A 115343-nucleotide genomic window follows, 5' to 3' on the forward strand; every position below is an offset into this window, starting at 1 on the left:
GTTCCTTGGCGGGACCGTGGTGATCCCCGCCGTCGCCGCGGTCCTGTGGTTGAAGCTGCGTCCTGCCCCGTACGACAACTGGGGACCAACCGTGAAGCCGGGCGCCGCCGTCGGGGAAATACTCACAGCCAGCACGATGCAATCAGCCATACCGGCAGTAGTGGTCTCCATCCTGTCGGTCTACGGTCTCCTCACCACCTTCAAAGTGGGGAAGTGGCGCTGGATGGCTGCGTGCTACGCCGTACTCGGCGGGCTCTATGTCGTTGCGGCGTCGTTCCCTAAAGGCAGCATCCGGGACCTCCTGATCGGCACCTGGTACCAGGACACCTACCGCCTCGCTGCACTCCTGCCCCTGCTGGTGACCCCACTTGCCGTCATCGGAGGTCTGCGCCTGTGGGACTCAGCCCGCCGCTCCCGCCACGGTGCGCGGACGTGGCAGGTGTGGGAAGCTTCCATCGACCGGACAGGCGCGAACGGGAAAACTGTGCTGTCCACGGCCGTTGTGGTGGTCTTCGCCCTCCTCGCTTCGTTCGCAGGCCCGCTGAGCCACTACATCAATGGCGCCTCCTCCGTATACCGCTTCGACGCACAATCGGAGCTCCTCACACCCGATGAGCTGGCGTTGATACAGCGGCTCCCTAGTCACGTCCCTTCCGATGCAGTCATAGCTGACAATCCGTGGAACGGGAGTTCACTCGCTTATGCCTACACCGGCCGCCGCGTCCTGACCACTCACCTGTTTTCAACAGACGACCCTGATACGGAACTGATTAATCAAAAGCTCGGAGACGCCGCGGGCAACCCCGCCGTCTGCGCCGCCCTGCGCAATAAAAACGTGCAGTACGTCCTGGACTTCGGGCCCCGTTACCTGATCGACCTGCCAGGGTCCGAAAAGTACCCGGCGTTGACCAACCTTGCGCCGGGAAACGGAGTGACCCTGGTGGATTCGCAAGGCCCGGACGCACGGCTATACCGGATTTCCAGTTGTGGATGAGCGTGGCCTGCACCGGTCCGGCGCCGCCCGTGTCCCATACTTGCAGTGCTGGACCACTAGGCTGGATAGGTGATTCCCGTTTCTCGACGAACTAAAATCGGCGCCGCTGTTGTGCTGTCCGCACTCCTGCCCCTGTCCGCATGCGCAACCATGCCGCCGGGGACAATCGAGGGTGCCCTGACCGGAATTGGAAGCAATGCCGGCCAGGGAGCTGTCAGCGCGTGGGGCCTCGCATGGGGCAGCTCCGTGAAGGGAACCTACGTCAGCTACTCCCCCGACGGGTCTGCGGCAGGGCTGAAAGCGTTCCAGGACGGGCAGTCACAGTTCGCTGTTGGTTCCGCCCCGCTCCCGGAAACCGAGGCTTCCGCGGTCCGGGGAATGTGCACATCCAAGGGTGCCATGTCCCTGGCTGCCGGTGTCCTGCCCGTGGGCGTAGCCGTCAAGCTCAAGGGCGTCAACGACCTCATCCTGGACGCCAAAACCCTGGCACAGATCCTGCAGGGGGGCATCACTCGCTGGAACGACCCCAAAATAGCGGCACTGAATCCGGAGACCACCCTTCCGGACGTAGCCATCACGGTTCTGGTACAGGAGGGGCCCTCGGATACTGTCCGCCCGGTCAATTCCTACCTCAAGGACGCGGGAATCGACTGGAACGCGCCCGCCGAAGACAGGTGGCCGGGCAGCGTCAAAGGTCAAGTCCAGTCTCCCCCATTGGATCTCGCGAACAAGCTGGACGACACCAACGGAGGCCTGTCAATCCTTGATGGAAGCATCATCGGAAACAGGTTTGTCGCTGCCCAGCTCGTCTTCGACGGCAAGCCACGGCGGCTCCAGGCATCCTCAGTGGTCGACGCCGTGTCCACCGGTAACGTAGCCGCGTCATCAAGTGCAGTCACCCAAGCACTCGATGGGCGCTCGGGTTATGGCCTGGGCACCGTTATCTACATGTACATGTGCAGGGAGTACACCGACGACCATATGGGCCGGCTGGCCCGCTCATTCGCTGAAAGCGCACTCAGCGAAGAAGCACAAAAGAACGCGAACGCATTCGCCTTCGTCATGTCGCCAAGCAAGAAGGCGGTGAACGAAGGGCGCGCCCTCGTCAATGCAATTGGAGACGGACAGTGAGTTTATTCCTAAGAAGTGTTCGCGCGCGTTCCCTTCCCCGGCCCCTTCCCACCTTCGCGCTCCTGACTGGGATCTTCTTCCTGCTGTTTGGCCTGTGGTCCCTGGCAACACCCCTGATGGGCGTCCCCGACGAACCGGCCCACACCATCAAAGCGGCAGCCGTGGTCCGGGGCCAGGTCCTGGTTGAGGACGGCACATCATTTGGCCATGGCGTCCACGTCCGCGTTCCCAACTACATCGCCAGTCTCCATGCCCAGAGCTGCTACAAGTTCAACAGGGCGCAGGCAGCCGACTGCGCAGCGCCCATCTACGTGGACGATACGTTCACGAACATCGGTGTCACATCCGCAGGCTCCTACAACCCGATGTACTACTGGATAGTAGGGCTTCCCACCCTGTTCATGTCCGGCGCCCCCGCAATCTATGGCATGCGCCTGGTCAGCGCGCTCCTGTGCGCCGTGTTCTTCGCCGCTGGGTTCACAGCCTTGACTGAGCTGAGGCGGCCAAAGTACGCCGTCCTTGTCGCAGCCCTTGCAATGACGCCCATGGTTCTGTTCCTCGGCGGAGGCATCAACCCCAACTCGTTGGAGATTGCCGCCACAATGGCTGCCTTCTCAGGTTTCGTCGTCGCCCTTGACAACCGACGGGGCACCAAGCGTGTCTTGCCCGCCCTGGCCACCGTCGCGGCCGCGACGGTGGTGCTGGCCAATGCCCGGCAAATATCGCTGGTGTGGCTGCTGTGCGCCCTCGTCGTAGGGGTTTGCTCCTTCCGGCTCCGCAGGGTCCTAACCGTCTTCAGCGACCGGCGGGTCCTTACGGCTGTAGCACTGGCAGTTCCGGGGGCCCTGCTGGGCCTGCTGTGGATGTACATCGCGGCGAACGGCCCCGCCAACGTCGGAGTTGCTCCTGAGGGTATTGCCAGCCCGCACCCCGACGCTCCCCTCTACAGGGGCTTCATGATCATGCTTGACCAGACCTACGACTTCTTCCCGCAATACATCGGAACCATGGGCTGGCTGGACACGCCGGTCCCCGAACTGGTTGCCCTTGTGTGGGGCGGCCTCATGATTGCAGGGCTCGTGGTCCCCTTCTGCGTCCGCCCGCTGCGGAACTGGACGGGTTACTGGGTGGCGCTGGCCATGCTGTACCTGGTCCCGGCGCTCCTGCAAACCGCGCTGTGGCGCGGGATGGGATTCATCTGGCAGGGCCGCTACACGCTTCCCCTGGTGGTAGTTCTGTTCATCAGCGTGGGCCTTGGCCTGCGGAAGCTGCGGTTTCCCGGCGGCCCCCTGGCATTGCGCATTTCCAGGGTCTTCTTTTGGCTCATCGTTGCGTGCCACACGCTCGCCTTTGTCTATGTTCTGCGCCGCTACGTCGTCGGCATCAGCGAAATAGCCAACTGGCAAACACTGTTTTCGTCACCGCACTGGCAGCCGCCCCTGGGCTGGCTGCCTCTGACCGTCCTGTACCTGCTCGTGACAGCGGTCGGAGCCCTGCTCCTCTTCCGGTACCTCCACCCAGGAAGTCCCCTGGTGAAGGGAACTTTGTCCCGGAAGGGCAGAGCCCAACACAACTCAGGCCGGGCGGCAGATACAACGCAAGAAGTCGTTGGTCGGGAGCCTGCACCTGCTGCGGCTGAAGCGCCGATGAGCGCCGGCGAGAGACTGCGGCAGGGAAAATAGACTGACCCGGGGCCACCCCGCGGGTCCCAGGGACTTTACCTTCGGGGCACCCCCGGGCCGCCCGTTGTCAACGGAGTACCCTGCAGACAGCCTGCCCGGCATCGAACGGCGGGCAGGCAGTCTTGCGGGCGGCCGGACTGAGGCGGGGACAGCCGTCCGGCCAGCCGGTCCTCTACAGAGTGGTTAAGCCCGGCGGAATAGTCGGGCCGGCGGGCGTGGGTGGAAGCCTGAAGCGCACCACCCGCGTTGCCTTATGAGCGGATCTCTTCCGGTGAACGCCGGAAAATCCAGTGCCGGTACAGGAAGTAATTCCACGCCGTCGTAAGGATGGTGGCAGCTGTCTTGCCGATGACGTAGGTCCAGCCGACGGCGTCAAACCCAGTGACGATGAGATCGCTGATCACGATGTTGACGATGACCAGCAGGATGTACTTCAGCGCGCTGATGCTGCCACTGTTGTTGGCGCGGAACGTGAACAGGCGCTGCAGGAGGAAGTTGAAGACCAGGCTCACGATAAACGCGATGGGAGTCGCTATCCACAGCGGGACATCGAAAATTTCGTGGAGGATGGCCAACAGCCCGAGGTCCAGGGCAAACGAAACGCCGCCAACAAGCAGGAACCTGACCACCGGGTGCCGGTAAAGCCCCATCACCATTCCCGGAACAGCTGGAGCAGCTTCGACGGGGGTTTCCGGTGATGACGACGTGCCTGACGGCGGTGTTGGCATGGGTGGGTGATCCTCTCATGGTTGCGGAGTGTTCAGCCTCTGCACAGCCCGCCTCCAAGTATCCTTAAAGCTATCATGCCGTATTCCACTCGCTCCTTGCCCATGCCCAAAATCAGGACTGCCGGCCCGCGCCGCCTCCCGCCGTCGCCCCTCCGGGTCCTCATCGTTGCTTGGCTGATTTTCGGCTCCATTGGCAGCGTCTGGAGCTTCGCGTCCCCCCTGATGTCCGTCCCTGACGAACCCGCGCACGCCATCAAGGCCGCTGCGGTGGCCAGGGGGCAACTTATGGGTACGGGATCGGGAGTGCAGGGCGATCCGTTGGTTGTCCAGGTCCCGGGATACATTGCGAACCTGAATGTCCGCAGTTGCTTTGCCCAGCACTCGAACATCACCGCGGACTGCGCCAAGCCGGTTGACGCAACGGACCGCGGCTGGACCGCAGGAAAGACGTCCGCCGGAAACTACAATCCTGTCTATTACGCGATCGTCGGCATGGGAAGCCGGGGCCTCAGTGGTGAGCCGGCAATCTACGCCATGAGAATCATCAGCAGCTGGCTCGTCGGATTCTTCCTGGCAGCAATCTTCACGGCCGCCTTCTCGCTTCGCCACTTCAGGCGGCCCGTCATCGCCGCCGCTGTTGCCCTGACGCCGGCGGTGTTCTTCCTCTCCGGTTCCATTAACCCCAATGCTCTGGAAATAGCAACCACCGGCGCCGTCTTCCTCAGCCTGTGCGCCGTCTTTGAACAGGTGGCCGGCAGGACATCACTGCAACGGCTCCCGCTGGTTCTCCTTACCCTGTCCGCATCGCTCCTGGCGCACACCCGTCCGCTTTCTCTGCTGTGGCTGGCGCTTGCTGCGATCGCAGCCGTGCTGTGCTACGGCTTCGGGACGCTTATGAAGACCCTGGCCCAGCGCGGCTTCCAGATCGCCATGGGCATCATTGCGTTGTCGTGCGTGTTCGCTCTGTGGTGGGTCTTCGCCGCCAGGAGCTTTGACAGCCTTCTTGCGGGCGCACCGATGCGGGCAGAAGATGCGGCCGTCGCCATGCTGGATAAGACGGTGTTCTTCATGGTCGAGTACGTCGGTGTCCTCGGCTGGATCGACACCATGCCCCCGCCGGGCACCCTTTACACCTGGGTACTCGGATTCGGCGCCCTGCTGTTTCTCGCCTACACAGCCCGCCCCGTGCGCGGCCGCTGGGTCATGGCCCTGCTCACGGTCACAGTCATCGCCGTGCCCACCGCGCTCCAGGCAAGTTCGAGTGAGAAGCTCGGCTGGATCTGGCAGGGCCGCTACGCACTCGCCATGGTGGTGACCTTGATCCTGGCAGCCGGGGTAACCACGCGGTTCCGCCAGTTCCGCATCACACCGTGGACCAAGTCCATGATCCGCTGGGGCCTGGTCCTGGGCGTCCTCGCCCACACGTACATCTTCCTGGAGGGACTGCGGCGGTACACCATCGGCATTCAGGACCACGTCAACTGGACTGAAATGTTTGATCCCCGCTGGCAGCCGCCGCTGACCTGGCAGGGCCTCGCCGTCATTTACATCGCACTTCTGGCAGCCGGTGCCGTGTGCCTGTACCGCCTGCTCACGGTGAAACCTGCAGGGTCCAGCCTGCCGCGTGCACATGCAGTATCCGCCGGGGAGCGGGCCTAAGCCCCACCTGGAACGCGAAACGGCTGCCGGATGTGAATCCGGCAGCCGTTTCGTTGTTTAAGTGCAGCTACCCGTCCCCGTGGAAGGTTTTCCGCCACGCCTCCATGGATACCAGGTCCGCAAGCGCTGCGCGGTAGTCCGCCGCCAAGGCGTCCCAGTTTTTATAGAGCGCCGCGTGCTGAAGAGCGGACTGGCCCAGCATGGCTTTCAGCTTTTTTGGGTCGCGTTTATACCAGGAGGCGGCTGTTCCCTCGGCGTTGGATACTACGACGGAATCAAACTGCGCCGTACGGAACCACCTGTTGTCGACGTGGGCAAGGTAACCCTGCGGGCGTTCGAGCGAAGCCGGGGATGGCTGCTTAAGCAACTGCCGGGCCACTGTCGTCAGGCCCCACTTGACCATGTCCTTCTTCGCGGGCATCTGGCTGTCGGCCTGCCCCGAAAGTCCTGTCCCGAGGGAAGGTGCAGGAAAATCGTCAATATCTTCACGCAGCTGTGCATCGGGGAAAGAGTCCCGCATCTTGTTGATGCTGGCCAGCTTGGTGGCGAGGGACGGATGCAGGTGGGAGGGACCGGTCATCAGGTCCGACCTCGCCGTCAGCCGGTTCTGCACCGTGAAGTACTGCAGCGAGACGAGGTGCTTTACGTCTTCCTGGAAAGATTCCCGCAATACGGAGCCGCCCTTCGGTTGGGGGCTGTGGAGGAGGGCGGTTATCAGGCGGTTCCGGTTATGAAAATATGCCTGCCAGCCAACCAGGTCGTCTTTGTCAATCCATGAGATATGCCAGAGCGCTGCGCCGGGCAACGATACGGTCCGGTAGCCGGCGGCCCGGGCGCGCAGCCCGTACTCCGAGTCGTCCCATTTGATGAACAAAGGCAGCGGAAGGCCGATGTCGCGTATGACGGAAGTGGGTATCAGGCACATCCACCAACCGTTGTAGTCGACGTCGACGCGCCTGTGCAGCCACGGCGTCTGCCGGAGGTTCGACACACTGAAGTCGTGCCGCATCTGCATGTCCTGGTGTGGCTGGCTGGGTGAAAACCGCCGGGAATCAATCGTTTCGCCCATTGAATACAGCGTGCTGCGGCTGTACAGGTCGAACATGTGGCCGCCGACGATGGTGGGCTTACGGCAGCGGCCGGAGAACGCCATCATGCGCAGGATGCTTTCCGGCTCCATCACAACGTCGTCGTCAAGGAGCAGAACGTAATCGCTGCCGTTTTCAACAGCTTCATACATTCCGCGGGCGAACCCTCCGGAACCACCCAGGTTCGCCTGGTCGATCACTCGAAGCTTGGGGCCGATGCTGGCTGCGACTTCAGCGAAGCCGGGTTGGTCAGCCACCTTTACGGTGCCCTGGTCAACGATCAGTACTTCCCGGGCCACCTCGAGCGCTTCCGGGTGTTCTGCCAGTGCACGGACGTTGGCAAGGCAGAAGTCCGGCTTGTTCATTGTGGTGATCTGAATGGTCGCTGTTTCAAGGGGGCGCTCTGCGGGAGCCCCTTCCCAGCGGGCCTCACCGAGGATAAGGTCACCCCGGCTTGAGGCCAGGTCGAACCAATACCACCCGCCGTCGCCAAAGGGTTTGATGGAAAGATTGAACTCTGTTCGTGAGTCGCCCTCGACCCTCGTGCCATCCACGCGTTGAATGGTGCCGCGCGCGTTTGATTTGTAGACGGTGATGGATCCGTGGCCGGACGTCTCGACCACCAGGCGAACCTCGCGCAGGTGTGTCCACCTCCGCCAGTAGCTGGCGGGAAACGCGTTGAAATACGTTCCCAGCGAGATTTGCTCCCCTGAACGCACGCGGAGGGAGAACCGGGACAGCAGGTCGTCGAAGTGCACCTCCCGCTGGCTGGATCCCACAAGTTGCAGCTTGTCCTCTGCCCGTTTGGGATTCCGGGCCGACTCATCGCTTTCCCGGAAACGTATCCCTGTCGCCGGGCCGGGGTCCGCATAGAGCGACATCGTGTCGACTCCGGATTCCGGCGGGAATATCACCCGCTGGAGTGTCGCCCAGCCCGGCGAACCGCTCATGCGTCCACGCCTCCGCTTTCCAGCTTCACGCCGCTTTCGAAGTGCGGCCTGATCTTGTTGTCGAACATGCTCAGCGCGGACCCGATGGCCATGTGCATGTCCAGGTACTTGTAGGTGCCGAGGCGGCCGCCAAACAGGACATCCTTCTCCGCGTTGGCGAGGTCGCGGTACTTGAGCAGCCGGTCCCTGTCCGCCGAGGTGTTGACCGGGTAGTAGGGCTCATCGCCCTTCTCCGCAAAGCGTGAGAACTCGCGCATGACGACAGTCTTCTCACTCTGGTAGTCGCGCTCAGGGTGGAAGTGGCGGGGTTCGATGATGCGGGTGTAGGGGACGTCGTCGTCGTTGTAGTTCACAACGGACGTGCCCTGGAAGTCGCCCACCTCAAGGACTTCTTCTTCGAAGTCGATGGTGCGCCAGGACAAGTCGCCCTCGGCGTAGTCGAAGTAGCGGTCAACCGGGCCGGTGTAAACAACGGGGATGTTGCCCACCACTTTGTTCTTGCTGTACTCGTGGGACTCATCGAAGAAGTCGGTGTTGAGCCGCACCTCGATGTTGGGGTGCTCCGCCATCTTCTCGATCCAGGCGGTGTAGCCGTTGGTGGGCAGCCCCTCGTACTTGTCGTTGAAGTACCGGTTGTCGTAGTTGTAGCGCACGGGCAGCCGGGAGATGATGCCGGCCGGCAGGTCCTTGGGATCCGTCTGCCACTGCTTGCCGGTGTAGTGCTTGATGAAAGCCTCGTACAGTGGGCGGCCGATCAGCTGGATGCCCTTGTCGTTCAGGTTCTGGGGGTCGGTTCCCGCCAGCTCGCCGGCCTGCTCCTGGATGAGGTCCCGTGCCTGGCCGGGTGTGAGGTTGGCCCGGAAGAACTGGTTGATCGTGGCCAGGTTGATCGGCAGCGAATAAACCTCGCCTTTATGGACGCCGTAGACCTTGTGCACGTAGTCGGTGAAGGTGGTGAACCTGTTGACGTATTCCCACACGCGTTCGTTGGAGGTGTGGAAAAGGTGGGCACCATACCGGTGGATCTCGATCCCGGTCTGCTCTTCCTTTTCGCTGTACGCGTTGCCTCCGATGTGGTGACGGCGGTCGATGACGACGACCTTCAGGCCGAGCTCGGTGGCGGCCTGTTCTGCGATTGTCAGGCCAAAAAAGCCGGACCCTACGATAACGAGGTCAGCGGTCACAAAATCTCCTGGTTCGAATGCGGGCAGCGCAAAGGCGTGCATTGTCTGCTGCTCCAGCCTACCCGAGGGACCGCAGGGGTCGTCGAATCAGGCTGACCGCTGTGAGCTGGCACACGGCGGCTACAACGCTGGGCGCAGCACTCCCCCGTCCTCGAAGTAGACCTCCCCCGTTTCCGGGCAGATCCACTGCCCGCCCTCTTGATTGAGCGGCTTGCCCGCCTTCCCGACCCACCCGATTCGTCGCGCGGGGACGCCCGCCATGAGGGCAAAGTCCGGCACGTCCTTGGTAACGACGGCGCCTGCCGCCACCATGGCCCACGCACCGATCGTCACGGGTGCTATGCAGACGGCCCGGGCGCCGATGGCGGCTCCCTGCCGGATGATGACGCCCACTTTGTCCCAGTCATCCTCCGTCTTCAGGCTGCCCTCCGGTGTCACCGCACGGGGAAAGACGTCGTTGGTCAGGACCACCGCCGGGCCGATGAACACTCCCGCCTCCAAAACTGCCGGCTCGTACACCAGTGCGTAGTTCTGGACCTTGCAGTTCTCCCCCAGGACCACGCCAGGGCCAATGTAGGCGCCGCGGCCGACAACGCAGTTCTCCCCCAGGCGCGCTGCCTCCCTTATCTGGGCAAGGTGCCACACCTTGCTGCCTGCGCCTATGCGGGCTCCGGCGTCGACGTCAGCACTGTCAGCGATCGTGTTCAAAGGAGACTCCTTCGCTGCTATCGGACCGCCTGGCCCGGTCCAGGGTGTAGTGATCCTAACCGGGCTGCCGCCTTCCGGGGAGGCCGGAAACCACACGTTTATCCACATAGGCCGTGAAACGCCTGCCGGGCGCGGCGTGCCGTGGCTAGCGTGGCTACATGCACGAAGGATCCCAAGCGATGACACTCAACTGCACACTGGTTGGCGGCCCGGGATCATCACAGGACCAGCCGCCCGTGGAACTGTCCATTAGCGCCCCGGCCGGCACGCCAGGCGAGATGATCCACGAGCAGCTGGTCCGGAAGCTCCGTACGGGCACCGTCACCGTAGATGGCGAGGACCTGCGATGTGTGGCCTTCGGAGTACCCCCGCTTATAGAGGCCGCGATCCTTGTCGACGGCGGCCCCGTCCCGTCAACCCGGCGGCCGCGGCGCCGGCCGTCCCCTGAAGCCGCGCCTCCCCTGGCTCTTGCCGTCGACAGCGGCGCCGCCGCGGGGACGGTCGTTCCGTTGCGGCGCGGCAGTTACAGCATTGGCCGAAGCGGAACGCGGATAGTCATCCCGGACCCGGAGTTGTCGCGTGAACACGCGCGGGTTGTGGTCACGGACACCGACATCCTGTTGATTGACCTGGACAGTGCCAACGGCACCTATGTTGACGGTGAAAGGATCCGGACCAAGGTCATCTCCACCAATTCCAGCATCAGATGTGGGCAATCGACCCTGTCGCTGATCTTTGCAGACCCGCCAGGACGGTCACTTGCTGACGCCGGCCAGTCCGTGACGGAGCCCATTGTCGTACCCGCCCGCGTTGACGCCGGAAACCGGGCAGCACTCGTTCTCACCGCGGTTCTCCCACTGGCAGCCGGGGTGCTGCTGGCCGTACTCACGGGGATGTGGATGTTCCTTGCCTTCTCCGCCGCTTCCGCATGTGCCGTCCTCGTTCCTGCTGCCAGCGGACGGCGGCAGAGACGGAACCTGTCCGCTGCCCTGCAGTCCGCGGTGAAGGAAGACAGGGAACGACGACGGCGGAGTGCACCGCCCCTGTCCCTCGTCGCCTTGACAGCACCACGGGGCAAGAAGACGTCCGGTCCCGGCTCCGGCGAAGGCGTCTGGTTGCGGCTGGGCCAGGCAGAGCAGGCGGCCAACGTCCGGATTGAACCGGCAGGCGCCGGTCCCGCGGTTCCACCGGCAGGGGCGGTCCCCCTGGTCCTGGACCCGGACCGCGGACTCACCACCATTGGCGGTCCGCGGTCCGCCACTGACGGCGCCATCCGGTCCATACTCATGCAACTGGGCGGGTATCCGCGCGCAGGCACAACTCACGTGCTGGTTCATGGAAAGCCGGGAAGCCTGCCACTCGCCGCCCGGTATCTGCCCAGGGTGACTCTCACTGCCACACCACACGCAGCCCTCAGTGTGGTGACCAGCGGTCATCCGCACGGCTGCGAGCGCGCCGTCCTGCTGATTCGAGGGGAAAGCGCTGAAGGGGCAGCTGATAACTCAATACGGGACACAGCGATTCGACACGGATGGCAGGTGCTCCACTTCCGGCCGGAAGAGGGGGAATGGCCCACACCGGACGTCTTTCTTTCCGAGCGCAGGTCTGTCCTCCTCGAGGATTCTTGCGAGACCTTCTTTGTTCCCGATCTGGTGCCGGAGGATGTCTTCAGCGGTTTCTGCCGGAGCATGGCAGGCGCTCCGCGGCAAGGCACGATGGAAGCGGGATCCGTTCCCGCCACCTGCAGCCTCGGCGAGGTCCTGCCGTTGACGCCTGCAGCCACAGCCGACCGTTGGGGCTCCAGCGGGCAAAAGGACGGGCTGGCCGTACCGTTGGGCCTCGGTGCGGCAGGAACCAAGACCGTGGATCTGCACCACGACGGGCCCCACCTGCTGGTGGCGGGCACCACAGGCTCCGGGAAATCGGAACTGCTCCGCAGCCTTACGCTCGCACTCGCCCTCAGCTATCCGCCCGAGCGGGTCAACTTCTTCCTGATCGATTTCAAGGGCGGTTCGGGGCTTGGTCCGCTGAGTGACCTCGTCCACTGTGTGGGACTGCAGACCGACCTTTCCAGCTCCGAAATGGAACGGACACTGACCTCGCTCCGGGCCGAACTGCAACTCCGGGAGCAATGCCTTGCTGCGGCCCGGGTCCCGGACCTTTCCGCGTACCGCTCCACCAGGGCGGCGGAGGACTTTGTGCTCCCCCATTTGGTCATTGTCATCGACGAGTTCAGGATGCTGGTGGAGGATGCGCCGGAGGTGCTTCGTGAGCTGCTGCGCATAGCGTCCATCGGGCGTTCCTTGGGGATCCACCTGATCATGGCAACGCAGAGGCCGCAGGGAGCGCTGACAGCGGACATCCGCGCGAACGTTACGTCCAGCATCGCCCTTCGTGTGCAATCCGACATGGAGTCGGTTGATGTGGTCAATTGCAGGAGCGCTGCGCCATCAGTGTGGACGCACCTGGCCGGGCGTTCCTGGCCCGTGGGACGGAGGCCGCCGAAGAGTTCCAGGGTGCGTCACTGGCCGTGGCGGCGGGAGGTGACTCATGTCCCGTGGTTGTCCACCGGACGATCGACTTTCTGGCGGGCCAGGTTGCCGGGCCCGGTAAGGCGCCAGCCTCTGTGCCAACTCCGGCGGAGGCTGTGGAACCCTTGGCGGCCATGGTGCGGAACCTCTGCACCCAGCAGGAGAAGCAGGTGCCGAGGAGGCCCGTCGCCCCTCCGCTGCCGGCGGATCTGGAAGTACCCGCCTCCGGTGGTCAGTCCCCCTGCTCTGCCGTTCCCGGTTCGCGGCCGCTGGAACCCGTCAACTTGTCGGGTGAAGTCCGCCTCGGCCTCATGGACGTGCCCGAACAGCAACGGGTGGAAGCCCTGGCGTGGAGTCCTGCCCGCCACAGCCACGCAGCATTTATCGGCAACCCTGCGTCCGGTGCCGGGGCGGCCTTGGAGCTGGCTGTCCACACATTGATGACCCGTGGCAGTGAATCCCACTTTTACATACTGGACGCCACGGGAGCTCTCCTCCCACTGGCCAGTGCCGGCCGGGTGGGAGCACTGGCCGGACTGGATGATCTGCGGCGTGGAGTTCGGATTCTGGAGCGGCTTGTCCGGGAGCTGGGTCAGCGGCGGAGCCATCCAGCCTCCGGGAAGGTGCCTCTTGTTGTCGTCGTCTCCGGCTGGGGGTCCTGGGTGTCGGCTTTGCGTGCGGGACCGCTCGCATGGGCTGAGGACCTGGTCCACGACCTGGTCCGTGACGGCGCCCAGGCAGGGATAACGCTGCTGCTCTCCGGGGAGCGGGAGCTTGTCACTGCCAGGTTCTTCGGCGCCGTTCCCAACCGATTCTATTTTCCGGCCGGTTCCACCGAGGAGGGCCGTGCCATGTGGCCGCGAATGCCCTCGGTACCCGCCATTGAGGGGAGGGCTGTTGCCTTCGGCCCGGTTTCCAACGGCGGTCCGGCTGTCTGCCAGTTCTACCGGAGCCCGGCGCCGAGTGTCCTGGGCAAAAGCGGTGCGGGATATCCGGGTGCCTCGCTGCGGCCATTCCGGCTGGAACCCCTCCCCGGGCACGTCACCGTGATTGAGGTGGCAGCAGTGGCGGCACCGGCACCCCGGCTGGGTCCATCAGCCGACGCCCACCCAGGCCGGGAACCAGCCACCGTCGGTCATCAGCCGGGGCGGCCCACAACCCCCGTGAGGCAACGGGATGTCCTCCTCGGAGTGGCCGGGGATGAGCTCGCCGCGGCGTCCTTCCGCATTCCGGCCAGCGGGGTAGTTGCGGTGCTTGGCAACCCCGGAAGCGGCAAGAGCAATACCCTGCGCGCGTTGGAGGAACTCAACCCCGGCCAACTGTGGTGCGCACATGAAGGGCCGCCCCAGGACGCGGAGCGTTTTTGGGCAGATATGCTCCTGCAGGCGGGGAGTGGTTCTTTGCCGCGGGAGGCACTGCTGCTGGTTGACGACATCGACCAGCTCGCCCCTTCGGCACTGAGGGACGTGGGCCAACTACATGCCCTGGGCCATTCCCTGGTGGTAACCGCTGGTTACAGTCCTGCGCTTCTCCATCGTGTCCCGCTCCTCATGAATGCAAGGTCATCCGGCGTCGGGATACTGCTAGGCCCGCGTTCGATCGCTGACGGCGACCTTTTCGGGATACGGTTCGACGTCGAGTCCAATCCCCCGCCGGGACGTGCTGCCCTCATCACCGGCGGCCGCGCCGTCCCCCTCCAGGTGGCGTGGGCTGGAGCAGGTGGGTGACCGGCCCGCGGCCCAGGAAGCGCACAGGGTCAGCCACGAATCGGGGACGGTCCAGCCTCAGAGGGCCGGCGGTGCACTCCCTGTGCGGGAGGCATGGCTGACAACCTTGTTGGTAAACAGGAGAACAATGGCGGTGACGGCGGGGATCAGCATCGCCAGGCCGGCCAGGACCAGTCCGCTGGTCATCGTGGGCACCCCGATGGTGAGGACGAATAGCTGGGCGACCAGCGCGGCCGCCCTGGTCCACCGGTAGCCCCGGTAGAGGAAGACTGCCACTGCGTACAGCCACGCCGAAAAAGCCAGCAGGAGTCCCAAAGTGAAGACCGCACCCCAGAAGGACAGGACCGGGCTGCCGCTGAACAACTCGTAGGCATACCAGCCTGCCGCCGCCAGGAGGGCAGTGGCCTCGGCAGCCGCAACCGCGGCAACGACTTTGGCGGCTGCGGGTACCAGGTCCGGCCGCCCGTGGGGCCCGCGGTCGGGGACCCCGCCGGGTTGGTCGGAAGAGGATGGGGTACCTGCTGGGTCTACCGGGGGTCTTGACACACTGGCACCCTACCGGACATAGTCGGACACTGGTGAGGGCCGGAGCCGCCACTGTGATGCATCGCTCAGGTTTCATGGGATATCAGGCGTTATTACCCCTTGTTTACACAGCGTTAACATGACAGGCTTGATGCAGATGACCAAGGGGGCCCAGAGGGCCCTTTTCCTTTGTAGCCACTAGTGAATAATTTCACAAAGGCACTTCCCAGAAATGGAGCAACTGATCAGCATGGATTGGCGTAACCGCGCAGCGTGCCTCGACAAGGACCCGGAACTGTTCTTCCCCGTCGGGAATACAGGACCGGCCCTCCTGCAGATCGAGGAAGCAAAGAGCGTCTGCCGCCGGTGCCCCGTGGTCGACACCTGCCTGCAGTGGGCGCTTGAGTCCGGCCAGGACGCCGGAGTCTGGGGTGGCATGAGCGAAGACGAGCGCCGCGCCCTGAAGCGGCGCGCCGCCCGCGCACGCCGCGCCTCCTAGGAGCCCGGCGCCGGCAAACCGGCACAGGACGACGCAACCGGCATACAGAGGCCCCGTGACACATCCACTCCGGATTGTCACGGGGCCTCTGTCAGTTCAAGCCCGCGGCCAGGTAAACCACTGGCCGGAGCACACCTCCTACTTCCCGGCCAGGCTGAGCCGGATCTTGACCTCGGTCCCGCCGCCCTCGCGGCGCTCCCACGTGATGGTGCCGCCGAGCTCGCTCGTGACGAGCGTCCGCACAATCTGCAGGCCAAGGCCCTCCACATGCGGGGTCTGCGGAAGACCCACGCCGTCATCGGCAATGGTTACGGTCAGCTCTTCGCCGTCCTCCGCTTCGGACCGGTCAGCAACCAGCCAGACGGTGCCGGCCCTCCCCTCAAGGCCGTGCTCCACAGCATTGGTCACCAGTTCGTTGATCACCAGGGCAAGCGGGGTGGCGAGATCGCTGGGGAGCTCCCCGAAGCTGCCGGAGCGTTCGGTCCTGACCTGCTGTGAAGGGGAAGCCACTTCCGCGGACAGCCGGAACTGGCGCCCGATCAGTTCGTCGAAATCGACGCTCTGCGTCAGCCCCTGCGACAACGTCTCATGGACCAGTGCGATGGTGGCCACGCGGCGCATGGCCTGCTCCAGGCCCTGCTTTGCTTCATCGCTCACCATGCGCCGGGACTGCATCCGCAGCAGGGCAGCCACCGTCTGCAAATTGTTCTTGACCCGGTGGTGGATTTCGCGGATGGTGGCGTCCTTGGTCACCAGCTCCATTTCACGGCGGCGCAGCTCTGAGACGTCGCGGCAGAGGACCAGCGCGCCGAACCGCTGCTGCTCATCCCGGAGCGGGATGGCACGCAGGGACAGGCTTACTCCCCTGGACTCAATCTCGCTGCGCCAGGGCATGCGGCCGGTGACTACAAGCGGCAGGGTCTCATCGACCAGCCGTCGGTCCTTGAGCAGGCCGGCGGTGACTTCAGCGAGCGAACGCCCCTCCAGGGACTCCCCGTCGCCCAGCCGGCGGAAGGCTGAAACTCCGTTCGGGCTCGCGTACTGCACCACCCCGTCGGCATCCAGCCTGATCAGCCCGTCGCCCACACGGGGAGCGCCCCGCCGAGAGCCCGTGGGCGAGGCAAAGTCCGGCCACAAGCCCAGGGTGCCCATCCTCAGGAGATCGTAGGCGCACTGCCGGTACGTCAACTCAAGCCGGGACGGCATCCGTGAACTGGAGAGGTCCATGTGGGTGGTAACAACCGCAAGTGTCCGCCCGTTGCGCACCATGGGGACAGCCTCGACCCGCAGGGCCATCTCACTGTTCCAGTTCGTCTCGCTGGAGCGCTCGATGGACCTGCTGTTCCATGCCTTGTCCACGAGCGGCTGCAGGTCGGAGCGGATGCCCTCACCCACGAAGTCACTGTGGAATGCCGTGTGCGTGGTGGAAGGACGCACGTGGGCCAGGGCAATGTAGCCAAGCTCCGGGTGGGGGAACCACAGCGCCAGGTCGGCGAACGCAAGGTCCGCAACCATCTGCCAGTCCCCCACCAGGAGGTGCAGCCATTCGGCATCGCCCGGCCCGAAATCAGCGTGCTCCCTGATGGGGTCCGTAAAGATTGCCACTGCACCTCCAGTTACGGCGCCTGCTTCCTAGCGCCGGACGATTGACCTCAAGAGCCTCAATGCTACCGACAGTGAGGCCATGTCGTCGGCCTCCAGTGCGTTCACCTCATCGAACATGCTCTTTGCCCGGCCCAGCTGCTCGGCATTCTGAGCCTCCCAGTCCTTGAGCCGCGCGTCCGGCGACCCGGTGGCGGACGTTGCGTCCAGCACCGCCGTCGTCATGTCCGACACCGTTGAGTACAGGTCATCGCGCAACGCTGCCCGTGCCAGCGCCTGCCACCGGTCCTGCCGGGGAAGGCTGCTGATCCGTTCAAGCAGCGAGTCCGCGTGGAACCGGTTGAACACGGTGTAGTAAACGGCCGCAATCTCCTCTACACGGTCCTTCCGGGAGCGGGCGATCTTGGCGATGTCCAGCAGCACGAAGCTCTCGAACAGCTCGGCCCAGCGCAGCGCAAGGCCTTCCGGGAGTTCCCACTCGCGGCCCTTCGCCAGCCACGCCGCCACGCGATCGCGGTCGTCGCCGCGGAGGTAGTCCAGCAGCCGGGCCCGCATGGGATCCATCAGCGGCTTGAACTCTGCCACCACCTCGGCAATGGGGCGTGAAACACTTTCCTGGCTGAGCAGCCAGCGGACCGCCCGGTCCAGGAGCCGACGGATGTCCAGGTGCACTGTGCTCCAGTGCTCCGTGGGGAACGAGGCAGGCAGGCTGTTCAGCTCCCCCACCATCGCGTCCAGTTCGTACACCTCGCGCAGCGCCACAAACGCCTTGGCCACGGCAACTTCGCTGGCGGACGTTTCCTCCATCACCCGGAAGGCAAACGTGATGCCGCCAAGGTTGATCATGTCGTTGGCCACCACCGTGGCGATGATTTCGCGGCGCAGCGGATGCGTGTCCAGTTCGGCGTCGAAACGTTCACGCAGCTGGTGCGGGAAGTAGGACCGCAGGGTGTCACGGAACCAGAGGTCATCAGCGAGGTCGCTGTCCCGCAGGGCCGAGGCCAGCTCGATCTTCGCATAGGCGGCCAGTACTGAGAGCTCCGGAGACGTCAGTCCCTGACCCTGCTGCAGCCGTTCCCGCAGCGTTTCCGTCGTGGGCAGCGCCTCAAGGTCGCGCTTAAGGTCGGCGCTCTTCTCCAGCCAGTCCATGAGCCGCTCGTAACTTGGGCTCCACTCCGCCACGCGCGTCCGGTCGTTCAGGAGCAGGATGTTCTGGTCGATGTTGTCTTCGAGAACCAGGCGGCCCACTTCATCGGTCATGGAGGCCAGGAAGTCTGCGCGCTCCCCCGCCGGCAGCTTGCCGGCGGCAACCATCCGGTCAACGAAGATCTTGATGTTGACCTCATGGTCGGAGCAGTCCACACCGGCGGAGTTGTCGATGGCGTCCGTGTTGAGGATGACCCCCTGCAGCGCTGCTTCAATACGGCCGCGCTGGGTCATTCCCAGGTTGCCGCCTTCACCCACTACCTTGACCCGCAGGTCCCGGCCGTTGACCCGGATGGCATCGTTTGCTTTATCGCCAACGGAGGCGTTCGACTCGGAAGACGCCTTGACGTAGGTTCCGATTCCGCCGTTGTAGAGCAGGTCAGCCGGCGCCAGCAGGATGGCGCGCAGGAGCTCCGGCGGGCTGAGCTCAGCGGTTTCCGCCGGAAGCCCCAGCGCGGCCCGGACCTGCGGCGACACGGGAATGGACTTGGCCTGGCGGGCAAAGACACCGCCGCCTTCGCTGATCAGCGACTTGTCGTAGTCGTCCCAGGACGACCGGGGCAGGTCGAACAGCCTCTGGCGCTCCGCGAACGAGGCTGCCTCATCCGGGTTGGGGTCCAGGAAGATGTGCCGGTGGTCAAATGCCGCCAGCAGGCGGATGTGCCGGGACAGCAGCATCCCGTTGCCGAATACGTCGCCGGACATGTCCCCCACGCCAACCACGGTGAAAGGTTCGGTCTGGGTATCCAGGTCCAGCTCGCTGAAGTGGCGCTTCACCGATTCCCAGGCGCCCCGCGCCGTGATGCCCATGGCCTTGTGGTCGTAGCCCACGGAACCGCCGGAGGCGAATGCGTCCCCCAGCCAGAAGCCGTACTCCGCGGACAGTCCGTTGGCTATGTCGGAGAAAGTAGCCGTACCCTTGTCCGCCGCGACCACAAGGTAGGAGTCGTCGTCGTCATGCCGGACAACGTTCGACGGCGGCACGAGCCGTTCGCCGTCGCCTTCGGTAAGGAGGTTGTCAGTAAGGTCCAGCAACCCGCGGATGAACGTCTTGTAGCTTTCGACGCCTTCGGCCATCCAGGCCGCGCGGTCGGTTGCAGGATCCGGAAGCTGCTTCGCGAAGAAGCCTCCCTTGGCTCCCGTGGGCACGATGACGGCGTTCTTGACCGTCTGCGCCTTGACCAGGCCCAGGACTTCCGTGCGGAAATCCTCCCGCCTGTCGGACCAGCGGAGGCCGCCGCGGGCAACCTTGCCGAACCGCAGGTGCACACCCTCGACGCGCGGGGAGTAAACCCAGATTTCGAACATGGGCCGCGGGAACGGCAGCCCCTCAATGTGGGCGGGATCCAGCTTGAAGCTCAGGTGCGGCTTGTTCTGGTAAAAGTTGGTGCGGAGGGTGGCCTCGATCAGGTTGACGAAGGTGCGCAGCACGCGGTCAGCATCGAGAGTGGCGACTTTTTCGATGGACGCTGCCAGTTCCTGCCGCACCGAAGCCTGGGCCTCAGCGCGTTCACCATCGCTGATGGAGGGATCGAAGCGGGCCGCGAAGAGGGCGCTCAGCCCCCGGGTCACATCCGCGTTGGCCAGAAGCGTGTCCGCCATAAAGCCGAAGGAACTGCTGTTGCCCATCTGGCGCATGTACCGGGCGTAGGCGCGCAGCACGGTGATTTGCCGCCATTGCAGGCCTTCCCGCAACACCAGGCGGTCAAAGTTGTCCGATTCCGCAGCACCGGTGACGGCCGCGCCAAATGAGTCGGCAAGGAGCCCGCCCGTGGACAGGGGGTCCACTCCCGCCGGGTACTTCAGCCCCAGGTCGTACAGGAAGAAGTCCCGGTGGTCTGCTGTTTCGATTTCAAAGGGCCGCTCGTCCAGGACCTCGAGGCCGAGATTGTGAAAGTATGGCAGGATCTGGCTCAGGCTCTTGGGCTCCAGCATGTAGAGCTTTACCCGCGCGTCTTCCTCCAGTGTTGCACCGGCGCCTTCGGGAAGATACACGTGGACTCCGGGACGGTCCTGCCGTGCCCCGGCACTCCGCTCGGCGGCGGCCCCGTACTTTTCGAACCGCGCGATGTCTTCGAGGGCGTCCTCTACTTCGTAGTCCACCCGGTAGCTGGCAGGGAACGCCTCGGCCCAGGTGGCAGCCAGTTCCTTGGCTTCGGCTGGGTCCCGGCCCTCGCGCAGGACCTCCGCGATGCCTTCGCTCCAGGACCTTGCCGCCCGGACCAGCCGCTTTTCCAGCTCGTCGCTGTTGACATGGCTGACGTCGGCGTCCTTGGGCAGCCGGATGCGGAAGAACAGGCGCGCGAGTGCCGATTCGGTCATGCGGGCTTCGTAGTCGATCGAGACTGCCTGGAAGGTCTCCCGAAGTTCCTGTTCGATGCGAAGCCGGACGTTGGTGGTGTACCGGTCCCGGGGCAGGTACACCACGGCGGACATGAAACGCCCGTAGATGTCGGGCCTCAGGAACAGCCGGGTACGGCGCCGTTCCTGCAGTTTCTGGATTCCAAGCGCGGTTGCGGCCAAATCGGGGATTTCGATCTGGAACAGCTCATCGCGTGGGTAGGTTTCCAGGATTCCCAGCAGGTCCTTGCCCGAGTGCGAGTCCGGCGGGAAGCCGGCGTTCTGAAGGACAGCATCCACCTTTTCCCGGACGATGGGGATGTCGCGGACGGAGCCGGCGTAGGCGCTCGTGGCAAAAAGGCCAATGAAGCGGCGCTCGCCGTTGACGTTGCCCGCAGCGTCGAAGCTTTTGATGCCGATGTAGTCCAGGTAGGCCGAGCGGTGCACGGTGGACCGCGAGTTGGCCTTGGTGATGACGAGGGCGCGCTTTTCCCGCGCCTTTTTACGGCCGGTATCGGTGAGGTGCTGGATGTGCGGGGAGTCCGCGGCTGCCCGCAGCAGTCCGAGGCCGCTGTCCTCGCGCAGTTCCAGGACGTCTTCGCCGTCGACGTTGAGCAGATCGTATTCGCGGTAGCCCAGGAACGTGAAGTTTCCGTCGTCCAGCCAGCGCAGCAGGTCCTTGGCCTGCCGCAATTCGGCAATCTGCGCAGAGTTGGCCACCTTGTCCAGGCTTTCGGCGATCTCCAGCGCCTTTTGGCGCATCCTTGGCCAGTCCTCGACGGCAGCCCTGACATCGTTCAGGACGCGGGTCAGGCCCGCGAGCAGGGAAGTCTTCGCTTCGTCGGAAACCCGGTGGACTTCGACGGCGATCCAGGACTCCATGTGCGAGGCATTTTCACCTTGCGCAATGAGGTGGGAAAGGTTGGGCATTGCCGCCGTGTCCCCGCTGGAAATGCCCAGATGTGCCGGAACCCTGTTGACCTTGACCAGTTCTCCCGTTTCCCGGTTCCTGGTGGCTACAAAAAGCGGGTGGACCACGAGCCGGATGGCCGCGTGCTGCCGGACAAGTTCGGCGTTGACGGAGTCGACCAGGAACGGCATGTCGTCGGTGACCACAAAGACGACGCTGCTGTCCTCTTCATCAATGATCGATATCTTCGCCTGCCCGGGCTGCCGCACGGACGCTGCCCGGCGGTGTTCCTCGGCACGGGCTTCCAGAACGTCCCGTGGGTAGCTTCGGGCATCCTCCTCAGCCAGGTGCTGGTAGTAGTCCCCCATGAAGCCTTCAAGGCCTTCAATGGAGAGGGGCTGGTCCTCCACACTGGATCCAGACGACATCGACAACGCCTCCATCAGAGATATTCGCCGCACCTTTGCAGCTCTTATGGCGAGCCTAGTCCTTTGCCCTTCGCCGTGGTGTGGAAGAAAATACAGAGGATTTCGCATTTCGCTGGGCTGGTGCACAAACAAGTTCACGGATGGCGCGCCGAAGCGCGGAGTCGGGGCAAGCTTCAAGCAGCAGTGACCCAGCAAGGAGTGCTGCGTCGGCGGCGCCGGGGTCGTAGGGCAGGAACACTTTGAGTTCCGACGCGGGACCGTACCGTTCCCAGGCATCCCGCAACTGGCGCTCCGGGGTTCTGCCCACGGAGGAGGAACGCACCTTGTTCATGACGACAGTGGGTGAGGCCTGCGGTACAGCGCCTTCGAGTTCGGAAAGCGCACGGACCATCCGTGGTAAGCCCACGGGATCAGCCGCACCAACGGCGTAGACCTCGTCCGCCAGTTCCAGGGGACGCAGCGTCGCGGCGTTCCGCCGCGGCGCCATGGTGTCGAAGCTCAGCTCTTCATCGGCTTCGAGGCAAAAGCCGGTATCCACCACCACAACGTCCGCGATCTGCCGCGCCCGTTCAAGAACAAGTGCCAGGGCAGTGGCGCGCAGCTCGGTCCAGCGGTCCGCGCGGGTTATTCCCGTAAGCACCCGGAACGTCCCGGATGCAGTTGCGACGGTGGCGGCCACCTTCCTGAGGGCGTCCGGGTCCAGCAAACCCTGGTCGGCAAGCCTGCACGCCTGGGCAAGCCCGGCCGACTCATCCAGGAGACCCAGCACCGCCGCGACGCTTGCACCGTAGGTGTCCGCGTCGACCAGCAGGACATCCCGGCCATCGGCAGCCATCTCGCCGGCGATGTTCACCGCCACAGTGGTCCTGCCAGGCGCCCCGGCCGGACCCCAGACAACGATGAGCCTGCCCGCCGGTTCGCCCTCCGGATCAGGTCCAGGCTGCACGGGGTCCATGGCCAGCGCAGCTCCGGTGTCAGCTCCCGCGCTCAGGATGGCGGGACGGGCCGCACCTGTCAGCTGGGCAACGGCATCGGCGATCCTGTCCGAAAGCTCCGCTGACTCCACTCCCGTCAGCGCCGAGGCGACACCAATTTTGCGGAGCCTGGCCGCCTCCTCGGCATTGTCCGTCAGCGCGATGACCGCCACCCCAACAGCTCCAAGCCGGTCAACAAGGGAAGCAGTTAATCCGTCGGACCCCTCAGCCACTACGGCCGCCCTTGCCAGACCGCTTTGACAGGCAGCGAGAAGCTCGGGAAGTTCGGTGCATCGTCGAACCACTGTCACCGGACCGTGCAGCCTTTCGAGGCCGCCCACCAGGTCCTCCCGGCTTTGGCCAACGGTGACAACCGGGATACTCATCGGGCCCCGCCCGGATTCCACACAACGGATATCTTCGCGTCGTTGGCTTGGGCACCCAGCAACGCAGGCATCTGTTTGTCCTCCACCAGGACCATCAGCACGGTGGTCTTTGACGATCCGAGGGCAGTGGACCCGGTGGTGACCTCAGCGATTTCAGCTCCGGGAAGGATGAGTTTCGGCTCGCTGAACCCGTTCTTTGCATCCGGCTGCGCCACCCAGACGTCCACCCTCGCACCAGCAACCGCTTGGGACGGCAAAGTCTGCGCGATGTTGAGCGCCACCGGCTTACGGTCCAACCGGTCCACCTCCCCAAGACTTGACCTGGGAACCAGCTGGTCCTTGGCGATCCGCTGCACGGCGACGACGTCCTGGGGCAGGCCGTCCTCCACGGTGATGTAGTGCTGCTCCGTGTCGCCCAGGCGGACCTTCGCGCGAACCACGTTCTCCGCTGTCAGGCGCTCACCCACGGCAATGCCGTCCCGCGCCGCGAAGACCTCGGTGGTGCGGTCTGCGCTGCCGACCAGGAAAGTAACCCCGGCGACGGAGACCAGGACCAGGAGAATGCCCACCAGCAACCGCGGGTCCTTCCAGGACGGGCGCTTCAGCCGTGGCGCCGTGGCGCTTGAATCAGGAACCATGCCGTTCTCCCCCTAGGTACACCGGACCTGCCCACTCTGGCCGGACTCCTCATTGTTACCGCCAGGGACCGGGAACAAAAGTCATTTGCCTAAATACCGGCTAACTGTGGAAAACGGGCACAAACAACGTCATGTGATGGCAAAATGGGCATATGCCAAGGTTCCTCACGCTCGCAGACGTCGCCGAGCAACTCCAGATCAACTCCCCCGCCGCGTACGCCTTGGTCCGCAGCGGGGAGCTGAAGGCCATCCAGGTTGGCGGCCGCGGGCAGTGGCGCGTCGAGGAGAAGATGCTGGAGCAGTACATCGAGGAACGCTATGCCGAGGCCAGCCGCATGATCCAGGAGTCCCGCTCCAAGTCAGTGTGACGCCCTTAGGCTCCGCCGGCCTTATGGGACCTGATCATCGCCAGCGCCGTAAAAGGTATCGCTGACACCTGGCCAACGCTTTGGGTCCTCCTTGCCTCGCCCGGAATCACCGCGGCAAGGTCGATGTAGTCCCGGCCAACCCGGTCAATGACGCCCTCCACCCGCGCGGCTCCGACTCCCCCGCCAATCGTCACGGTCACCTCCGTCCTATCCCGGGCAAGGGCACGCAGGGAATGGGCAAGTCCGATTGAACGGCGGACCGGGGAGTCCTCCGTCCGCACATGCCTGCCCAGGCCCACGTACCGGGCAGCGGCCGCATAGGGAATGAGCACCTGGCGCCGTTCTTCATCCAGGACCAGCGCATCAGCTCCAACATGGGTCAGCTCCCCTTGCGCCGATTCGCCGCACAGGAGGTGGACCGTGATCCTGTAACCAACGGCCGCCCGCAGCCTGTCATCGAGCCGCAGGCCAACCATCTCGGCCCGCGTCCGCTCACTGATCTCGCTCTCGAGCGCCAGCCGGTCAGCCTCCGCCAGCTGGCTTTCCATGTCGTTGAAGAGTGCATCCCAGCGCATCCCGCCAGCGTAGGTTCCCCTGCCCCGCCCGTCAACGCGCCCCTCATTTCACTCCAACGTCTGGACAAAACGCGCTTAGGCGGTTCAGACTGTCTCAATCGACATCAAACAGCATCAAACGACGTCAAGGCGGTTGAAATGGGTCACTCCGGTAGGACGGGAAGGTCGGATGCCGCAACAGCGCTGGCCCTGCTCGTGCTTGGAATCGTGCTCTGCATCCTGGGAGCGGGCCAGCTGGCGCAGTGGCAGGACGCCGCTACCCATCAGCAGGGGTGGACCGTGGAGGTCCTCCTGGCAGCGGCCGCAACAGCGGCCGGCCTCGGACTTTTGCTGTGGTGGGCATTTTCGATGCTGGCTGCTGGAGCCTCCGTCCTGCTGGAGCGGCTGGGCCGGAACCGGGCTGCCGCGACCGCCCGCCGGCTCTCACCTGCATTCATGCAGCGGGCTGTGATTGCCGCTCTTTCGATGCAGCTGATGGCCGGTGCCGCGGCACATGCGGCCATCACCGCGCCGGGGCCGGAGTGGACACCCACGCACGAACAGTCCTCGGCGGCTTCCGCCAGCCCTGCAGCCGCGCACGTTGCTCCGACACCCCGCCAGGGCACTGGCCCGGCCATGCATTTCTCTGTCCAACCAGGCCCAGCTGAGGTGCCACCACCCGGCCGGGAAGCCGCGTCGCCGGCATGGCAATCCACGGCGGACAAGCCCACCCCCGCCACGCCCAACCCGGGATGGCAACCGGCCTCCCCGGTGGTGGAGCCGGGCCTGCTCGCAGCACCGGAAGCCAGGACCGCCGCCGGCGCGATGCCGGATCCGGGGGCAACGGGCGGCGGGGCGGGCCCGGTAACCGTGCTTGCCGGCGACACACTATGGGACATCGTGGCGGCCCAGCTGGGGCCGGAGGCATCGGATGTGGACATAGCCCTTGAATGGCCGCGGTGGTACGCAGCGAACCGCGGACTGATCGGCGGGAGCCCGGATGTCCTGCTTCCGGGACAGATCCTCCAGGCGCCGCAGGCGCCATAGCCACTGACGCTTTCGGTGCTGCGCCGGCGCCAGGCCAGCCAATAGACCATCAGCTACTCCGCTATTCGAACCAAGGGGAACACCATGACCGCAGTGACACCTGTCCAGACCGCCCAGCGGCTGGCTGCCAACACCGTAAACGGCGGGAGGGTACTCGGGAAAACCGCATCAGCGTCAACAACGGCGGTGACCGCAGGCCGTTCCCGCGCCGCGGACCCATCGTCCCTGAGGCCCGTCAGTGAAGCTGCGGAAGTAAGGTCCATTACCCGCGGAACGGTTCAGGCCGCCATGGAGGTCCTGGCAGGGATCCGTCCCATACACCAGCTGGCGCGCCGTCTGGATCCGCGGTGCCTGGCATCGCTGCAGCACCGGGCCGCGCTGATCAGGCGCGAGCTAACCAGGACGGGCAACCCCGCCCTGGCCCGGCTCCACCGAAACTCCACAGTCCGCTCGGTGCGGGTGTGCGAGGTGGCCGAGGGAATTTATGAGGCAAGTGCCGTCGTGGTGGATGACGTACGGGCTCGTGCCGTTGCCGTCCGGCTTGAGCGCAGCAAGCAGGTCTGGCGCATCGTTGAACTCGTCATCGGCTAAGCCGTTGGGTAATTTGGTGCGCACCCGAGAGCACATGGTGCACCATGCAGACAGGGCAGGGGCCCATCGGCCCCTGCCCTGTCCATCAACGCCTGTGTGTGTTTACGGCTGTGTTTTAGCGCTTTTTCTTCTTCGCCGGGCGCTTGGCGGCGTCCTGGGCAGCTGCCTTGGCAGGGTTGCCGGAGCGTCCACTTCCTGCCCGGGTTTCCACCCGGGTTTGTGTTCCGCCGGTCTCGCTGGGAGCCGTGTACTGCAACTGCGCGGGCTTTTCGGGGGCCTCAAGTCCGGCAGCATGCACCTGCGGGTCCACGTGCTCAGTGTGTCCGCCGGCGGCGTCCTGGACTACGACATCCTGGGCCGGCGTCACCTCGACCTCAAGGTTGTACAGGAAGCCGACGCTTTCCTCCCGGATGGCTTCCATCATGCTTTGGAACATCGCGAAACCTTCGCGCTGGTACTCCACCAGCGGATCACGCTGCGCCATGGCGCGCAGGCCGATGCCCTCCTTGAGGTAATCCATCTCGTAGAGGTGTTCCTGCCACTTGCGGCCAATGACGGAGAGGACCACGCGGCGCTCGAGCTCGCGCATGCTTTCGGAGCCGATGACCTCCTCGCGGGCCTGGTACACCAGGCGGGCGTCGGAAAGGATCTCCTCCTTCAACAGCTCCACGGTGACCCTGGACTTGCCACCGGCCTCCTCGATGATGTCTTCGGGAGTAACGCTGACAGGGTAGAGCGTCTTCAGGTTCGTCCACAGCTGGTGGAAGTCCCAGTCGTCGCCGTTCCCTTCCGCGGTGGCGGCGTCGATCAGGGCAGTGATGGTGTCCTCAATGAAGTACTGCACCTTCTCGTGCAGGTCATCACCTTCCAGGATCCGACGGCGGTCGCTGTAGATGGCTTCGCGCTGGCGATTGAGGACGTCGTCGTACTTCAGCACGTTCTTGCGCTGCTCGGCGTTGCGGCCTTCCACCTGTCCCTGGGCAGAGGCGATGGCCCTGGATACCAGCTTTGATTCCAGCGCAACGTCGTCCGGCACGGAGCTGTTCATCAGCCGTTCCGCCGCCCCGGAGTTGAAGAGGCGCATGAGGTCGTCGGTCAGCGACAGGTAGAACCGGGATTCACCCGGGTCGCCCTGGCGGCCGGAACGGCCGCGGAGCTGGTTGTCGATGCGTCGCGACTCGTGGCGTTCGGTGCCCAGGACGTACAGGCCGCCGAGGTCCAGGACTTCCTCGTGTTCGTCCTTGACCGACTGCTTGGCGGCTTCAAGCGCTGCGGGCCATGCGGCTTCGTACTGTTCGGAGTTCTCCTCAGGATCCAGCCCGCGCTTGGCGAGTTCGGCGACGGCCGTGAATTCGGCGTTTCCGCCCAGCATGATGTCAGTACCGCGGCCTGCCATGTTCGTGGCCACAGTGACGGCACCCTTCCGGCCTGCCTGGGCGACGATGGCAGCTTCGCGGGCGTGGTTCTTGGCGTTCAGGACCTCGTGGCGGATGCCCTCCTTGGCGAGCAGCTTGGACAGGTACTCGCTCTTCTCCACGCTGGTGGTGCCCACCAGGACGGGCTGGCCCTTTTCGTGACGCTCGGCGATATCGCGGACCACGGCGTCGAACTTTACAACCTCATTCTTGAACACGAGGTCCGGCTGGTCGATCCGCTGCATGTCCCTGTTGGTGGGGATGGCCACGACGCCCAGCTTATAAGTGCTCATGAACTCGGCCGCCTCAGTCTCAGCGGTACCGGTCATGCCGGAAAGCTTGCCGTACATACGGAAGTAGTTCTGCAGCGTCACGGTGGCCAGGGTCTGGTTTTCGGCTTTGATCTCGACGCCTTCCTTGGCCTCGATCGCCTGGTGCATGCCTTCGTTGTAACGGCGGCCGGCCAGGATGCGGCCGGTGTGCTCGTCCACGATCAGCACTTCGCCGTCCAGGATGACGTAGTCCTTGTCACGCTTGAAGAGTTCCTTGGCCTTGATGGCATTGTTCAGGAACCCGATCAGCGGGGTGTTGGCGGACTCGTACAGGTTGGAGATGCCGAGGTAGTCCTCCACCTTTTCGATCCCGCTCTCCAGGACGCCCACCGTGCGCTTCTTTTCGTCGACCTCGTAGTCCTTTTCGGGCTGCAGCCGGAGCACCACTTTGGCGAATTCGCTGTACCAGCGGTTGGTGTCCCCCTGGGCAGGTCCGGAGATGATCAACGGGGTGCGTGCCTCATCGATGAGGATTGAGTCCACTTCATCGACGATGGCGAAGTTGTGGCCGCGCTGGACAAGTTCGGTCCGGTCCCATGCCATGTTGTCGCGCAGGTAGTCGAAACCAAACTCGTTGTTGGTCCCGTACGTGATATCGGCGGCGTACTGCTGGCGGCGGACGGCGGGATCCTGGTTGGCAAGGATGACACCGCTGGTCAGGCCCAGGAAGCGGTAGACACGGCCCATGAGCTCGGACTGGTATTCGGCGAGGTAGTCGTTGACCGTGACCACGTGGACGCCCTTGCCGGTAAGGGCATTCAGGTAGGCGGGAGCGGTCGCCACCAGGGTCTTGCCTTCACCGGTCTTCATTTCAGCGATGTTGCCCAGGTGCAGGGCGGCGCCGCCCATCAGCTGGACGTCGAAGTGGCGCATGCCCAAGGTGCGGGAGGACGCTTCACGCACTGCTGCGAAGGCCTCCGGAAGCAGGTCGTCGAGCTTCTCGCCGTCCTGGTGGCGGGCGCGGAGGCGGTCCGTCTCCTCGCGCAGTTCGGCGTCGGTAAAGGTCTTGAATGAGTCTTCGAGGGCGTTGATGGAATCGGCATAGTTCCGCAGCTGCCGGAGTGTTTTCTTGTCACCCGTGCGGAGAATTTTTTCGATAAGTGATGCCACGTGAAGATGCTCCCAGTCTGATGCCGCCGAATTCTGGCGTGTTCAGTCTACGGGAGAGACACGCCGCTGGTGCCCCTTTTCCCTGAGAGCGGATACTCCCTACGGACGTGCCAGCTCCTGCGCCAGCCGGGCGGCGAGGTCCCCTGCCGGCCCCACTTCCACATCCGGCAGGCCAAGCCACTGGCCCATAAGCTTCAGCTCGGCGGCAAGTTCGACGGCGGTATCCGCCGGTGCGTCGGGCTCGGCGAACGCGGCCCTCGCCAGCAACCGGCCGGCGGCCCGGTCCGCTTTCAAATCCACCCGTGCCACGATCCTGTCACGCAGCAGGAACGGCAGCACGTAATAGCCGAAGCGCCGGTTGGGTTCCGGGGTGTAGATCTCGATCCGGTAATGGAAGCCGAACAGCTCGGAAAGGCGCCGCCGCTCAAAGACCAGGGAGTCGAACGGGCTCAAGAGCGCGCGGCCGGTGGCACGCCGCGGCAGCAGCGAATCGACATGCCGGAAAATCTTCCGGTTCCAGCCCGCCACAGTGACGGGTTCCAGCCTGCCTTGCTCCACCAGGTGCTCCACAGCCAGGGCTGTGGCCTTTACCGGAGTCCGGAAGTAGTCGGCGAAGCAGCGGATGGTGCCGATTCCGTGGGCCTGGGCGGCCGCGTCGGTCAGGCGCCGGAGTGCAGCCTCGGGATCCTTCTCCCCTGCCGCGGCGGCCGCATCCGGGAGGACCTTGGAGGTCAGCGTGTACCTGCGTTCGAACTGCCCGGTCCGGGAGGCCGCCGACACCAGACCCGCTTCGAAGAGGTGTTCAAGGACCCGTTTCACCGCGTTCCAGTTCCATCCCCAGTTGTCCGCCTGTTTCTCTTCGACATGCCCAATCCGTGCCGTCAGTTCAGATGCCGTCATGGGCCGGGAGCGGGCGAGGACCGCCAGGATCCTGGCAGCAACATCGTCCCGGAGCACGGGGTCCATCCGGGACGCGCCCACCCAGGCCCGCTTTTGCCAGAGAAGGAGGTCCTGGTAATGCTCCGGCCGGATGTAGCTGGCTTCGTGAGCCCAGTATTCGAACATCCGTCGCGGGTGGCTGGCGGACATGCGCTGCAGGATGTCCCGGTCATAGTTGCCAAGGCGGGAATAGAAGGGCAGGAAGTGGCTGCGGACCAGGACGTTTACGGAGTCGATCTGGACCAGCTGGAGACGGGCAAAGGTACGGCCCACCGTCCGTGCTGTCACGGGGCCGGTGGGCCGTCCTTTGTGGAGTCCCTGCGCTGCCAGCGCGATCCGCCGGGCCTGGTCAAGGCTCAGCGTTGCCGACAATTCAGACCTCTCTGGTGGTTGGTACCACCTTGGACGTTGGCAGGTACGTCAGACAGTGGCGGCTGCGTCGTCGGAGCGGTAGGCAAGGACCTTTTCCTCCACGACAGTGTCGCCTGGCTCGCATTCGTGGTCCAGGGTGATGACGCCGTAGGTCCAGCCGCGGCGGCGGTAGACCACGGACGGCGTGTTGGTGGCCTTGTCCACGAAAAGATAGAAGTCGTGGCCGACGAGCTCCATGTTGTCCACGGCGTCGTCGAGGGTCATGGACGCAGCGGGGAAGACCTTGCGCCGGATCAGTACCGGCGAGCTCCCGGCCGGGATGTCATTCTCGACATCGTAGGGGGACTTTTCCTCCGGCGCCTGCGCTGTTTCGCTCCTGCGGTTGGCCTCGAGGTAGAGCGGTTCGTGCGCGCTGGCTGGTTCCAGGGAGGCGGTAGCTTCACGGACGGCCTTGGGCGTGTGGCGGCCATGGTGGACCTTTTTGCGGTCCTTCGCGCGCCGGAGGCGCTCAAGCAGTTTGTTGTAGGCGAGGTCAAAGGCGGCAAATTTGTCTGCGGCGCTCGCTTCGGCACGGATAACGGGGCCCCTGCCCAGGACTGTCACTTCAACGGTCAACTGGTCGCCGGTTTGCCGGGCGTTGGTCTCCTTGGAGACTTTCGTATCCACCCGCTGGATCTTGTCGCCAAGCGATTCGATCTTTGCGATCTTTTCCCCGGCGTATTCGCGGAACCGGTCTGAAACAGTCAGATTTCGTCCGCTGATCATAAACTCCATGGTGCCCTCCAAATGACTTCGGTGACACGACGGCGGCACTTCCCTGGGCCGGGCTGTTTGACAGTCGAGCCCCTCTCCGAGCCGCCATCGAAAGGTACATTCTGTTCTTGGTACCCACCACCGACGTTAGTTCATAGCCACCTGTTATTCATCCTTTCCCGGTTTATTTTTTTCTAAGTCATGGCTCCTTCCGTGCGGGCCGGCGGCGGGCGTGCCGGGGTCCCCCGCAGCGGGCGGGCGTGTCGCGGCAAGCACGACGGCGCCCCTCACCTGGGCTCCGGCCAGGTGCAGGGCACGGGCTGCTTCTCCGATGGTGGCGCCGGTTGTCAGGACGTCGTCGACAATGATGCAGGGACGGCCCACGACCTTGGTTCGGGCGCGGGATGTGACCTGCATGGAACCCCTGACGCGCTGCGAGCGGGCGCCCCTGCCCAAACCTTTTTGGCCGCCCAGACCTTTCTGGCCGCCCAGAGCCTTTGGCCCTTCCAGACGGACCCGGGGCTTCTTGCCCAGGACATCCGCGACGTCGAGACCTGGCAGTTGCCGTGCGGCCTCCTTCAGGAGCAGATGGACGGGGCTGAACCCCCGGTTGACGTACGCCGCGGTGCCGGTGGGCACCGGAACCAGCAGGAACCCGCTGCTGCCCCGGGCGGCTGCCCTGACTGCTACGGCCAGCGCCCGGCCAAGGTTTCTCCCAAGCTGGTGCTGGCCGTGCCTTTTGAATGACAGCAGGCCTTGGGCCAACTCGTCCCGGTACACCCCCGCGGCCACCACCGGCAGCATGATGGTCCCGTCGACATCCATCAGCGCGGGGGCTCCGCTTTCCGCACGGAAAGGCTCCCTGGTCAGCTGGCGGATGCGGCTGCCGCACGGGGCGCAAAGGGTGCGGTCTTCGGCCCCGCAGCAGACGCAGTCCACCGGCACCGCCAGGGCGAGGAGATCTGCCGCCGCGCCGGACACCCAGTCGGCAAGGCGCAGGAGCGCTGCGGCGTGCTCAGCCCTGTGCAGTGCCGGCCAGGGCGGCGGCGGTTCAAGGTCGGGGTCCATCCGTCGGGTCCCCTGCCGGCCAGGTCCAGCTGTTCCGCTTCCGCCGGATATTCCGTTCACTGCCCCAGCATGCATCAGATGCCCGGGCATCAGGAGGGCCTGGGGCGCCTATGTGGACAAGTCGGAGGACAGGGGTCAGCCCGGAAACGCGGGGTCGATGGGACCCTTGATCTGCGGCGACCAGCCGTTGCCGAGGCGCTGGAAGATACCCTCTCCGGACTGGACATAGATGTCGTCTGCACCGTTTCCGGCGCTGATGGCAACCAGGCCGGGCCAGGGAGCCAGCTGCTGCGGCTGTCCGGAGGTGAGGGACAGCAGCTCCGGCGTGACGTTCGCACCGGCTGCCTCCTTCATGACGGCAACGGTGGTTCCGTTCACCCACACGCCTTGGTCAGGATCGCCGGCGCTGACCAGAGTGATGGGCGCGGTCAGTTCGCGCGGTGTGCCGTCGCCGGCGCGGATCACGCCGGTCACCTGCACCTTGGACTTCCCGTTCTGCTCGGAGATGACCAGGGCGCGCACGCCGTCGCGTGAGATGCGGAACTCCTTCACCGTCCGGCCGGCAAGCCATGATGGCGCCAGCGTCACGGACGGGACAGGTGCCCCTTCCGCAACTCCCGCTGGATGGAACGCCACGACTTCGGTGGTACCCGTTGCACCCGGTCCGGCGGTCCATACCCAGTCGTTGATACTGAAGGACGGCCGGCTGAGGGTGCTCCGGGTGGTCAGGGAACGCGCCGGCTGGCCCGGACTGATGCTGTACAGGGTGGTGCGTCCGTCATTGAGGAAGGCGGCGGTCTGCGACACCGGCGATTCCGCAGGGTAGCGCGGGTTGAGCGCAGAGACGGGCTGCATGTCGGGCAATGGGGAAACGCGGTTGTTTTCGTAGCGCACCAGATCGTTGCCACTGATGGCGATCTGGCGCGAAGGCACTGTTTTATCCAGCACCGGGGGAAGGACGGACCCGTTGTCCTCCACCCGGACCAGGTCCTGGTTGGCGCGCAGCTCAACGTTGACCACATCCGGCTGGCTGCGGAACGTCAAAGTCAGCTGCATCTGCATGCGCAGCCGGTCCTCCGCCGAGGTTTCCGTCAGCTCCTTTGCCGTCAGGTCCACCTGGGCGGCCCCGGAGACTACCGGGACTGACTCACGGGCCAGTTTGATTCCCGAGGGGAATGCGCTGGCGACGGCGCCGCGGAGGTAGGGGGCGGGGCCGGCCAGCAGCGCGCTGGTCATGGCCTTGACGGTCTTGTTCTTCAGGAACCAGCGGACATCCGGGATGGCGTAGGTGAACGTGGGGTCGTAAAAGTAGATGGGGTAGGCGCCGTAGATCACCTTGAATGTTTCCTCGGCAATGGCGGTCCCGTCCGGAATCGCGGAGATCCGCCACTCGCCGTCCACCTGGGTCACCGTCACCGGAATGCGTTCCACTGTTCCCGGCGGCGACTGGGTGGCGATGCCGTCGGCGTCCACTGTGTAGGAGACGTCCAGCTCGTAGTTGAAGACGTTTTCCGTTGCTGTGGGGACGACGCGCGCCTCCCGGTAAACCAGGGCGCGTTTGTCCGGCTTCCAGGACACCGCCGACGCCTGCGTGAGGTACTGGCGGGCAACGGCGTAGTCGTCCTCGTAGCCGCTGCCGGCCCGGTAGAAGTAGTCGATGATTGTCTCCGGGGACGCACCGGCCTGGGGTGCTGCGGGAAGGAAGACGGGCGCGTTGACGTTGCCGGCGCTGCTTTCGCTGCTCTTCCCCACCGGGCCCGAGGTGGGGATCCGCGCGCAGCCCGACAGGAGGACGATGAGCAGCGCGAGCAGTGCCGCGGGGTACCTGGCGTGGCGCATCGAGGCCCTCATGGTGTCTCCTCGGGAGGCCGGACTGGAGCGGGACCGGCCGCACCAGTCTGCAGCAGCAGCATGTTCTTGTAGTCCTGTTCCGCGGGGATGGTTCCCGGCGCTCCGGGTATGGTGGCGTCCCTGGGTTCCAGCTGAACGGGTGACTCGGTGATTTCGCCGTCCTGGCGCAACGGAAGGGTCAGCCGGAAGTTGGCGCCATCGCCCTTCCTGCCCCACGCCTGGAGCCAGCCATGGTGCAGTTTGGTGTCCTCCATGGCGATGGACAGTCCCAGGCCGCTGCCTCCCGTGGTGCGGGCGCGGGCGGGATCGGCACGCCAGAACCTGTCGAAGACCCTGGCCGCCTGCGATGGGTCCATTCCGATCCCGTGGTCCCGGACGGAAACGCCCACTGCCGTCTCGTTTGCCGCGACCGTGACGGTCACCGGCTTGCCCTCACCGTGCTCCACGGCGTTCAGGATCAGGTTCCGCAGGATCCTGTCGATCCGCCGGGCGTCCATTTCCACGATCACGGCATCGTCCGGGGCCGCGTAGAGGATGTCCGAGCCATACTCGGCCGCGACCGGGGCCGCGCCCTCAATGACGTGGGCGATCACCTGGAGCAGGTCCTCGGGTTCAGCATCGAGGACCGCTACGCCTGCATCGAAGCGGCTGATTTCCAGCAGGTCGGAGAGCAGCGACTGGAACCGCTCCACCTGGTTGTACAGCAGTTCGGCGGACCGTTTGTTGATGGGGTCGAAGTCGTCCCGGGCGTCGTAGAGAACTTCCGCGGCCATCCGGACGGTGGTCAGCGGAGTTCTGAGCTCGTGCGAAACGTCGGACACAAAGCGCTGCTGCATCTGCGACAACGTGGCCAGCTGTGTGATCTGCTCCTGCAGGCTGGCTGCCATGTGGTTGAAGGAGGCACCAAGGCGGGCCACTTCGTCCTCGCCCTTTACCACCATGCGCTCCTGCAGCTGGCCGGCCGCGAGCTTCTCGGAAACCATGGCGGCGTGACTCACCGGGCTGACCACGTTGCGCGTGACATACCAGGCGACGGCGCCAATCAGCAGGACCAGGACCGCACCGCCGGCCCAGAGGACGCTTTGGATCTCGTTCAGAGTTTGCTGCGCGGTGTTGAGGTCGTAGATCAGGTACAGCTCGTAGACGGTGCCGTTGAAGGTCACCTTGTTGCCCACGGCGATTCCCGGCCGGTCCTCGGTCCCCACGGGAATGACAGTGGATGCCCAGTACTGGTCCTTCCCGGACTCCTGCACTGCTTTGCGCAGCTCAGGGGGGATGACGCTGACCGTCAGCTGGTCCGACGCGCGCGATTCAACCCAGCGGTTGCGGGGCTTGGTCTGGTTGGGCATCGCCTCGAAGACGTAACGCCGTTGGATGACCGAACCGCGCCCTTCCACGGCGCTGAGCGTGTCCGAGACCAGGGTAATGACGCTCGACTGGTCGGTGACCTGGGCGCCGTCGAACGTCTCCTGAACCTGCTTCACGTTGTAGCGTGTCTCGGATTCGGCCTGCGTCAGCCGCTCCTGGAACAGGTTGTTGGCGATCTGGTTGGACAGGTAGGCACCCACCACGGCGAACGACGTCACGGCCAGCATCAGGGTGGTGAGAACGGTCCGGAACTGCAGGGACCGGCGCCAGCGCTGCTGCAGCGCCCGCCCAAGGTACCTCAGCCCCGGGAGGAAACGGCGGACTCCGGTCCGCACCAGCCGTGCAACGCGCAGCGCCACGATCACGGCGCGGCGCTGCCAGATCCGTGCGCGGAAGGCAACATGCCGAAGACCGGGAGTCACGGAAGGTCCGGGCACGTCGGCCTCGTCGCCGCCCTGGGATGGGCTGTCCTGCCCGGCGCCGCTGCTCAAACCTTCATCACCGGCGTGCGGCGTTGCGCGCCGGCCGGGTTGCCCGTCCTGCGCAGCGGGGTCAGACCCCTGCTTTGTAGCCGACACCACGCACCGTCAATACAACTTCCGGAGCTTCCGGGTCCTGCTCGATCTTGGACCGCAGGCGCTGGACATGGACGTTGACCAGGCGGGTATCAGCGGCGTGGCGGTAGCCCCAGACCTGCTCCAGGAGCAGTTCGCGGGTGAAGACCTGCCAGGGCTTGCGGGCCAGTGCCACCAGCAGATCGAATTCCAGCGGCGTCAGGGAGATCCGCTCGCTGCCCCTGCTGACGGTGTGCCCGGCGACGTCGATAGTGATGTCCGCGATCTTAAGCGTTTCGGGCGCCTTCTGGTCGCCGGGGCGCAGGCGGGCGCGCACGCGTGCCACCAGTTCGGCCGGTTTGAACGGCTTGGGCACGTAGTCGTCAGCACCGGATTCCAGTCCGCGGACCACGTCTGAGGTATCGGACTTGGCGGTCAGCATGACGATGGGAACATCGGATTCGCCGCGGACCTGGCGGCAGACCTCGATGCCATCCATGCCGGGAAGCATCAGGTCGAGCAGGACAAGGTCCGGCCGCGATGACCGGAAAACGTCGAGGGCCTGGGCGCCGTCGGCGCAGAAGACCGGCTCGAAGCCGTCATTACGGAGGACAATTCCAATCATCTCGGCCAGCGCTTCGTCATCATCTACCACCAGAATGCGTGCCTTCATAGCTATATATTCCCTTATCGGGATGGGTTTGTCCTGTTGAGCGGCTTCCCGGCATGGCGGGACACTAGGCCGGCCGACGGCGGAACTATAGTCTTGGGGTCATGCCCTGCATTGCCGGTGCGCGCCTTCCGGCGGGCGGCCCGCGGGGCGGGCGGACTGATATGGGGGAGGAAATCAGTGTCAGCACAGGAGCCGGAGCGCGGGGAGCCAACGCCGGGGTGGCCCCGCGGCGGGCATGACGACGGCGGACATGACGACGGCGGGTCCGCCGGCACCGGGGGACACAGCCCGGCAGCACCTGCCTGGGAGCAGCCGTGGGCGCCACCGGCAGGGCAGCAACCCGACGCAGGCCGGCAACCCGGCCCAGGACAACAATCCGCTGCCGGACAGCAGGGGGCGCCAAGGCATCCGGCGCAGCAGGCACCCGGGTGGGAGGAGCGGCGGCCCTGGCAACAGCAGCCGCCGCAACCGCCCCAGTGGCAACAGCGTGGACAGTACCCCTACCCTGAAGCGCCGCACTCCGGCCCGCAGTACCCCGGTCCGCCATACCCCGGTGCGCCATACCCCGGCGCGCCTTACGGAGCCTCCCCCTACGGACAACCCCGCTATGTCGCCCCTCCAAAGCCCGGCATCATCCCGCTGCGTCCACTGATGTTCGGGGAAATCCTGGATGGCTCGTTCCAGGGCATCCGGCGCAACGCCAAAGCGATGCTGGGAGCCGGCATCCTGGCCCAGTCCCTGTCGGCCATCCTCGCCGCAGTCCTTACTGGGGTCGTTGCAACGTCGTCCGGGTCGATTGAATCCTGGGCGCGGACGGCCAGCAGAGCCGACGTCGCGTCCCTCGGGATTGGGCTGATGGTTACCTTTGCCTTTCTGTCCATCCTGTCCGTCTTCATGTCCGTGGTTCTCCAGGGCGCCATGGTGGTCCCCGTGGCAAGGTCCGTCCTGAACCGGCCCACCGGCTTCCGGCGCATGCTGTCACTGGTGCGTCCACGGATCGGGGCGCTGATCAGGCTGGCCGCGGTGCTGGTGGCTGCCGCGGTGGCCACGATGGCGCTTTTCTTCGCTGTCATCGTGCTCCTGTTCTCCAATGTCCGCGGCGCGGGAGCGCTGCTGGTCATCCCGCTGATGATGGGCTTCGCCGTCCTGTTCCTCTGGGTGGCGATCAAGCTCATGGTGGCGCCTGCCGCCGTCGTCATCGAAGAATTGGGCGCCCTGGCCGGACTGCGCCGCTCGTGGACCCTCACGCGGGCAAACTGGTGGCGCATCCTTGGCATCACCCTGGTGGTGGGAATCCTGGTCGCCGTGATCACCCAAGTGGTCCTGATCCCCGCAAGCATGCTGCCGACGGTCCTGTCGGGAGTCGTCTCGCCGCACGGCGGCAGCGGGCAGGACGCGGCGCTTACCGTGACCATCAGCATCATCACCGCGGTGGTCGGCGCCTTGGTGGGTGCGGTGGGCTACGCCTTCCAAACGTCTGTCATGGCCTTGCTCTATATGGACCTGCGGATGCGCAAAGACGGCCTGGACATCGTGCTGCTGCGCGATCTGGAGACCGGAGCGGATCCCGACGGGATCCCGGGCCGGAACGCCGGGACCGGGAGCACCCCGTACCCCGGGTACGGCACAGCGCCGGGGGCATGGCCGTATGGCCGCTGAGCCGCCGGTGCTCCCTGGAGCCGACGAGGCCCGGCAATGGGCGGCAGAAGAGTTGGCCAAACCTGAATACCGGGACGCCGCCCCCTCCTGGCTGGACGCTCTGTGGCGGAACTTCCTCGACTGGCTCCAGTCCCTGGACGGCTCCCCCGGGGACGCCGCACCAGTGCCCAGCCCCGTCATCGCCCTCGTCATTGCCGTCATCATCGCCGCCGCCATCCTCCTTGCCCGCCCCCGGCTGAACGCGCGGGCACGGAAGGCCAGCGACGTGTTCGAAAGGGAAACCGCGCTGACCGCCGGGGACTACCGGAACCGCGCGGAAGCCGCAGCCGCGGCCGCACAATGGGGGGACGCCGTCGTCGACCGTTTCCGTGCGGTGGTCCGCAGCGCCGAGGACCGGACCATCCTTGATCCGCAGCCAGGCAGGACGGCGGACGAGGCCGCGCAGGCGCTGTCCGTGCCGTTCGCCGGTGAATCCCGGCGCCTGGCCCGGGCGGCGGCCACATTTGACGGCATCCGCTACGGAAACAGGGCAGCGGGCAGCGGCGATTACCAGGAAATGGTGGCCCTGGACGCGGCATTGGGTGCCATGAAACCCGCCGCCGCCGGCAGCACGGTGACGCCGATATGAGCGGACCCGCCATTGCCGGCACGGACCCGGCCCAAGGAACCCGGCAGTCCCAAGAACCTGGGCCGACAGGCCGGAACGTCCCCGTCCGCACGTTGAAGAAGTGGCTGCGGCAGCACCGTGCCGCCACCGCAGCAGCAGCGGTGGCGGCAGCTGCAGTGGCCCTGCTCATCGGTACGCAGCTGGCGCCCAAGGGTGACAGGGTGCCCCTTTCAGTCCACAATGCCGGACCGGAAGGGGCCAGGGCGCTGGGCGAAATCCTGGGGCGGCACGGAGTTTCGGTCCATACGCCCGGCCGGTTCGACGCTGCGCTGGACGACCTGCACTCAAGCTCCTCCCCCACCCTCCTGCTCTATGACAGGAACGGTGTGCTGGACAGGCAGCAGGTGGCCGGCCTGATGGCTGCTGCTGGCCGCGTGGTGGTGGTCACCCCCAGGCTGGACACACTCGCCGCCCTTGACAGCGGCATCCACCAGGCCGGCGTCGTCCCCGACGCCTTTCCGGTCCTTGACCCCGGCTGCACCCAACCTGACGCGGAAGCGGCAGGACAGGTCACGGGCCACAAGGGATTCGTGTACGACGGCGGCACCACCTGCTACCGTGCGGCAGGAACCGCCGGGATGCTTGCCGTCAGCGGTGACGGCCGGCTGGCCGTCCTGGGCAGCACGGCGGTCCTGGGCAACGACAAACTGGACGAGCTGGGAAACGCCGCGCTGGCGGTCCGGCTGCTCGGCGCGGCACCGGACCTCGTCTGGTACCTGCCCTCGATCGAAGATGCAGCGGACAACGGGTCCGGGAAAACCCTCGACGACCTTGCACCGGGCTGGGCCCGCTTCCTGGGCCCCTGGCTGCTGCTGGTGGCGGTGGTCGCCATCATATGGCGTGGCCGCCGGCACGGGCCGCTGGTGTTCGAACCGTTGCCCGTGGTGGTCAAGGCCGTTGAAACGGCGGAAGGCCGCGCCCGGCTCTACCAGGATTCACGTGCCGTCGACCAGGCCCGGGACAACCTGCGCGCCGGCTTGCTGGTGCGGCTCTCCGGAAAACTGCGTCTGGGCCCCGGCGCCACCGCGGAGGACACGATTGCCGCGGCAGCCCGGCTCCTCGGCAGGGACGCCGCCGGCGTCCGCGCCCTGGTCAATGAACGCCCCACAACCGAAGCCCGGCTGGTGGCCTGGTCCCAGGCCCTGGAGAAACTGGAGAAAGAGGTCATGACCCGATGAGTGAACAGAGCAGTGGCCCGGGGGTCCTGAACCCCACAGACCCCAACAGCCCAATGAACGACGACGGCCCACGGCAGGCGCTGCTTGCCGTCCGCCGGGAGGTGGCCAAGGCAGTGGTGGGACAGGACGCCACGGTCACGGGCATGCTGATTGCCCTTCTTTCGCAGGGGCATGTGCTGCTGGAAGGCGTACCGGGGGTCGCCAAGACCCTGCTGGTCCGGGCGTTGTCCTCCGCCCTGAGCCTGGACACCAAGCGGGTGCAGTTCACCCCCGACCTCATGCCGGGCGATGTCACGGGATCGCTGGTTTACGACTCCCATACGTCCGAGTTCAGCTTCCGGGAAGGACCGGTCTTCACCAACCTCCTGTTGGCCGATGAGATCAACCGGACCCCGCCAAAAACCCAGGCTTCCCTCCTCGAAGCCATGGAAGAGCGGCAGGTGTCCGTGGACGGAGCCGCCAGGCGGCTCCCGGCCCCGTTCCTGGTGGCGGCAACCCAGAACCCGGTGGAATACGAGGGGACCTATCCGCTGCCCGAGGCGCAACTGGACCGGTTCCTGCTCAAGCTCACCATGCCCTTGCCCGGACGCGGTGAGGAGATTGAGGTCATCCGCCGGCATGCCGCCGGATTCGATCCCCGGGACCTGGCAGCAGCCGGAGTCCGGGCCGTGGCGGGCGCCGAGGACCTGGAACGTGCGCGGGAAGCTGTCAACCGGGTAGCGGTGGAACCGGAAATCATCGGCTACATCGTTGACCTGGTGCGCGCCACCAGGGCCGCGCCCTCCTTCCAGCTTGGTGTCTCACCGCGCGGTGCCACTGCCCTGCTCAATACATCCAGGTCCTGGGCCTGGCTCTCGGGGCGTCCTTTCGTCACCCCGGACGACGTCAAGGCCCTGGCCCTGCCCTGCCTGCGGCACCGGGTGGCGTTGCAGCCCGAAGCCCAAATGGACGGGGTCCGGGTGGACGACGTCCTGGGCAGCATCCTGGCCTCCGTCCCCGTTCCCCGCTGATGGCCGTCTCGGGGCGCTTCGTGGCGGTGGTGCTGCTGGGCCTGGTGCCGGTGCTGCTGTTCCCGGGATGGTTGACCGTGTTCACCACGGCCGCCGTGCTCGTTGCCCTGTTGGGCGTCGACCTGTTGTTGGCAGGATCCCCCAGGCGGGTGGGTGCGGTACGCACGGAGCCGGAGAACGTCACGCTCAACAACGCGGTGGAGGCGGTCCTCACGCTCCGCAACGGGGGTACCCGCAGGCTCCGGGGATCGTTCAGGGACGGGTGGCAACCTTCCGCGGGCGCCCAAAATCCCATTCAGGCCATCGACGTCCCGGCGGGCGAAAGCAGGCGCTTCGCGGTCAGGCTCCGGCCGGTCCGGCGGGGGGACCTCGCTGCGCCGCACGTGACCATCCGTTCCTATGGTCCGCTCCGCCTGGCAGCCCGGCAGCGGACCATTGATTGTCCCGGCTCGGTGCGCGTACTGCCGCCGTTCCATTCCCGCAGGCACCTGCCCTCGAAGCTGCGGAAGCTGCGCGAACTCGATGGCAAGGCCGCCGTCCAGATCCGCGGTGCCGGCACGGAGTTCGATTCCCTGCGTGACTACGTCCGTGGCGATGATGTGCGGTCCATTGACTGGCGGGCTACGGCCAGGCGCTCCTCGGTGGTGGTCAGGACCTGGCGACCGGAACGGGACCGGCGGGTGGTCATGGTCCTGGATACCTCCCGCACCTCGGCGGCGAGGATTGCCGACGAAACCCGGCTGGACACCGGGATCGAGGCTGCGCTCCTCCTGGGCGTGCTGGCCGAACGGGGCGGTGACCGGGTGGACTTCGTGGCCTTCGACCGCAGGACCCGGGCGCGCGCCGGTTCCGCGGGCCAGGGCAACATCCTGGGCCGGCTGGTCCAGGCGATGGCTCCCCTGGAGGCAGAGCTGATCGAGATGGACTGGCCGGCTGTCCCGGCGCAGGTCCGCGCCGTCTCCGCGCACCGGTCCCTCGTGGTGCTGCTGACATCGCTGGACAGCGGAGCGCCCGAGGAAGGCCTGCTGCCCGTGGCGGAGCGGCTGGCCAGCCAGCACGTGGTGGTGGTGGCGGCGGTCCGCGACCCCCAGCTGGGCACCATGCTCCGGGAACGCAGCGACGCCACCGGAGTGTTTCGTGCGGCTGCCGCCGAGCGCGCCCTCCTGCAGCGCGCGGCGGTCACCGCTGAACTGCGCCGCTACGGCGCAGAGGTAGTGGACGCGGAGCCCCACGACCTGCCACCCCGGCTTGCGGACATGTACATCCGGCTCAAGGCTGCCGGTAGATTGTGAAGCCGGAGGCAGACAGCGCCGCCGCAGGCAACAGGAGGTCCACGTCATGAACGTCCCCATCTACCGGCAGGCCCTGGGCACCGGGTTCGCCCGGCTGCAGCCCGAGCTCCAGGAGTACTTCTCGCTGGCACCGGGTTCCGGACAGTACGGGGTAGGGGAAGGAACGTTCGACGTCGTGGGGTGCCGCCAGCGGTGGCTGCGCCCTTTGCTGCGGCTGGCGGGCGGCGAAGAGGCCTTTTTCCCGGAATACGGTGAGAACATCCCGTTCCGGATCGAGAACCACGCACACCAGGATCCGTTCGGCCGCTCCAGCCTTACCGCCCGCCGTGAAATCCGCTTCCCGGACCGCACCCGGCTCTTCCAGGACACCACCAGTGCCACCCATACGGGTGGCAACACCCAACTGGTGGACTACGTGGGACGCTATCGGCGGCTGGTGACGGACCTGAACCTGAGTGTCACGGCTGAAGGCAGGCTGCGCGGCGTTTCGGAGGCGTCGAGGCTCTTCATGGGTCCTCTGCGGGTGCCGCTTCCGGCCGCCCTCGACGCCAAGGCCTACGCCGAGCAGTGGTGGGACCCGGCCGAAGGCAGCAACGGACGGCACCGCATCCAGGTGAAGGTCATCCAGCCGCAGATCGGCCTGGTCCTGGTATACGCCGGGGCCTTCGACTACCGCTTGCGCCCGTACACCGGCGGCAGTTCCGCCCAAAGCTACCTGCCCCGCTACGCCCAGCCGGACCGCTGGGAAAACAGGGTGTAGCTAACCCAGCGCCTGCTGGTTCAGGCCGTCGGCTACCTGGGTGAGCCGGTGCAGGACGGCCGTGGCCTGGGCAGGTGTGTGGCCGGCCAGGCCTTCCGAGGGCGTCACCCGGATGGCGCCCAGCAGCGACGAAGGCAGGCCCAGCTGGCGCCAGGGGCGCCAGACGGATTCCACGCACTGGGCCACTTTGGGCAGCGGACCACCGGCACTCACGTCCAGGGCACCAGCCCAGAACTGTTTCCCAGCCTCCACCGCTCCGGCCACCTGCTCCCACTGGCGGTTGGTCAATGCCTTCAGCGGCAACGCGACGCCGTCAGCCCCTGCCGAGAGGGCCAGGTCGATGGGGGCTTCGATTTCGGGGAAGGACACGACAACCTCGGCTGCACCGGCTGCACGCAGGGAGTCCAGGACCAGGCGCCATGACTCGCGTGCTTCCGATCCCGCAATCGCGCGGAGGGTGCGGTACCCGCTGGCGGTGGGTATGGTTCCGGCCAGGACGGCGGCAATGGCGGGCTCGTCCACCTGCACCACGAGCCGGGCGCCGGGCACGGCCGCGGCCACCCTGCTGAGGTAACCGGCCACGCCCGCCGCGAGGGAGGCGGCCAGGTCCCTTCGGGCGCCGTAGTCCAGCAGGGCGCGTTCACCGTTGTGCAGGTACAAGCCGGCGGCAAGGCTCAGCGGTCCCACCAACTGCACTTTGAGTTCACCCGCCGATACGTCTTCCGCGCCGACAACATCGGCCAGGACGTTCAGGTCGGTGGACAGCGCCGACGCTGCCCGCCGCATGTCCTTGCCCGGGCGGTCCACGAGCCGCCAACCGTGCGGCTGTACATCCACCGCGAGTTCCTCCAGGAGGGAGGCAGTACGGCCCAGGGGGTCGGAGCCTACCCCACGGTCCGGCAGTTCAGCCAGGAAGGGAAGGTGCGGGCTGCCAAGCTCACCGCGGATGATCCGGGCAGCTTCCAGCGGATCTTCGCCCGGCCACGGGCCCAGGCCGGTGGCCGTGACTTCCGTGGCCCTGGCCTGGGTAGCCGAGGCCGCGTTTGATGAGGCAGCGTTTGATGGATCACCGGTGAAAGAGGCACCCGCCGGACGCGGGCCGGAGCCCGCATGGCGCTGTTCCCGGTTCACGCCAGCGCGGAGGTCTGCGGTTGCTGGCCCGAGGAGGCCTGGTGGTCCTCGGCAATGGCCTCATGGTGGCGGATCACTTCACCGATGATGAAGTTGAGGAACTTCTCCGCGAAGGCCGGGTCGAGGTGGGCATCCTCGGCAAGGCGGCGCAGCCGGGCGATCTGCGCGGCTTCACGCCCCGGGTCACCGGCGGGGAGGCGGTGGTTTGCCTTCAGGAAGCCCACTTTTTGCGTCGCCTTGAAGCGCTCGGCCAGGAGGTACACCAAGGTGGCGTCGATGTTGTCAATGCTGGAGCGGATGGACAGCAGTTCAGCCATCACGGAATCGTCCACGTGGCCTGCAAGGGAGCTGGCGGATGGATCAAATTCGTCGGCGCCAGGAGAGCTGGGGTTGTGCTGCGTCATGGCTCCAGTCTAGGGGAGCCGGAAGAACCACCGCGGGTGTGAAGCGCCGGTGCCGCCCATCTGGCGGCACCGGCGCTGTCCGCGGCTGGACTGCCCGCAGGACTTCCTGCGGGTCAGATTCCCAGGAGCGCGCGGTGCTCCTCCCGGCGTTTGGCCTGTTCGGCCGGGTCCGGCACCGGCAGGGAGGCGATCAGCCGGCGGGTGTAGTCGTGCTGGGGGTTGCCCATGACCTGGCTGCCGATCCCCTGCTCCACCAGTTTGCCCTTGTACAGCACGCCCACCCAGGAGGACAGGATGTCCACAACGGCAAGATCGTGGCTGATGAACAGGCAGCCGAACCCGAACTCCTCCTGGATGTCCCGGAACAGCTCCAGGACTTTTGCCTGCACCGAAACGTCCAGGGCCGACGTCGGCTCATCAGCGATCAGCAGGCGCGGGTTCAGGCTCAGGGCACGCGCCAGTGATGCCCGCTGCCGCTGGCCGCCGGACAGTTCGTGCGGGTACCGTCCCGCGTACGACGCCGGCAGCTGGACCGATTCAAGCAACTCGCCAACGCGCTTGCGGGCCTGGGCGTCGCTCGGCCGGGTGTGGATGAGCATGGGCTCGGCGATGCATTCGCCAATGGTCAGCTGAGGGTTGAAGGAAGCGGCAGGGTCCTGGAACACGAAGCCGATGTCCTTGCGCAGGGGCTTGAACGTGCGTTCCCGAAGGTTCAGCATCTCGTAGCCCAGCACTTTGAGGCTTCCGCCGGTGGTCCGGTTGAGCCCGGCGATGGCGCGGCCGATGGTTGTCTTGCCGGACCCCGACTCCCCCACCAGGCCGAAGACCTCACCCCTGGACAGGGTGAAGCTGACACCGTCAACGGCTTTGAAGGCCGGTGTCCCCAAGCGCCCCGGGTACTCGATCACCAGGTTGTCGGCGGCCACCAGCACTTCCTCATCCTGGTGGCGCCGCTCGGTGAGGCCTTCCGACGCCGAATTGCGGCCCAGGTGCGGCACCGCGGCAAGGAGGTTGCGGGTGTAGTCCTGCTTTGGTTCAGCGAAGAGCTTCTTCGCTGAAGCTTCCTCCACGACGTCGCCCTGGTACATCACCACCACCCGGTCCGCCAGGTCGGCCACGACCCCCATGTTGTGGGTGATCAGCACGATCGAGGTGCCATATTTGTCCCGAAGGTCCCGGAGGAGTTCCAGGATTTCCGCCTGGACGGTGACATCCAGGGCGGTTGTGGGCTCGTCGGCAACAATCAGGCCGGGGTTCAGCGCCAGGGCGGCCGCGATCACCACGCGCTGCTTCTGGCCGCCGGAAAACTGGTGCGGATAGTAGTTGACCCGGTGCTCGGGATCGGGGATGCCCACCTTGCCCAGCGCCTCGATGGCCCGGGCTTTGGCCTCCTTGGCAGAGACCCGCCTACCGCCGTTGGCACCGGCGTGGGCACGGATGCCTTCGGCAATCTGCCAACCGACGGTGAACACGGGGTTCAGGGCGGTTGAGGGCTCCTGGAAGACCATGGCCACGTCCCGGCCGCGGATCTGGCGCAACCGGCCGGGGCTGAGGCTGATGACGTTGGCACCATTGATCAGCACCGCGCCGGAACTCACAGCCGTTTCCGGGAGCAGGCCAAGGATGGTCTTGGCGGTGACCGTCTTGCCGGAGCCGGATTCCCCCACAATGGCCAGGACCTCACCCGCCTTGACGTCCAGGCTGACATCCTTGACGGCGTACACGTCGCCACCGTCCGTGGCGAAGGTGACCTTCAGGTGGTCGATATCCAGTACTGTCTTCCGGTCCTGGTCCTGACGGCCGGACACTGAACCGGGATTTTCGTAACCGGGGTTCTCACTCACGGGTTGCTCAATTCTGTTTCGGTGCCGGATCCATGGGGAACGGCAGGAGTGGCCGGTACGGCAGCGGCTGCCGCCTTGCGGCTGCTGCGCTTGCGGCCGCGGAGCCGCGGATCGTTGAGGTCGTTGATGCTTTCGCCCACGAGCGTCAGCCCGAGGACTGTCCACACGATGGCGAGGCCCGGGAACAGCCCGGTCCACCAGATGCCCGAGGTCGTGTCGGCCAGCGCCTTGTTGAGGTCAAATCCCCACTCGGCCGCCGAGCTCGGCTCAATGCCGAAGCCCAGGAAGCCCAGCCCTGCCAGGGTAAGGATGGATTCAGACGCGTTGAGCGTGAAAATCAGCGGCAGGGTGCGGGTGGCGTTGCGGTAGATGTGCCGGGTCATGATGCGGATGTTTGACGCGCCCACCACCTTGGCGGACTCGACGAAGGGCTCCGCCTTGAGCCGGATGGTTTCGGCACGGATCACCCTGAAGTACTGCGGGATGAACACCACCGTGATGGAAATGGCCGCGGCCAGGATTCCGCCGAACAGGCTGGACTGTCCACCACTGATGACGATTGCCATGACGATGGCAACCAGCAGTGACGGGAAGGCATAGATGGCGTCAGCCACGACGACCAGGACGCGGTCCAGCCACCCGCCGATGTAGCCGCTCACCAGGCCGAGGATGACCCCGGCGAAGATGGAGAGGACCACGGCCACGATGATGACCAAAAGTGCCGTCTGGGTACCCCAGATGACGCGGGACAGGACGTCGTAACCGCCCACCGTGGTGCCCAGGAGGTGTTTCCCGCCGGGGGCCTGCTGGGTGGGGAAGCTGCCGTCGGCATCGGAAAGCTGCGCGAAGCCGTAGGGCGCCAGCAGCGGTGCTGCCAGCGCGGTGAGCAGGAAGATGCCGGTGAGGACGAGCCCCACCACCAGCATGAACCGTTGCAGGCCGACGCTTTTGTTGAAGTGCGAAACAACCGGCAGCCGCCGGAACAGGGAAGCCCGCGGGTTGGCGACGGGTTCGAGAGTTGTATTGGCAGACATTTCAGTACCTCACGCGGGGATCGATCAGCGCGGCGATGATGTCCACGATGAAGTTGGTGACGGCGACGATGACGGCCAGCAGCACCACGATGCCCTGCACGGCGACGAAGTCGCGCGCCGTGAGGTAGTTGGCCAGCTGGAAACCGAGGCCTTTCCATTCAAACGTCGTCTCAGTCAGCACGGCGCCCCCGAGAAGGACGGCGATCTGCAGGCCCATGACCGTGATGATCGGAATCAACGCCGGTTTGTAGGCGTGCTTGGTCACCAGGCGGAACTCGCTGACACCGCGTGAGCGCCCGGCCTCCACGTAGTCCTTGCCGAGGGTACCGATGACGTTGGTCCGGACCAGGCGCAGGAAAACGCCGGCCGTGAGCAGACCCAGTGCCAGCGCCGGGAGGACCGCGTGCGACATGACGTCGCTGAAGGCGGCCATGTTTCCGCTGCGCAGGGCGTCCAGCCAGTAGATGCCCGTGGGCGCCTCCAGCGCGGTGAGGGACAGTTCGGTCCTGGTCCCTGCGCGGCCGGCGACCGGAAGCCAGCCCAGCCATACGGAGAACACCAGCTTGAGCAGCATGCCGGCGAAGAACACCGGGGTGGCGTAGAACAGGATGGCCAGGATCCGGAGCACTGCATCCGGCAGGTGGTCACGCCGGTGGGCGGCGACCATGCCCAGCGGGATGCCGACCAGCAGCGCCACGATGATGGCGTTGATGGAAAGCTCCAGCGTGGCGGACCCGTAGGTGGTGAGCATCTCGGTGACCTTGCGGTTGTCCGAAAGCGTCGTGCCGAAGTTCCCTGTGACCAGTTGGCCCAGGTATTCGAAGTACTGCACGAGCAGTGGCCGGTCGTAGCCGGCGGCATGGATCCTTTCCTGCAGCTGTTCCGGGGGCAGCCGGCCGCCCATGGCGGCGGTGATGGGGTCACCGGTGATCCGCATCAGGAAGAACACCATGGTGACGAGGATGAGGATGGTGGGGAAGATCAGCAGGAAGCGGACCAGGATGTACTGGCCCAGCCCGCCTCCTGTTTGCTTTTTCTTGGGCGGAAGGAGTGCGTCGGCGTCACTGGGTGGCGCGTCAATCAAAGTTGTCATCGGTACCTGGATTCGTGGTGACCGGGAGCCAGCAGTCCCCTCGTTGCTGGCTGATGACCGGCAAAAGGCGGGACACCGTTGCGGCGTCCCGCCTCTGGCCCGTCAGAGCCCGATGGGGGTGGAGTGCTTACTTGGACAGGACGCCAAGGCGGGTCTTGAAGGAGGGATCCAGGGTCTTCTCGACACCCTTGACGTCCTTCCCGGCCACCAGCAGCTGCGAGCCCTGCAGGAGCGGCAGCGTGGACAGGTCCTTGGCAACGGCCGTCTGGACGTCCCCGATCAGCTTCTGGCGCCCGGTCTTGTCCGGCGTGGTGAGCTGCTTCTGCACGAGGTCCGTGACGGTGGGGTTCTCGTAGTGGTTCTTCAGGAAGTTGCCGGGGATGAAGAACGGCGTGAGGTAGTTGTCCGCGTCCGAGTAGTCCGGGAACCAGCCCAGCTGGTAGACGGGGTAGGCGTCGGCGGTACGTGCCTTGGAGTAGGTCACCCATTCGGTGGACTGCAGGTCCACGGTGAACAGGCCCGACTTCTCCAGCTGCTCCTTGACCATGGCGTACTCGTCACCGGAGGACTTGCCGTAGTGGTCGGGGTTGTACTGCAGCTTCACGTTGACCGGGCCGGTGACTCCGGCGTCCGCCAGGGTCTTCTTGGCCTTGTCCAGGCTGGGCTTGCCGCTGCCGTCGCCATACAGGTCCTTCATCGGCTGGGTTGCACCAGGCAGACCATCGGGGACAACGGAGTACGCCGGGACATAGGTGCCCTTGTAGACCTGGTCGGAGATGGCCTGGCGGTCCACAATGTCAGCCATGGCCTGGCGGACGGCGAGTGCCTTCGCCGGGTTGGCTTCGGGAGTCTTGGCTCCGAAAGGCATGGTGTCGAAGTTGAAAACGATGTAGCGCAATTCGCCGCCCGGGCCCTTGTAGACCTTGACCTTGGAATCCTTATCCAGGTCCGCGGCGTCGGTTGCGGTCAGGCTGCGGCCGGCAACGTCAATGTTGCCGCCCTGGACATCCAGCTTGAGGTTGTTGGAGTCGGCATAGTACTTGATGACGGCACTGTCGTTGGCCGGCTTGCCCAGCAGTCCGTTGTAGTCAGCGTTGGCCTTGAGGCTGACAAGTTCGTTCTTTTTGTAGGAATCGATGGTGTAGGGGCCGGCAAAGGGCTTTCCGGCGACGATGTCCTCATCGCTCATCACCTTGTCCGCCGGGAAGACTTCCTCGTCGATGATGGGTCCGGTGTTGGTGCCCAGGACGCTGGGGAACACCTGGTCATTCCCTGCTTTGAGGTTGAACACCACGGTGGTGTCGTCCTTGACGTCAACGGACTTGAGGTTCGAGAGCAGGGACGCCGGCCCGTTGGGGTCGTCGATCTTCACCACGCGGTCGTAGGAGAACTTCACGTCCGAAGCGGTAAGCGCGTGACCGTTGGCGAACTTCAGGTTGGGCTTGAGCTTCACCGTGAACTCTGTGGGCGAGGTAAAAGACGCGGACTCAGCGATGTCCGGGCTGACTTCAGCCGAGCCGGGCTTGGAGTTCATCAGGAAGGGGTAGACCTGGTTCATCACCAGGAAGGATCCTGCGTCGTAGGAGCCGGCGGGGTCGAGGGTAACGACTTTGTCCGTCGTTCCGAAAGTGATGGCACCGCCACCGGCATTGCCGGTAGACGTTCCCCCGCCGCCGCCCGAGGGCCCTGTGCAGGCTGTCAGGGCCAGGGCGGAGATGCCTGCCAGCGCGATGGCGCGGTGCAGGGCCGTTGTGCTCTTGATCATCTGTGAACTTCTTTCCGATGAGTACGCGCACGCCCGCGGTCATAGGTTGATAGCCCCAGACGCCGGCGTGCAGTGCTGATCCCTAGATTGAATCAGAGAGTCAGCCCTCAGGACGGCCGTTTTTGTGAGTTCAAACACAAAATTTTCCTAAAAGTTACCCGGCGGAGCCCGGCAGCACCGTCAAGGGACGCCGCCCGGACACAGCAAAGCACCGCCACGGCAGAACCGTGGCGGTGCTGAAGGCGGATTGGTTACAGCGCGGCGCGCTGGAGCGAGCGGGCAGCGTCGATGGTGGCCTGCCCCAGCACGCGGCTGCCCTGGTAGAGCACTACCGTCTGGCCCGGCGCGACACCGCGCAGCGGCGCCACCAGACGGACCACCAACTGGGTTGCCGGGGCGCCGTCAGTGGAGGGCTCCATCCGCGCGGTGGCCGGAACCGGGTCCCCGTGCGCCCGGACCTGTGCGTAGCATTCGAACTCGGCGCCTGTCTCCACCTCGGCGATGGGCAGGCCCGCCCAGGAGACCTTGATGCCGCGGATCTCATCGATGGCCAGCAGCGCCTCGGGACCGACCACCACTTTGTTTTCCTTGGGCCGGATTTCCAGCACGAAGCGGGGCTTGCCGTCGGCGGCGGGGGTTCCGAGCTTGAGGCCGCGCCGCTGGCCGACGGTGAAGGCGTTGGCGCCGGGGTGCTCCCCTACCTTCGCGCCGGTTTCATCCACGATGTCACCCTGGGCCATGTCGATCTTCTCTGCCAGCCAGCCGGCGGTGTCGCCGTCGGGAATGAAGCAGATGTCGTGGCTGTCGGGCTTGTTGGCCACGGAGAGGCCCCGCCGTTCCGCTTCGGCGCGTACCTCGGCCTTGGACGGGGTGTCCGCCAGCGGGAACATGGAATGCTTGAGCTGCTCGTGGGTGAGGACGCCCAGGACGTAGCTCTGGTCCTTGGCCCAGTCCGCCGCGCGGTGCAGTTCCCGGTTGCCGTCAGCGTCCTCGATGACCTTGGCGTAGTGGCCCGTGCAGACGGCGTCGAAGCCCAGCGCGATGGCCTTTTCCAGCAGGGCTGCAAATTTGATGCGCTCGTTGCAGCGCATGCAGGGGTTCGGCGTCCGGCCGGCGGCGTATTCGTCAATGAAGTCCTGGACGACGTCTTCCTTGAAGCGCTCGGAGAAATCCCACACGTAATAGGGAATGCCCAGCACGTCGCAGGCCCGCCACGCATCCCGGGAGTCCTCGATGGTGCAGCAGCCGCGGCTGCCCGTGCGCAGGGTGCCCGGCATGCGCGAAAGGGCCAGGTGGACGCCGACGACGTCGTGCCCGGCTTCCACCGCGCGGGCGGCGGCAACGGCAGAATCAACTCCACCGCTCATGGCTGCTAGTACTCGCATGCTGGCTTTCTGTTGGGGGATGCCCGCTGCCCGGGGCCGTGCTGGACGTACCGGGGGCGGAAACGATCTTCGCCTATCCATTCTACGGCGGCAGGCAAATCAACCCGCTCCACACCCGGCGGAGCGGGCGCCGGGACGCGCCCGCCGGCGCTCAAGCGCCCGGGAAACCCTGCCGCGCCGCGGTGCCCGCGGTCTGGATGGAGGACTCGTGTCCGGCCATGCCGGCCTGGCGCGCCCGCGAATAAGCTTCGGGCAGCGCTGCAAGGAGGGCGTCGACGTCGGCCTCCGTGGAGGCGTGCCCCAGGCTGAACCGCTGGGCTCCGCGCGCCGTTTCCTCGTCCAGGCCCATGGCCAGCAGCACGTGGGAGGGGCGGGGCACCCCTGCCGTGCAGGCAGAACCCGTGGATGATTCGATGCCGGCAAGGTCGAGGAGGAACAGCAATGAGTCCCCTTCACAGCCCGGGAACGTGAAGTGCGCATTGCCCGGGAGCCGGCGGCCGCCGGGCGCTCCGCGGAGGACCGCCTCCGGAACACGTTCGCGGACGCCGTCGACCAGCCGGTCGCGCAGGGCTGCGATCCGGGCAGCCTCGGCGGCCAGCCCGGCTGCGACAGACTCCGCGGCGGCGGCGAAGGCAGCGATGGAGGCGGTGTCCAGCGTCCCGGAACGGACGTCGCGCTCCTGGCCGCCGCCATGCTGTACCGGGGTGAGTTTGACGGCCCGCCCCAGCAGGAGTGCGCCTACACCCACCGGTCCACCGATCTTGTGCCCGGAGATGGACATGGCATCCAGGCCGGAATCCTTGAAGTGCACCGGCACCGAGCCGAATGCCTGGACGGCGTCGGAGTGCACCGGAACGCCGGCGGCGTGCGCAAGTTCCACGATCTGCCGGATGGGCTGGATGGTGCCCACCTCGTTGTTTGCCCACATGACAGTCACCAGCGCCACGGTGCCGGGATCGCGGGACAACTCGGCTTCGAGAACCTCGAGGTCAACAACGCCGTCACCGTCAACCGGCAGCCACGCCACGTCGGCGCCTTCGTGGCGTTCCAGCCATTCCACGGTGTCCAGGACTGCGTGATGTTCGACGGCGGAGCAGAGGATGCGCCGCCGCCTTGGGTCTTCTGCCACCCGGGACCAGTACATGCCCTTCACGGCGAGGTTGTCCGCCTCGGTGCCTCCGGAAGTGAAGATGACCTCCGAGGGATGGGCGCCGGCCGCGGCCGCGATGGCCTCCCTGGCGTCCTCGACGGCACGGCGCGCCCTGCGGCCGGAGCCGTGCAGCGATGAGGGGTTGCCGGTCCGTGCCAGTTCACGCGTCAAGGCAGCGAGCGCGGCACCGGAAAGCGGCGTGGTGGCGGCGTGGTCGAGGTAGGCGGGCATCCTCCAATTCTATCGCGGCCGGTCCCGGTGGCCGCCGCGTGGAGCGGTCAGCTCCCGCCGGTAATCCGTGCGCAGCAGTGGCCTGCAACGGGGACAACCCGGTCCTCGGCGCCGCCGCAGCCAACCGCAGCCCCCCGCAGGAAGGCGCCGTTCATGTCGCACACCACTGCCGCATGGGACCGCGACAGCCGGTGGAACGGGCAGTTGGGCAGCAGGTATCCCCCATCCCCGTCGGGCTCCGGCTGATAGCCCGTTTCTGCCAGGAACTCTTCCATGCCCGCGGAACCTTCTGCCAGTTCCCGGCCTTTCCGGAAGGCGACGGCGCGCAATGACTCCCCCACCGCCAATCCTTCGGCCTCGGTGGCCTCGATCGCCTCGGCCATCAGCTCCCCGGCGAGGTCGTAGTTCCGGTCCGGTACGGACGCTCCCACTTCACTTCCAACCGGCCGGTACATCTTGGCGGGACGACCTGACCCCGGACCGGTCCTGCCGGCGGGTTTGTGGAATTCCACGGCCAGCAGGCCGTCCTGGACCAGCCTGTCCAGATGGAAGGAGACGGTGCTGCGCGCCATGCCGGCAGTTTCGGCCACCTCGTCGCGTCCCAGCGGGCGGGGTGAGGCTGCGACCAGTTCAAAAAGCTGCAGCCTCTTGGCGTCGGTCAGCGACGCAACGGCAGCAATCCTGTCTGCCCAGGGAAGTCGGTACATGACACCTCCAATTCCAAAGTCAAGATGTCTTGATTATAGACCGTCAACTTTCTAAAATTGGCATACCTACTTTTAGAAGGAGAGCACCATGAAATCAGCATCGGCAATGCGGGCCCAGCATGCGCCAGCCACCGTGCCGCCGGGGCGGCAGGCGTTCCTGCTGCTGCGTACCGTGTTCACCGTCGCACCGATCCTCTTCGGCCTGGACAAATTCACCAACATCCTCACGCACTGGACCGTGTACCTGGCACCCCAGGCCACGGCCATCGTGCCGCTGCCGGCCCAAACCTTCATGTACATCGTGGGGGTCGTGGAAATCATCGCCGGCGTGGCCGTGGCGGTGCGTCCTAAATACGGCTCGTTGATCGTGGCCGCGTGGCTGGCCGGAATCATCATCAACCTGCTCCTGCTGGGCAGCTTCTACGACGTCGCGCTGCGTGACTTCGGGCTGTTGGTTGGCGCCTTGGCCCTCAACCGGCTGTCAGTGGGGACCAGCCGGACCACTGCGTAACTCCGCAGGCGTTTGCCGGGCGCAGGACATTGCAGCCACACAGACCCGCCGGCGGCTGAGCCCTCCAGCCGCCGGCGGTTTTGCGCCTGTCAACGCAGGGACTTACGCGGCCGGCGGCACCAGCGGCAGGTACCGGGCCACGTCCTGGCGGGCCGCGCCAAGTGTTGCCGCATCCGGACAGGACACCGACACGTAGGCCGATGACCCGGCAGTACCGAAAACCCTTGCCAGTAACGCAATGGCACGCCCGCCGGGAGCTGCCTGCTCCAGCGCCAGCACCTCCACGTTCCGGCCGGGAGCCTCCGGGGTACCACCCCACTGCAGGGTTGCCGTCTTCAAGTACGAGGGCTGGATGGTTGCGTCCAGGTACTGGAACAGGGCAACAGTGGACTCCCGGTCGTCACCGCGGACCAGCGCCGCCTGGCCGGTGGTGGCCCGTGCGGAAACGATGCAGCCATCGGCCTTGGCATATTGGCTGGCACCGGCCACGTCTTCCTTCGCCAGCTTCCAGCCCGGCGCACCTTTGAGATCATCGGAGATTCCCACGGGCACTCCGGGAGCCAGGTCGCCGCCGGCAGCGAAGGGCATATCACGCGCTGCCACCGCCGCGGCATCATGGCCGGGGGTGATGGTGGGTGTGGCCAGCACCGGAGTGCCGGCGGGGGCTGCGGTGACGGAGGGATCCCGGACGTCAACGCTGCATCCGCTCAAAAGCACGGCCCCCAGGCAGCCGATCACCAGGGCCGCTCCCCCGTGCCATGCCCTGCCGGCCCGCTCCGCCGTCGTCGGCATCTCCATCTCCACTGCGTCACATCCCCTTCAACCGGTGTTCGCACCGCGCACGCACGAGTCTAGACTCCGGCCTTCCGGGAACCCACCAGCCCGGGATGTTCGTTGTCACCGCAGGCGCACCATCCACGATGGCTAGACTGGGCGGGCGCTCCGCTTTCCCGCCGGGACTGAGGAAGCCGCGCACCAAGAGAAGGAAGATTGCTTGACCGAGAGCAGCAGCTCCCATTACCAGGTCCTTCGGGTGGCCGTCACCGCCACCGAGAAAGAAATCAAGGTGGCCTACCGCCGCGCGGCCAGGATGGCCCATCCGGACCACGGGGGCGACGCCGCAACGTTCCGCCGCGTAACCGCTGCCTATGAGACGCTGATCGATCCGCAGCGCAGGAAGGCGTACGACCGCTCCTACGGCGCGGGCACCGTCCGGGACGCTTCGTCCGACGACGGCGCCCACTTTGATGCCCCCGCCGCTGGAAGCCGGGCGTCCGCCACAGTCCGCCGGCCGGGCAACGTCAGGAATACAGCGGGGGACCCGCCCGTCTACGTTCCCCCCTACGAGGGAAACGACGCTCCGCTCATCCCGCTGGCACAGGCGCGGCAGCAGGTTCACGGAATGCCTCGAAAACGGGGAATTTTCGGCGCCGAGGCCCGCATCCAGCGGGAGATGCGCACCGTGCAGCTGCTGACCCGGCAGGTGCTGCCGGCCATCCCCGCCGCCCGGCTGATCAACGGCCTGCAGTCGCCGGCTGACAACAGCCACATCGACCACGCTGTCCTTTCCGGCTACCGGTTGGCCCTGGTCAACTCGATGCTCCTGCCCAAGGGCGCCTATGCCTGGGACGGACGGACCCTCAACTACGGGGGCCGCGCGGTGGCACCCCCGCAGCTCGCCCGGGTGGTGTGGGCCATGCAGGACATCTTTCCTGAGCTCAACGTCACGGGATGGACCGTGGCGCACAGCCCCGACGGCAACCTCCACGAGCCGGTGATCGATCACCACCGCCGCCCCGCAGGAGACCTGGAAACCGTCCAGATCGTCAACGCAGCGGGCATGGTGCGGGGCCTGAAGGAATTCCTGGCGTCCGGCCCGGCTCCCAACACGGTGAACATCCCGGTCCTGGCCAGGCTCCTGCGCGGCATGCACTGACCGCGGGTAGCTAGGATGGGGAGGTGTTCCGCATCCTTTTCCATGAACCTGAAATCCCCGGCAATACCGGCAACGCCATCCGCCTTGCCGCGATCACCGGTGCCGAACTGCACCTTGTGGAACCCCTGGGCTTCGACTTCTCCGACGCGAAACTGCGCCGGGCAGGGCTCGACTACCATGACCTCGCCGTCGTCACCGTGCACAAGACCATCGAAGACGCCTGGGAGCACCTGCAGCCCGAACGCGTCTACGCGTTCACTTCGGACGGCACCACCAGCTATACGGACATCGCCTACCGCCCGGGAGATGTGCTGCTCTTCGGCCGTGAATCAGTGGGCCTGCCGCCGGAGATGAAATCCGATCCCCACGTGACCGCCACGGTGCGCCTGCCCATGTTGCCGGCCCTCCGTTCCCTGAACCTGGCCAACGCCGCCTCCATCGCGGTGTACGAGGCCTGGCGCCAGCAGGGCTTCGCCGGCGCCAGGATCTAGCCCCGCCGGGCACCGGTCCACGCCGGCACGGAAAAACTTGCCGGCCGCCCCATCCACCCTCCACGCGGCACCGAATGACTTTTGAAGACATTCGAGCGGACCAAGGAGCGGCAGGTGACCCTACTGGAGGCACGTTCCAGGCCGGACAACCGCAGTCGGCACGGCACTGCTGAGGATCCGTCGCCCGGAGACTTATGCTTGGACGTAATGGAAACTCCCAACGCGCCGAACTCCGAAGGCTCCGCCGCGGTGACCGACCCACCTGCAGACCTCAGCCAACGCCTCTCGGCCCTTTTGGCGGGGATTGCCCGCGGGGACCAGGCGGCTTTCGCCGAGTTCTACCAGCTCACGTCCCGCAGGGTCTTCGGCATGGCGCGCCGCGTCCTGATCGACCCTGAGCTCAGTGAAGACACCACCCAGGAAGTCTTCCTGCAGGTCTGGCAGAACGCTGCGAAGTTCGATCCGCAGGCAGGCAGCCCGTTGTCCTGGCTGATGACCATCTCGCACCGCCGCGCGGTGGACAAGGTCCGCTCGTCGCAGTCCTCCACGGACAGGGAAGCCAAGTACGGTGCCAGCACGCAGGAGATCGATCACGACAGCGTGTCCGATGAGGTGGGCAGCAGGCTGGAGGCCGAGGCGGTGGTCCGCTGCCTGGGGACGCTGACCGAAACCCAGCAGGAGTCCGTGCGCCTGGCTTACTACGGCGGCCTCACTTACCGGGAAGTCGCCGAACGGCTGAACGCAGCAGTGCCCACTATCAAGTCCCGCATCCGCGATGGACTGATCCGATTGAAGACCTGTTTGGGGGTGAGTTGAGATGAGTGGAATGGATGAAAGCCGCGACGGCCGGTCACGTGCCTTCGGGGACACTGTGGCCATGGACATTGCTGCCGGCCGCGCCGTCGACCTTGCTGAGCTCTACGCCCTGGATGCTGTCACGGAGCAGGAACGCGAAGCCATCGACCGTTACATCTCGACTGCCCCGGAAACGGAACGCCGGGCCTTCCTTGAGCGTGTCCGCCAGTCCCGGGAGGCCTTGGTCCGCACGTTCCGTGCAGAGGAGGAACCGCCGTCGGACCTGTTCCAGCGGATTGTCGCCCAGCTTCCCGCCCAGTTCCCCGGGCAGGACGGCCTGACCGGCGGGGGCGCACCGACACCGGCCGGCAGTACGGCACTGCCTCCCCGGCAGGGGCCACAGGACGAACTGGCAGAGGCCCGGAAGCGCCGGGAGCAACGCCGGGGCGGATCCGGCACGCGCCGGTGGCTGGTGGGGGTGGCAGCGGCAGCAGCCATCGCCCTGGGCGGCGTAGGCGTGGGCGCGTACATGGCTGACCAGAACGATCCCGTCAACCAGGTGGCCAGGGCCAACGACCTTCGTGAGGCCTCTGTGAACGTCGTGGGCGGCGGCAAGGCAACCCTCCTGATCTCCGCGTCAGAGGACGCAGCCGTGGTGAAGATGAGCGGTGTGCCCGCTCCCCCGGCCGGCAAGGTCTACCAGATGTGGCTGATACCCAAGGACGGCTCCGCCCCGGTGTCGCAGGGCCTGATGGACGAGCAGGCGCTGTCCAAGCCTGCCGTGGTCCAGGGCATCCACTCGGCGGCATCACTGGGCATCACTGTCGAGCCTGCAGGCGGATCCAAGGCACCAACGCTGCCGACGGTGGCGGCGGCCCCGCTGGGCGCGTAGCACCCGCAGTAACCGGAAACGCCTCAACCCAAAACGCCCCGTTCCTCCCACCGGAAGGAACGGGGCGTTTGGTTTAACTCAGAATCCCGCGATGGTGCCGGGCCCATTGATTGCCACCACATGGAACGCCTCCGCGCTGCGCCCCTCAGGGAAGCCGGCCCTGCCGGCGTTCAGGTGCATGCCCTGGCGGACGGTGGCCTCCATGGCCTCCACGTCCGGGTGCTGGCTCACATGGACGTGGATGGCGGCGAGCTTGGCTTCCACCTGGCCGGTGACGTCGACGAAGTGGTTTTCCCGTTCCCCGGGGCCGGCGTAGAGCCACAGCCACGGCAGCTTGTACGCTTCCAGGCCTGCTTCCGCCAGTTCCGGGTAGGCAAACGGGTTTTCGAGGGCCGGGTACACCGCCCGGGTCACCGCCTCCCCCACGGCCAGGTGGTCAGGATGGCTCTTTTGGATCCTTTCCCAGTTCCGTTCCGGGTGCATGGCAAGGACGACGTCGGGACGGATCTCGCGGATCAGCCGCACCACCCCTTTCATCACCTCGTGCGAGGCCTCGAGGTACCCGTCACGCTGGTGGAGGTAGTGGATGTCGGTGACGCCCACCAGTTCCGCCGCCCGGCGCTGCTCGGCGTCGCGCATCGCGATGATGTCGGCGCGGTGGGCGGGGTCGAAGCCGCCCGCGTCACCGTCGGTCATGATGCAGTAACTCACCTGCACGCCCGCTGCCGTCCACGCGGCGATGGTACCGGCAGCGCCGAAGTCGATGTCGTCAGGATGTGCCGCAAAACAGAGCACCCGCCCAACCCGGTGGATATCCGGGTTGAACGGGCTCTGTGCCTGCTCGTGGGAGGCAGTCAAAGAATCAGCCTTTTCGTTTCTTGATCTCGGCGGTGGCCTGCGGCAACACGTCGAACACGTCGCCGATGATCCCGAAGTCGGCGATCTCGAACACCGGCGACTCCGCGTCCTTGTTGACCGCAACAATGACCTTTGACGTCTGCATGCCGGCTTTCTGCTGGATGGCGCCGGAAATGCCTGCCGAAATGTAAAGCTGCGGGGAGACGGTCTTACCGGTCTGCCCAACCTGCGCGTCATGGCTGATCCATCCGGCATCCGTGGCGGCACGCGATGCACCTACGGCGGCGCCGAGGGCATCGGCCAGTTCCTCGACGGGGCCGAAGTTTCCGTCCATGCCGCGTCCACCGGCCACCACGATGCGGGCATCGGTGAGGTCGGGACGGCCGCTGGCCACCTTCTGCTCCCGCGCGGTGACCCTGGCCGCGGCGGCTACTGCCGGTACCTCCACGGTGGCGGTCTCCGGGCTGGTGGCGGCGGGAGCCGGTTCCGGAGTGACGTTGTTGGCTTTGAGGGTCAGCACGGACACAGGGGTGGTGGCCTTGCAGGCGGTGTTGTAGGAGCCGGCAAGGACGGACTTGTGCGCGGTACCGTCCGGATCCACGGCGACGACGTCGGTGATGACGCCGGCATTCAGGCGGATACCCAGCCGTGCCGCTATTTCCTTGCCTTCCGGCGAGTTGTCCAGGAGCACGATGCCGGCGCCGGTGCTTTCAGCCGCGGCGGCCAGGTAGGCCGCTTTGGGCGCCACCAGGAAGTCGTCCAGGTCATCCGTTGCCGGACGCAGGATGGTTCCCACGCCGTACTCGGCAAAGGTGGCGGCGGCGGCGTCGGACAGGTCTCCGTTGAGCGCCACGGTGCTCTCGCCGAGGGAACGCGCCAGGGTCAGCAGCTCGAGGCTGCTCTTCTTGAGCGAGGCGCCGGGGTTATCGATGAATACAAGTACTTTTGCCATGTCGGTGTCCCTCTTAGAGCAGCTTCTGGGCGGCCAGGAAGTCAACCAGCTTGATGCCGGCGTCGCCTTCGTCGGTGATGATGGTGCCTGCAGTCCTGGGCGGCCGCTCTTCCGCACTGGTCACGGTGGTCCAGGAACCGGCGAAGCCGACCTGGGCGGGGTCCACCCCGATATCGGCCAGGGACAGCGTGCTGATGCTCTTGCGCTTGGCGGCGATGATGCCCTTGAAATTGGGGTACCGCGGCTCGTTGATCTGGTCCGTCACGGACACAACGGCGGGCAGGGGCGCCTCCACCGTTTCGGAGGAGGTGTCGGCATCGCGGCGGGCCGTCAGCCGGCCGCCGTCGACCTCCAGCGTGGAAGCGAACGTCACCTGCGGCAGCCCAAGCCGCTCGGCCAGCTGCGCCGGAACAAGCGAGGTCTCGCCGTCGGTGGATGCCATGCCGGTGATGACCAGGTCCACGTCACCCAGGTGGCGGACCGCGGCTGCAAGCGCAAGCGAGGTGGCCGCGGCGTCGGAACCGGCCAGGGCGTCGTCCGTGAGGTGGACCCCCTCGGTGGCGCCCATCTGCAGCGATTTCTTGACCGCGTTGACGGCTCCTGCGGGCCCCATGCTCAGGGCGATGACCTGGTTGCCCGCCTTGCTTCCGCCGCGTGCCTCCACCAGTTGCAGTGCTGCCTCGAGCGCGTATTCGTCAAGCTCGGACAGGATGCTTTCGTCGCGGTCCGCGGTATTGCCCTCCCCGTTGAGGTGACGGTCGAACTGGGCGTCCGGTACATGTTTGACCAGGACTACGATCTTCAATGTCTCTTCCACTGTTTCTACAGCAGCCTTCCATGCTTGTGGACAGCCAGCCGGGTGGGACATGGCCGCGAAATGCCCGGCAGGCGGGTAAACCCTAGCTAACCATATCGGCGCGTCCCGGCGCCCTCTTCCGTTAACCCCTGTGTCAGGCTTTTTCCGGTACATGGCGACGGCGGCGCCCCCTCAGGTGGGGACGCCGCCGTCGTCATGTGCCTGGCGTTGATGCTGCCCTGCGTCAGCTGGCTGCAGCACCCAGCGTGACGTCGAACGTCTGCTCGCTGCCGCCGCGCTGGACGGTGATCTTCACCTTGGAGCCCGCAGGCTGTTCACGCACGGCCGCGGTCAGCTGGTTCGGTTCGCCGATGGTGAGGTCGTTGAACTTGGTGATGACGTCGCCAACCTTGATGCCGGCCTTGCCTGCCGCTGAATTGGGGTCAACGGTGGCCACGTCGGCTCCCACCGAGAATTCGGAGGATCCGCCCGCAGAGGCCTTGGCCTTGACGCTGACGCCGAGCTGCCCGTGGGATGCCTTGCCGCTGTCGATGATTTCCTGCGCCACCCGCTTGGCGTTGTTGATGGGGATGCTGAACCCAACGCCGATGTTGCCGCTTTGGGACGTTGAGGTGCCGGACCCGGCGGATGCGATGGCCACGTTCACGCCGATGATCTCGCCCTTGCTGTTCACCAGGGCGCCGCCGGAGTTACCGGGGTTGATGGCGGCATCGGTCTGGATCACGTTAATGGCGATGGAGCCCTCGCTGGAGCTTTGCTGGCTCTGGCCGCCGCCAGGAGGGGCGAACTGGAATCCCTGGTCACCGCCCTGGCTGTTGTCACCGCCCTTGGGCGCTGCGGACGATGCCACGCTGATGGTGCGGTTGAGGGTGGACACGATGCCGTCCGTGACCGTTCCGGTCAGGCCGAGCGGGGAACCGATGGCAATGGCGGTGTCGCCAACGTTGAGCTTGGAGGAATCACCGAGTGTGGCAGGGGTGAGTCCTGACGTGTCGTCAACCTTGATGACGGCGAGGTCGGACAGCGGGTCGGTGCCCACCAGCTTTGCCGGCAGGACCTTTCCGTCGCTGGTGCGGATTTCCAGGGTGGCATTGGCGGTCTGGCCATCGAGGGTCACCACGTGCGTGTTGGTCAGGATATGCCCCTGGTCGTCCAGGACGATGCCGGAACCGGTGCCCCCGGAGCTGCCGCTGGTGGCGCTGATGGTGACGACGCTCGGCGAGGCCTTCACGGCGGCAGCGGTGATGGCGTTGACATCGTCCTTGTTGTTGACGATGACAGTGCCGGGCTGGTTGCTGCTGCCGACGGTCGAGGTGCTGGACCCGGTGTTGCCAAACAATTCACCGGCACCAACCGTTGCCACTCCGCCGCCCACGAGCCCTGCTGCGAGGATGCTTGCCACGAGGGTGCCAACGCCGAAGCTTGCCTTCCGGCGCGGGGCATCCTTGGGGTTTGGCGCGAGACCGACACCTCCGTTGGGCGCTCCCTGGCCTCCGCCAGGCATAGCGTGGCCGTGCTGGTCCTGCTGCTGGCCATAATGTCCGGACTGGCCGTAGAAAGGCTGCCGCTGGGGGTAGACGGGGCGGGGTGCGCCCGGCAATTCCTGGGTTTCATGCGGCCCTGCGGGGCTGTGCTGCCGGTCCCTTGCGTTGTAGCCACGCTCCTCTCCGCCGGTGGCTCCGCCATTCCCATACTGAGCAGGTGCCGGGCGGTCTCCGGGCTGCTGCGGGCCCTGCTGCTGCCACGGGCTCCGGCTGTCCCCCTGGTTGTCCTCCGGGACCGGCCCTGGGGTTTGATTCTCAGTCATGGGACTTCCTTTCATGCTCGTCTGCCATTAACTATGACCCGTCCCGCTGGAACAAGCTCGGATGTTTGCTGAAAGCTTCCTGAATGCCGGGCCGATGGCTGTTGCGCCGCCGGAGCGTTTCGCTGGCGGCATATTCGGCCGCATGGACTGGCTGTGGGGTGCACCATAGAATCAAGATGAATTGCCACAGCGACCTGCGGCTTCACACCAAGCGTGGGGGCGCTGCTGGATTCGACGACTGATTCGTCCCGAATCGGTGTCAGGCGTGCTGAAGGGTTGCACATGCGGTCAAAGTTCAAACGTATCCTCGCCGTGATCGGCCTTGCCGGGCTGCTGGCGGTACCCGCCGGCGCCGCCTGGGCCGAAGACCCGGTAACCATTCCCTCCGGGACCAACATTGTTGATAACGCCAACGTGCTGGGCAGCCGGAAGGGTGAGGTCCAGGATGCGATCCAGAAGCTGCTGAAGGACCACAAGTACAACCTCTACGTGGTCACGGTAAAGTCCTTCGACAACCCATCCGACCCCACGGCCTGGAGCCAGGCTGTGGCCAAGACCAAGGGTATGGGCAAGGCGGACGTCATCCTTGCCATCGCCACCGACCAGGGCAAGTACTACTTCTCCCCCAATTCGGCCAGCGCCATCTACTCCAAGCGCTCCAACATCACCCAGAATGCGGTGGTGGCCAACCTCGCAGGTGGCAAGAAGGACTACGCGCAGGCAGCCATTGACACCGCCTCCGCCGTGGGCGACGCCGCCGGCGGCGGCAGCGGCAACGTCTCTTCCGGTAATGGCGCCGGAGCCGGCCTCCTGGTGGGTGCAGGCGTGGTGGTCGCCGGAGGCGGCGCCTACCTGTACTTCCGCAACCGCCGGAAGAAGGCCGCCGGCCAGGTGGCCTCCAGCGGAAGCTACGGCCCCCAGGGCGCCGAACTCGATCCGCTGGCATCCCTCAGCGTGGAGGAACTTCGGCGGAAGAGCGGTTCCCTGCTGATCGAAGCGGATGATGCCATCAAGTCCAGCGAGCAGGAGCTCGGCTTCGCCCAGGCGCAGTACGGTGATTCCGCGGTCGGAAACTTCACCAAAGCCTTGGCGGAAGCGAAGGCCCACATGACGGAGTCCTTCAAGCTGCAGCAGCAGCTCGATGACCACATCCCGGATACCGAAGAGCAGCAGCGGACCTGGCTGGGTGAGATCATCCGCCGCTCCGAGGCCGCGCTCGAGTCCCTCCAGGAGCAGAAGGCGGACTTCGACTCCCTGCGCGAGCTGGAGAAGAACGCCCCGCAGGCCCTGGCAGCCGTCAACGCCGGAGCCCGCGAGGCCGACGGCAAGATCTCCAGCGCCGAACAGTCCCTGCAGGAAATGCGGTCCAAATACGCGGACAGCGCGCTGGCACAGGTTTCGGACAACATCGTGCAGGCCAAGGAACGGCTCGCCTTTGTGCAGAATGCGTCCGAAACCGCCCAGCAGAAGCTCGGTTCGGGCGAAGGCAGCCTGGCTGCCGTGGCCGTCCGTGCGGCCGAGGAAAGCCTGCACCAGACCAACGTCCTCCTGGATGCCATTTCCAAGGTCGCCACCAACCTCGACGAGGCCCGCAACGGCCTGGAAGCCGCCGTCGTGGACACGTCCCAGGACCTTGCCCAGGCGAAGGCAATGATCCAGTCCGGCACCCACGCGGAGCTGGCCGGCCCCGTGGCCGCGGTGGAGGCTGCACTGGCACAGGTGAAGACCGAAATCCAGGGCGGCAGGATCGACCCCATCGCCACCCTGCAGCGGGTGGAAACCGCACACCAGTCCCTGGACCAGGCCCTGACCGGCATCCGCGACCAGCAGGAGCAGGCCCGCCGCGCGCAGGCATCCCTGCAGCAAACCATCATGTCGGCCCAGGCCCAGATCAGCGCCACCTCCGACTACATCACCGCCCGCCGCGGCGGCGTGGGCACCGAAGCACGCACCCGGCTGGCCGAGTCCCAGCGGAACCTCGACTACGCCCTGTCCATCGCCCGCACCGATCCCGTCACCGCCCTCACCTATGCGCAGCAGGCCCACGCTCTGGCCGCCCAGGCCGCGCAGCTGGCCCAGGCCGACGTGGACCACTTTGACGGCTACGCAAACCAAGGCTTCGGCCGCGGCGGCATGTTCGGCGGCGGAGGCGGCGGCGGCCTCGGCGGTGCCATCCTGGGCGGCATCCTGATCAACTCCATCCTCAACGGGGGCCACGGAGGCTGGGGCGGCGGTGGCGGCTGGGGTGACGGCGGCGGCGGTGGCGGCTGGGGTGGTGACTCCGGCGGCTTCGGCGGCGGCGGGGACTTTGGCGGCGGCGACTTCGGTGGCGGCGACTCCGGCAGTTTCTAGAGACTTCCGCCGGATACGCCGGAAGATCCCGGCGGGCGGACAGACGCAGTACACCACTGTGCACCGGTTCCAGTGGTCAACACAGAGCAGGACGAAAGGCAAACACCATGGTTAAGCAGTCCATTTTCGGCCGGATCGCGCAGCTGGCGAAGGCGAACATCAACTCCTTGCTGGACAACGCCGAAGATCCGCAGAAGATGCTGGACCAGATGGTCCGCGACTACACCAACAACATCGCCGAAGCCGAGTCCGCCGTGGCGCAGACCATCGGCAACCTCCGGATGCTGGAAGACGACTACAACGAGGACATCAACAACGCCCGCGACTGGGGCAACAAGGCACTTGCCGCCTCCCGCAAGGCTGACGAGTTCCGCGCGTCCGGCGACGTAGCCGACGCCGAGAAGTTCGACAACCTGGCAAAGGTGGCCCTGCAGCGCCAGATGGCGGCCGAAAGCGAAGCCAAGGGCGCAGAGCCGAGCATCGCCTCCCAGCGCGAGGTAGTGGACAAGCTGAAGACCGGCCTGGACCAGATGAAGAACAAGCTCAACCAGCTGACCAGCAAGCGCAACGAGCTTGTTGCCCGGTCCAAGACGGCAGCGGCACAGTCACAGGTCCACGACGCCATCAAGAGCATCGACATCATGGACCCCACCAGCGAGGTGGGCCGCTTCGAGGAAAAGATCCGGCGCGAAGAGGCCAAGGTCCGCGGGCAGCAGGAGCTTGCAGCCTCCAGCCTGGACGCCCAGTTCAACCAGCTGGAGGACCTGGGCGAGCAGACGGAGATCGAAGCCCGGCTGGCGGCCCTCAAGGCCGGAAACTCCAAGCCTGCCCTGGGCGCCGCAAGCCCCGCATCGTCCGAATCGACCGTCGACGAGGCCGACTTCGACAAGCTCTAAAGTTCGGGGCACCGCCTCCAGCTGACGACGCAATGGCCGGGACCGTGGTCCCGGCCATTGCTCCGTCCGCTGTGTGTAGCGTGGTGCCATGACTTCTTCTGATGGAACGTCCCTGGTTTGGCTGCGCGATGACCTGAGGTTGGACGACAACCCTGCCCTCGCAGAGGCCGCCGGCCGGGATGCGCCGCTGACAGTGGTTTACATCCTGGACGAGGAGTCCGACGGCGTGCGTCCCCTCGGTGGGGCAGCGCGCTGGTGGCTGCACCACTCCCTGGCCGCACTGTCCGCCGACCTCGAAAGCAAGGGATCCCGCCTGGTACTCCGGCGTGGTCCCGCCGGCGACATCATCAGGGACCTTGCCATCCGGACGAAGGCAAGCCACCTTTTCTGGAACCGCCGTTACGGGCAACCCGAACGGACAATCGACGCCGGGCTCAAGGACTGGGCGGCCGGGAACGGGATCGAGGCCGCCAGCTACCAGGCGAACCTCCTCTTCGAGCCCTGGACAGTGAAGACCGGGGCGGGCGGACCCTACAAGGTGTATTCGCCCTTCTGGCGGGCGTGCCTGGCATCCCAGGACATCCGTGACCCCTACGAGGCGCCGGATGCGCTGCCCGGTCCCGCGCCTGCCGGGAAGGGCCTGCCCGGCAGTGACACGCTCAGCAGCTGGCAGCTCCTGCCCTCCAAACCCGACTGGAGCGCCGGGCTGGCCGCCACGTGGGTGCCCGGCGAAAAAGGGGCCCAGGAGCGGCTTGAGGACTTCCTTGACGGTCCCATCGAGGAATACGGCACAGGCCGGAACCTGCCTGGAACCGAGGGCACCAGCCGGCTCTCACCACATTTGCGCTTCGGTGAGGTGAGCCCGTTCCGCGTGTGGCGCGAGATTCGCCGCCGGCATCCCCGCAAGGTTCCTTCCGACGTCGGCACCTACCGGGCCGAACTGGGCTGGCGGGAATTCAACTGGCACCTGCTGTACCACAACCCCGACCTGGCGACCCGGAACTTCCGGCCCGCCTTCGACAACTTCCAGTGGGCCTCCCCCAGCCGGCAGGAGCTCGCCGCGTGGCAGCAGGGAAACACCGGCTACCCGCTGGTGGACGCCGGAATGCGGCAGCTGTGGCAGACAGGCTGGATGCACAACCGGGTGCGCATGGCCGCCGCGTCATTCCTGGTCAAGAACCTCCTGACCGACTGGAGGGTCGGGGAGGAATGGTTCTGGGACACCCTGGTGGATGCCGATGCCGCGAACAACCCCGCCAACTGGCAGTGGGTGGCCGGCTCGGGGGCGGATGCCTCGCCCTACTACCGGATCTTCAACCCGGTGACCCAAAGTAAGAAGTTCGACGCCGACGGCCGCTACCTGAGGGCGTTCATCCCCGAACTCGGGGAGCTCAAAGGCAAGCAGATCCACGAACCGTGGGCGGCGGACACCGATGGATACCCCCAGCCGCTCGTGGACCTGCCCGAGTCGCGGGAACGGGCCCTGGACGCCTACCAGAAGCTCAAGGACGCCTGACGCCGCCCTGGTGGCGCCGCTCCGTCAGCGGCTGACCTTGCCCATCAGGGACGCGATGGGCCTCAGGAAGACCGGCCGGGCCAGGAACCAGGCCGCCACCATGACCGCCACGGAGGCGAGGAATACCCAGAAGCCAAACCAGCCGTCGTCGTCGCGGACCCCGTACATGTGGTTCAGGTTCCGCAGTGCGCCCGTGGCGAGCACCAGGAAGACGTGGACCACGATGAAGGCAACAAAATAGATCATTACCGGGAAGTGGACGGCACGGGCCCATTCAATGGGGAACGCCTTGTTGAGGCCGGCTGCCTTCTTCGGCCAGGCTCCGGACATCCGCAGGCCCGTGATGAACGACAGCGGCGCTGCGATGAAGACGGTCACGAAGTATGCCAGCAGCTGCAGGGCGTTGTAGTTGATCCAGCCGTCCTCGGTGGGCCAGTCCAGCGACGCGTACTGCAGCGCGGCTGACAGCGCGTTGGGGAAGACGTCCCAGCTGGTGGGGACGATGCGCATCCACTGCCCGGTGGCCAATAACAGGACCGCGAAGATGAGCCCGTTGAGGATCCAGAGGGCATCCAGGGTCAGGTGGAACCACAGTTCGAGGCTGATCTTGGTGGGCGCGTTCCTGGTGCGGATCAAGCCCTTGTTGTTCCTGGTCCAGTACCCGCTGGGGCGGGTGGTGGTCCGGACCTGCCACCCCGTGCGGATGATCAGGAGCAGGAAGAACGCATTGAGGAAGTGCTGCCAGGCCAGCCAGGCGGGGAATCCCACGGGCGCGTTGTCCGGAAGTTCGGACCGGCCCGGGTAGTCGGCGACAAAGGACGCCACGGCCGGCAGCCCGGTGAGCAGCCTGGCCACCAGCACAACCAGGACCAGTGCCACGAGGACGGCGGGAACCATCCAGTAAAGCCGGGACCGCTTACCCGTCGCGGAGCCGGGCTTCTTCGTGGGTGTGGCCATCGAACAACATACCTCTCAGGAATGACGGGGGCTGCCCGCAGATCGCGGGACCCTTCGAAAGAGAATACTAGGAACTGGGCGCATCCAAGGAAAAGAAAGGCCCCGACCGGCGTAACTGAACTGCTCCCCGAAAGTTGGACTGAAAATTCAGTTTCGACTTCCGGGGAGCAGTTTTGCGTTCAAGTAGTTCTTTGTCGGCCGATCAGCGCGCGACGGCTGTAGCGTGGTTTGAGAAAGGCCTTGCATATACGGCGACAGCCACCATGCTGGGTGTGTCTCGTGAGTCTAGTGGGCCTGTTAAGAGGCTGTATCGGCGGTGGAGGATCCATGGTCAAGGTGCACTGGTGACCAAGCCGGCTCAGTCATACACGTTCGAATTCAAGCTCGCCCTGGTGCAACGGTTCCTCGCGGGCGAGACCGCGCCGGACCTGGCGGAAGAGGCCGGCTTATCCTCGGCCGTGCTTCTCAAGTCGTGGGTGCGTGCATACCGTCGTGAAGGCGTGGACGCCTTACGCCCAAAGCCCAAGGGCAGACCTCGCAAGCCCGACTCCCCGCCGCCTGCCGAAGCATCCGAGCTAGAACGGCTACGGCGGGAGAACGAACGCCTGCGGGCCCAAGTCGCATATCTGGGAAAATTGCGAGCCTTGAGGGCTCAAAAACAAAGGTGAAGGTCCAAGCCCTCATCGCCCTCAAGGCCGACTTCCCGCTGCCGCTTCTTCTTCAGGTCTCAGGCCTTGCACGGTCCACATTTTTCTATCACCAGGCGCGCCTTCAAGCCCCTGACCCACAAGAGGAGCTCAAGACCTCCATCAGGGACATCTTCAAGAAGAACCATGGCCGATACGGGCACCGGCGTGTGCACAGTGAACTGCTCAATCTCGGCTGGGCAGTTGCAAAAAAGACCGTGCTGAAGTTGATGCGGACACTCGGCCTGCTATGCAAAGTCCGACGCAGAAAGCGCTACAACTCCTACCAAGGCGAGGCAGGCATCATCGCACCGAATCTCCTGAACAGGAAGTTTGCCGCCGCTGCCCCAAACCAGAAATGGGTAACGGACGTGACCGAATTCAGTGTCGGTGACCGCAAGCTCTACCTCTCACCGGTCATGGACCTCTTCGACCGGCAAATCATCTCCCACAGCATCAGCACATCCCCGAACTTGGATCTGACTAACAACTCTTTGCGTGCCGCGTTGAAATGCTTGGAGCCTGGGCAGCAGCCACTCGTGCATTCCGACCAGGGATTCCAGTACCAGCACATCTCGTGGCGCACCCTTTTGGCGAACGCCGGCGCTGTCCAATCAATGTCCCGCAAAGCCAACTGCTACGACAACGCCGTGATGGAAAACTTCTTCGGACACCTCAAGGAAGAACTCTTCCACCGTGTCCGCTTCCTCAACACTGAAGCCCTAACGGCAGCACTGCACGAATACATCCACTGGTACAACACCGAACGAATATCCACCAAGCTCAAAGGCTTGAGCCCGGTACAGTACCGCGCCCAGATGCTTGCGGCTTAGCTCCCTTTTCCCAACGGTTAGTCGGACGGCTCCTTGTTCCAGGATCCGGGCTACTGAGGGTCCTCCGGCCGCTCGGGTGGCGTTCGGCGCGTTTCTTTTCGCCTCGAAAGCCATTCCTGACGGTATTGATCCGTCTTTGCTGCCTGACGTCCGCCCCACCCAGCTCCAAAGTACCCGCCGAGAAAAATGCAGATCATCAGAAGTGCCGCGCCTGCAGACTCAGGACCGAAAAGCCATGTAGAGCCGAACGTCACCACAGCAATGATCAGCAAATAGATGAGTATCTTCAGAAGCACTCTCATCGACGCTGCCCTCAATTCCCTTGCGATACCCGGGAGTCTACGACCGCGAGCCCGCCTCGAGTAGCCCCCTTGCGACGCTGCGAAGCTGCTGCTCACTAGCCGGAGATAGAACCTTCTGCAACCACGGAAGTCCCCGTCCAAACGGGACGGGGACTTCCGTGAAGAGTCGGCGCTAACCACTAGAGTGGAGCTCGCACATTTACGAGTCCAACTTTCGGGGACCACTTCAAACTGCCGGTCGGGGCCTTCATAAGTTGCGGGGACAGGATTTGAACCTGTGACCTCTGGGTTATGAGCCCAGCGAGCTACCGAACTGCTCCACCCCGCGTCGCTTGATCAACACTACCCTACTTTCGCGGCCGCCCTGACCACTTCTCCGCGAACCGGCCGTCACCGGGTGAACCCACCGTGAAACCACAGCACCCGGGAAAGCCAAACGTCCCGGACAAAGCAAAAGACCCGGACATTGTTTCCAATGTCCGGGTCTTTCCTCAGTTGCGGGGACAGGATTTGAACCTGTGACCTCTGGGTTATGAGCCCAGCGAGCTACCGAACTGCTCCACCCCGCGTCGCAAGAACTACTTTACCGGGAGGTGAACCGCAGGCCAAATCGTGGCGGCGTGACGTCCGTTACGCCGGCCCGGCACCCGGCCCCGCGGGGACCGGGCGCCGGGTGCCGCCGTCGTCCTACTGCCCTGCGGACGGGGACGGGGACGGTGACGGCGAGGACGACGGCGACCCGGAGGCAGCGGGGGCCGGGCTGGCCTCCGGAGCCGTGACCGGAATCTTGGCCTCGGCGTCCATCGCCTTCTTCAGCGCGGCCGCAACCTTCTTCTGTGCGTCGCCATAGGCAGCGAAGTCGCCGGCTGCGAGCGCCGTCTGGCCTGCCTGGATGGCGGAGTTCGCCTCGTCCAGGGCCGCCTTGAGCTGGGCCTTGGCGTCCGCCTCTGCGGGAGTGGCAGGCGCCGAAGGTCCGGCCGGCGTCTGGCCATTGTTGGCCGAATCCCCCGCGGCTGCGCCGGAATCCCCACCGAAGAGCTGCTTGAGGGCTGCATCGAGTGTGGGCGCGAAGCCCACCTTGTCGCCGAAGGCCACCAGCACGCGCTGCAGTGTGGGGTATGACGTCTCACCTGTCGACTTGAGGTAGACCGGCTGGACATAGAGGATGCCACCGCCAACGGGGAGGGTGAGCAGGTTGCCGTTCAGCACGTCGGACGCGCCCTGCCGCAGCAGGTTGAGTGCCTGCGACACGGTGGGGTCCGAGTTGAACTTGTTTTGCGCCTGCCCCGGACCGGGCACCTGGGTTTCCGGCGGGATCTGCAGCAGCCGCAGTTTTCCATACCCGTCAGCCTTCACGCCGGCCTGGTTGCCTGCATCCGAATCAGCGGCGAGGAAGCCGTACAGGACGTTGCGCGCATTACCGTTGACGATCTGCGGGATGAAGGACGACGTCAGCTGGAACGCCGGCTTCTGCTGGTCCGGCATCTGCAGCGACATGTAGAACGGCGGCTGCTTTACGTCGGTGTCCACGGTGGGGTCAGCCGGCGTGCTCCAGGCGTCGTTGTTCTTGTAGAAGCTGGTGGGATCGGTGACGTGGTACTGCCCCAGCAACTCGCGCTGGACCTTGAACAGGTCCTCGGGGTAGCGCACGTGGCTCATCAGTGCACCGGACATCTCCGAATACGGCTTCAGCGTTGAAGGGAAGACCTTCTGCCAGGCCTTGAGGACGGGGTCGGTGTCGTCCCAGGCATACAGGGTGACCGAGCCGTCATACGCATCCACCGTCGCCTTGACGGAGTTGCGGATGTAATTCACTGTGCTGTTCGGCAGGGCCACGGCGCGGCCGGAACTGGTCTGCGAATCAGCGGTGGCATCGGACAGCTGCTTCTGCTGCGAGTAGGGGAAGTATTGGCTGGTGGTGTAACCGTCAACGATCCACTTGACGCGGCCGTCCACCACAGCCGGATAGGCGCCGCCGTCAACAGTCAGGTACGGGGCCACCTTCTGGACACGCTCGCGGGGGTTGCGGTCGTAGAGGATCTGGGACTCGGGGTTCACGCCATCGGAGAGCAGCAGGTCCGAGGACTGGAACTTGATGGCGTAGAGGATCTTGTTGAAGAACGAGCCGACGTTCGGCCCGCCGTTGCCCTTGAAGGTGTACTGGGTTTCCCCTTCCCCTTCCTTGCCGGAGGGGCGGTCCTGCTCGCGCGGCGTGGCGCCGTCCGGCGCACCCACGATCGAGTATTCAGGCGAGGATTCACCGAAGTAGATCCGCGGTTCGTAGGTGGTGTCATTACCCAGGACGCCGGTGGACGGAATGCCGGACTGCAGGAACTCAGGCTTGCCGTCGACGGTGAACTTGTTGCCCTTGGCCGCCACAACCCCGTAGCCGTGCGTGTATACGACGTGCTGGTTCAGCCAGCCCTGCTGGTTGGTGGCCACGTTCGTGGGGTTCAGCTCCCGCACCGCGATCACGGTGTCCTGGATCTTGCCGTTCACCTCATAACGGTCCACGTTGAGGGCCTTGGGGAACTGGTAGTACGGGCGGTACTGTTCCAGCTGCGCAAAGGCGTCGGAGATCAGGTTCGGGTCCAGGAGGCGGATGTTCGCCGTGGTCTGCGCGTCGGGTGCAAGCGCCCCGGTGTTGGCAGTGTTGGTGGCGTCGTAGCGGGTTTCCTGGATGCCGTCCAGGCCGTAGGCCTTGCGCGTGTTTTCGATGTTGCGCTGGATGTACTTGCTTTCCAGGGTCTGCTCCGACGGGCGGACCTGGAACTGCTGGATGACCCACGGGTAGACGCCGCCGGCCAGGATGGAGGTGATGATCAGCATGGCTGTGCCGATCACGGGCAGGCGCCAGCGGCCGATGACGGCAGCAACGATGAAGAGGATGGCCACCAGGACGGCAGCAACGGCGAGGATGGCCTTGGTGGGGATGACGGCGTTGACATCGGTGTAGAGCGCACCGGCCCAGCGGCCGCCGTTGCTCTGCACGGACGAATAGCGGTCCAGCCAGAAGTTGACGCCCAGGAGCACCAGGAACGCGGCGCCGGTGACGGCGATGTGGATCTGCGCTGCCCGGCTGGTGAACACGCCGCGCTCCATGAGCCGGATGCTGCCGTACAGGTAGTGGGTGAGGATGCCGGCGATGCCTGCGATCACCACCACGCTGATCAGGAACCCGGTGACGAACCCGAGGAACGGCAGGGTCATCAGGTAGAAGCTGATGTCCATGTTGAACTGCGGATCGGGTTGGCCGAAGCCCACCTGGTTGAAGAACAGCAGGACTTTCTGCCACTGGCTAGCGGCTGCGCTGCCCGCGAAGAGTCCGAAGAGGACCGGCAGGCCGATCATGACAATCCGGCGGACCGGCTCAAGCTGGGCCTGGTACCGGTTGAGGTTGTCCCGGACCTCAGAGTCCGGGGCGTAGACGGGCCGGGCGTTGTAGGCAATGCGGATGGAGAAGAAAACCGCCGCGAACATGATGGCGAAGCCGGCCGCGAAGGTGGCGATCTTGGCAAGGTTTTCGGTGATGAAGACCTCGAGGAAGCCCAGCTGCCGGTACCAAAGGACGTCGGTCCAGACGTTGGCGAAGAAAATGAAGCCCACTACCACCAGGGCGACGACGATGAGGGTGGGCGTCAGGGCTCCCCGTCGCGATGGGGGCCTTCCTGTGGACGTGGTGCTGGCGGGACGGGACAAACTGGGTACCTCATAGCTGGTCGTCGAAACATTCGAAGCGTGCGAGCGACGTACGGTACCGGTCAAACGGCTGGTTTCGTCCGTCATCAGTGCCACGAGTGGCGGTAAAGCTTAGTTCCTGTCGAAACTGTTTGGGCCCAGTCTATGCATGGCGCAGGCGGCCTATTTGCCCGTGCACGCCGGAAGTGCGGATGTGTCCTGCCCGCTCCCGGCCAGTTCCACCGCGTGCCGTGCTTCCGCGAGGTTCTCCACGCGGACCACCTGGAGGCCGTCGGGGATGTGTCCGGCAACCTCGTCGCAGTTGGCGGCGGGCGCCAGGAACAGGGACGCTCCGGACGAGCGCGCACCCCGCATCTTCTGGCCGATGCCGCCGATGGGTCCCACCGCACCGTCCGGCGAAATGGTGCCGGTTCCCGCGATGTGCTTGCCGCCGGTGAGGTCGCCCGGCGTCACCGTGTCGATGATGCCCAGCGAAAACATGAGTCCGGCGCTGGGGCCACCCACCTTGTCCAGGGAGATCTGCACCTGGAAGGGGAAAGTAAACAGGTACTTCAGCATGACGCCGAGAATGAAGCGGCCCTGCCCGTTGTCCTTGGGCGTCACCTCGAGGGCAACAGGCTGGCCGGCCCGTTCCACCGTCACCGCGGCCGGGGCCCCCTTGCCCGCAGCCAGTTCATCCTGGATGACGGAAAGTGAGGTGATTTCCTTGCCGTTGATGGACTTGAGGATGTCCCCCTGCTGGATCTTGCCCGCAGATGCCGAGTCCTTGGACAGCCCCGCGGCCTGGAGCTGCTGGCCGAAAGGAATCTTGAGTTCGTTCAGGGCGGACGCCACCGCGTTCTCCTGGGACGTGGCCATGGCCACCGCGCTCTGTTCCTGGGCCTCCTCCTTGGTGGTTCCCGTGGGATAGATCAGTTCCACCGGGTAGACGGCCTTGGAGTTGTCCAGCCACGCGGAGAAGGCGTTCAGGATGCTGACGGAGCCGGTGGGGCCGCCGTCGACGTACACCGTGGTCAGGTCCAGGCTCCCGGCAGCGGGATAGGTCTCGTGCCCGCTGACGTTGATCACCGGATGCCCCTGGCTCTCCCCCAGCGTGTTGTAGGTGGGCCCGGGCGACTCGATCACGTAAGGCACCGGAAGGGTGCCCACGGCAATCCCCAGCCCCAACGCCGCCAGCCCGGCAACCATCATGGTGGAAAGCCGCCTGCCCGGGCGTCCGCCGTCGGCCGCCCTGGCGCTGCTGCCCGCGCCTGCCGCGCCGCTTCCGCCCGGGCCTTCCGGCGGACTGCCGGCCCCAAAGGGTCCGGGGCTGGAGAAGGGGGAAACATCGGGAACGTGGTCCTCGGAGGGGTGTCCGCCACGGGTTGTAGTCACCCCACCAACAGTACGCGGTGGCGGCGCGCCGGGGCGCTTTGCCTAGAGCGAACGACGGCGGCGGGCGGCAGACAGCCGACCCCCACCGGGGTACCGTGAAGGTTGATCAACAGTCACACCATCGATCGGCGGGACCATGACCTCCAACCCACTCAATCCGTCCAACGGCGACGACACCCCCAAGGATCCGTTGACCGAAATGCTGCAGAACCTGATGGGCGGCAAGGGGATGGAAAACTTCGACCCCTCCGAACTCGCCAAGGCTGCCGGCCTCCCGGACGACCCCAACCTGCTGGCCCAGATGTTCTCCCAGGTGCAGGCCATGATGAGTGCACCGTCCGAGGGCCCGGTCAACTGGACGCTGGCCCATGACAACGCCCGGCGCGTTGCCGCCGGCAGCTCCGACCCGTCGGTTTCGGCCCAGCAGTCGCGCGAGGTGGACGAGGCCCTCCGCCTCGCCGAGCTGTGGCTGGACCCGGTCACTGACCTGCCCGCCACCGGCCTCATCGGCAAAGCCTGGTCGCGCGCCGAATGGGTGGAGGCCACCCTGGGCACCTGGAAGCGGCTGACCGAACCCGTGGCCAACAGCATCGCCAATGCGCTGTCCTCCGCCATGACGGAGCAGATGCCGGAGGAGATGAAGTCCATGATGGGCGGCGCCTCCTCCATGCTGCAGAACATGGGCGGCGCGATCTTCGGCATGCAGCTGGGCCAGGCCATCGGCGCCCTGTCCAAGGACGTGGTGAGCTCAACCGATATCGGCGTCCCGCTGGCCGACCTTGAAATGGCACTGCTGCCGGCAAACGTTGCCGCCTTCGGCGAGGGCCTGTCCCTGCCGGAGAACGATATCCGGCTGTTCCTTGCCGTGCGGGAAGCCGCCCACGCCCGGCTCTTCGTGCAGGTGCCCTGGTTGCGCGGACACCTCCTGGGTGCGATCGAGGCCTATGCCCGCGGCATCCACATCGACACCTCGCGCATCGAGGAACTGGCCCGCGACCTGGACCCGAGCAACCCGGAGGGCATCCAGGAGGCGTTGTCCCAGGGGGTGTTCATGCCGCAGCGGACCCCCGCCCAGGAACAGGCCCTGGAGAAGCTCGAGACGGCGCTCGCCCTGGTGGAGGGCTGGGTTGACGAACTGACTGCGGCGGCCACCGAGAAGGTGCTGCCGTCGGCCGGGGCGCTCCGGGAAACCGTGCGGCGGCGCCGGGCAACGGGCGGTCCCGCTGAGCATGCCTTCGCCTCCTTGGTGGGGCTGGAGCTGCGGCCGCGCAGGCTTCGAGATGCCGCAACCCTCTGGGCCACGCTGAAGGACGAACGCGGGATCGAGGGCCGGGACGCCATCTGGCACCACCCCGACCTGCTGCCCACGGCCGAAGACCTGGACGATCCGAAGGGTTTCAGCTCACGCCGCAAGCTCGCCGAGGCCAGCGACAGCGAAGTTGATGACGCCCTGCAGAAACTGCTGAGTGGCGGGTTTGACGATGCCTCCGCTGAAGACGGCGGAGCCGCGGACACCAAAGATGCCGGGGACAAGGACGACGATGACGGAACCGGCCAGCCCAAAGGCTGACATATAGAGACCCAAAGAAAGACCCCGGTGGGCCAGGATTTCCTGGCCAACCGGGGTTTTTAGCATCCGATCGGTGTTCCGGACATGGGCTGGCCGGCGACGCCGCTGCCGGCCGCGCCGTCCTTCTCCAGCCCCTCCAGCCCCCGGGACGTCGCGAACGAAACGCCCTCCAGGAATGCTTTGGCCCGCTGGGTTTCCGGATACGCCTCCAGCAGCTTCCAGAACGCGGCGTTGTGTGAGGCCACCAGGAGGTGGGCCAGTTCGTGCAACAGGACGTAGTCGATGACCCATTGGGGCATCGGCCGCAGTTTGTCCGACAGCCGGATGGTTCCGTCGGCCGGCGTGGCGGAGCCCCACCGGGAGTTCTGGTTGCTGACCCATCGGACGGACGTGGGCGCCGGCCTGCCGCCGAGGTACTGTGCCGACAGCTGTGCGGCGTGGGCTGCAAGGGCATCATCGGTGGCGGGGCGCCGCCGCCCGGCTGCAGCCCGCCGCTCCCCCTGCTTGTGCAGCTTCGCCAGCATGCGCTGCACCCACTCCCGTTCCTGGGCAGCAGTGAAACGCGCCGGAATGGCGACCACCGCCGTTCCGTCCTCCCAGAATGCGGCTACCGTCCGCGTCCGCCTGGCAGAACGCCGCACCTCAACCGGAGAACCGTGGGATGTGGTCAGTGATGCTGCCTGCGGCGTGCCGCTGCTTGCCGGGCTGCCCCGCCTCACAGGACGGAACTTTCGACCAGGACCCGGAGGACGTCTTCACCGTACTTTTCGAGCTTTGACGGGCCGACGCCCGCGAGGCCGGCGAGCTCCTCCAGGGACGCCGGCCTGGCTTCGGCAATGGCGGTGAGGGTGGCATCGGTGAAGACGACGAACGCAGGGACGTCCGCCGACTGGGCCACCTCGCGGCGCCAGTTTCGCAGGGCGTCAAAGGTCTGTTCCTCGTACGTGGGGGGACAGGCGTTGCAGCGGCCCACCTTGCGTTCGGCCCCGGTGGCGAGCATGGTCCCGCAGACCCGGCACACAGCGGGCGCGGCAGCCTTCCGCCGGGGCGGGGTTCCCTTTCCGCGGGCACTTGAACTTGCCACCGAGTCAGGCCGCAGCCCGTCCAGGAACCGGGACGGCTTCCGGTTGGCGCGGCCGCCGGGAGTCCGGGCGGTGCTCCACGAGAGGGACAGGTGCTCACGGGCCCGGGTGATGCCGACATACAGCAGCCGGCGTTCCTCATCCACCGATTCGGGAGAATCCGCGAAGGAAATGGGCATCAGGCCCTCACTGAGCCCCACCAGGAAGACCGCGTCCCATTCCAGGCCCTTGGCTGCGTGGAGGGAAGCGAGGGTCACGCCTTGGACGGTGGGCGCGTGCTGGGCCAGGGAGCGTTCCTGGAGTTCGTTGACGAAATCGGCCAGGCCAAACCCGGCACCACGGTTTTGGACGAGTTCATCGGCGAGCGCCACCAGCGCCGCGAGCGACTCCCACCGCTCACGCAGGGCTCCCCCGCTGTGCGGGGCAGAATCCGTGTACCCGAGGGACGAGACGATGTCCCGGACCAGCTGGCCCAGGGGTTCCGGTGTATCGGTTTCGGAAACGGCGCGGGTGGCTGCGCGCAGCTGGAGGATGGCGTCCCGGACCTCCTTGCGGGCGAAGAAGCGTTCGCCGCCCCGGAGCTGGTAGCCGATTCCTGCCGCCGCGAGCGCCTGTTCGTAGGCTTCGGACTGGCCGTTGGTGCGGAAAAGGACGGCTACCTCGCTGGCGGGAGTCCCGGCGTCGAGCAGTGCCTTGATCTTCTGCGCCACGGTGGCGGCTTCGGCCTCGTCATCCGAGCATTCGGTGAACTGGGGCGCCGGGCCGGCGGGGCGCTGCGCCACAAGCTGAAGGGGAGCTGCCCAGGCGGCGTCAGCGGCAGGGCCACCACTCCGTCGGCCGGCCAGCAGGTCATTGGCCAGTTTCACCACCTGCGGGGTGGAACGGTAGTCCCGGACGAGCTTGACCACATTGGCCTGCGGATAGCGGGTCTTGAAGTCCAGCAGGTGCCTGGGCGATGCGCCGGTGAAGGAGTAGATGGTCTGGCTGGCGTCGCCCACCACGCACAGTTCGTCACGGCCGCCGAGCCACAGCTCCAGGAGCCGCTGCTGCAGCGGGGAAACGTCCTGGTACTCGTCCACGACGAAGTGCCGGTACTGTTCCCGGACCGTGGCAGCAACCTTCTCGTCCTCCTGCAGGATGCCCACCGTGATCAGCAGGACGTCCTCGAAGTCGATCACGTTGCGGTCCGTCTTGACGTCCTCATAGGACTGGAAAACACGGGCCACCGCAGTAAGGTCGAACCCGCCGGGAGCGCCCCTCCCCTGCGCGTTTTCCAGGTAATTGGCGGGGGTAAGCATGGACACTTTGGCCCACTCGATCTCAGAGGCAAGGTCGCGGATGGAGGCCCGGTCCGTGCTGAGCCGGAGCCGGCGGGCGGCCTCGGCAAGCATCTGGGCCTTGTGGTCCAGCAGGTTGGGCAGCGTGCCGCCCACGGCCTGCGGCCAAAAGAACTGCAGCTGGCGCAAGGCCGCGGCGTGGAACGTCCGGGCCTGCACATTTCCGGCACCGAGGTCGCGCAGCCGGCTCCGCATTTCTGCCGCCGCCCGGGCAGTGAAGGTCACGGCGAGCAGGCGCTGAGGGCTGTAAACGCCCGAGTGGACGCCATAGGCAATGCGGTGGGTGATGGCACGGGTCTTGCCGGTTCCCGCGCCGGCCAGCACGCACAACGGGCCGTTCAGCGTACTGGCCACCTCACGCTGTTCTGCGTCCAGCCCCCCAAGGATCCGGTCCTCAAGGGAGGCTGCTCCGTCAAAATTTTCTGTAGTCACTTCTGCTGCTTTGTTTCTCGACTACCGCGTGCTGGAGTCTGGTGGATGGAATAACTTAGTCGCCGGTCCGGTCCTGTATCCGGCCGCCGTACCAGTGCTCAATGAGGGAGCGGGCAATGGAGAGCCTGCTGGAAATGGTGATCTCACCACTGAGCACCGCTTCCTGGAGTTCCTCGCGACTGAACCAGCGGGCCCTGGTGACCTCCACGCCGTCGGGCGTTGCCTGGGCGTCCTCGGTGACGGCGGTAAATCCAAGCATAAGGGAGGCCGGGAACGGCCATGACTGCGAGCCGAGATACTGGCAGGCAGTGACCCGGACGCCGACCTCTTCCTGGATCTCCCGGACCACAGCTTCCTCCAAAGACTCCCCCGGCTCAACAAACCCGGCCAGGGTGGAGTAATTCCGGGCGTCCACGGGGCCACCCCCGCCAAGGAGCAGACGGCCGTCCGGGCCGACGACCGTGACGATGATGGCGGGATCGGTCCGTGGATAGTGCTCAGAATTGTCGGCCGGGCACCGGCGTACCCAGCCGCCGGCTTCAACGTCCGTCGGTGTGCCGCAGCGGGGGCAGTGTGTGTGGGCCGCATGCCAGTTGGCGATGGCGCTGGCTTCCACGAACAGGGCTGTGGAGGTGGCGGTCAAGCCTGCTGCGACGTCCCGGAAGCCGGCCCAGGACGCATCCGCGGGAATACCGGCGGTGCCGGGTTCCGGAGGTGCAGGCAGGACGAACAGCAGCAGCTCGGTCCCCGCCGGAACGTCCGAAGCAGGCAGGGCGGATCCGAGGTACACCACGAGCTCCGGCGCTGATCCCGCCGCTTTGAGGTGTGCCAGGAGTTCCCTGGCCCCGGTCAGGACCAGGTTGCTGCCGCGCACCAGGCCTTGCCGGCCTGACAGTACTGCGGCCACCGCGTCCGGCCCGGCCAGCAGGTCATCAATCATTCCGGCCCTGATGCGGGCGGCTGATCCGCGGTCCACCAGTGCCGGCCTGACCGGCAGCAGGGTGTCCACCAGATGGTTCGCCGGCAACGGCGCCGGTACAGCCTGGTGGACGGTTACAGCGGACTCCGTGTGGCTCATGCTTCCACCGTACTGACTGCTACAGACATTTCACATTTCGGCCGGGCCCCATCGGCAGCGGGGTGCCCCCTAATTCCAGCTATCTGGAGACTCGCCGCGGCCAGACCGCCGTCTGGGACGGCGCGCAATCTACCGTGGAACGGTGAGAAGAAAACCGATTGAACTGGCGGCGATTGCAACCGCGGCAGTCCCCGGACTGACCCCGACAGCTGTTAGCTCTGCGCCGGACGACCCCGCGGACTTCGACTCGGCCCTGCTCCTCGATTCCGAAGGCAAGCGTTGGCGGGTCCGGTCGCCGCGGCACGCCGAAGCCAGCGCACGGCTGGAAACGGAGTTCCTGGTGCTGCGCGCCTTCGCTCCCGCTGTCCGGGCGGAACTGCCGTTCCTGATGCCAACGGTCGCCGGCAGTGTCCGGCTTGGAAGCCTGACCACCTTCGTCTACTCACACCTGTCCGGGAGCACGCGCAGCGTTGAAGAGCTGACCTCGGGACCGTCAGGGCTTGCCCGCGAAATCGGTTCCGCGCTGGCCGCGGTCCATGACCTCCCCCGGTCGCTGGTCAGCAATGCCGACCTCCCCAGCTACACGCCCAATGAGTTCCGCCAACGGAGGCTGAACGAACTGGACCAGGCGGCAACGACGGGCAAGATCCCCGCCGCACTGCTGCGCCGCTGGGAACATGCCATGGAGGACGTATCCCTGTGGAGGTTCAACCCCTGCGTTGTCCACGGCGACCTGCACGAGGACAACCTGCTGGTGGAGTCCGGCCGGGTGACTGCGGTAACCGGCTGGACGGACCTGCGCATCGGCGACCCCGCAGACGATTTCGCCTGGCTGGTGGCCTCCAACGAACAGGACTTCATTGATGCCGTACTGAAGTCCTACACGTCCAGCCGCCGCGACGTGCCGGACCAGCACCTGCTGCGCAGGGCCGCCCTGTCAGCCGAGTTTGCCTTGGCGCAGTACCTGGTCAAGGGCCTCGCGGCCGGCGACCAGGACATGGTCAGCGAGGCCGAGGGAATGCTCGAGAGCCTTGCCAGCGACATCGCCGAATTCGGCGGCCAGCCGATCAGTGTGGAGCCGCTGCCGGCGAAGGGCACTCCCGCCGGACCGGCAGCAGCCGTACCGGCGGCGGCCGGAACGTCCGCTGCCGTCCCGGCCCCCTTGCATGGCAGTTCCGCGGTCAGTCCCGCTGTGACGGTCATCCCGGTCCCCGCCGAACCGGCAGCAGACACCACGCCGGATGTCCCGGCGCTGGCGGCAGTTCACGCACAGCCCGCCGTCCACGTGGCCCCCATCCCGGCGGAGCCTGCCCCCACGGGTGCTGAGGCCGCGGAGGTGCGGGCCGGTGACACCAAGGCGGCGGACGACACGTCCACGGCAGCTATCTCGGTCCTCAACGCGAACCGGAGCTGATCCGGACAGGCCGGGCCCTGAGGAACCACCGTGGCGTCCCTCAGGTGCGGGCCCGGCCTCAAGGCCGGGTAATCGCAGCGGCAACGATTCCTTCCAGGTCGGCTGCCGTCCCAAGGTCGTGCGGCCGCACTACCGCGTTGTCAGCAACGTAGAAGAATGCCGCCCGCACTTCCTCCAGCGGAACATCCTTGAGCCGCGCCCATGCCAGCCGGTAGACCGCCAGCTGCACCGCCCGGGTCTTCAGCTGCTCTGCGGACGGCCGCCGGCCGGTCTTCCAGTCCACCAGGTCCCAGCGGCCGTCGGCGTCCTGGAATACTGCGTCCACCCGGCCGCGGACCACCACTTCGCCCACCCTGGTTTCCACGGGAACCTCGACGAAGGCCGGTGACCTGTCAGCCCATGGGGAAGCCTTGAAGGTGGCCACCATCTCATCAAGGTCGTAGGCAGCATCGATGTGGTCGTCCGAACCCGGTGCTTCGCCGAGGTCCAGCATGCCGGCCTTTCCGAAATACTCCTCCACCCAGGCATGGAACGCCGTACCCTTCCGCGCCGACATGCCCGGTTCGCGCGGCACAGGGCGGCGCAGGCGGCCCAGCACTGCCGTGGGGTCGTCTCCAAGGTCAACAAGGGTGGAAGCCGATATATGGGTGGGCAGGTGCACGTCCTGGCCACCTGACCTCCTTGCCCTGCGATCCAGCAGCAACGCAGCTTCGCGTGCCCAGCCTGCAGCGGCCCCCGTGAGGCCTGGCAGTGGACGGCCTTCCTCTCCGGGCTTGCCCGCCTGCCCTGTCCCCCCAGTCCGAGGCGGCCGGGCGGAACCGGCGGCCAGTAGTCCGAGCACCTGCTGCGCCGCCATTTCCATGGCCGTCCTGCGCCCGCCGGCCAGGCGCAGGCGTTCACCCGTGCGTAGGTCGACGGGTCCTTCAAGGGGATCGTAGGGCCAGCGGGCTTCTTCCGTTTCCTGCGTCAGCGGGCTCTGTTGGGGCAACGCTGCCTCTTCCAGCGAGAACGGATGGACCACAGCCGGCACCCGGGATCCGCCATCAGCCGGTTGCGTGAGGGCTTCCAGTTCCGCGAGGAACGGGGACATTTCCGCGCGGCCGGCCCGCGATCCCACCCAAGCGGCACTGGACACCCACAGGACATGCTTGGCCCTGGTGTAGGCGACGTAAGCCAACCGCCGTTCCTCCGACTCCCCGTGGGCCTGCACGCCGGCTTTGTACTCTTTCTCGGCATCCAGCCAGCCTTTCTGGTCCGGCTGGTCGAGGTCCCACTGCGGCAGGTCTGCCCGGTCCCCACGCAACGGCCAAGGCAGCGCAGCAGAGCCGCTGCTCCAGCGTGAATCCCGGTCGCTGGGAAAGGCGCCCGCGTTCATCCCCGGGACAAACACGACATCCCACTCCAGGCCCTTGGAAGCGTGCACCGTCAGCAGCTGCACGGCTTCCCGGTTGACGTCGCTGGCCGGCGCCTCCAATCCGTTTTCCTCCGCCGACGCAGCCTCAAGCCAGGACAGGAAAGCGAGGATGTCCACCCGTTGGGAGGTGCGGAGGAACCCTGCCGCCGCATCCTGGAAGGCGTCGAGGTTGCGGCGGGCCTGGTGGATGCTGATTCCGGGGCGGGCGGCCACCTCGATGTCCAGCAGCATGGCCCTTTCGACCTCCCCCAGGAGCGTGGTGAGGTCGTCCCCGAGGTAGCCACGAAGTTGCCGCAGCTCGGCTGACAACCTGGCCAGCCTGCTGCGCGCCTCCGTGCTGAGGGTGCGGCCATTGGACGAGGTCCATTCGTCCCGGGGCAGGAAGTCCAGGGCCTCCACCAGGCTGGCTCCGTCGGTCAGGTCACCCTCGAGGATGGGGGCATCTGCTTCGTCGTTGTCCTGGACGTCGTCATCGAACCCCTGCGCGGCCTTTCCCCGGCTGCGTGCCAGCTGGCCGGACCAGTCGCGCAGGGCCATGAGGTCGGCAGGTCCTATCCGCCACCGGGCACCTGCGATAAGCCGCATGAGGGCATCAGACCGGCCTGGGTCTGCAAGGACGCGCAGCGTGGCCACCAGGTCCACGATTTCCGGGGTGTCCAGGAGGCCGCCGAGGCCCACGATTTCATAGGGGATGCCCCGGGCCTCGAACTGGCGCCGGACGGGCTCCATCTGCGCGCGTCGGCGGCACAGCACGGCGAGGGCAGGGGGCTCGGGTGTACCGTCCGGCTTCAGCTCGAAGTCCGTCACCCGGTACCGCAGGACATCGTCAGCCAGGGCAGCAGCTTCTTCCACGTCGCTGGCGAAACGCCCCAGCACCACGGTTCCGTCCACGGCGTGCGGGCTCGGTTGCAGCGGCGGTACTTCAGCAGCGGCCGGCCTGCTTCCGGCAGGTCCATGCTGTGCAGCTGTCCGGCCAAGGGATTGGGACATGACGTTGGCAGCTGCGAGGATCGACCGGCCGTTCCGCCATGCAGTGGTCAGGAAGGAGGTGGGCGCGGGCGCCCAGCCGGTTCCGTCCTCTGCTTCCCCGGTGCGCACGGGAAACTCGCGAACGAAGTGGAACAGCTGCCCCGCCGAAGCGCCGCGAAAACCATAGATCGACTGGTTGGGGTCGCCGACCGCCGTCACGGCATGGCCGCCGCCAAAAAGGCGGGAAAAGAGCACCAGCTGGGCATACGACGTGTCCTGGAATTCGTCGAGCAGAACCACTTTGTATCTTTGGCGTTCCATCTGGGCCGCCAAAGGAACATCCTGCGCCACCTTGGCAGCGAGGGCCACAAGGTCGCCGAAGTCGAGCGCCCCGCGGGCCCGTTTGGCGGCGGCGTAGCGGCCCACCATGTCGGCGACGCTTGCCCGGGTCCGCAGCATACCGCCGAGGTCCAACGCCGCCTTTGGTGTGTTCCTCTTCTTGTCGGCCAGGTACGGCAGGCATTCAAACTCCGAAAGACGCGCCATCAGCCACGCTTCCACGTCTTCGGGTTCCTGAAGGTGTTCGGCGCATTCACCAGCCAGCTGGATGACGGCCTTGACCAGGGTGGACTTGGCGGCACGGAAGTGCTCGTATTCGCCGTCGTAGGCTTCAACCACCTCGCTGGCCAGCTGCCAGGCCTGCGCACCCCCCAGCAGAACCACGTCCCGCTCCACCCCGAGCCGCAGGCCGTAGTCGGAAACGATGCCGCTGGCGAATGAGTGGTAGGTGGACACCTTGGGCTCCAGGGCATCACTGCTGAGCAGCCCGGCCGGGAAAAGCTCCCGGTGGTCGTCCTTCGCGGCAAGACGCTGCAGCGCAAGGAGTTTCGACCGGATCCGGCTGGCGAGTTCACCCGCAGCTTTGCGGGTGAAGGTCACGCCCAGGACTTCCTCAGGGGTGACCCATCCGTTCGCCACCAGCCATACCACCCGGTCCGCCATGGTGGCGGTCTTGCCCGATCCGGCGCCCGCGATGACCAGCCGGGGCGCCAAGGGGGACGAGATGATGGCGGATTGCTCGGGCGTGGGAGTGTTCTTCTCGCCGAGCAGCAAGGACAGTTCTTCGGGGCTGAAACGCACCGCCGGGGTGGCTTCCACAGCAGGCAAGGCCCCACTCATTCGGTCACCTGCCGTCCACGCACACACAGCGGGCACACCTCGGGAAGACGGCAACCATGACCGCCGTGGCTGCCCTTGGCAGGATCGTGCCGGGCGACGAATTCACTTCCACCCATGACGGCTGCGGCCTCCTTGACCATGTCCAATGCCCAGTTCTCCTGTGGGTCGAGTGGTTCCTGCTGTTGGATCGCTGGACTTTTTGCCCCGGTCCCGAGCTGCGCCAGCACGGCCCCGCCGGACAGGCCCTGGCCGCCGCCGGAAGCGTCAAACCCGCCCGCGAGCACTGCTGCCTGGTACGCGCCCAGCTGCGGATGGCGGGACAGTTCGTCCTTGCCCGGCTGCCTCTTGCCGGTCTTGAGGTCCACCACTACCAGCCGGCCTTCCCCATCGATCTCCAGCCGGTCCACCTGGCCGCGGAGCACGGCGTCCCGCGGCGGAGCTTCATCCACCGCCACCCCTCCGAGGGCCACTTCGAAGTCCTGTTCAACACCCAGCAGGCTGCGGCCCTCGTCCCTCATGGACAGCACATACTGCGCCAGCTTCCGCACCATGGACTCGGCACGCTGGAAGTCCAGCCGGCCCTCCCAATTGTCCTTCATGCCCAGCGCAGGCCACCGGCGCACGAGTTCGGCAACGTACTCGGATCCGGATGCGTCCGGCATGTCCTGCGCGATGGCATGCACCAGGGTGCCCAGGCTTCGGGCGAAGTCCGTGGCAGGCTCCCCTCCCGCTGCCTGGACGAACCAATCCAACGGCGACTTCTGCACCGTCTCCACCTTCGACGGGGACACGGACACAGTTCCCCCGGGCGGGACCACAGCCTCGGATGTGGTCAGGGGGGCGAGTCCCCACCAGCTGCCAGGGTGGGCTCCTGCCACAGCTGGTTCGGCCGCTGCGAGCTGCGCCAGGACCCTGGCGGCTTCCGCCGCCTGTGGCGCCGCGGCATCGAGCTGGGCATGCTGCCTGAGCTCCGCCACCAGGGCGCGGAGTGTCATGGGCCGTTCCACCTGGGTGAAAGCCCGGCCCTCGGCTTCCGGCCCCAGGGGTGAAACAAAATCCAGGAACGACGACGGTTGGTGGTCCTCCGACGAAACCGCCGTGCAGACCAGCAGTTCGCGTGCCCTGGACACCGCCGTGGAGAAGCTGCGGAGTTCGTCATAGCGGATATCCCGCAGGCGGCTGAGGGGATCGCGCTGCAGGGCATATTGCGGGCCGTGTTCCACGGCGTCCGCGTACAGGGTGCTGCCGAGCAGTTCACCGCGGAGCCTCGTATTGGGCCACACCCCCTCCTGCAGCCCGGCAATGATCACCACGGGCCACTCCCGCCCTGCCGCGCTGGCCGGCGTCATCAACTCCACAGCGTCATCGAGCTGGGCCCGGGCGGCGAGGGTGTCCATGGGGAGCTCCTGGTTCAGGAGATACTCCAGGAACTGTTCCGGCCCGGCGCCGGGCATCTGGTCCACGTAGCGTTCCGCGGTGTGGAAAAGCGCCATCATCGCATCAAGGTCGCGGTCAGCGCGCGCCCCATGCGGTCCGCCCGACAAAGCTGTCGCTGTCCAGGCCGACGACAGGCCCGTTGAGTCCCAGAGCGCCCACAGTACCGACTCGGCGTTGGCCCCCGGGAGTCCGGCTGCTTCCCGCCCCGCACGGATCATCCGCGCGGTGCGCCGTGCTGCGCGCCCTTCGATCCCCAATGTGCCCAGCGCCCCCGGCTCAAGCAGGGCCTGGACCAGCAGCGCATCACTGGCGCGGCCCCCGCCGCCCAGGAGTTCCTCGCGCCGCAACGATTGCCGGAGCCTGCGCAGCTCAATGGAGGTAGCGCCGCCGATGCGGGAGGTGAGGAGGGACACCGCGGCTTCGGGCGTCAAAAGCTCCGGATCCAGCGCAATGGCGAACGCATCGAGGAGCGGACGTACAGCGACCTCATCGCGCACCGCGGATTCAGCCACGGGCACCCGTACGGGAATGCCCTGCCCGGACAAATAGCGCTGCAACTCGCTGACCTGGCCGCCGTTGCGCACGATCACTGCCATGTCCGCAAGATCACGGTTGTGGTTGATGTGCTGGTCCAAAATCCGCTGGGCAACGTACCGCAGCTCATGCACCGGAGTAGGGACAAGGTGGGCCTCGACGCTGCCGGGTTCGCCGGCATCCCCGGGCCGGCTGAGGCGGCGGGCCAGTTGGCCGCCTGCCCGCTGCGAGATGCGGCCTGCGACGTTCAACCACGCCTCTGCCACTGCAGGCGCCAGACCGTGGGCATGCCACAGCGGACGCTCGAGGACAGCCGATTGTGCTGACAACAGCCGGGGCAGTTCAGCCACCAAGTCCGGCCGGGCGCCCCGGAACCCCTGGACCACAGTGTCTGGGGACGACGTCACGTAGCAGTCTTTACCGGCGGCGATATCCGCCAGCAATTCAAAGATGGCCGGGTTTGCTTCCTGGATATCGTCCACCAGGACAACCTGCAGCCTGGCACGTTCCGCTGCAAGGAATTCCGGCGCGTCCTGGAAGATCTGCCGGGCGGCCGTGATGATGCCGGCGGGGTCGAAGGCTTCGGGCATCCGCAGGTCAAGGACGTCCCGGTACTCGGCGTAGAGGCGCGCGGCCGCCTTCCAGTCCGGCCGGCCGCAGGCGTCCGCCAGTTGCGCAAGGTCTTCAGCCGTGCGGCCCGATTCAATGATGCGGTCAAAGAGTTGCCGCACCTCCTGGCGGAACCCCCTGGTTTCCAGGGCGCCATCAAGATCGGACGGCCACGGCAGTTCCAGGCCCGGCAGCCTGTGGCCCTCAAGGAGTTCCTTGATGATGAGGTCCTGTTCGGGGCCCGACAACAGGCGCGGCGGCCTGGACAACGGTATGACGCCTTCAGCCTTGGCGCGGCGGATCAGGTCGAATGCGTACGAGGCCCATGTTCTGGCAGGAGTGGTGCTGAGGCTCCTGTCCAGCCGGGCAGTGAAACGGTCCCGGAGGAAGTCGGCAGCAAGCCGGGTGGGCGCAAGGATCAGCATGCGTTCCGGATCCACGCCGTCGCGGAAGACCCGCTGGACCGCGGCCTCGACGAGGACGGTGGTCTTTCCCGTGCCTGGTGCACCCGGAACAAGGACCGGTCCGGAGCCTTGGGTGACGTCAACCGCTGCCTGCTGGTCGGGTGTCAGCAGGAGTGACTCGGCGTGCACCCGGCGGGGCGGCAGCAACCGGAGGGCACTGCCGCCGTCCGGGCTTCCGGGCATGGGGAAAGCCGGCTCCCTGCCTGCTTCCGGCTCCTGCCGGTGCGGGTCCCAGGGTCCGGTCAAAGGAATCGTTACGGTCACAAAATCATTCCATCATCAGGCACCGACAACCTGTGGAGCCGACGCTCCAGTTCCTCGGCAACTGCGTCGATACTGTCAAAATCACTGTCTGTTGGCGCCCAGCGTGCCGTGCCCAGATCCACCCGCCACCGCCCCTCCCCCGTGCGGAGGTAGGAACTGTAGTCGCCAACCAGCGGAGTGCCTTCTTCAAGGTAAAGCAGCAGGGCCTCGGCCTCGTGCCCCGGGGGTGCGTGGCCGCTGGCCTTCAGGACGCGCCACCAAGGGACGGCGCCACCGTGATGGCTCATGACGGAACCGACCTGGCGCGGGCCGCCCGCACCCAGGAGCTCGGCAACGTCCCCATAGGATACGGCCGCCCCCGGCGGTACCAGGCCCACGACGGCCAGGACCGCCTGGACGTACTCATTCCGCATTGATCCAATCTAGCCGCAGTGGCGTTCCCCGGAATTGTCGGTGGGTCCCCTTAGCGTTGAAGCATGAGTTCCTGGAACACCCTCCCCCGCGCAGCCTTCGATCTGGAAACCACCGGCCGCAACTCGCGGGCGGCAAGAATCGTCACGGCATCAATCACCGTAGTGGACCACCAGGGTGAGGTCATCAAGGAGCATGAGTGGCTGGCCGATCCGGGGGTGGAGATACCCGTGGAGGCCAGTGACGTCCACGGCATCACCACCGAACAGGCCAGGCGTGAGGGCCGCCCTGCCCACGAGGTCACGCGTGAGGTGGCCACAGTCCTGCAGGAGCTGTTTGATTCCGGCACCCCGGTGATCGCCTTCAACGCGAGCTATGATTTCACGGTCCTCGCCGCCGAGTCGGCCCGGTACGGGATTCCGCAGCTGAGCCGGTTCCCCGTCCTGGATCCCTACATCATGAACAAGCAGGTTGACCGCTACCGCAAGGGGAAGCGGACACTCACCGCGCTGTGTGAGGAGTACGGGGTGGTCCTGGACAATGCGCATACCTCCGCGGCGGACGCCCTGGCCACCCTTAGGGTGCTTGATGCCATGGCGGGCAAGTTCCCCAAGCTGATGATGCCGGCCAGCCAGCTGCACCAGCTTCAGGTGGACTGGGCGGTCAGCCAGGCATCGGACTTCCAGGAGTACCTCCGGAAGACGAAACCGGCCGCCGTGATCGAGGGAGACTGGCCCGTGCTGCCGCCGCAGGATGCTACGGCGGGTGGCTTCTAGGCTGCGCCCACCCTCCTTCAATGGGAGGCATGTCACAGTCACGCCGCTTAATAAAGCGCAGGCTTGAAGCAAGGGCATCGTTCGCCCCAGCAGCGTAATAGCGCTGCAACTGCTGGCGTTATCAGGCGTGGGGCGGAATGATATTCGGCCTCACAGCGGGTGGACTCCCCTTTGTTCGCTTAACCTTCGGTATTCGCCCAAGTGAGACAATAAAGTTTTGCGGTCACCCCTGCCGCGGACAGCTGGACCAGCGCCGGGCAGGTGCCAGGCGCCACAGCGCTGCCTTGCGGCCCGGTCGACTTATGCCTCATATGAAAGTGACAACCTGATGAAAATCAAAGCGATGAAATGGCTCACTACCGCTCCTGTTGCAGTGGCCCTCGCGGTTTCCCTTGCAGCCTGCGGTGGCGGGTCTTCCCAGCCCAGCGGCACCCCCACCGATGCCCTCGCCGGCAGCGACCAGCAGACGCTGGACAAGTACACCACCGCCAGCGTCACCCCGATCGACAAGATCGACAAGTCCAAGCTCGGCCTCATCACCGAAGGCACCCTGCGTGTAGGAACCCTCTCGGACGCCCCGCCCAACATCTTCATCGATCCCTCCGGCAAGTTCACCGGCTACGACAACGAACTGCTGCGCGCCATCGGTGACAAGCTGGGCCTGAAGGTTGAATTCGCCTCCACCGATTTCTCCGCCCTGCTTTCCCAGGTGGCCAACAAGCAGTTCGACGTCGGGTCCTCCTCGATCTCCACCACCGACGCCCGCCGGAAGACCGTTGGCTTCACCAACGGTTACGACTTCGGCTACATGGCTGTCGTCACCAAGAACGGCTCCAAGGTCAACGGCTTTGCCGACCTCAAGGAAGGCGTCCGCATCGGCGTCGTCCAGGGCACTGTTCAGGATGACTACGTCACCAACACCCTCAAGCTGGAGCCTGTCCGCTTCCCGGACTACAACACCGTTTACGGCAACGTGAAGAACGGCCAGATCGACGCCTGGGTGGCCCCATCCCAGCAGGCGACCGGCCAGGTCAAGGACGGCGACAACACCAAGATCGCCGAAAAGGTTGTGAACACCCAGAACTTCACCGCGTACGCAGTGAACAAGGACAACCAGCCCCTGATCGACGCCCTCAACTCCGGCCTGGACGCAGTCATCGCCGACGGGACCTGGACCAAGCTGACGTCCGAATGGTACAAGGACCGCCCGACCGTTGCTGAGCAGACCCCGCAGGGCTGGAAGCCGGGCAGCAAGGCCGTCCAGATCCCGGCCGCCAAGTAACCAGGGCGTTCCATGGATATCCTCAAGCAACTCGCTGACACTTTCCTTGACTGGAAGGCGATGGGCGAAGTCATCCCCAAGATGTTCGCCGTCGGTTTGCCGAACACCCTCGTGCTCGCCATCATCTCCGGCATCATCGGGACAGCCCTCGGGATGCTGCTCGCCCTGATGGGGATCTCCCGGAACGCAGCAGCGCGCTGGGTCGCACGGGTCTACACCGACATCCTCCGCGGCCTTCCGCCTGTCCTGACCATCCTGGTCATCGGATTCGGATTCGGTCCGATCGTCCGTGAATTTACGGGTTCGACGAGCCCGTATCCGATGGCGGTCGCGGCACTGTCCCTGATGTCCGGCGCCTACATCGGGGAGATCTTCCGCTCCGGCATCCAGAGCGTTGACAAAGGGCAGCTGGAGGCATCCCGCGCCCTGGGGTTCGGCTACGGTGCATCCATGCGCCTGGTAGTGGTTCCCCAGGGCATCCGCCGGGTGCTTCCTGCCCTGGTCAACCAGTTCATTGCGCTGATCAAGGAGTCATCCCTGGTCTTCCTCCTCGGCCTGTTGGCCAGTGAGCGGGAAATCTTCCAGATCGGCAAGGACGCGGCGGCCACCACCGGCAACCTTTCGCCCTACGTGGCGGCAGCCGTCTTCTACCTCGTACTCACCATCCCGCTGACCCACTTCGTGAACTGGATCGATGCCCGGCTGCGGACCGGCCGGCCCGAAAAGAAAGAACCGGACGACGCCGCAGCCGTCGTTGGAAAGGGAGCCCAGGCATGAGCGAGTTCGCATCAGGAACGCTGAGCGCCAAGAACATCCACCTTTCCTTCGGCAGCAACCACGTGCTGCGGGGCATCGACCTGCATGTGCCCCAGGGCACCACTGCGTCAGTCATCGGCCCGTCGGGATCCGGTAAGTCCACCCTGCTGCGGGTCATGAACCGGCTGATCGAACCCGACCAGGGGGACATCCTGCTGGACGGCCGCTCGGTCCTGAAAGACAATCCCGACGAGCTCCGCCGCAGGATCGGCATGGTGTTCCAGCAGTTCAACCTGTTCCCCCACAAGACGGTGGCGGAAAACGTCTCGCTGGCCCTGCGCAAGCTGCGCAAGCTCTCGAAGGAGGAGGCGCGCAGCGAGGCGCTGGAACAGCTGGACCTGGTGGGCCTGAAGCACAAGGCCGAGTCCCGGCCGGCCAACCTTTCCGGCGGCCAGCAGCAGCGCGTGGCAATCGCCCGTGCACTGGCCATGAAGCCCGAGGTGATGTTCTTCGACGAGGCCACTTCTGCCCTGGACCCCGAGCTGGTCAAGGGTGTCCTGGCCTTGATGACGGACCTCGCCAAGGGCGGCATGACCATGGTGGTGGTGACCCACGAAATGGGCTTCTCCCGCAACGTCTCCGACGCCGTGACGTTCATGGATGCCGGGGTCGTGGTGGAGTCCGGGCCGCCTGAGCAGCTCTTCACCGAGCCAAGGACGGACCGGCTCAAGGGCTTCCTCTCGGACGTCCTCTAACGCCCCGCACGCAAAGAAAATCCCCGGCTGCAGCCTGCAGCCGGGGATTTTTCTTAGGGGACGACGGCGGTGCTAGCCCTGGGCGGCTGCGGCCGCTTTTGCCGCGGCAGGCAGTGCGTCGTAGATCCGGTTCATGGCGGCGTCGTCGTGGGCGGCGGAGAGGAACCATGCCTCGAAGACCGACGGCGGCAGGTAGACCCCGGACTCCAGCATGGAGTGGAAGAACGGCGCGTAGCGGAACGCCTCCTGCGCCTGTGCATCGGCGTAGTTGTGGACCCCGTTGGCGGAGGTTCCAAAGGCCACCGAGAACAGGTTTCCCGCGAACTGGATCGAGTGGTCCACCCCTGCGGAGTCCAGCGCGTTGGAGACGGCGGAGGAGAGCTCCAGGGAACGGACGTCGATGAAGGAGTAGACATCGCGGGTGGCGTGGGTCAGGGTGGCAACGCCGGCCGCCATCGCCACCGGGTTCCCGGACAGCGTACCGGCCTGGTACACGGGGCCGGTGGGCGCGAGGTAGTCCATGACGTCGGCACGGCCGCCGAGGGCCGCCGTCGGCATTCCACCGCCGATGACCTTGCCAAAAGTGAGCAGGTCGGGGGTCCATGGGTTTTCCGCATCCGGCGCACCGCCGGTGAGGCCCCAGTAGCCCGAGTAACCGGTGCGGAACCCGGTCAGGACTTCATCGACGATGAGGAGCGCGCCGTGCTCCCGGGTGATCTGCGACAACCCAAGGTTGAATCCCTCGGCAGGGGTGACTACGCCCATGTTCGCCGGCGCGGCCTCGGTGATCACGGCAGCGATATTCGGCCCGTGCACGGCGAAGGCTTCCTTGACGGCGGTGAGGTCGTTGTACGGCAGCACCAGCGTCTCCGCGGCGGTTGCTTCGGTGACACCGGCGGAGCCGGGCAGGGCGAGGGTCGCCAGGCCGGAGCCTGCGGCAGCCAGGAGTCCGTCCAGGTGGCCGTGGTAGCAGCCGGCGAACTTGATGATCAGGTTGCGGCCGGTGAATCCGCGGGCCAGCCGGACGGCGGTCATGGTGGCTTCGGTGCCGGTGGACACCATCCGGAGGCGTTCGACGGCGGGAACGCGCTCCTGGACGATGGCTGCCAGGTTGGCCTCGTCCGGGGTGGAGGCGCCGAAGGAGAGCCCCCGGTCGACGGCGGCGTGGACCGCCTCCAGCACGGCCGGGTGGGCGTGGCCCAGCAGGGCCGGGCCCCAGGAGCAGACCAGGTCCACGTATTCCTTGCCGTCGGCATCTGTCAGGTACGGTCCCTTCGCGGAGACCATGAAGCGCGGGGTCCCGCCGACGGAGCCAAAGGCCCGCACCGGCGAGTTGACGCCGCCGGGCATCAGCCGGCGGGCGCGGTCGAAGAGTGCCTCGTTGCGAGGATTGCTGGAAGTCATGGTTTCTATTCTCTCAGTTGGCCGGGAAGCTCAGTCAGCCGGCGAGCAGTTCCGCCACCCGGGGCGCCACCGCCGTGCCCATCAGTTCGATGGAGCGCATCATGGCGCTGTGCGGCAGCGGACCATTGCTGTATTTCAGGTCGAAGCGGTCAACACCCAGGTTCCGCTTCAGCCGGACGATTTTTTGGGCCACCGTTTCCGGTGATCCGACGTAGAGGGCCCCTTCTGCGGAACAGAGGGCATCGAACTCTCCGCGTCCGGCCGGACCCCACCCGCGCTCGGCCCCGAGCCTGTTCCGGAGTGCCAGCCAGTGGGGATAGAGCTCTTCGCGGGCCTGCTCATCCGTGTCGGCAATATGGCCCGGCGAGTGCGTGGCCATCTGCTGCATGGGATGTCCGTATTTCCCCATCGCCTCGCGGTAGAGGTCGGCCAGGGGCCGGAAGCCCCGCGGCTGGCCGCCGATGATCGCGAAGATGATCGGGTAACCGTACTGGGCGCACCGCAGCACGGATTCGGGGGTGCCGCCCACGCCGATCCAGGTGGGCAGCAGGTGGTGCTCCAGGGGCGGGTAAACGCTCAGCCCGTGCAGGGCGGGACGCGTGCGGCCTTCCCAGTGCACGGGTTTTTGCGCCCGGACCTTGTCGAACAGTTCGAGTTTTTCCTCGAACAGGACCTCGTAGTCCGCCAGGTCCAGCCCGAACAGCGGGAAGGACTCAATGAACGATCCGCGCCCGAGCATCACTTCGGCCCGGCCGTTGGAGATGGCGTCCACGGTGGCAAATCGCTGGAACACCCTGATGGGATCGTCCGAGCTGAGGACTGTCACGGCGGATCCGAGCCGGATGCGGGACGTGCGCGCCGCGGCGGCGGCCAGGAAGACTTCCGGCGCGGAGACGGCGTAGTCCTTGCGGTGGTGCTCCCCCACGCCAAAGGCATGGAGTCCGACGGCGTCCGCCAGTTCCGCCTGCTCCAGCAGTTGGCGCAGGACTTGGGCGTGGGGCTGCGGGCTGCCGTCCGGGTTCGCGCCGATGTCACCGAAGGTGTTCAGCCCAAGGAGGATGCGGTCCTCCCCCACGGGTGCGGTTGGCGCGGCGGAAGGTTCGGTCACCGGGTTTCCTTCAGCCAGCCGGCCAGTTCGGCGGCCCAGTAGGTGAGGACCGTGTGGGCGCCGGCCCGCCGGATGCCCAGTACGGACTCGGTGATGGCGGCGCGGCGGTCGATCCACCCGTTGGCGGCGGCGGCCTCGATCATCGCGTATTCGCCGGAGATCTGGTACGCGGACACCGGTACCGGGCTCATGGCGGCAACGTCTGCCACGATGTCCAGGTAGCTCATGGCCGGCTTGACCATGATGATGTCTGCTCCCTCGGCCAGGTCCAGTTCCACCTCGCGCAGGGCCTCGGTGCGGTTTCCGGCGTCCATCTGGTAGGTCCGCCGGTCGCCCGTGAGCTGGGAGTCCACGGCTTCGCGGAAAGGTCCGTAGAACGCGGAGGCGTACTTCGCGGCATACGCGATAACGGACGTGGTGACGTGCCCTGCGTCGTCCAGTGCCGAGCGGATGGCGGCAATCTGGCCGTCCATCATGCCGGAGGGGCCCAGCATGTGGGCGCCGGCCTCTGCCTGGGCCACGGCCATCCGGGCGTAGATCTCCACGGTGCGGTCGTTGTCCACGTAGCCGTCGGCATCGAGCACTCCGCAGTGCCCGTGGTCGGTGAATTCGTCCAGGCAGACGTCGCTCATGATCACCAGGTCATCGCCCACCTCCGCGCGGACGTCCCGGATGGCTTTGTTCAGCACGCCCTCCGGATCCAGGGACGCGGTGCCCTCGGCGTCGCGGGTTTCGGGAATTCCGAAGAGCATGATGCCGCCCAGGCCGAGCTCAACCGCTTCGGCGGCGGCCCGTTTCAGGGTGTCGGTGGTGTGCTGGACCACGCCCGGCATGGACGTGATGGGGTTGGGCTCGGTGAGTCCCTCCCTGATGAAGGCGGGAAGGATGAGCTCGGCCGGGGCGAGGCGTGTTTCGGCGGTGAGCCGGCGCATGGCAGGGGTGGTGCGCAGGCGGCGGGGGCGTTGGGTGGGGAAAGTCATGGGTCCTGTCCTTCGCATGGTTGTGAAGCTTTGTGGAGGGAAAACGTGCCGGCCCGGTCAGGGCGGGTTGAGGGCCTTCGCGACGGCTGCCACCAGCCCGTCCGGTGTGGGCTCTGCCGCCACCTCGGCGACCTCAAGGCCCAGGGCTGTGGCCTGGTCCGCCGTCGAACGGCCAATTGCCACCAGCCGGCAGCCGGCGAGCGGACCAAGGGCGGCGATCCGCCGCACCGCGCTCGGCGAGGCGGCGATCACGGCGGCAATACGCCCTTCGGCGATGTCCGTGGCGGCAGCTTCCGGCGTCAGGAGGGAGTACGACGGCGGCTGCGGGCCGGCGTCGGCCGCTTCCGCCCGGACGGCGAGACGGCGCTCCGCTGCCGCCGGGTAGTCGACGGTGCGGTAGGCAGTGACAGCGGTGACGTCGCCGCCGGCGGCTTGCAGGCCCGCCGCCAGGGTGCCGGCCGCGATGTCCGCCTGCGGCAGCAGGATCCTGCCGCTACCGGACCAGAAGGCGAGCAGGCCGGCAGCTGACTGCTCGCCGGCCGGCGTGAGCGCTACGTCCAGTCCACCCGCTTCCAGCAGCCGGTGAGTTGCCGGACCGATGGCGGCGATCCGCGTGGCGGCAGGTACCAGGTGGTCCAGGCGCAGGCCACGTTCGGCGGCTTTTTCCATCAGGACGTGCACTGTTGTGGCACTGCTGACCACCAGCCAGTCGAAGGCGCCCGCTGCAAGGGCGTCGCAGGCGACGTCCAGCGCGTGCTGGTCCGGCGCCCTTTCGAAATCGATAAGCGGGAGCAGCACCGGCAGGGCACCGGCCCCTTTCAGGGCCTCCACCAGGGCGCCCGAGCGCTCCGGGCTGCGGGTGACCAGGACCCGGACCCCGCCAAGCGGCATGCTTCCATGCGGCGTGGCGGATCCGGAGTCACTGGAAGGCTGCGTCATTACCAGGTCAGGACGCCTGCAGGTCTGCGATGTCGGCGGCTCCGGCAGCAAGGAGGACCTCCGCCAGTTCGATGCCCAGCAAGGTGGCTCCCACCTCCGTCAGCCCGTCCGTGGCGCGCTTGTCCCGCACGGTGGCGGTGCCGTCAACGGCGCACACCACGGCTTCGAGGTGCAGCATGCTGCCTTTGCGGTAGGCGTAGGCGCCCACCGGAGCTGCGCAGCCTGCTTCGAGCCGGGCCAGCACGGCCCGCTCGGCCGTGACGGCAAGGCGGGTGTCGGGGTCGTCCAGCGCCGCCAGGGCCTGGGCCAGGACGTCACGGGAGCCGTCAGCCGCGCCGGGCTTTGCCGGGGCGTCCGCTGTCCGGCACTCGATGGCCAGTGATCCCTGTCCCGCGGCGGGCAGCATCACGTCGGTTTCCAGGTATTCGGTGACGGCGTCCAGGCGGCCGATCCGCTCCAGGCCGGCGGCTGCGAGCACCACGGCGTCCAGGTCACAGGACTTTCCGGGGACCACCTGGCCGGTGGAGTTGCCGGGCAGCCCAGGGACGCGGCCCAACCGGGTATCGACGTTGCCGCGGATGTCCACGATGTCCAGGTCCGCGCGGGCGACGCGCAACTGGGCCGCACGCCGTGGCGAACCGGTGCCAATGCGGGCGCCGGCCGGCAGGTCTGCCAGCTTGAGTCCGTCGCGGGCGCACAGGACGTCGCGGACGTCCACCCGGCGCGGGGTGGCGGCAAGGCTGAGCCCTACTGCTGCCCCTGTCGGCAGGTCCTTGAGCGAGTGGACGGCAACATCGCACTCATTGCGCAGGAGCGCGTCACGCAGGGCGGCAACAAAGACGCCTGTGCCGCCCATCTGGGAGAGCGAGCCCGTGAGGACGTCCCCGTCCGTGCGGACGTGCACCAGTTCCACCGGGAAACCGCCGACGGCGGCCAACTGGTCCGCGGTCTGCTGGGTTTGGGTGAGCGCCAGCTTGCTGGCGCGTGTTCCGATCCGGACCGTCACAGCTGGGCCGTTTCCGCGGCACCGCCGGACGGGTACGGGTCATGGCCGGTGCCCACGGTGGTGTCAGCCCCTGCAATGGTGGGCTTTTCGCCGCGGAAATTGGCGCAGCATCCCGGCCGGCAGACGTCGTACCAGGGACCAAGATCCGTCAGGGCGGGGCGGTCACTGGTGTTGTTGGCCACCGTCCGCTCGCAGATAAGGTCCACCAGGCCGTCCACGAACTTCCGGTGCGTCCCGGGCGTGGGGACGCGCGTGGCGGCCAGGCCCAGGTTGCCGCAGGTTTCCATTGCTTCGGTGTCCAGGTCCCAGACAACTTCCATGTGGTCGCTGACGAAACCCAGCGGAACGATGACGATGCCCTTGACGCCCTGGCCGGCCAGTTCCTCGATGGCGTCATTGATGTCCGGTTCCAGCCACGGCACGTGCGGGGCACCGGAACGGGACTGGTAGACCAGGGACCACGGTGCGGTCAGCCCGGATTCCTTCTCGACCCGCTCGATGACGGCGGCGGCATTGGCGAGGTGCTGGGCCACGTAGGCGGAGCCTTCCTCGAACACGCGGGGCTCCCCCTCGGAGCGGCCCGCAGCTTCGGCGTCCCGGGTGGGGATGGAGTGGGTGGCGAACAGGATGTGGACAGGGGCGTCCGGCGTGCCGGCTTCGGCGAGCTTTGCCCGCACGTCAGCCAGGCCGGTTGCGGTGCCCTCCACGAACGGCTCCACGAAACCGGGGTGGTCGAAGTACTGGCGGACCTTGTCCACTTCGAGCTTGCCGTCCAGGCCGGTCTCCGTCAGCGCCATGCCGATGTCCTCGCGGTACTGGCGGCAGCTGGAGTAGCAGGAGTAGGCACTTGTGGTGAGCATCAGCACCCGTCGGTGCCCGGCGTCGTACGCTTCCTGCAGGGTCTGCGGGATGTACGGGGCCCAGTTGCGGTTGCCCCACAGCACGGGCAGCTCGATGCCGCGGGCAGCCAGCTCGGCTTCCAGCGCTGCCTTCAGCTCGCGGTTCTGCTGGTTGATGGGGCTGACGCCGCCGTTGGCGCGGTAGTGGTGTGAGACTTCCTCAAGCCGCTCGTCCGGGATCCCCCGGCCGCGGGTGACGTTGCGGAGGAACGGGATGACGTCATCCTGGCCTTCCGGGCCACCGAAGGAGGCCAGCAGGACGGCGTCGTAGTTCTTGGGGGCCATGCGTCCGGCCTCGGTCACCGGGTTGACGGCGGTGGCGGCCTGCTGCTCCGGGCTCATGCCAGGACCTCGGCAACCTCGTCGGCGGAGATACGGCGTCCGGTGTAGAACGGGACTTCCTCCCGCACGTGGTTGCGTGCCTCGGTGGCGCGGAGGTGGCGCATGAGGTCCACAAGGTCAACGAGTTCGGGGGCTTCCAGGCCCAGGATCCATTCCCAGTCGCCCAGGGCGAAGGAGGAAACGGTGTTGGAGATGACCTGGGGGAAGTCGCGGCCCAGGAGGCCGTGGTCGCGGAGCATTTTGCCACGCTCGGCCTCGGGCAGGATGTACCACTCGTAGGAGCGCACGAACGGGTAGACACAGAGCCACTCCGCCGGAGCGACGCCGCGGGAGTATGCCGGGGTGTGGTTCTTGGCGAACTCGGCCTCGCGGTGGACACCCATCGCGGACCAGACGATCTCGGTGCCGGCGAAGAGGGTGCTGCGGCGGATGTCCCGGATGGCCTGCTGCAGCGCTTCCGGTTTGGGTCCGTGGAGCCACACCATGACGTCGGCGTCGGCGCGCATGGCCGAGACGTCGTAGCTGCCCCGGTGGGTGACGCCGGCAGCGGCGAGCCGCTCCAGCAGCGCTTCGAAGTCGGCGGCGGCGTCAGCGCTGCGGACCACTGACTCCGACCTCTTGAATACCGTCCAGAGGGTAAAGAACTGCTCGGCTGATTCTTCGGTTTTAGTGACAGATTCGGCAGAAGTGTGGCTCATGGTTACAAGTTTGCCCCTTCCCCGCCCCAAGACGAAACCGAAAAGTTCTACAACTCGTAGAAGTGAGCAAAGTCACATTCCCTCATCCAGCAGGCCACCAGGTGCGCCCCCTTAGAGGCGGCGCATCCGCAGGAACACCAGCCCGGCAGCCGCTCCCACACCGACCAGGCCCGCACCCAGCCACACCATGGCATCGGGCACGCCAGGCAGTGGGCCGGTAGAGGAAACTGCCTGTCCCGGTCCGGCCGGGGCGCCGGCGGCCTGCGGCGCGCGGGTGGGCTGGGACTGGCGCGCATTAATGGACAGCGACGTCGGCAGGGCGGACGCATATACGGCGTCCGGACTGCCGGCCGGCGTCTGGGCCGGCGCGCCGAATGCACTGCCGTCCGCTACGGTGGCGCCGGCAACGAAAGGACTGCCCGCCACGCCGGAGCCCGGCACTGCCGCCTGGGTACCCGGGGCCAAAACAGACCCTCCGGCTGGCGCTCCGGATGCGGCCCCGGCCGCTCCGGCGGCCGAAGGAACGGCTGAACGGGCCGGTTCCCCGGCCGCCGTGGACGTGCCGGTTGCTGGGTCAGCGGCCGGCGCTGACCCAGTGGAGGGCCCGGACGCCGTGGGAGACTCTGGCCGGTCCGTGGCCGGAGAGCCGGTCGGAGTGGCGGCGGCCGTGGTCCGCGGGCCAGGTGCCAGGGGCGTTCCCGAGGACGTCGGACTGGGTGCGGTTGTCGACGTGGCCGCCGCGGACGGGGAACCGCTGACCGCCGGAAGCAGGGAACCCGGCACCGGAAGAATTGACCATGGCGTGCGCGGGGCGCTCGTGGCCGGGGATCCCGCCGTGGGTTCGCCGGCTCCCTGCCGGCCGTCCCCCTCATGACCGGATCCAGGGTTCCCCGTGGCTTCCTGCGCTCCCGGAGCGCCTTGACGGGCCGCCGTGGACAGTCCGAACGCCGCGGCGGTTGCGGCGACGGATCCTTGTGCCGCCGGATCCTGCGGAGGGGGGACCGCGTCGTCAGCCAAGGACGCCTGGACGCCGGTGGAAAGAACCAGTACCGCTCCGACGGCCGCTGCTGCGGTGCCGCGCCGGAGTCCCCCATGGATACCGGTCCGGGAAAGTGAAAGCTCGGACCTGTGTTGAACCATAGTCATCGACCCTAACCAGAACGGCTGGCCGATTGGAAACCGGCAAGGAGGCCCGGCCGCCCGCCACGCCGGAGCCGCGGACCGACTTCGGGGCGCTGACCAGCACCGACGCTCAGCCCGCAGTCAGTTGGCCGATTTGCTCACGTGTGTCCGCCACCACAGCGGCCAACCCGTTCCCGGCAACCCATCCGCCCACGACGGCCAGGCCGCCCGCAGCGCTGCAGGACCGCCGGATGTCCGCCGCCCGTGCGCGGTGCCCGACGGCGGCGAACGGCAGGGCTCCGCGCCACCGGACCACGTCCCAGCCCCGCACGTCCCCGCCGGTGATCCGGACGCCCAGCAGGGCAGATGCGTCGCGCAGGGCGTCCGCGAACAGCTCATCATCGGTTTGGGGGCCGGTGGCCTGGGCCGAAGCGCCGTCCACCCGGCCGTAGGAAAGGCGCACCACATGGCGCCCGGGGCCGGCAGCGGCGGTCAGCCAATCCCATTTCCCCGTGGCGTGCGTCAACGCTTTTGCTTCGATGCCGGGCGTTTGCGGGGCTACCAGGATTCCCGTTCCACGCGGCCGCCGGTCCAGGTCCGGTTTGTCCAGGACCAGCGTGACCAGCTTGACGTCCGGCCCGGAGGCAGGTTTCTTTCCCGAGATTGCAGGTACGGCATGTTCGAGCAGGTCGACGGCGGCAGGGCCCTCCACGGCCATGACAAGCAGCGCGGCATGGAAGGCCGCCCCGGCGGCGTCGACGCGCCAGCCTTCCGGGGTGCGGGAAACCGCCGTGGCGGCAGTGCCCAACAACAGGGTCACGCCGCGGCGTTCGAGCTCCGCCACCAGGGCGTCCACCAGGGTGTGCATGCCGCCTTCGAGGCCTGCGACGGCGGACCCGGCCTTTGCCGGTTGGGGCGTCCCGGCTTGGCCGGTTGTCCCGGCGCCGCGCCGCTGTGCCGAAACTGCGGCAGCGAGGGAACCGTGCCTGCGCAGGCCTGCACGCAGGCCCGGAGCCACCATGTCGACGTCGAGCAGGCCGGGATCGGCGGAGTGGACGCCGCCCACCACGGGCGAGACGAGGCGTTCCAGCACGCGCGAGCCCATGCGGGTCCGGACCAGCGCGGAGACGCTGGTGACGCCGGCGCCGGCCCCTATGGATGCGGGCAGCAGCCGGTCCAGGGAGGCGCGCAGCGAGCCGAGCACGCCCAGGGTACGGCGGACCTCAGGGTCCCAGGGGTTGGCGGGGATGCCCAGGACTCCGGTCCGGGGCAGTTCGCGGGGCCCGTCCGGAAGCTGCACCCAGGCACCCCCGGGCCGCGGGGGAACGATCTTTCTGCCGAGCCCAAGGTCCGTGCAGAGCCGGGCTACGGCGTCGGACCTGGTGGCGAAGGACTCAGCGCCGCTGTCCAGGGTGAGCCCCGCGACCGTATGGCTGCCAACACAGCCGCCCCACGCCGTCCCGGCTTCCAGGACGGTCACCTCATAACCGGCTGCTGCGAGTTCCCGGGCGGAGAGCAGCCCGGAGATCCCGCCGCCCACCACGAGCGCCTGGCCAGGTTTCGCCGGGGAGCTGCCCACGGGTTACTCCGGCGAGATGGAGTGGATGAGCTCCACCACCCGGGTCAGGACGTCCGGGTCCGTTTCGGGCGGTACGCCGTGTCCCAGGTTCAGAACGTGGCCCGGGGCGCCGGCGCCGGCGGCGATGACCTCGCGGACATGCGCCTCCAGGATGTCCCAGGGTGCTGCCAGCAGCGCGGGGTCGATGTTTCCCTGCAGCGGCACCGTTCCGCCCAGGCGGCGGTTCGCCTCATCGAGCGGCAGCCGGTAGTCAACGCCCACCACGTCCACTCCCACGTCCCGCATGGCCACGAGGAGTTCGGACGTGCCGGTGCCGAAATGGATGAGCGGGGCACCCAGGTTGCGGACATGGTCCAGGGCACGGGACGACGCCGGCGCAACGTATTTGGTGTAGTCGGCCAGCCCCAGCGACCCCGCCCAGGAGTCGAACAGCTGGGCGGCGGAGGCGCCCGCCTCCAGCTGGGCCTGGAGGAACATGCCGGACGCGTCGGCAGCCCAGTTGGCCAGCGCGTTCCATGTCTCCGGGTCCGCGTGCATCATGGTCCGCGGGCCCAGGTGGTCGCGGGACGGCTTTCCTTCCACCATGTAGGCGGCCAGCGTGAACGGTGCGCCGGCGAAACCAATCAGGGGCGTCTTGCCCAGTTCGGCCACCGTGAGGCGGACGGCTTCACGGATCGGCTCCAGGGCTTCCCACGTGAGCTGCGGCAGGGCGGCAACATCGGCCGCCGTGCGTACCGGCTTGTCGAGGACCGGCCCGACCCCGGGCACGATGTCCACGCCCACGCCGGCGAGCTTCAGCGGGATGACGATGTCGGAAAAGAAGATGCCGGCGTCCACATCATGGCGGCGGACGGGCTGCAGCGTGATCTCAGAGGCCAGCTCCGGGCGGAGGCAGGAGTCCAGCATGGCGATGCCTTCGCGCACCTTGAGGTATTCGGGCAGCGACCGGCCGGCCTGCCGCATGAACCAGACGGGACGGCGGGACGGCTTGCCGCCGCGGTAGGCCGTGATCAGCGGGGAGTCTGCTGTGCGGCCGTCCATCAGTGGATGGTCTGCGGCGAGGGTGCCGGCAGCGGAGACGGCAGGGCTAGGAGTCATGCTTTTGATTGTGCCCAAAAAGAGCTGCAAAAGATAACGACAACCTGTCGCCGACGGCACGGGAATCCCTGAGGTGGCACGGATCACGTCCAGGTGTGGCGACTATCCTTTCCGGTGGTTGTTCTACCGGGCAACGAAAAAGCTATGATTGGTCTGCTGTGGTTCTTTTCTCATTGGTGGCTACACACGCCGACATCGATCTTGAAACCGTTGCTCAGTTGAGCAACGGTTCCTCCGGGATTGCCGCATCCGCGCTCACCGAATCCCCTGCCGTGGCCGGAGCGGTGGTCCTCGCCACCTGCAACCGCTATGAGATCTACGGCGAAGCGCCCAATCCGAACGACGTCGAAGCGGCCCGGGCTGCGCTGGTGTCGCGGATCAGCCAGGCCAGCGGACTCTCCGAGCCCCTCGTGTCACGCTCCTTCAGCACCCGGACCGGTCCGGAGGTAACCCAGCACCTGTTCGCCGTCAGCGCCGGACTGGATTCCGCCGTCGTTGGCGAGCGCGAGATCGCCGGCCAGGTGCGCCGCGCCCTTATCACCGCACAGCACGACGGTACTGCCAGCGCCGGCCTGGTCCGGCTGTTCCAGGCCGCCTCGAAAACCGCCAAGGACGTCGGCGCGCAGACGGCCCTCGGTTCCCGGGGGCTTTCCATCGTTTCGGTGGCCCTGGACCTGGCCACTGATCTTTCCGAAAACCCCGACTGGACCACCAAGAAGGTTGTGCTGTTCGGGACCGGCGCGTACGCCGGCGCCACCATGGCACTGCTGCGTGAACGCGGCTGCACGGACATCTCCGTCTACTCCTCATCCGGCCGGGCCGAAGGATTCGTGGCCTCGCGCGGCGGGTCCGCCCTGGATGTGGATTCGCTGCGCCCCGCGGTGGCGGCCGCCGACGTCATGATCGGCTGCAGCGGCTCGGACACCCGGGTTGAAGCGGACGAACTCGCTCAGGTCCGCGCGGACTCACCCCAGCCCCTGATTGCCATCGACCTGGCGCTCACCCACGACTTCGATCCCGCCGTCGGCGAGCTGGACGGCGTGGAACTCCTGACCCTGGAATCGGTGCGCCTGGCCGCGCCGCAGGAGCAGGCGGAATCGCTGGCCCAGGCAAGCGGCATCGTCAAGGGCGCCGCCAAGGCCTTCGAGCAGGAGCGCGAAGCCCGCTCCGTGGACTCCGCCATCGTTGCCCTGCGCCGCCACACCATGAACGTGCTGGACGCGGAGATGGAAAAGGTCCGTGCCCGACACGGCTGCACCGCTGCCGCTGAAGAAGTGGAGTTCGCGCTCCGCCGCATGGTCAAGCAGTTGCTGCACGTCCCGACCGTCCGTGCCCGCGAACTCGCCGCAAACGGCCAGCAGGATGACTACGTTGCGGCGCTCGAGGCGCTGTACGGCATCACCGTCGAGCAGCCCGGCACCTCTCAGCCCGGCACGGCCGCGCCCGCAGTGGTGGAGGCCGAGTGCCCGGTGGACCACAAGGGCCGCGAAACCGCCTGACGTTCTCCCTCCCCGACGCCCCATCACCATTTGCCCCTAAATCGGTAACGCCCCATCACTTTCTTCAGGGAAGTGATGGGGCGTTTCTCAAAAAGCGGCTAAAGGTGATGGGGCGTCCGGGTCAGTAGACGGGTTTCCCGGGTTCCACGTCCCGCACCCAGGCCAGGATCCCGCCGTCGAGATGGCTGACGCGCTGGTAGCCGGCCTGCCGGGCCGCCGCCAGGACGTTGGCCGAGCGTGTCCCGGCCTTGCAGTGGAACACGATGTCCCGGTCCTGCGGAAGTTCATCCCAGGCTTCGCCGGCCAGGATGCGTCCCTGCGGAATCAGTTTGGCCCCGTCGATCCGCACGATGTCGTACTCGCCCGACTCCCTGACGTCCACCAGTTCGAAGTCCTTGAGCCCGGCCTTGCGCGAGGCCAGCATGGTGGCCAGCTGGGTGGCCGTGACGGTGTGTTCCGTGTCCGACGGGGCGGCCGGGGCGATGCCGCAGAACGCCTCGTAGTCAGTGAGTTCCGTGATGGGCTGGGCGGCCGGGTCCTTCGACACCCGGATTTCACGCCAGCTGCCGCCCAGTGCGTCAAACAGGGCCACGCGGCCCAGCAGGGAACGTCCGACGCCGGTAATCAGCTTCACCGCTTCGGTCACCATGAGCGATCCCACGGCGGCGCACAGCATGCCGAAGACGCCGCCCTCACCGCAGGACGGCACGGAACCGGCAGGCGGCGCCTCGGGGTAGAGGTCCCGGTAGGTGGGTCCGTGCTTCTCCCAGAACACACTGACCTGGCCATCAAAACGGAAAATGGAACCCCATACGTAGGGCTTTCCCAGGATGGCGGCGGCATCGTTCACCAGGTACCGGGTGGCGAAGTTGTCGGCACCGTCAAGAATGAGGTCGTACCCGCTGAACAGTTCCAGGGCATTGGATGAGTCCAGGCGTACGTTGTGCAGCCGGACGTCAACCAGCGGGTTCAGCCCGGCGATGGCATCGCGTGCCGATTCGGTCTTGGGGCGGCCCACGTCGCTGACGCCGTGGATCACCTGGCGCTGCAGGTTGCTCAGGTCCACGACGTCGTCGTCGATGATTCCGATCGTTCCCACACCAGCTGCGGCGAGATACAGCAGGGCCGGGGCACCCAGGCCGCCGGCGCCGATGACCAGCACCTTGGCGTTCTTGAGCCGCCGCTGCCCGAGCGCGCCTATCTCGGGAATGATCAGGTGCCGGGAGTACCGTTCAACCTCGGCGGGAGTGAGGCCGGCAGCCGGTTCCACCAGCGGATCCAGGGCAGGGGTTGCAACATTTGCGGTGAAAGTCGAAGCCATACTTCAATGTATGCCCCGGGATACCGCCGGGTCATATTACCCCGCAGTAAAGTGAGGGGTAACTGCAATGGAAAGAAGGACAACTGTGGTCCCTGAAGCACGGGCTGACCGTCCGGCCTCCGCCGCACCCCAAACTCCCTCCCGCCCCGCAGGCCAGCGGTCCGCCCGCCTGCCCCGGGATGAGCGCCGCGCACAGCTCCTTGCCGCGGCCCAGGAGGTGTTCGTAGCCAACGGCTACCACGGTGCGGCGATGGATGAGATTGCAGAAACTGCCCATGTGAGCAAACCGGTGTTGTACCAGCATTTTCCTTCCAAGCGCGAGCTCTACCTCGCCCTGCTGGAAAGCCATCTGGCCTCGCTGACCGAACTGATGCTGGGCGCCCTGAACTCCACCACGGACAACGATGAACGCGTCCAGGCTGTCATGCGCGCCTACTTCCACTTCATCGCCAATGACGACCAGGCCCACCGCCTGGTGTTCGAGTCCGACCTGATCAACGATCCCGATGTCAGCTCGCGGCTGGAAACGTTCAACAGGACCTTCGCCGACGCCATTGCCCGGGTCATTGCGGAGGACACCAAGCTCCCCCACCTGGAAGCGGAACTGCTGGGCCGCGGCCTGGCCGGAATGGCGCAGGTCAGCGCCCGGTACTGGCTGGAAACGGACGGCAATCTGGACCTCGATGTGGCCAGCGACCTCATCTACCGTTTAGCTTGGCGCGGAATCTCTCGCTTCCCCAAAGAGTCCTAGACTACAAATGAGACAACACCTCGTAGAGAAACACGAGTACTTTCACAGGCTGGGAGGCCCCCTTGGAAATTAAGATCGGCGTTCAGAACGTTGGCCGCGAAATCGTGCTGGAATCAACCCAGGATGCGGAGACGGTGGCCAAGGTTGTTGGCGAAGCCATTAATGAGGGCAGCGAACTGCGCCTGAAGGATGACAAAGGACGCCTGATCATTGTTCCGGGCAACGCACTGGCATACGTGGAAATCGGTGCCGAGGAGGTCCGGCGCGTAGGTTTCGGCCAGTTCTAGTCCGGCCCGTTTCACCCTCTGCCCGTCCCCGGGCCACCGCAGTTTCCCAAGGAGATCCATGCTTTCGCTGACCATCGTGGTGCTGGCAACCGTCGCCGCCGGCTTCGTCGTCTGGGCCAATGACAAGCGGCATGCCAAATACGGTGCGGCAGTTCCGGCCGGTGTTGCCGCGGGTGTTGCGGCGCTGGCCTGGATCATCCTGATGACTGCGGGCTTCGGCTACTTGCCGGGGACCACGTGGCTTCCGTGGGTCCTGCCCATGGTCCTGGGAGTAGCTGCGGCCATCGCCGCCGTCGTCTACCTGGGCCGTACCCGCGCCCGCCGCGACACGGAACGCCTGACTGTTATTCTGCGGCGCTGACCGCCGGCAGGGCAGTACAAACGCGTGTGGCCACCACCCATCCGGGCGGTGGCCACACCTGTATGACGGGGGTCAGAGGAACTCCGCCCGGCCCTCCATCGCAGAGGAGGCAAGGGCGTGCTCCCGGCGCGGGATGCGCCCGGCGGCCCTGGCCATCCTGCCGGCGATCACTGCGTGCTTGAACGCCTCGCCCATGAGCGCGGGGTTCTGGGCACGCGTCACTGCCGTGGCCAGCAGGACGGCGTCGCAGCCCAGCTCCATGGCCAGCGCGGCGTCTGACGCCGTGCCGATGCCTGCATCCAAGACCACCGGCACCGACGCGCGGGAAACGATCAGCTCGATGTTGTGCGGGTTCAGGATCCCCAGTCCGGTACCGATCGGGGCGCCCAGCGGCATGACGGCGGTGGCGCCGAGGTTCTCCAGCCGCAACGCAAGCACGGGGTCGTCATTCGTGTAGGCGAAGACCTTGAACCCGCGGTTGACCAGCTGCTCCGTGGCGTCCACGAGTTCCACGGCGTCCGGCAGGAGGGTCTGCTCGTCGGCGATGACCTCCAGTTTCACCCAGTCGGTCTCCAGGGCCTCCCGCGCCAGTTCGGCGGTCAGGACCGCATCCCTGGCCGTGAAGCAGCCGGCCGTGTTGGGCAGCACGCGGATCCCATGGTCCACCAGCAGCTGGAACAGCGAACCGGTTTCAGCAGTGGAGTACCGGCGCATGGCCACCGTGGTCAGGGCGGTGCCGGAGGCCAGCAGCGCTGCGCCCAGGCCGTCCAGGCTGGGTGCCCCGCCCGTGCCCATGATGAGCCGGGATCCGAGGGCGACGCCGTCAATCACCAGGGCGTCGGCGGCGCCCGCGTTTCCGGCGGGGTTGATGGTGCTGGTTTCGGTCATGGCGTCAGCCTCCCTGTACTGCAGTGACAAGTTCAATATCGTCGCCCTCGGCGAGCGCGGTGGCGAACCATTGGCTCCGCGGCACCACCTGGGCATTATGTGCGACGGCGACGCCCAGTTTCCCGCCGTCCGTCGCCTGTCCGTTGGGTGCCAGCGGGCGTCCGGTGACTTGGCTGACGAGCGTGGTGATGGAGGCGCCGTCGGCCACCTCGTGCGTGTTTCCGTTCAGGGTGATGTTCACGCTGTCTCCTTGATGTGGGGTGTGGTGGCGGCTGCCGCCGGCCGGGAGAACCGCTCCGGGCTGAAGGGCGACCAGCGGGAATCTGATGTCCCGTCCAGCAGTGCCGTGCAGATGGCGGCTGCGGCGGGGGTGAGCAGGACGCCGTGCCGGAAGAACCCGGTGGCGATGATGAGTCCCGGGACATGCCCGGCGGCAGGGTTTCCGGACCCCGGATCCACCGGCACGCGGCCCAGCAGGGGCGCGTTGTCGGGGGTACCGGGGCGGGCCCGGGCGGTGCACTCGAGCAGTTCCAGTTCAGCGACGGCGGGCACCAGCGCCTGAGCGTCCCGCAGCAGCTGGTAGACGCCTCCGGCGCTCACGGCATCGGAGAGCGCGTCCTCGCGCTGGGTTGCCCCGATCACCACGGTCCCGTCCTGCCGGGGGACGATGTAGACGGGGACTCCGTGCACCAGCCCACGAACCGTGGAGGTCACCAGGGGCTGGAGGTGCTGCGGAACGGCGAGACGGAGTATGTCCCCGTGGACTGGGCGCAGTGGCAGGTCGAGGCCGTCGGGCAGGCCGCCAAGGTCCCCTGCCTGCAGGCCGTTGGCCACGATGGTTTCCGTTGCCAGGACGGTGCCGCCGCCGGCGAGGCTGGCACCGGCAACCGTTCCGCCCTCCCACAGCAGGCCGGTGGCCCGGTCCGGCACGGCATACCCGTCCACCGCGCCCGCGGCGGCCAGCTCCGGGGACGTCAGTGCAACGCCCGCGAGGGCCAGCCGCAGGGCCGCCACCAGGCGCCGGGGGTCCACTTGGTGGTCCGCGGGTGTGTCCAGGGCACAGGCGATGGCGGGGCTGAGGAGCGGCTCGCGTTTGCGGGCTTCGCGCACGGCCAGGGGCTCCACCCCCAGTCCGTTGGCCTGTTGTACCGCGCGGAGGTCCATCAGCGCGCGGCGGTCCGCGGCGTCGGCACCCACGGCGAGTGTCGGCGTCGTCAGGTATCCGCAATCCGCCCCCGTCGCGCCGGCGATCCCCGCGGCGAACCCTGGCCAGCGGGACGACGCCTCAAGCATCAGTTCCAGGAGGTCCTCCTCCTGGTAGTGCAGTTCGCTGACCGGGGCCAGCATGCCCGCGGCGGCCCAGCTGGCACCGTTTCCGGGTGCGTCGTCGATCAGGGCAACGGAGCGTCCGGAACGCTGCGCCTCCCAGGCGATGCCGTGGCCCACCACTCCCCCGCCGATGACGGCGACGTCGGCCCGGACAGTGGAGTTTGCGCTGGCGCCTTCGGGCCCGGGGAGACTGTCAACGGGGTTGCGCATGTGGTTCCTTCCCTACGCCGGCATTAACCGGATCAGGTCAAGCGGTCGGCTCTGACGCCCTCTCAGCCCGGCGCTTTATGACAGCTGCCGCGGGCTCCCGCAGTACCAGCCCAGTTTAGAGGAACTAGGCTTGCAGGCATGAATGTGTCCGCCTCATCCCTGCCCGCCGGCCCCCACGCCCCAGCCTCCGCTGCCCTCCCCGCCGAAGTTGCCAACGCCGGCCACATTGACGCCCTCAAGGCAGCGCGCCTGTACCTCTGCACCGACGCACGGACTGCGCGCGGCGATTTCGCGGACTTCGTTGACGCCGCGTTTGCCGGCGGCGTGGACATCATCCAGCTGCGCGACAAGACCATCGAAGCCGCAGAGGAACTGGACCTCCTGGCGGTCCTGAAGGAAACAGCGGTACGCCATGGCCGGCTGTGGGCCGTCAACGACCGTGCGGACATCGCCGTGCTGTCCGGGGCGCCGGTGTTCCACATCGGCCAGAAGGACCTTCCGCTGCCGGCAGCGCGGACGCTGGTCAACGGCAACGCGGCCATTGGGCTCTCCAGCCACACCACTGACCAGGTGGACGCCGCTTTGGCCGCAACGGTGGGGCCGTCCGGGCTGGACTACTTCTGTGTGGGTCCGGTCTGGGCCACGCCCACCAAACCCGGCAGGGCCGCCGTCGGCCCTGAACTGGTGGCATATGCCGCCGAAGCCTCCCGGCAGGCCGGAGATCCCGTGCCATGGTTTGCCATCGGCGGCATCGACCACGGAAACGTCCGTGACGTGGTGGAGGCCGGTGCCGGCAGGATCGTGGTGGTCCGCGCCATCACCGAAGCACCCGACCCCGCAGCCGCCGCCGCCTCCCTTCTCGACGCGCTGGACGGCACCGGCTCCTGAGCCTGCTTAATTCCGGGACTTGGGGATACGCTGATTTTTGTGTCACATCATCGGTTGGCCCCCAACGTCCATGACCACAAGAACGCCCTGGAAGAGGCGCTGGGCCTGCTGCGGACGGAACTTGAACTGCCGGGACCGTACCCCGCCGAAGCAGTGGAAGACGCCCGCGCCGCCGTCGCCGCGCTGAAACTGCCGTCCTACGACCTGACCGCCGTCGGATTCGTGACCATCGATCCGGCGTCGTCCACGGACCTGGACCAGGCAGTGTTCATCGAACCGGACGGAAACGGCTACCGGGTTATGTACGCCATCGCCGACGTTCCGGCGTTTGTTGCTCCGGGCGGCCCGCTGGACGCCGAGACGCGGCGCCGCGGACAGACGTTCTACGCCCCGGACGGCCGGATCCCGCTGCACCCCGAGGTGATCAGCGAGGGCGCCGGAAGCCTGCTGCCCGGCCAGGAGTGTTCGGCTTTCGTCTGGGACTTCACGCTCGACGGCGACGCGACAGTGCTGTCCGTGGGCGTCCGGAGGGCGCGGGTCATCAGCCGTGACAAGCTCAGCTATAAAGGCGCCCAGGCCGATCTCGACGCCGGGACTGCCTCCCCCGTACTGGGCCTCCTCCGCGAGGTGGGACTGAAGCGGGTGGCGCTGGAACGGGCACGCGGGGGCGCCAGCCTGAACATGCCTGAGCAGGAGATCGTCCAGTTGCCCGACGGCGGCTACCGGATCGACGCTGTTCCGCAGCTTCCCGTGGAGGACTGGAATGCACAGATTTCGCTGATGACCGGAATGGCCGCCGCGCAGCTGATGCTGGAGGGCAAAGTGGGCATCCTGCGCACCATGCCTGCCCCGGATGAACGGTCCCTGCGGCATTTCCGGCTGCAGACCGAGGTGCTGGGCAGGCCATGGGACGGGGAGGTCAGCTACGGCGAGTACCTCCGGTCCCTCGATCCCACCGATCCGCGGCAGCTGGCCATCATGCACTCAGCCGGCATGCTGTTCCGTGGCGCGTCCTACACAGCTTTCGACGGCACTGTCCCGGAAGACGGCATCCAGTCGGCCATCGGCGCAGCCTATGCCCACACCACCGCGCCGCTGCGCCGCCTGGTGGACCGCTTCGTGCTGGTCATTTGCGAGGCCCTGAGCAACGGCGGCGACGTCCCTGGCTGGGCGCGGGAGGCCCTGCCGCTGCTCCCGGGCATCATGGCGGGATCGGACCAGCTGGCCTCCCGCATGGAACGCCTGGCCCTGGACACCGTGGAAGCGGCGCTGCTGCTGAACCACATCGGGCAGGAGTTTGATGCGATCGTCATTTCCGGATCCAAGCCGCAGAACGGAAACGGCAACGGGAATGGCAAGAATGGAAACGGGAACGGGAAAAACGGCAACGGCAACGGGAACGGAAGTTCGGGGATCATCCAGATCGCCGAACCTGCGGTGACTGCACGCTGCGCGGGCGAACTGGAGTCCGGTACCAAGGTCCGCGTCCGGCTGGTTTCCTCGGACATCACCACCCGGCAGATCCACTTCGAACTCGTTTCCTGACGGGCCGGCGGGCCGCCTGGGCGGGCCGAAACCGTGTTTCCGCGCCTGTACGGCTAGACTGGAGGGGTAGAACTGGATGCCCGGTCGTTGATTTCCTTGATTTGAAACCAACAAGCCCGCCCCTACGCGATCTTGAGATGTACCCGTTGGTCACCAGTGCCAGCATTTAGATAGCCCGCGATCGGCTTCCACTGGAATCGCTTGCGCGCCTGAGCGTGCTCCGGAGCGGCCAGCCATGGGCCGGCCCGTTGAGCAGGCAGCGCCATTGCCCAAATGAATAAGGAAACTCCCCTGTGAGTGAATTGCATACCCACCAGCTCCTGAGCGATGAGTCCGGCACGGAGACCATCGAGCCGGAAGAAACCATAATCTCCGACGAGACGCCGCACGAGATCGCGGAGAAGTCCTTCGCCGACTACAACGTCCGCGCAGACATCGTCGAATCCCTGGCCGACGCCGGCATCACCCACCCCTTCCCCATCCAGGCCATGACCCTGCCGGTCGCGCTGGGCGGCCACGACATCATCGGCCAGGCCAAGACCGGTACCGGCAAGACCCTGGGCTTCGGCATTCCGGCGCTGCAGCGCGTGATCGGGCAGGACGATCCCGGCTACGCCAAGCTGGCCGTGCCCGGCGCACCGCAGGCCCTGGTCATTGTTCCCACCCGTGAACTGGCAGTCCAGGTGGCCGGGGACCTGGTGACGGCATCGCGGAAGCGCAACGCCAGGATCGCCACCATCTACGGCGGCCGCGCCTACGAGCCGCAGGTAGAAGCCCTCAAGCAGGGCGTCGAGGTAGTGGTGGGAACCCCCGGCCGGCTGATCGACCTTTTCAAGCAGAAGCACCTGAGCCTGAAGAACGTCAAGATCGTGGTGCTGGACGAAGCCGACGAAATGCTGGACCTGGGCTTCCTGCCGGACGTGGAGACGCTGATCGCGGCAACGCCCGCCGTCCGCCAGACCCTGCTGTTCTCCGCCACGATGCCCGGCCCCGTCATCGCCATGGCACGCCGGTACATGACCCAGCCCACGCACATCCGCGCCGCGGATCCGGAGGACGAGGGCCTGACCAAGCGCGACATCCGCCAGCTGATCTACCGTGCGCACAGCATGGATAAGACCGAAGTGGTGGCACGCATCCTGCAGGCCCGCGGCCGCGGGCGGACCATTATCTTCACCAAGACCAAGCGCACCGCCGCCAAGGTGGCCGAGGAACTGGTGGACCGCGGGTTCGCCGCCGCCGCCATCCACGGCGACCTGGGCCAGGGCGCCCGCGAACAGGCGCTGCGCGCCTTCCGCAACAACAAGGTCGATGTCCTGGTGGCCACCGACGTTGCCGCCCGCGGCATCGACGTCGAGGACGTTACGCACGTCATCAACTACCAGTGCGTGGAAGACGAGAAGATCTACCTGCACCGGGTGGGCCGCACGGGCCGCGCCGGCAACAAGGGCACCGCC

94 protein-coding genes, 2 tRNA genes and 1 riboswitch (2 of these 97 cut by a window edge) are annotated in these 115343 nt (G+C 66.4%); of the genes, 40 read left to right on the forward strand and 56 right to left on the reverse strand.

The features are described 5' to 3' along the window. From AB0280_RS07780 to AB0280_RS07790, 3 genes are all read left to right on the forward strand, one after another. Positions 1–994, forward strand: the 3' portion of a protein-coding gene (locus tag AB0280_RS07780; RefSeq protein WP_366366750.1) for a DUF6541 family protein. It extends 980 nt beyond the left edge of the window; only the last 994 of its 1974 coding nucleotides appear in the window; its start codon lies off the left edge, out of view; its stop codon occupies positions 992–994. Between the two features lie 111 nt (positions 995–1105). Further along, on the forward strand, positions 1106–2125 hold the full coding sequence (locus AB0280_RS07785; protein ID WP_366366752.1) for a substrate-binding domain-containing protein: 1020 nt from the start codon (positions 1106–1108) through the stop codon (positions 2123–2125). Next, positions 2122–3807 (forward strand): DUF2142 domain-containing protein, encoded by a 1686-nt coding sequence (locus tag AB0280_RS07790; RefSeq protein WP_366366753.1) that lies wholly within the window; start codon positions 2122–2124, stop codon positions 3805–3807. The genes AB0280_RS07785 and AB0280_RS07790 overlap by 4 nt, the downstream gene beginning before the upstream one ends. Before the next feature lie 251 nt (positions 3808–4058). Here AB0280_RS07790 and AB0280_RS07795 read toward each other — a convergent pair whose 3' ends face one another. Next, positions 4059–4535, reverse strand: a complete 477-nt coding sequence (locus AB0280_RS07795; protein WP_366366755.1) for a GtrA family protein — start codon at positions 4533–4535, stop codon at positions 4059–4061. A gap of 75 nt (positions 4536–4610) precedes the next feature. On the opposite strand from AB0280_RS07795, the gene AB0280_RS07800 reads away from it, so the two are divergent. Continuing rightward, positions 4611–6194, forward strand: coding sequence for a DUF2142 domain-containing protein (locus AB0280_RS07800; protein WP_366366757.1), 1584 nt, complete (start codon positions 4611–4613; stop codon positions 6192–6194). A 67-nt stretch (positions 6195–6261) separates the two neighbouring features. Here AB0280_RS07800 and AB0280_RS07805 read toward each other — a convergent pair whose 3' ends face one another. From AB0280_RS07805 to AB0280_RS07815, 3 genes are all read right to left on the reverse strand, one after another. Next, positions 6262–8232: a glycosyltransferase gene (locus AB0280_RS07805; RefSeq protein ID WP_224026515.1), complete on the reverse strand. Its 1971-nt coding sequence runs from the start codon at positions 8230–8232 to the stop codon at positions 6262–6264. Beyond that, complete coding sequence (glf, locus tag AB0280_RS07810) at positions 8229–9416, reverse strand: UDP-galactopyranose mutase (RefSeq protein WP_366366759.1); 1188 nt, start codon at positions 9414–9416, stop codon at positions 8229–8231. Before glf ends, AB0280_RS07805 begins: the two co-directional genes overlap by 4 nt. A gap of 120 nt (positions 9417–9536) precedes the next feature. Further along, positions 9537–10124: an acyltransferase gene (locus AB0280_RS07815; RefSeq protein WP_224026517.1), complete on the reverse strand. Its 588-nt coding sequence runs from the start codon at positions 10122–10124 to the stop codon at positions 9537–9539. Between the two features lie 179 nt (positions 10125–10303). Between AB0280_RS07815 and AB0280_RS07820 the strand changes: the two genes are divergently transcribed. Together AB0280_RS07820 and AB0280_RS07825 are read left to right on the forward strand one after the other, a co-directional pair. Continuing rightward, on the forward strand, positions 10304–13096 hold the full coding sequence (locus AB0280_RS07820) for an FtsK/SpoIIIE domain-containing protein (protein ID WP_366366762.1): 2793 nt from the start codon (positions 10304–10306) through the stop codon (positions 13094–13096). Between the two features lie 182 nt (positions 13097–13278). Beyond that, entirely contained in the window at positions 13279–14382 is a 1104-nt protein-coding gene (locus AB0280_RS07825; RefSeq protein ID WP_366366763.1) for an ABC transporter ATP-binding protein, read from the forward strand. A gap of 57 nt (positions 14383–14439) precedes the next feature. Here the strand turns inward: AB0280_RS07825 and AB0280_RS07830 are convergent, their stop codons facing one another. Beyond that, on the reverse strand, positions 14440–14928 hold the full coding sequence (locus AB0280_RS07830; RefSeq protein WP_425328589.1) for a hypothetical protein: 489 nt from the start codon (positions 14926–14928) through the stop codon (positions 14440–14442). 229 nt (positions 14929–15157) lie between these two features. Here AB0280_RS07830 and AB0280_RS07835 point away from each other — a divergent pair, with 229 nt between their 5' ends. Continuing rightward, on the forward strand, positions 15158–15406 hold the full coding sequence (locus tag AB0280_RS07835) for a WhiB family transcriptional regulator (RefSeq protein WP_003804966.1): 249 nt from the start codon (positions 15158–15160) through the stop codon (positions 15404–15406). A 138-nt stretch (positions 15407–15544) separates the two neighbouring features. Here the strand turns inward: AB0280_RS07835 and AB0280_RS07840 are convergent, their stop codons facing one another. The 4 genes from AB0280_RS07840 to AB0280_RS07855 are packed head-to-tail and all read right to left on the reverse strand — an operon-like array spanning position 15545 to position 23890. Then, positions 15545–17011 carry a sensor histidine kinase gene (locus AB0280_RS07840; protein WP_159631565.1) on the reverse strand — a complete coding sequence of 489 codons (1467 nt, stop codon included), beginning with the start codon at positions 17009–17011 and terminating at the stop codon, positions 15545–15547. Positions 17012–17038: 27 nt separating this feature from the next. Then, positions 17039–21892, reverse strand: a complete 4854-nt coding sequence (locus AB0280_RS07845; protein ID WP_366366765.1) for an NAD-glutamate dehydrogenase — start codon at positions 21890–21892, stop codon at positions 17039–17041. Between the two features lie 55 nt (positions 21893–21947). Beyond that, entirely contained in the window at positions 21948–23252 is a 1305-nt protein-coding gene (locus tag AB0280_RS07850) for an AAA family ATPase (protein ID WP_366366767.1), read from the reverse strand. Beyond that, on the reverse strand, positions 23249–23890 hold the full coding sequence (locus tag AB0280_RS07855; protein ID WP_275179524.1) for a hypothetical protein: 642 nt from the start codon (positions 23888–23890) through the stop codon (positions 23249–23251). Before AB0280_RS07855 ends, AB0280_RS07850 begins: the two co-directional genes overlap by 4 nt. 152 nt (positions 23891–24042) lie before the next feature. Here AB0280_RS07855 and AB0280_RS07860 point away from each other — a divergent pair, with 152 nt between their 5' ends. Next, the gene (locus AB0280_RS07860) at positions 24043–24258 is read left to right on the forward strand and encodes a helix-turn-helix domain-containing protein (RefSeq protein WP_018768505.1); all 216 of its coding nucleotides are present in this window, start codon (positions 24043–24045) and stop codon (positions 24256–24258) included. A 5-nt stretch (positions 24259–24263) separates the two neighbouring features. On the opposite strand, the gene AB0280_RS07865 is transcribed toward AB0280_RS07860, so the two are convergent. Then, positions 24264–24833 carry a hypothetical protein gene (locus AB0280_RS07865; RefSeq protein ID WP_307488449.1) on the reverse strand — a complete coding sequence of 190 codons (570 nt, stop codon included), beginning with the start codon at positions 24831–24833 and terminating at the stop codon, positions 24264–24266. A 138-nt stretch (positions 24834–24971) separates the two neighbouring features. On the opposite strand from AB0280_RS07865, the gene AB0280_RS07870 reads away from it, so the two are divergent. Together AB0280_RS07870 and AB0280_RS07875 are read left to right on the forward strand one after the other, a co-directional pair. Further along, entirely contained in the window at positions 24972–25859 is an 888-nt protein-coding gene (locus tag AB0280_RS07870; RefSeq protein WP_366366770.1) for a LysM peptidoglycan-binding domain-containing protein, read from the forward strand. Positions 25860–25943: 84 nt separating this feature from the next. Further along, entirely contained in the window at positions 25944–26450 is a 507-nt protein-coding gene (locus AB0280_RS07875) for an Rv3235 family protein (protein WP_201302405.1), read from the forward strand. Between the two features lie 115 nt (positions 26451–26565). Here the strand turns inward: AB0280_RS07875 and secA are convergent, their stop codons facing one another. The 7 genes from secA to mtrA all read right to left on the reverse strand — a co-directional run bounded on the left by secA (position 26566) and on the right by mtrA (position 36885). Further along, positions 26566–29307 (reverse strand): preprotein translocase subunit SecA, encoded by a 2742-nt coding sequence (gene secA, locus AB0280_RS07880; RefSeq protein ID WP_159631559.1) that lies wholly within the window; start codon positions 29305–29307, stop codon positions 26566–26568. Between the two features lie 99 nt (positions 29308–29406). After that, a complete protein-coding gene (locus AB0280_RS07885) occupies positions 29407–30618 on the reverse strand; it encodes a winged helix-turn-helix domain-containing protein (protein WP_307488447.1) in 1212 nt (403 codons plus the stop codon). A gap of 48 nt (positions 30619–30666) precedes the next feature. After that, positions 30667–31392, reverse strand: coding sequence for a ribosome hibernation-promoting factor, HPF/YfiA family (gene hpf / locus AB0280_RS07890; RefSeq protein WP_159631557.1), 726 nt, complete (start codon positions 31390–31392; stop codon positions 30667–30669). A gap of 144 nt (positions 31393–31536) precedes the next feature. Then, positions 31537–32439: a ComF family protein gene (locus tag AB0280_RS07895; protein ID WP_224026525.1), complete on the reverse strand. Its 903-nt coding sequence runs from the start codon at positions 32437–32439 to the stop codon at positions 31537–31539. 135 nt (positions 32440–32574) lie between these two features. Then, positions 32575–34290, reverse strand: coding sequence for an LpqB family beta-propeller domain-containing protein (locus AB0280_RS07900; RefSeq protein WP_366366772.1), 1716 nt, complete (start codon positions 34288–34290; stop codon positions 32575–32577). Beyond that, positions 34287–36080, reverse strand: coding sequence for an MtrAB system histidine kinase MtrB (gene mtrB / locus AB0280_RS07905; protein WP_366367086.1), 1794 nt, complete (start codon positions 36078–36080; stop codon positions 34287–34289). The genes AB0280_RS07900 and mtrB overlap by 4 nt, the downstream gene beginning before the upstream one ends. 130 nt (positions 36081–36210) lie before the next feature. Next, on the reverse strand, positions 36211–36885 hold the full coding sequence (gene mtrA / locus AB0280_RS07910; protein ID WP_159631554.1) for an MtrAB system response regulator MtrA: 675 nt from the start codon (positions 36883–36885) through the stop codon (positions 36211–36213). Positions 36886–37536: 651 nt separating this feature from the next. Here mtrA and AB0280_RS07915 point away from each other — a divergent pair. Genes AB0280_RS07915 through AB0280_RS07940 form a run of 6 tightly spaced genes read left to right on the forward strand, consistent with a single transcriptional unit; the run spans position 37537 to position 43451 of the window. After that, entirely contained in the window at positions 37537–38544 is a 1008-nt protein-coding gene (locus AB0280_RS07915; RefSeq protein ID WP_366366774.1) for a hypothetical protein, read from the forward strand. Then, entirely contained in the window at positions 38534–39172 is a 639-nt protein-coding gene (locus tag AB0280_RS07920; RefSeq protein WP_366366775.1) for a DUF4129 domain-containing protein, read from the forward strand. The genes AB0280_RS07915 and AB0280_RS07920 overlap by 11 nt, the downstream gene beginning before the upstream one ends. Then, entirely contained in the window at positions 39169–40389 is a 1221-nt protein-coding gene (locus AB0280_RS07925) for a DUF4350 domain-containing protein (protein WP_366366777.1), read from the forward strand. Before AB0280_RS07920 ends, AB0280_RS07925 begins: the two co-directional genes overlap by 4 nt. Beyond that, positions 40386–41399, forward strand: a complete 1014-nt coding sequence (locus tag AB0280_RS07930) for an AAA family ATPase (protein WP_159631551.1) — start codon at positions 40386–40388, stop codon at positions 41397–41399. The genes AB0280_RS07925 and AB0280_RS07930 overlap by 4 nt, the downstream gene beginning before the upstream one ends. Continuing rightward, complete coding sequence (locus AB0280_RS07935) at positions 41399–42691, forward strand: DUF58 domain-containing protein (RefSeq protein ID WP_366366779.1); 1293 nt, start codon at positions 41399–41401, stop codon at positions 42689–42691. Before AB0280_RS07930 ends, AB0280_RS07935 begins: the two co-directional genes overlap by 1 nt. A gap of 46 nt (positions 42692–42737) precedes the next feature. After that, positions 42738–43451, forward strand: a complete 714-nt coding sequence (locus AB0280_RS07940) for a DUF4166 domain-containing protein (protein ID WP_366366780.1) — start codon at positions 42738–42740, stop codon at positions 43449–43451. On the opposite strand, the gene AB0280_RS07945 is transcribed toward AB0280_RS07940, so the two are convergent. From AB0280_RS07945 to AB0280_RS07985, 9 genes are all read right to left on the reverse strand, one after another. Continuing rightward, a complete protein-coding gene (locus AB0280_RS07945) occupies positions 43452–44444 on the reverse strand; it encodes a hypothetical protein (protein ID WP_366367088.1) in 993 nt (330 codons plus the stop codon). 134 nt (positions 44445–44578) lie between these two features. Beyond that, complete coding sequence (locus AB0280_RS07950; protein ID WP_159631548.1) at positions 44579–44986, reverse strand: chorismate mutase; 408 nt, start codon at positions 44984–44986, stop codon at positions 44579–44581. Positions 44987–45099: 113 nt separating this feature from the next. Beyond that, complete coding sequence (locus tag AB0280_RS07955) at positions 45100–46794, reverse strand: ABC transporter ATP-binding protein (RefSeq protein ID WP_275179952.1); 1695 nt, start codon at positions 46792–46794, stop codon at positions 45100–45102. Between the two features lie 32 nt (positions 46795–46826). After that, the gene (locus tag AB0280_RS07960; RefSeq protein ID WP_159631547.1) at positions 46827–47864 is read right to left on the reverse strand and encodes an ABC transporter permease; all 1038 of its coding nucleotides are present in this window, start codon (positions 47862–47864) and stop codon (positions 46827–46829) included. 1 nt (position 47865) lies between these two features. Beyond that, entirely contained in the window at positions 47866–48957 is a 1092-nt protein-coding gene (locus AB0280_RS07965) for an ABC transporter permease (RefSeq protein ID WP_159631546.1), read from the reverse strand. A gap of 127 nt (positions 48958–49084) precedes the next feature. Beyond that, entirely contained in the window at positions 49085–50722 is a 1638-nt protein-coding gene (locus AB0280_RS07970) for an ABC transporter substrate-binding protein (protein WP_366366781.1), read from the reverse strand. Between the two features lie 251 nt (positions 50723–50973). After that, the gene (gene mnmA, locus AB0280_RS07975; RefSeq protein ID WP_159631544.1) at positions 50974–52107 is read right to left on the reverse strand and encodes a tRNA 2-thiouridine(34) synthase MnmA; all 1134 of its coding nucleotides are present in this window, start codon (positions 52105–52107) and stop codon (positions 50974–50976) included. A gap of 151 nt (positions 52108–52258) precedes the next feature. After that, positions 52259–53488: a cysteine desulfurase family protein gene (locus AB0280_RS07980; protein ID WP_366366784.1), complete on the reverse strand. Its 1230-nt coding sequence runs from the start codon at positions 53486–53488 to the stop codon at positions 52259–52261. Positions 53489–53535: 47 nt separating this feature from the next. Beyond that, a complete protein-coding gene (locus AB0280_RS07985; protein WP_366366785.1) occupies positions 53536–54195 on the reverse strand; it encodes a helix-turn-helix transcriptional regulator in 660 nt (219 codons plus the stop codon). 88 nt (positions 54196–54283) lie between these two features. Here AB0280_RS07985 and AB0280_RS07990 point away from each other — a divergent pair, with 88 nt between their 5' ends. Continuing rightward, positions 54284–54706: a hypothetical protein gene (locus AB0280_RS07990; RefSeq protein ID WP_366366787.1), complete on the forward strand. Its 423-nt coding sequence runs from the start codon at positions 54284–54286 to the stop codon at positions 54704–54706. Positions 54707–54808: 102 nt separating this feature from the next. Here the strand turns inward: AB0280_RS07990 and AB0280_RS07995 are convergent, their stop codons facing one another. After that, a complete protein-coding gene (locus AB0280_RS07995; protein ID WP_366367090.1) occupies positions 54809–55504 on the reverse strand; it encodes a hypothetical protein in 696 nt (231 codons plus the stop codon). Positions 55505–55700: 196 nt separating this feature from the next. Between AB0280_RS07995 and AB0280_RS08000 the strand changes: the two genes are divergently transcribed. The 4 genes from AB0280_RS08000 to AB0280_RS08015 all read left to right on the forward strand — a co-directional run bounded on the left by AB0280_RS08000 (position 55701) and on the right by AB0280_RS08015 (position 58820). Next, positions 55701–56642: a J domain-containing protein gene (locus AB0280_RS08000; protein ID WP_366366789.1), complete on the forward strand. Its 942-nt coding sequence runs from the start codon at positions 55701–55703 to the stop codon at positions 56640–56642. Between the two features lie 23 nt (positions 56643–56665). After that, the gene (locus AB0280_RS08005) at positions 56666–57133 is read left to right on the forward strand and encodes a tRNA (cytidine(34)-2'-O)-methyltransferase (protein WP_159631539.1); all 468 of its coding nucleotides are present in this window, start codon (positions 56666–56668) and stop codon (positions 57131–57133) included. 207 nt (positions 57134–57340) lie between these two features. Then, positions 57341–57949 carry a sigma-70 family RNA polymerase sigma factor gene (locus tag AB0280_RS08010; protein ID WP_159631538.1) on the forward strand — a complete coding sequence of 203 codons (609 nt, stop codon included), beginning with the start codon at positions 57341–57343 and terminating at the stop codon, positions 57947–57949. 10 nt (positions 57950–57959) lie between these two features. Continuing rightward, positions 57960–58820: an anti-sigma factor gene (locus AB0280_RS08015; protein ID WP_366366792.1), complete on the forward strand. Its 861-nt coding sequence runs from the start codon at positions 57960–57962 to the stop codon at positions 58818–58820. Positions 58821–58898: 78 nt separating this feature from the next. On the opposite strand, the gene AB0280_RS08020 is transcribed toward AB0280_RS08015, so the two are convergent. The 4 genes from AB0280_RS08020 to AB0280_RS08035 form a co-directional block, all read right to left on the reverse strand. Then, positions 58899–59678, reverse strand: coding sequence for a PIG-L deacetylase family protein (locus AB0280_RS08020; RefSeq protein ID WP_159631536.1), 780 nt, complete (start codon positions 59676–59678; stop codon positions 58899–58901). 4 nt (positions 59679–59682) lie between these two features. Then, a complete protein-coding gene (locus AB0280_RS08025; protein ID WP_366366794.1) occupies positions 59683–60630 on the reverse strand; it encodes an electron transfer flavoprotein subunit alpha/FixB family protein in 948 nt (315 codons plus the stop codon). 13 nt (positions 60631–60643) lie between these two features. Then, positions 60644–61435, reverse strand: coding sequence for an electron transfer flavoprotein subunit beta/FixA family protein (locus AB0280_RS08030; protein WP_159631534.1), 792 nt, complete (start codon positions 61433–61435; stop codon positions 60644–60646). 235 nt (positions 61436–61670) lie between these two features. Next, the gene (locus AB0280_RS08035) at positions 61671–63254 is read right to left on the reverse strand and encodes a S1C family serine protease (RefSeq protein WP_366366795.1); all 1584 of its coding nucleotides are present in this window, start codon (positions 63252–63254) and stop codon (positions 61671–61673) included. A 282-nt stretch (positions 63255–63536) separates the two neighbouring features. Here AB0280_RS08035 and AB0280_RS08040 point away from each other — a divergent pair, with 282 nt between their 5' ends. From AB0280_RS08040 to AB0280_RS08050, 3 genes are all read left to right on the forward strand, one after another. Further along, positions 63537–65606: a TPM domain-containing protein gene (locus AB0280_RS08040; protein WP_307488412.1), complete on the forward strand. Its 2070-nt coding sequence runs from the start codon at positions 63537–63539 to the stop codon at positions 65604–65606. A gap of 107 nt (positions 65607–65713) precedes the next feature. Next, positions 65714–66502 carry a PspA/IM30 family protein gene (locus AB0280_RS08045; protein WP_366366797.1) on the forward strand — a complete coding sequence of 263 codons (789 nt, stop codon included), beginning with the start codon at positions 65714–65716 and terminating at the stop codon, positions 66500–66502. 88 nt (positions 66503–66590) lie between these two features. Further along, on the forward strand, positions 66591–68018 hold the full coding sequence (locus AB0280_RS08050; RefSeq protein WP_366366798.1) for a cryptochrome/photolyase family protein: 1428 nt from the start codon (positions 66591–66593) through the stop codon (positions 68016–68018). A gap of 24 nt (positions 68019–68042) precedes the next feature. Here AB0280_RS08050 and AB0280_RS08055 read toward each other — a convergent pair whose 3' ends face one another. Beyond that, positions 68043–68975, reverse strand: a complete 933-nt coding sequence (locus tag AB0280_RS08055; RefSeq protein ID WP_366366799.1) for a cytochrome b/b6 domain-containing protein — start codon at positions 68973–68975, stop codon at positions 68043–68045. A gap of 263 nt (positions 68976–69238) precedes the next feature. Between AB0280_RS08055 and AB0280_RS21530 the strand changes: the two genes are divergently transcribed. Beyond that, a complete protein-coding gene (locus AB0280_RS21530) occupies positions 69239–69643 on the forward strand; it encodes a helix-turn-helix domain-containing protein (RefSeq protein WP_425328596.1) in 405 nt (134 codons plus the stop codon). Next, positions 69640–70494, forward strand: coding sequence for an IS3 family transposase (locus AB0280_RS08060; protein ID WP_425328590.1), 855 nt, complete (start codon positions 69640–69642; stop codon positions 70492–70494). The genes AB0280_RS21530 and AB0280_RS08060 overlap by 4 nt, the downstream gene beginning before the upstream one ends. Before the next feature lie 556 nt (positions 70495–71050). Here the strand turns inward: AB0280_RS08060 and AB0280_RS08065 are convergent. The 4 genes from AB0280_RS08065 to AB0280_RS08080 all read right to left on the reverse strand — a co-directional run bounded on the left by AB0280_RS08065 (position 71051) and on the right by AB0280_RS08080 (position 75869). Then, positions 71051–71124, reverse strand: a tRNA-Met gene (locus tag AB0280_RS08065). Between the two features lie 167 nt (positions 71125–71291). Next, positions 71292–71365 (reverse strand) — tRNA-Met (locus AB0280_RS08070). Between the two features lie 118 nt (positions 71366–71483). Next, positions 71484–74495: a UPF0182 family protein gene (locus AB0280_RS08075; RefSeq protein WP_201302403.1), complete on the reverse strand. Its 3012-nt coding sequence runs from the start codon at positions 74493–74495 to the stop codon at positions 71484–71486. Between the two features lie 162 nt (positions 74496–74657). Then, on the reverse strand, positions 74658–75869 hold the full coding sequence (locus AB0280_RS08080) for a YlbL family protein (protein ID WP_370871744.1): 1212 nt from the start codon (positions 75867–75869) through the stop codon (positions 74658–74660). 136 nt (positions 75870–76005) lie between these two features. Between AB0280_RS08080 and AB0280_RS08085 the strand changes: the two genes are divergently transcribed. Further along, complete coding sequence (locus AB0280_RS08085) at positions 76006–77439, forward strand: zinc-dependent metalloprotease (RefSeq protein ID WP_224026546.1); 1434 nt, start codon at positions 76006–76008, stop codon at positions 77437–77439. Positions 77440–77498: 59 nt separating this feature from the next. Here AB0280_RS08085 and AB0280_RS08090 read toward each other — a convergent pair whose 3' ends face one another. From AB0280_RS08090 to nudC, 3 genes are read right to left on the reverse strand one after another with little or no spacing between them, the layout of a single operon-like run. Beyond that, positions 77499–78158, reverse strand: coding sequence for a M48 family metallopeptidase (locus AB0280_RS08090; RefSeq protein ID WP_370871743.1), 660 nt, complete (start codon positions 78156–78158; stop codon positions 77499–77501). Further along, positions 78155–80290 (reverse strand): ATP-dependent DNA helicase UvrD2, encoded by a 2136-nt coding sequence (locus AB0280_RS08095; protein WP_159631526.1) that lies wholly within the window; start codon positions 80288–80290, stop codon positions 78155–78157. Before AB0280_RS08095 ends, AB0280_RS08090 begins: the two co-directional genes overlap by 4 nt. Before the next feature lie 55 nt (positions 80291–80345). Further along, positions 80346–81368, reverse strand: coding sequence for an NAD(+) diphosphatase (gene nudC, locus AB0280_RS08100; protein WP_224026547.1), 1023 nt, complete (start codon positions 81366–81368; stop codon positions 80346–80348). A 142-nt stretch (positions 81369–81510) separates the two neighbouring features. On the opposite strand from nudC, the gene AB0280_RS08105 reads away from it, so the two are divergent. Then, positions 81511–82782 carry a phosphotransferase gene (locus tag AB0280_RS08105; protein ID WP_366366801.1) on the forward strand — a complete coding sequence of 424 codons (1272 nt, stop codon included), beginning with the start codon at positions 81511–81513 and terminating at the stop codon, positions 82780–82782. A 58-nt stretch (positions 82783–82840) separates the two neighbouring features. On the opposite strand, the gene AB0280_RS08110 is transcribed toward AB0280_RS08105, so the two are convergent. The 3 genes from AB0280_RS08110 to AB0280_RS08120 form a co-directional block, all read right to left on the reverse strand. Further along, a complete protein-coding gene (locus AB0280_RS08110; RefSeq protein WP_366366802.1) occupies positions 82841–86344 on the reverse strand; it encodes a UvrD-helicase domain-containing protein in 3504 nt (1167 codons plus the stop codon). Continuing rightward, positions 86341–89571 carry an ATP-dependent helicase gene (locus tag AB0280_RS08115; protein ID WP_366367093.1) on the reverse strand — a complete coding sequence of 1077 codons (3231 nt, stop codon included), beginning with the start codon at positions 89569–89571 and terminating at the stop codon, positions 86341–86343. The genes AB0280_RS08110 and AB0280_RS08115 overlap by 4 nt, the downstream gene beginning before the upstream one ends. Positions 89572–89648: 77 nt before the next feature. Further along, complete coding sequence (locus tag AB0280_RS08120; protein ID WP_255172697.1) at positions 89649–90065, reverse strand: MGMT family protein; 417 nt, start codon at positions 90063–90065, stop codon at positions 89649–89651. Positions 90066–90128: 63 nt separating this feature from the next. Between AB0280_RS08120 and AB0280_RS08125 the strand changes: the two genes are divergently transcribed. The 4 genes from AB0280_RS08125 to AB0280_RS08140 all read left to right on the forward strand — a co-directional run bounded on the left by AB0280_RS08125 (position 90129) and on the right by AB0280_RS08140 (position 93632). After that, a complete protein-coding gene (locus AB0280_RS08125) occupies positions 90129–90839 on the forward strand; it encodes a 3'-5' exonuclease (protein WP_159631521.1) in 711 nt (236 codons plus the stop codon). 328 nt (positions 90840–91167) lie between these two features. Then, positions 91168–92121, forward strand: a complete 954-nt coding sequence (locus AB0280_RS08130) for an ABC transporter substrate-binding protein (protein ID WP_159631520.1) — start codon at positions 91168–91170, stop codon at positions 92119–92121. A gap of 12 nt (positions 92122–92133) precedes the next feature. Beyond that, the gene (locus AB0280_RS08135; protein ID WP_275179552.1) at positions 92134–92898 is read left to right on the forward strand and encodes an amino acid ABC transporter permease; all 765 of its coding nucleotides are present in this window, start codon (positions 92134–92136) and stop codon (positions 92896–92898) included. Continuing rightward, positions 92895–93632: an amino acid ABC transporter ATP-binding protein gene (locus AB0280_RS08140; RefSeq protein WP_366366805.1), complete on the forward strand. Its 738-nt coding sequence runs from the start codon at positions 92895–92897 to the stop codon at positions 93630–93632. The genes AB0280_RS08135 and AB0280_RS08140 overlap by 4 nt, the downstream gene beginning before the upstream one ends. A gap of 72 nt (positions 93633–93704) precedes the next feature. On the opposite strand, the gene hemL is transcribed toward AB0280_RS08140, so the two are convergent. From hemL to AB0280_RS08180, 8 genes are all read right to left on the reverse strand, one after another. Continuing rightward, complete coding sequence (gene hemL / locus AB0280_RS08145) at positions 93705–95036, reverse strand: glutamate-1-semialdehyde 2,1-aminomutase (RefSeq protein WP_159631517.1); 1332 nt, start codon at positions 95034–95036, stop codon at positions 93705–93707. A 34-nt stretch (positions 95037–95070) separates the two neighbouring features. Beyond that, positions 95071–96144: an LLM class flavin-dependent oxidoreductase gene (locus AB0280_RS08150; protein ID WP_366366807.1), complete on the reverse strand. Its 1074-nt coding sequence runs from the start codon at positions 96142–96144 to the stop codon at positions 95071–95073. After that, positions 96141–97124, reverse strand: a complete 984-nt coding sequence (gene hemB, locus AB0280_RS08155; RefSeq protein WP_364397578.1) for a porphobilinogen synthase — start codon at positions 97122–97124, stop codon at positions 96141–96143. Before hemB ends, AB0280_RS08150 begins: the two co-directional genes overlap by 4 nt. A 57-nt stretch (positions 97125–97181) precedes the next feature. Further along, complete coding sequence (locus AB0280_RS08160) at positions 97182–98063, reverse strand: uroporphyrinogen-III synthase (RefSeq protein ID WP_366366809.1); 882 nt, start codon at positions 98061–98063, stop codon at positions 97182–97184. A 7-nt stretch (positions 98064–98070) separates the two neighbouring features. Next, positions 98071–99069 (reverse strand): hydroxymethylbilane synthase, encoded by a 999-nt coding sequence (gene hemC / locus AB0280_RS08165; protein ID WP_366366811.1) that lies wholly within the window; start codon positions 99067–99069, stop codon positions 98071–98073. Beyond that, a complete protein-coding gene (locus AB0280_RS08170) occupies positions 99066–100310 on the reverse strand; it encodes a ferrochelatase (protein ID WP_366366813.1) in 1245 nt (414 codons plus the stop codon). Before AB0280_RS08170 ends, hemC begins: the two co-directional genes overlap by 4 nt. Next, the gene (gene hemQ, locus AB0280_RS08175) at positions 100307–101008 is read right to left on the reverse strand and encodes a hydrogen peroxide-dependent heme synthase (protein WP_141181959.1); all 702 of its coding nucleotides are present in this window, start codon (positions 101006–101008) and stop codon (positions 100307–100309) included. Before hemQ ends, AB0280_RS08170 begins: the two co-directional genes overlap by 4 nt. Before the next feature lie 111 nt (positions 101009–101119). Then, a complete protein-coding gene (locus tag AB0280_RS08180) occupies positions 101120–101473 on the reverse strand; it encodes a hypothetical protein (RefSeq protein ID WP_366366814.1) in 354 nt (117 codons plus the stop codon). Between the two features lie 148 nt (positions 101474–101621). Between AB0280_RS08180 and AB0280_RS08185 the strand changes: the two genes are divergently transcribed. Further along, a complete protein-coding gene (locus AB0280_RS08185; RefSeq protein WP_366366816.1) occupies positions 101622–101882 on the forward strand; it encodes a hypothetical protein in 261 nt (86 codons plus the stop codon). A gap of 378 nt (positions 101883–102260) precedes the next feature. On the opposite strand, the gene hemG is transcribed toward AB0280_RS08185, so the two are convergent. After that, positions 102261–103709 (reverse strand): protoporphyrinogen oxidase, encoded by a 1449-nt coding sequence (gene hemG / locus AB0280_RS08190; protein ID WP_366366818.1) that lies wholly within the window; start codon positions 103707–103709, stop codon positions 102261–102263. Positions 103710–103712: 3 nt separating this feature from the next. Continuing rightward, positions 103713–104807, reverse strand: a complete 1095-nt coding sequence (hemE, locus tag AB0280_RS08195; protein WP_366366820.1) for a uroporphyrinogen decarboxylase — start codon at positions 104805–104807, stop codon at positions 103713–103715. A gap of 158 nt (positions 104808–104965) precedes the next feature. Between hemE and AB0280_RS08200 the strand changes: the two genes are divergently transcribed. After that, the gene (locus AB0280_RS08200; protein ID WP_159631507.1) at positions 104966–106306 is read left to right on the forward strand and encodes a glutamyl-tRNA reductase; all 1341 of its coding nucleotides are present in this window, start codon (positions 104966–104968) and stop codon (positions 106304–106306) included. Between the two features lie 121 nt (positions 106307–106427). Here AB0280_RS08200 and moeB read toward each other — a convergent pair whose 3' ends face one another. After that, positions 106428–107627 (reverse strand): molybdopterin-synthase adenylyltransferase MoeB, encoded by a 1200-nt coding sequence (moeB, locus tag AB0280_RS08205; RefSeq protein ID WP_364397564.1) that lies wholly within the window; start codon positions 107625–107627, stop codon positions 106428–106430. An 85-nt stretch (positions 107628–107712) separates the two neighbouring features. On the opposite strand from moeB, the gene AB0280_RS08210 reads away from it, so the two are divergent. The 3 genes from AB0280_RS08210 (at position 107713) to AB0280_RS08220 (ending at position 109026) form a co-directional block, all read left to right on the forward strand. Further along, positions 107713–108378, forward strand: a complete 666-nt coding sequence (locus tag AB0280_RS08210; protein WP_159631505.1) for a TetR/AcrR family transcriptional regulator — start codon at positions 107713–107715, stop codon at positions 108376–108378. Positions 108379–108440: 62 nt separating this feature from the next. Then, the gene (locus AB0280_RS08215; RefSeq protein WP_159631504.1) at positions 108441–108665 is read left to right on the forward strand and encodes a DUF3107 domain-containing protein; all 225 of its coding nucleotides are present in this window, start codon (positions 108441–108443) and stop codon (positions 108663–108665) included. Positions 108666–108723: 58 nt separating this feature from the next. Further along, a complete protein-coding gene (locus AB0280_RS08220) occupies positions 108724–109026 on the forward strand; it encodes a hypothetical protein (protein ID WP_224026564.1) in 303 nt (100 codons plus the stop codon). 72 nt (positions 109027–109098) lie between these two features. Here the strand turns inward: AB0280_RS08220 and AB0280_RS08225 are convergent, their stop codons facing one another. The 3 genes from AB0280_RS08225 to AB0280_RS08235 form a co-directional block, all read right to left on the reverse strand. Next, positions 109099–109914: a thiazole synthase gene (locus AB0280_RS08225; protein ID WP_159631502.1), complete on the reverse strand. Its 816-nt coding sequence runs from the start codon at positions 109912–109914 to the stop codon at positions 109099–109101. 4 nt (positions 109915–109918) lie between these two features. After that, positions 109919–110155 carry a sulfur carrier protein ThiS gene (gene thiS / locus AB0280_RS08230; RefSeq protein ID WP_159631501.1) on the reverse strand — a complete coding sequence of 79 codons (237 nt, stop codon included), beginning with the start codon at positions 110153–110155 and terminating at the stop codon, positions 109919–109921. Beyond that, a complete protein-coding gene (locus AB0280_RS08235; protein ID WP_224026565.1) occupies positions 110152–111453 on the reverse strand; it encodes an FAD-dependent oxidoreductase in 1302 nt (433 codons plus the stop codon). The genes thiS and AB0280_RS08235 overlap by 4 nt, the downstream gene beginning before the upstream one ends. Continuing rightward, a riboswitch (TPP riboswitch) is annotated at positions 111446–111564 on the reverse strand. It overlaps the preceding gene by 8 nt. A 27-nt stretch (positions 111565–111591) precedes the next feature. Between AB0280_RS08235 and thiE the strand changes: the two genes are divergently transcribed. The 3 genes from thiE to AB0280_RS08250 form a co-directional block, all read left to right on the forward strand. Further along, entirely contained in the window at positions 111592–112341 is a 750-nt protein-coding gene (thiE, locus tag AB0280_RS08240) for a thiamine phosphate synthase (protein ID WP_224026566.1), read from the forward strand. Between the two features lie 39 nt (positions 112342–112380). Then, complete coding sequence (locus tag AB0280_RS08245) at positions 112381–113886, forward strand: RNB domain-containing ribonuclease (RefSeq protein ID WP_159631499.1); 1506 nt, start codon at positions 112381–112383, stop codon at positions 113884–113886. A 293-nt stretch (positions 113887–114179) separates the two neighbouring features. Beyond that, a protein-coding gene (locus AB0280_RS08250; RefSeq protein ID WP_275179561.1) for a DEAD/DEAH box helicase crosses the window boundary here: on the forward strand, positions 114180–115343 show its 5' portion. 531 nt of this gene lie beyond the right edge of the window; only the first 1164 of its 1695 coding nucleotides appear in the window; it begins with the start codon at positions 114180–114182; its stop codon lies off the right edge, out of view.

The organism is Pseudarthrobacter sp. 902506025, assembly GCF_040702325.1.
Taxonomy (GTDB): domain Bacteria; phylum Actinomycetota; class Actinomycetes; order Actinomycetales; family Micrococcaceae; genus Arthrobacter.

What these genes read in the sequence shown, in the direction of transcription:
- AB0280_RS07950 (WP_159631548.1), bottom strand. Translation starts at nt 44,986, where the DNA reads ATGACGCAGCACAACCCCAGCTCTCCTGGCGCCGACGAATTTGATCCA.
- AB0280_RS07920 (WP_366366775.1), top strand. Translation starts at nt 38,534, where the DNA reads ATGGCCGCTGAGCCGCCGGTGCTCCCTGGAGCCGACGAGGCCCGGCAA.
- AB0280_RS07855 (WP_275179524.1), bottom strand. Translation starts at nt 23,890, where the DNA reads ATGGTTCCTGATTCAAGCGCCACGGCGCCACGGCTGAAGCGCCCGTCC.
- AB0280_RS08025 (WP_366366794.1), bottom strand. Translation starts at nt 60,630, where the DNA reads ATGGCAAAAGTACTTGTATTCATCGATAACCCCGGCGCCTCGCTCAAG.
- hemB (WP_364397578.1), bottom strand. Translation starts at nt 97,124, where the DNA reads ATGACTTTCCCCACCCAACGCCCCCGCCGCCTGCGCACCACCCCTGCC.
- AB0280_RS08120 (WP_255172697.1), bottom strand. Translation starts at nt 90,065, where the DNA reads ATGCGGAATGAGTACGTCCAGGCGGTCCTGGCCGTCGTGGGCCTGGTA.
- moeB (WP_364397564.1), bottom strand. Translation starts at nt 107,627, where the DNA reads ATGGCTTCGACTTTCACCGCAAATGTTGCAACCCCTGCCCTGGATCCG.
- AB0280_RS07895 (WP_224026525.1), bottom strand. Translation starts at nt 32,439, where the DNA reads ATGGACCCCGACCTTGAACCGCCGCCGCCCTGGCCGGCACTGCACAGG.
- AB0280_RS07835 (WP_003804966.1), top strand. Translation starts at nt 15,158, where the DNA reads ATGGATTGGCGTAACCGCGCAGCGTGCCTCGACAAGGACCCGGAACTG.
- AB0280_RS07925 (WP_366366777.1), top strand. Translation starts at nt 39,169, where the DNA reads ATGAGCGGACCCGCCATTGCCGGCACGGACCCGGCCCAAGGAACCCGG.
- AB0280_RS08235 (WP_224026565.1), bottom strand. Translation starts at nt 111,453, where the DNA reads ATGCGCAACCCCGTTGACAGTCTCCCCGGGCCCGAAGGCGCCAGCGCA.
- AB0280_RS07795 (WP_366366755.1), bottom strand. Translation starts at nt 4,535, where the DNA reads ATGCCAACACCGCCGTCAGGCACGTCGTCATCACCGGAAACCCCCGTC.
- AB0280_RS07970 (WP_366366781.1), bottom strand. Translation starts at nt 50,722, where the DNA reads ATGATCAAGAGCACAACGGCCCTGCACCGCGCCATCGCGCTGGCAGGC.
- AB0280_RS08140 (WP_366366805.1), top strand. Translation starts at nt 92,895, where the DNA reads ATGAGCGAGTTCGCATCAGGAACGCTGAGCGCCAAGAACATCCACCTT.
- AB0280_RS07935 (WP_366366779.1), top strand. Translation starts at nt 41,399, where the DNA reads ATGGCCGTCTCGGGGCGCTTCGTGGCGGTGGTGCTGCTGGGCCTGGTG.
- AB0280_RS08085 (WP_224026546.1), top strand. Translation starts at nt 76,006, where the DNA reads ATGACCTCCAACCCACTCAATCCGTCCAACGGCGACGACACCCCCAAG.
- AB0280_RS08035 (WP_366366795.1), bottom strand. Translation starts at nt 63,254, where the DNA reads ATGACTGAGAATCAAACCCCAGGGCCGGTCCCGGAGGACAACCAGGGG.
- AB0280_RS08110 (WP_366366802.1), bottom strand. Translation starts at nt 86,344, where the DNA reads ATGAGTGGGGCCTTGCCTGCTGTGGAAGCCACCCCGGCGGTGCGTTTC.
- AB0280_RS08170 (WP_366366813.1), bottom strand. Translation starts at nt 100,310, where the DNA reads ATGAGCCCGGAGCAGCAGGCCGCCACCGCCGTCAACCCGGTGACCGAG.
- AB0280_RS08220 (WP_224026564.1), top strand. Translation starts at nt 108,724, where the DNA reads ATGCTTTCGCTGACCATCGTGGTGCTGGCAACCGTCGCCGCCGGCTTC.
- hemL (WP_159631517.1), bottom strand. Translation starts at nt 95,036, where the DNA reads ATGACTTCCAGCAATCCTCGCAACGAGGCACTCTTCGACCGCGCCCGC.
- hemQ (WP_141181959.1), bottom strand. Translation starts at nt 101,008, where the DNA reads ATGAGCCACACTTCTGCCGAATCTGTCACTAAAACCGAAGAATCAGCC.
- AB0280_RS07930 (WP_159631551.1), top strand. Translation starts at nt 40,386, where the DNA reads ATGAGTGAACAGAGCAGTGGCCCGGGGGTCCTGAACCCCACAGACCCC.
- AB0280_RS08115 (WP_366367093.1), bottom strand. Translation starts at nt 89,571, where the DNA reads ATGCCCGGAAGCCCGGACGGCGGCAGTGCCCTCCGGTTGCTGCCGCCC.
- hemE (WP_366366820.1), bottom strand. Translation starts at nt 104,807, where the DNA reads ATGACTCCTAGCCCTGCCGTCTCCGCTGCCGGCACCCTCGCCGCAGAC.
- AB0280_RS07850 (WP_366366767.1), bottom strand. Translation starts at nt 23,252, where the DNA reads ATGAGTATCCCGGTTGTCACCGTTGGCCAAAGCCGGGAGGACCTGGTG.
- AB0280_RS07995 (WP_366367090.1), bottom strand. Translation starts at nt 55,504, where the DNA reads ATGGAGATGCCGACGACGGCGGAGCGGGCCGGCAGGGCATGGCACGGG.
- AB0280_RS07915 (WP_366366774.1), top strand. Translation starts at nt 37,537, where the DNA reads ATGTTCGGGGAAATCCTGGATGGCTCGTTCCAGGGCATCCGGCGCAAC.
- AB0280_RS07965 (WP_159631546.1), bottom strand. Translation starts at nt 48,957, where the DNA reads ATGACAACTTTGATTGACGCGCCACCCAGTGACGCCGACGCACTCCTT.
- mnmA (WP_159631544.1), bottom strand. Translation starts at nt 52,107, where the DNA reads ATGCGAGTACTAGCAGCCATGAGCGGTGGAGTTGATTCTGCCGTTGCC.
- AB0280_RS08135 (WP_275179552.1), top strand. Translation starts at nt 92,134, where the DNA reads ATGGATATCCTCAAGCAACTCGCTGACACTTTCCTTGACTGGAAGGCG.
- AB0280_RS08130 (WP_159631520.1), top strand. Translation starts at nt 91,168, where the DNA reads ATGAAAATCAAAGCGATGAAATGGCTCACTACCGCTCCTGTTGCAGTG.
- AB0280_RS07820 (WP_366366762.1), top strand. Translation starts at nt 10,304, where the DNA reads ATGACACTCAACTGCACACTGGTTGGCGGCCCGGGATCATCACAGGAC.
- AB0280_RS08050 (WP_366366798.1), top strand. Translation starts at nt 66,591, where the DNA reads ATGACTTCTTCTGATGGAACGTCCCTGGTTTGGCTGCGCGATGACCTG.
- AB0280_RS07940 (WP_366366780.1), top strand. Translation starts at nt 42,738, where the DNA reads ATGAACGTCCCCATCTACCGGCAGGCCCTGGGCACCGGGTTCGCCCGG.
- AB0280_RS07805 (WP_224026515.1), bottom strand. Translation starts at nt 8,232, where the DNA reads ATGAGCGGTTCGCCGGGCTGGGCGACACTCCAGCGGGTGATATTCCCG.
- AB0280_RS08225 (WP_159631502.1), bottom strand. Translation starts at nt 109,914, where the DNA reads ATGACCGAAACCAGCACCATCAACCCCGCCGGAAACGCGGGCGCCGCC.
- AB0280_RS08010 (WP_159631538.1), top strand. Translation starts at nt 57,341, where the DNA reads ATGGAAACTCCCAACGCGCCGAACTCCGAAGGCTCCGCCGCGGTGACC.
- AB0280_RS08040 (WP_307488412.1), top strand. Translation starts at nt 63,537, where the DNA reads ATGCGGTCAAAGTTCAAACGTATCCTCGCCGTGATCGGCCTTGCCGGG.
- AB0280_RS08045 (WP_366366797.1), top strand. Translation starts at nt 65,714, where the DNA reads ATGGTTAAGCAGTCCATTTTCGGCCGGATCGCGCAGCTGGCGAAGGCG.
- hpf (WP_159631557.1), bottom strand. Translation starts at nt 31,392, where the DNA reads ATGGAGTTTATGATCAGCGGACGAAATCTGACTGTTTCAGACCGGTTC.
- nudC (WP_224026547.1), bottom strand. Translation starts at nt 81,368, where the DNA reads ATGAGCCACACGGAGTCCGCTGTAACCGTCCACCAGGCTGTACCGGCG.
- AB0280_RS07800 (WP_366366757.1), top strand. Translation starts at nt 4,611, where the DNA reads ATGCCGTATTCCACTCGCTCCTTGCCCATGCCCAAAATCAGGACTGCC.
- AB0280_RS07865 (WP_307488449.1), bottom strand. Translation starts at nt 24,833, where the DNA reads ATGCGCTGGGATGCACTCTTCAACGACATGGAAAGCCAGCTGGCGGAG.
- AB0280_RS07870 (WP_366366770.1), top strand. Translation starts at nt 24,972, where the DNA reads ATGGGTCACTCCGGTAGGACGGGAAGGTCGGATGCCGCAACAGCGCTG.
- AB0280_RS07980 (WP_366366784.1), bottom strand. Translation starts at nt 53,488, where the DNA reads ATGCCCGCCTACCTCGACCACGCCGCCACCACGCCGCTTTCCGGTGCC.
- AB0280_RS07860 (WP_018768505.1), top strand. Translation starts at nt 24,043, where the DNA reads ATGCCAAGGTTCCTCACGCTCGCAGACGTCGCCGAGCAACTCCAGATC.
- AB0280_RS07990 (WP_366366787.1), top strand. Translation starts at nt 54,284, where the DNA reads ATGAAATCAGCATCGGCAATGCGGGCCCAGCATGCGCCAGCCACCGTG.
- AB0280_RS08125 (WP_159631521.1), top strand. Translation starts at nt 90,129, where the DNA reads ATGAGTTCCTGGAACACCCTCCCCCGCGCAGCCTTCGATCTGGAAACC.
- AB0280_RS07985 (WP_366366785.1), bottom strand. Translation starts at nt 54,195, where the DNA reads ATGTACCGACTTCCCTGGGCAGACAGGATTGCTGCCGTTGCGTCGCTG.
- AB0280_RS08015 (WP_366366792.1), top strand. Translation starts at nt 57,960, where the DNA reads ATGGATGAAAGCCGCGACGGCCGGTCACGTGCCTTCGGGGACACTGTG.
- mtrA (WP_159631554.1), bottom strand. Translation starts at nt 36,885, where the DNA reads ATGAAGGCACGCATTCTGGTGGTAGATGATGACGAAGCGCTGGCCGAG.
- AB0280_RS21530 (WP_425328596.1), top strand. Translation starts at nt 69,239, where the DNA reads ATGCTGGGTGTGTCTCGTGAGTCTAGTGGGCCTGTTAAGAGGCTGTAT.
- thiE (WP_224026566.1), top strand. Translation starts at nt 111,592, where the DNA reads ATGAATGTGTCCGCCTCATCCCTGCCCGCCGGCCCCCACGCCCCAGCC.
- AB0280_RS07900 (WP_366366772.1), bottom strand. Translation starts at nt 34,290, where the DNA reads ATGAGGGCCTCGATGCGCCACGCCAGGTACCCCGCGGCACTGCTCGCG.
- AB0280_RS08055 (WP_366366799.1), bottom strand. Translation starts at nt 68,975, where the DNA reads ATGGCCACACCCACGAAGAAGCCCGGCTCCGCGACGGGTAAGCGGTCC.
- AB0280_RS07875 (WP_201302405.1), top strand. Translation starts at nt 25,944, where the DNA reads ATGACCGCAGTGACACCTGTCCAGACCGCCCAGCGGCTGGCTGCCAAC.
- AB0280_RS07845 (WP_366366765.1), bottom strand. Translation starts at nt 21,892, where the DNA reads ATGTCGTCTGGATCCAGTGTGGAGGACCAGCCCCTCTCCATTGAAGGC.
- AB0280_RS07960 (WP_159631547.1), bottom strand. Translation starts at nt 47,864, where the DNA reads ATGTCTGCCAATACAACTCTCGAACCCGTCGCCAACCCGCGGGCTTCC.
- AB0280_RS08160 (WP_366366809.1), bottom strand. Translation starts at nt 98,063, where the DNA reads ATGACGCAGCCTTCCAGTGACTCCGGATCCGCCACGCCGCATGGAAGC.